This window comes from Pseudonocardia sp. ICBG601 (assembly GCF_020496245.1).
In genome coordinates this window covers 2,202,812-2,318,154 of record NZ_JAHLJA010000148.1, presented here as the reverse complement: position 1 = coordinate 2,318,154, position 115,343 = coordinate 2,202,812, and the positions used below count along the sequence as shown (strand labels likewise).

At 74.5% G+C, this 115,343-nt stretch carries 97 protein-coding genes, 1 tRNA gene and 3 rRNA genes (1 of these 101 cut by a window edge); 39 read left to right on the top strand and 62 right to left on the bottom strand.

Going from position 1 to position 115,343, the window contains the following annotated elements; all coding sequences use genetic code 11:
• The 3 genes in view from KPL57_RS40400 to KPL57_RS40390 are tightly spaced (at most 26 nt apart) and all read right to left on the bottom strand, a layout consistent with a single transcriptional unit that may run on beyond the window.
• A protein-coding gene (locus KPL57_RS40400) for an N-acetylglucosamine-6-phosphate deacetylase (RefSeq protein WP_226356677.1) crosses the window boundary here: on the bottom strand, window positions 1-229 show its 5' portion. Its footprint begins 932 nt before the window's first position; only the first 229 of its 1,161 coding nucleotides appear in the window; the start codon lies at window positions 227-229; its stop codon lies beyond the left edge, outside the window.
• Entirely contained in the window at window positions 229-495 is a 267-nt protein-coding gene (locus KPL57_RS40395; RefSeq protein WP_062404348.1) for an HPr family phosphocarrier protein, read from the bottom strand. The genes KPL57_RS40400 and KPL57_RS40395 overlap by 1 nt, the downstream gene beginning before the upstream one ends.
• A 26-nt stretch (window positions 496-521) precedes the next feature.
• Complete coding sequence (locus KPL57_RS40390) at window positions 522-1,841, bottom strand: PTS transporter subunit EIIC (RefSeq protein WP_226355716.1); 1,320 nt, start codon at window positions 1,839-1,841, stop codon at window positions 522-524.
• A gap of 168 nt (window positions 1,842-2,009) precedes the next feature.
• Here KPL57_RS40390 and KPL57_RS40385 point away from each other — a divergent pair, with 168 nt between their 5' ends.
• Genes KPL57_RS40385 through KPL57_RS40375 form a run of 3 tightly spaced genes read left to right on the top strand, consistent with a single transcriptional unit; the run spans window position 2,010 to window position 3,351 of the window.
• Complete coding sequence (locus KPL57_RS40385; protein ID WP_020626212.1) at window positions 2,010-2,240, top strand: glucose PTS transporter subunit EIIB; 231 nt, start codon at window positions 2,010-2,012, stop codon at window positions 2,238-2,240.
• Window positions 2,237-2,686 carry a PTS glucose transporter subunit IIA gene (locus KPL57_RS40380; protein WP_073578206.1) on the top strand — a complete coding sequence of 150 codons (450 nt, stop codon included), beginning with the start codon at window positions 2,237-2,239 and terminating at the stop codon, window positions 2,684-2,686. The genes KPL57_RS40385 and KPL57_RS40380 overlap by 4 nt, the downstream gene beginning before the upstream one ends.
• Window positions 2,683-3,351, top strand: coding sequence for an HAD family phosphatase (locus KPL57_RS40375; protein WP_226355715.1), 669 nt, complete (start codon window positions 2,683-2,685; stop codon window positions 3,349-3,351). Before KPL57_RS40380 ends, KPL57_RS40375 begins: the two co-directional genes overlap by 4 nt.
• Before the next feature lie 7 nt (window positions 3,352-3,358).
• Here KPL57_RS40375 and rsmD read toward each other — a convergent pair whose 3' ends face one another.
• The gene (gene rsmD / locus KPL57_RS40370) at window positions 3,359-3,913 is read right to left on the bottom strand and encodes a 16S rRNA (guanine(966)-N(2))-methyltransferase RsmD (RefSeq protein WP_226355714.1); all 555 of its coding nucleotides are present in this window, start codon (window positions 3,911-3,913) and stop codon (window positions 3,359-3,361) included.
• A 21-nt stretch (window positions 3,914-3,934) separates the two neighbouring features.
• Window positions 3,935-7,315, bottom strand: coding sequence for a pyruvate carboxylase (locus tag KPL57_RS40365; RefSeq protein ID WP_226355713.1), 3,381 nt, complete (start codon window positions 7,313-7,315; stop codon window positions 3,935-3,937).
• Window positions 7,316-7,584: 269 nt separating this feature from the next.
• Here KPL57_RS40365 and KPL57_RS40360 point away from each other — a divergent pair, with 269 nt between their 5' ends.
• A complete protein-coding gene (locus KPL57_RS40360; protein ID WP_226355712.1) occupies window positions 7,585-8,238 on the top strand; it encodes a hypothetical protein in 654 nt (217 codons plus the stop codon).
• 4 nt (window positions 8,239-8,242) lie between these two features.
• Here the strand turns inward: KPL57_RS40360 and recG are convergent, their stop codons facing one another.
• Together recG and KPL57_RS40350 are read right to left on the bottom strand one after the other, a co-directional pair.
• Window positions 8,243-10,423, bottom strand: a complete 2,181-nt coding sequence (recG, locus tag KPL57_RS40355) for an ATP-dependent DNA helicase RecG (RefSeq protein WP_226355711.1) — start codon at window positions 10,421-10,423, stop codon at window positions 8,243-8,245.
• Window positions 10,424-12,169: a DAK2 domain-containing protein gene (locus KPL57_RS40350; RefSeq protein ID WP_226355710.1), complete on the bottom strand. Its 1,746-nt coding sequence runs from the start codon at window positions 12,167-12,169 to the stop codon at window positions 10,424-10,426.
• Window positions 12,170-12,326: 157 nt separating this feature from the next.
• Here KPL57_RS40350 and rpmB point away from each other — a divergent pair, with 157 nt between their 5' ends.
• Complete coding sequence (gene rpmB, locus KPL57_RS40345; protein ID WP_020627372.1) at window positions 12,327-12,518, top strand: 50S ribosomal protein L28; 192 nt, start codon at window positions 12,327-12,329, stop codon at window positions 12,516-12,518.
• A gap of 73 nt (window positions 12,519-12,591) precedes the next feature.
• Here rpmB and KPL57_RS40340 read toward each other — a convergent pair whose 3' ends face one another.
• The 3 genes from KPL57_RS40340 to KPL57_RS40330 are packed head-to-tail and all read right to left on the bottom strand — an operon-like array spanning window position 12,592 to window position 14,409.
• The gene (locus KPL57_RS40340) at window positions 12,592-13,197 is read right to left on the bottom strand and encodes a DUF1707 domain-containing protein (RefSeq protein WP_226355709.1); all 606 of its coding nucleotides are present in this window, start codon (window positions 13,195-13,197) and stop codon (window positions 12,592-12,594) included.
• 10 nt (window positions 13,198-13,207) lie between these two features.
• Window positions 13,208-13,888: a uracil-DNA glycosylase gene (locus KPL57_RS40335; protein ID WP_062400939.1), complete on the bottom strand. Its 681-nt coding sequence runs from the start codon at window positions 13,886-13,888 to the stop codon at window positions 13,208-13,210.
• On the bottom strand, window positions 13,885-14,409 hold the full coding sequence (locus KPL57_RS40330) for a gamma carbonic anhydrase family protein (RefSeq protein ID WP_226355708.1): 525 nt from the start codon (window positions 14,407-14,409) through the stop codon (window positions 13,885-13,887). Before KPL57_RS40330 ends, KPL57_RS40335 begins: the two co-directional genes overlap by 4 nt.
• Window positions 14,410-14,597: 188 nt before the next feature.
• On the opposite strand from KPL57_RS40330, the gene mbhE (KPL57_RS40325) reads away from it, so the two are divergent.
• From mbhE (KPL57_RS40325) to mnhG (KPL57_RS40300), 6 genes are read left to right on the top strand one after another with little or no spacing between them, the layout of a single operon-like run.
• Window positions 14,598-17,336, top strand: a complete 2,739-nt coding sequence (mbhE, locus tag KPL57_RS40325; protein ID WP_226355707.1) for a hydrogen gas-evolving membrane-bound hydrogenase subunit E — start codon at window positions 14,598-14,600, stop codon at window positions 17,334-17,336.
• Window positions 17,333-17,641, top strand: a complete 309-nt coding sequence (locus KPL57_RS40320) for a sodium:proton antiporter (RefSeq protein WP_062400935.1) — start codon at window positions 17,333-17,335, stop codon at window positions 17,639-17,641. The genes mbhE (KPL57_RS40325) and KPL57_RS40320 overlap by 4 nt, the downstream gene beginning before the upstream one ends.
• The gene (locus tag KPL57_RS40315) at window positions 17,638-19,167 is read left to right on the top strand and encodes a monovalent cation/H+ antiporter subunit D family protein (protein ID WP_226355706.1); all 1,530 of its coding nucleotides are present in this window, start codon (window positions 17,638-17,640) and stop codon (window positions 19,165-19,167) included. Before KPL57_RS40320 ends, KPL57_RS40315 begins: the two co-directional genes overlap by 4 nt.
• Complete coding sequence (locus KPL57_RS40310) at window positions 19,077-19,568, top strand: Na+/H+ antiporter subunit E (RefSeq protein ID WP_226355705.1); 492 nt, start codon at window positions 19,077-19,079, stop codon at window positions 19,566-19,568. Before KPL57_RS40315 ends, KPL57_RS40310 begins: the two co-directional genes overlap by 91 nt.
• Window positions 19,565-19,837, top strand: coding sequence for a monovalent cation/H+ antiporter complex subunit F (locus KPL57_RS40305; RefSeq protein WP_226355704.1), 273 nt, complete (start codon window positions 19,565-19,567; stop codon window positions 19,835-19,837). Before KPL57_RS40310 ends, KPL57_RS40305 begins: the two co-directional genes overlap by 4 nt.
• On the top strand, window positions 19,834-20,202 hold the full coding sequence (gene mnhG / locus KPL57_RS40300; protein ID WP_226355703.1) for a monovalent cation/H(+) antiporter subunit G: 369 nt from the start codon (window positions 19,834-19,836) through the stop codon (window positions 20,200-20,202). The genes KPL57_RS40305 and mnhG (KPL57_RS40300) overlap by 4 nt, the downstream gene beginning before the upstream one ends.
• Here mnhG (KPL57_RS40300) and mnhG (KPL57_RS40295) read toward each other — a convergent pair.
• The 11 genes from mnhG (KPL57_RS40295) to KPL57_RS40245 all read right to left on the bottom strand — a co-directional run bounded on the left by mnhG (KPL57_RS40295) (window position 20,118) and on the right by KPL57_RS40245 (window position 32,185).
• Entirely contained in the window at window positions 20,118-20,588 is a 471-nt protein-coding gene (gene mnhG, locus KPL57_RS40295; RefSeq protein WP_308016740.1) for a monovalent cation/H(+) antiporter subunit G, read from the bottom strand. The genes mnhG (KPL57_RS40300) and mnhG (KPL57_RS40295) overlap by 85 nt on opposite strands.
• Window positions 20,570-20,836 (bottom strand): monovalent cation/H+ antiporter complex subunit F, encoded by a 267-nt coding sequence (locus KPL57_RS40290; protein WP_062400930.1) that lies wholly within the window; start codon window positions 20,834-20,836, stop codon window positions 20,570-20,572. Before KPL57_RS40290 ends, mnhG (KPL57_RS40295) begins: the two co-directional genes overlap by 19 nt.
• Window positions 20,833-21,615, bottom strand: coding sequence for a Na+/H+ antiporter subunit E (locus KPL57_RS40285; RefSeq protein WP_226355702.1), 783 nt, complete (start codon window positions 21,613-21,615; stop codon window positions 20,833-20,835). The genes KPL57_RS40290 and KPL57_RS40285 overlap by 4 nt, the downstream gene beginning before the upstream one ends.
• Window positions 21,612-23,243 (bottom strand): Na+/H+ antiporter subunit D, encoded by a 1,632-nt coding sequence (locus KPL57_RS40280; RefSeq protein WP_226356675.1) that lies wholly within the window; start codon window positions 23,241-23,243, stop codon window positions 21,612-21,614. Before KPL57_RS40280 ends, KPL57_RS40285 begins: the two co-directional genes overlap by 4 nt.
• Before the next feature lie 5 nt (window positions 23,244-23,248).
• Complete coding sequence (locus KPL57_RS40275) at window positions 23,249-23,707, bottom strand: Na(+)/H(+) antiporter subunit C (protein ID WP_020622059.1); 459 nt, start codon at window positions 23,705-23,707, stop codon at window positions 23,249-23,251.
• Window positions 23,704-24,288, bottom strand: coding sequence for an MnhB domain-containing protein (locus KPL57_RS40270; RefSeq protein ID WP_226355701.1), 585 nt, complete (start codon window positions 24,286-24,288; stop codon window positions 23,704-23,706). The genes KPL57_RS40275 and KPL57_RS40270 overlap by 4 nt, the downstream gene beginning before the upstream one ends.
• Window positions 24,285-26,657 (bottom strand): hydrogen gas-evolving membrane-bound hydrogenase subunit E, encoded by a 2,373-nt coding sequence (gene mbhE / locus KPL57_RS40265; protein WP_226355700.1) that lies wholly within the window; start codon window positions 26,655-26,657, stop codon window positions 24,285-24,287. Before mbhE (KPL57_RS40265) ends, KPL57_RS40270 begins: the two co-directional genes overlap by 4 nt.
• Window positions 26,658-26,830: 173 nt before the next feature.
• A complete protein-coding gene (locus tag KPL57_RS40260) occupies window positions 26,831-27,274 on the bottom strand; it encodes a GNAT family N-acetyltransferase (RefSeq protein ID WP_226356674.1) in 444 nt (147 codons plus the stop codon).
• Window positions 27,275-27,326: 52 nt separating this feature from the next.
• Window positions 27,327-28,547, bottom strand: a complete 1,221-nt coding sequence (locus KPL57_RS40255) for a cytochrome P450 (RefSeq protein ID WP_226355699.1) — start codon at window positions 28,545-28,547, stop codon at window positions 27,327-27,329.
• 225 nt (window positions 28,548-28,772) lie between these two features.
• Window positions 28,773-29,954, bottom strand: coding sequence for an MFS transporter (locus tag KPL57_RS40250; RefSeq protein ID WP_226355698.1), 1,182 nt, complete (start codon window positions 29,952-29,954; stop codon window positions 28,773-28,775).
• Between the two features lie 80 nt (window positions 29,955-30,034).
• Complete coding sequence (locus tag KPL57_RS40245) at window positions 30,035-32,185, bottom strand: malate synthase G (protein ID WP_226355697.1); 2,151 nt, start codon at window positions 32,183-32,185, stop codon at window positions 30,035-30,037.
• A gap of 174 nt (window positions 32,186-32,359) precedes the next feature.
• On the opposite strand from KPL57_RS40245, the gene KPL57_RS40240 reads away from it, so the two are divergent.
• The 3 genes from KPL57_RS40240 to KPL57_RS40230 are packed head-to-tail and all read left to right on the top strand — an operon-like array spanning window position 32,360 to window position 36,412.
• Window positions 32,360-33,814, top strand: coding sequence for an FAD-binding oxidoreductase (locus tag KPL57_RS40240; protein WP_226355696.1), 1,455 nt, complete (start codon window positions 32,360-32,362; stop codon window positions 33,812-33,814).
• 56 nt (window positions 33,815-33,870) lie between these two features.
• Entirely contained in the window at window positions 33,871-35,016 is a 1,146-nt protein-coding gene (locus tag KPL57_RS40235) for an FAD-binding oxidoreductase (RefSeq protein WP_226355695.1), read from the top strand.
• Window positions 35,017-35,023: 7 nt separating this feature from the next.
• Window positions 35,024-36,412, top strand: a complete 1,389-nt coding sequence (locus KPL57_RS40230) for a (Fe-S)-binding protein (RefSeq protein ID WP_226355694.1) — start codon at window positions 35,024-35,026, stop codon at window positions 36,410-36,412.
• A gap of 10 nt (window positions 36,413-36,422) precedes the next feature.
• On the opposite strand, the gene KPL57_RS40225 is transcribed toward KPL57_RS40230, so the two are convergent.
• Window positions 36,423-36,752, bottom strand: coding sequence for a hypothetical protein (locus tag KPL57_RS40225; RefSeq protein WP_226355693.1), 330 nt, complete (start codon window positions 36,750-36,752; stop codon window positions 36,423-36,425).
• 264 nt (window positions 36,753-37,016) lie between these two features.
• On the opposite strand from KPL57_RS40225, the gene KPL57_RS40220 reads away from it, so the two are divergent.
• Window positions 37,017-37,292, top strand: a complete 276-nt coding sequence (locus tag KPL57_RS40220; RefSeq protein ID WP_226355692.1) for a hypothetical protein — start codon at window positions 37,017-37,019, stop codon at window positions 37,290-37,292.
• Window positions 37,293-37,357: 65 nt separating this feature from the next.
• Here the strand turns inward: KPL57_RS40220 and KPL57_RS40215 are convergent, their stop codons facing one another.
• Complete coding sequence (locus KPL57_RS40215) at window positions 37,358-38,344, bottom strand: thiamine-phosphate kinase (protein WP_226356673.1); 987 nt, start codon at window positions 38,342-38,344, stop codon at window positions 37,358-37,360.
• 100 nt (window positions 38,345-38,444) lie between these two features.
• Here KPL57_RS40215 and KPL57_RS40210 point away from each other — a divergent pair, with 100 nt between their 5' ends.
• Together KPL57_RS40210 and KPL57_RS40205 are read left to right on the top strand one after the other, a co-directional pair.
• Complete coding sequence (locus tag KPL57_RS40210; protein WP_020627802.1) at window positions 38,445-38,681, top strand: Lrp/AsnC family transcriptional regulator; 237 nt, start codon at window positions 38,445-38,447, stop codon at window positions 38,679-38,681.
• Window positions 38,682-38,709: 28 nt separating this feature from the next.
• Window positions 38,710-39,231, top strand: coding sequence for a DUF3515 domain-containing protein (locus KPL57_RS40205; protein WP_226355691.1), 522 nt, complete (start codon window positions 38,710-38,712; stop codon window positions 39,229-39,231).
• Here KPL57_RS40205 and KPL57_RS40200 read toward each other — a convergent pair whose 3' ends face one another.
• Window positions 39,232-40,302, bottom strand: a complete 1,071-nt coding sequence (locus tag KPL57_RS40200; protein ID WP_062400911.1) for a D-alanine--D-alanine ligase family protein — start codon at window positions 40,300-40,302, stop codon at window positions 39,232-39,234.
• Window positions 40,303-40,366: 64 nt separating this feature from the next.
• Window positions 40,367-41,704 (bottom strand): PLP-dependent aminotransferase family protein, encoded by a 1,338-nt coding sequence (locus KPL57_RS40195; protein ID WP_226355690.1) that lies wholly within the window; start codon window positions 41,702-41,704, stop codon window positions 40,367-40,369.
• Between the two features lie 68 nt (window positions 41,705-41,772).
• On the opposite strand from KPL57_RS40195, the gene KPL57_RS40190 reads away from it, so the two are divergent.
• The 5 genes from KPL57_RS40190 (at window position 41,773) to KPL57_RS40170 (ending at window position 49,207) form a co-directional block, all read left to right on the top strand.
• Entirely contained in the window at window positions 41,773-42,426 is a 654-nt protein-coding gene (locus KPL57_RS40190) for a pyridoxamine 5'-phosphate oxidase family protein (protein WP_226355689.1), read from the top strand.
• Window positions 42,427-42,476: 50 nt separating this feature from the next.
• Window positions 42,477-43,508, top strand: coding sequence for a mechanosensitive ion channel family protein (locus KPL57_RS40185; protein ID WP_226355688.1), 1,032 nt, complete (start codon window positions 42,477-42,479; stop codon window positions 43,506-43,508).
• 23 nt (window positions 43,509-43,531) lie between these two features.
• Complete coding sequence (locus KPL57_RS40180; RefSeq protein ID WP_062400907.1) at window positions 43,532-43,915, top strand: globin; 384 nt, start codon at window positions 43,532-43,534, stop codon at window positions 43,913-43,915.
• A 186-nt stretch (window positions 43,916-44,101) separates the two neighbouring features.
• Entirely contained in the window at window positions 44,102-45,472 is a 1,371-nt protein-coding gene (locus KPL57_RS40175; protein WP_226355687.1) for a hypothetical protein, read from the top strand.
• Window positions 45,473-45,508: 36 nt separating this feature from the next.
• On the top strand, window positions 45,509-49,207 hold the full coding sequence (locus KPL57_RS40170; RefSeq protein ID WP_226355686.1) for a hypothetical protein: 3,699 nt from the start codon (window positions 45,509-45,511) through the stop codon (window positions 49,205-49,207).
• A 27-nt stretch (window positions 49,208-49,234) separates the two neighbouring features.
• On the opposite strand, the gene KPL57_RS40165 is transcribed toward KPL57_RS40170, so the two are convergent.
• From KPL57_RS40165 to KPL57_RS40120, 9 genes are all read right to left on the bottom strand, one after another.
• On the bottom strand, window positions 49,235-49,879 hold the full coding sequence (locus tag KPL57_RS40165; protein ID WP_226355685.1) for a hypothetical protein: 645 nt from the start codon (window positions 49,877-49,879) through the stop codon (window positions 49,235-49,237).
• On the bottom strand, window positions 49,876-50,301 hold the full coding sequence (locus KPL57_RS40160) for a thioesterase family protein (protein ID WP_226355684.1): 426 nt from the start codon (window positions 50,299-50,301) through the stop codon (window positions 49,876-49,878). Before KPL57_RS40160 ends, KPL57_RS40165 begins: the two co-directional genes overlap by 4 nt.
• Window positions 50,302-50,310: 9 nt before the next feature.
• Entirely contained in the window at window positions 50,311-55,212 is a 4,902-nt protein-coding gene (locus KPL57_RS40155) for an NAD-glutamate dehydrogenase (protein ID WP_264198723.1), read from the bottom strand.
• A gap of 57 nt (window positions 55,213-55,269) precedes the next feature.
• Entirely contained in the window at window positions 55,270-59,553 is a 4,284-nt protein-coding gene (locus tag KPL57_RS67805) for a hypothetical protein (protein WP_264198722.1), read from the bottom strand.
• A gap of 104 nt (window positions 59,554-59,657) precedes the next feature.
• Window positions 59,658-61,334, bottom strand: a complete 1,677-nt coding sequence (ettA, locus tag KPL57_RS40140; protein WP_226355681.1) for an energy-dependent translational throttle protein EttA — start codon at window positions 61,332-61,334, stop codon at window positions 59,658-59,660.
• Between the two features lie 24 nt (window positions 61,335-61,358).
• The gene (locus KPL57_RS40135) at window positions 61,359-61,901 is read right to left on the bottom strand and encodes a single-stranded DNA-binding protein (protein WP_226355680.1); all 543 of its coding nucleotides are present in this window, start codon (window positions 61,899-61,901) and stop codon (window positions 61,359-61,361) included.
• A 1,022-nt stretch (window positions 61,902-62,923) separates the two neighbouring features.
• A 5S ribosomal RNA gene (gene rrf / locus KPL57_RS40130) occupies window positions 62,924-63,040 on the bottom strand.
• A gap of 139 nt (window positions 63,041-63,179) precedes the next feature.
• Window positions 63,180-66,279, bottom strand: a 23S ribosomal RNA gene (locus KPL57_RS40125).
• Window positions 66,280-66,605: 326 nt separating this feature from the next.
• Window positions 66,606-68,125, bottom strand: a 16S ribosomal RNA gene (locus tag KPL57_RS40120).
• The 16S, 23S and 5S rRNA genes sit together here, the layout of an rRNA operon.
• A gap of 735 nt (window positions 68,126-68,860) precedes the next feature.
• Between KPL57_RS40120 and KPL57_RS40115 the strand changes: the two genes are divergently transcribed.
• Window positions 68,861-69,484, top strand: coding sequence for a methyltransferase domain-containing protein (locus KPL57_RS40115; RefSeq protein WP_226355679.1), 624 nt, complete (start codon window positions 68,861-68,863; stop codon window positions 69,482-69,484).
• A 3-nt stretch (window positions 69,485-69,487) separates the two neighbouring features.
• On the opposite strand, the gene KPL57_RS40110 is transcribed toward KPL57_RS40115, so the two are convergent.
• Complete coding sequence (locus tag KPL57_RS40110) at window positions 69,488-70,291, bottom strand: PP2C family serine/threonine-protein phosphatase (RefSeq protein WP_226355678.1); 804 nt, start codon at window positions 70,289-70,291, stop codon at window positions 69,488-69,490.
• Window positions 70,292-70,482: 191 nt separating this feature from the next.
• On the opposite strand from KPL57_RS40110, the gene KPL57_RS40105 reads away from it, so the two are divergent.
• A tRNA-Arg gene (locus tag KPL57_RS40105) sits at window positions 70,483-70,556 on the top strand.
• Window positions 70,557-70,622: 66 nt separating this feature from the next.
• Here KPL57_RS40105 and KPL57_RS40100 read toward each other — a convergent pair.
• The 3 genes from KPL57_RS40100 to KPL57_RS40090 are packed head-to-tail and all read right to left on the bottom strand — an operon-like array spanning window position 70,623 to window position 72,874.
• On the bottom strand, window positions 70,623-71,444 hold the full coding sequence (locus KPL57_RS40100; RefSeq protein WP_226355677.1) for a family 1 encapsulin nanocompartment shell protein: 822 nt from the start codon (window positions 71,442-71,444) through the stop codon (window positions 70,623-70,625).
• 2 nt (window positions 71,445-71,446) lie between these two features.
• Window positions 71,447-72,019 (bottom strand): hemerythrin domain-containing protein, encoded by a 573-nt coding sequence (locus tag KPL57_RS40095; protein WP_226355676.1) that lies wholly within the window; start codon window positions 72,017-72,019, stop codon window positions 71,447-71,449.
• A gap of 9 nt (window positions 72,020-72,028) precedes the next feature.
• Complete coding sequence (locus tag KPL57_RS40090; RefSeq protein ID WP_226355675.1) at window positions 72,029-72,874, bottom strand: serine/threonine-protein kinase; 846 nt, start codon at window positions 72,872-72,874, stop codon at window positions 72,029-72,031.
• Window positions 72,875-73,235: 361 nt separating this feature from the next.
• On the opposite strand from KPL57_RS40090, the gene KPL57_RS40085 reads away from it, so the two are divergent.
• Entirely contained in the window at window positions 73,236-74,048 is an 813-nt protein-coding gene (locus tag KPL57_RS40085; protein WP_226355674.1) for an LmeA family phospholipid-binding protein, read from the top strand.
• A gap of 251 nt (window positions 74,049-74,299) precedes the next feature.
• Here KPL57_RS40085 and KPL57_RS40080 read toward each other — a convergent pair whose 3' ends face one another.
• Window positions 74,300-75,799 (bottom strand): FAD-dependent oxidoreductase, encoded by a 1,500-nt coding sequence (locus KPL57_RS40080; protein ID WP_226355673.1) that lies wholly within the window; start codon window positions 75,797-75,799, stop codon window positions 74,300-74,302.
• Window positions 75,800-75,812: 13 nt separating this feature from the next.
• A complete protein-coding gene (locus tag KPL57_RS40075) occupies window positions 75,813-76,757 on the bottom strand; it encodes a diiron oxygenase (RefSeq protein ID WP_226355672.1) in 945 nt (314 codons plus the stop codon).
• A gap of 187 nt (window positions 76,758-76,944) precedes the next feature.
• Here KPL57_RS40075 and KPL57_RS40070 point away from each other — a divergent pair, with 187 nt between their 5' ends.
• On the top strand, window positions 76,945-77,766 hold the full coding sequence (locus KPL57_RS40070) for a collagen binding domain-containing protein (protein WP_226355671.1): 822 nt from the start codon (window positions 76,945-76,947) through the stop codon (window positions 77,764-77,766).
• Complete coding sequence (locus KPL57_RS40065) at window positions 77,759-78,562, top strand: YceI family protein (protein ID WP_226355670.1); 804 nt, start codon at window positions 77,759-77,761, stop codon at window positions 78,560-78,562. Before KPL57_RS40070 ends, KPL57_RS40065 begins: the two co-directional genes overlap by 8 nt.
• Window positions 78,563-78,661: 99 nt before the next feature.
• On the opposite strand, the gene KPL57_RS40060 is transcribed toward KPL57_RS40065, so the two are convergent.
• The 11 genes from KPL57_RS40060 to KPL57_RS40010 form a co-directional block, all read right to left on the bottom strand.
• On the bottom strand, window positions 78,662-78,991 hold the full coding sequence (locus tag KPL57_RS40060) for a hypothetical protein (RefSeq protein WP_226355669.1): 330 nt from the start codon (window positions 78,989-78,991) through the stop codon (window positions 78,662-78,664).
• Window positions 78,992-79,029: 38 nt separating this feature from the next.
• A complete protein-coding gene (locus tag KPL57_RS40055; RefSeq protein WP_226355668.1) occupies window positions 79,030-80,325 on the bottom strand; it encodes a YeeE/YedE family protein in 1,296 nt (431 codons plus the stop codon).
• Between the two features lie 26 nt (window positions 80,326-80,351).
• The gene (locus KPL57_RS40050) at window positions 80,352-82,361 is read right to left on the bottom strand and encodes a hypothetical protein (protein WP_226355667.1); all 2,010 of its coding nucleotides are present in this window, start codon (window positions 82,359-82,361) and stop codon (window positions 80,352-80,354) included.
• 2 nt (window positions 82,362-82,363) lie between these two features.
• Entirely contained in the window at window positions 82,364-84,196 is a 1,833-nt protein-coding gene (locus KPL57_RS40045; RefSeq protein WP_226355666.1) for a selenium-binding family protein, read from the bottom strand.
• Complete coding sequence (locus KPL57_RS40040) at window positions 84,193-84,543, bottom strand: hypothetical protein (RefSeq protein WP_062400879.1); 351 nt, start codon at window positions 84,541-84,543, stop codon at window positions 84,193-84,195. Before KPL57_RS40040 ends, KPL57_RS40045 begins: the two co-directional genes overlap by 4 nt.
• A 700-nt stretch (window positions 84,544-85,243) precedes the next feature.
• Complete coding sequence (gene couO, locus KPL57_RS40035) at window positions 85,244-86,116, bottom strand: 4-hydroxyphenyl-beta-ketoacyl-CoA hydrolase (RefSeq protein ID WP_226355665.1); 873 nt, start codon at window positions 86,114-86,116, stop codon at window positions 85,244-85,246.
• A 13-nt stretch (window positions 86,117-86,129) separates the two neighbouring features.
• On the bottom strand, window positions 86,130-87,095 hold the full coding sequence (locus KPL57_RS70680; protein ID WP_226355664.1) for a 3-hydroxyacyl-CoA dehydrogenase NAD-binding domain-containing protein: 966 nt from the start codon (window positions 87,093-87,095) through the stop codon (window positions 86,130-86,132).
• On the bottom strand, window positions 87,092-89,038 hold the full coding sequence (locus KPL57_RS40025; protein WP_226355663.1) for an acetoacetate--CoA ligase: 1,947 nt from the start codon (window positions 89,036-89,038) through the stop codon (window positions 87,092-87,094). Before KPL57_RS40025 ends, KPL57_RS70680 begins: the two co-directional genes overlap by 4 nt.
• The gene (locus tag KPL57_RS40020) at window positions 89,035-89,811 is read right to left on the bottom strand and encodes a crotonase/enoyl-CoA hydratase family protein (protein WP_226355662.1); all 777 of its coding nucleotides are present in this window, start codon (window positions 89,809-89,811) and stop codon (window positions 89,035-89,037) included. The genes KPL57_RS40025 and KPL57_RS40020 overlap by 4 nt, the downstream gene beginning before the upstream one ends.
• Window positions 89,808-91,316 (bottom strand): long-chain fatty acid--CoA ligase, encoded by a 1,509-nt coding sequence (locus KPL57_RS40015; protein WP_226355661.1) that lies wholly within the window; start codon window positions 91,314-91,316, stop codon window positions 89,808-89,810. Before KPL57_RS40015 ends, KPL57_RS40020 begins: the two co-directional genes overlap by 4 nt.
• Window positions 91,317-91,373: 57 nt before the next feature.
• Window positions 91,374-91,853 carry a MarR family transcriptional regulator gene (locus KPL57_RS40010; RefSeq protein ID WP_226355660.1) on the bottom strand — a complete coding sequence of 160 codons (480 nt, stop codon included), beginning with the start codon at window positions 91,851-91,853 and terminating at the stop codon, window positions 91,374-91,376.
• 85 nt (window positions 91,854-91,938) lie between these two features.
• Between KPL57_RS40010 and KPL57_RS40005 the strand changes: the two genes are divergently transcribed.
• Entirely contained in the window at window positions 91,939-93,270 is a 1,332-nt protein-coding gene (locus KPL57_RS40005) for an MFS transporter (protein ID WP_226355659.1), read from the top strand.
• A gap of 148 nt (window positions 93,271-93,418) precedes the next feature.
• Here the strand turns inward: KPL57_RS40005 and KPL57_RS40000 are convergent, their stop codons facing one another.
• Window positions 93,419-94,870: a DHA2 family efflux MFS transporter permease subunit gene (locus KPL57_RS40000; RefSeq protein WP_226355658.1), complete on the bottom strand. Its 1,452-nt coding sequence runs from the start codon at window positions 94,868-94,870 to the stop codon at window positions 93,419-93,421.
• 150 nt (window positions 94,871-95,020) lie between these two features.
• Between KPL57_RS40000 and KPL57_RS39995 the strand changes: the two genes are divergently transcribed.
• The 4 genes from KPL57_RS39995 to KPL57_RS39980 all read left to right on the top strand — a co-directional run bounded on the left by KPL57_RS39995 (window position 95,021) and on the right by KPL57_RS39980 (window position 98,539).
• Window positions 95,021-96,190, top strand: coding sequence for a geranylgeranyl reductase family protein (locus tag KPL57_RS39995; protein ID WP_226355657.1), 1,170 nt, complete (start codon window positions 95,021-95,023; stop codon window positions 96,188-96,190).
• A 52-nt stretch (window positions 96,191-96,242) separates the two neighbouring features.
• The gene (gene idi, locus KPL57_RS39990) at window positions 96,243-96,782 is read left to right on the top strand and encodes an isopentenyl-diphosphate Delta-isomerase (RefSeq protein WP_062400875.1); all 540 of its coding nucleotides are present in this window, start codon (window positions 96,243-96,245) and stop codon (window positions 96,780-96,782) included.
• A gap of 24 nt (window positions 96,783-96,806) precedes the next feature.
• Window positions 96,807-97,802: a small ribosomal subunit Rsm22 family protein gene (locus tag KPL57_RS39985; RefSeq protein ID WP_226355656.1), complete on the top strand. Its 996-nt coding sequence runs from the start codon at window positions 96,807-96,809 to the stop codon at window positions 97,800-97,802.
• A 164-nt stretch (window positions 97,803-97,966) separates the two neighbouring features.
• Window positions 97,967-98,539, top strand: coding sequence for a hypothetical protein (locus tag KPL57_RS39980; protein WP_226355655.1), 573 nt, complete (start codon window positions 97,967-97,969; stop codon window positions 98,537-98,539).
• Between the two features lie 16 nt (window positions 98,540-98,555).
• Here KPL57_RS39980 and KPL57_RS39975 read toward each other — a convergent pair whose 3' ends face one another.
• On the bottom strand, window positions 98,556-99,557 hold the full coding sequence (locus KPL57_RS39975) for a GTP-binding protein (protein ID WP_226355654.1): 1,002 nt from the start codon (window positions 99,555-99,557) through the stop codon (window positions 98,556-98,558).
• A gap of 98 nt (window positions 99,558-99,655) precedes the next feature.
• Here KPL57_RS39975 and KPL57_RS39970 point away from each other — a divergent pair, with 98 nt between their 5' ends.
• Window positions 99,656-100,645, top strand: a complete 990-nt coding sequence (locus KPL57_RS39970) for a carbohydrate kinase (protein WP_226355653.1) — start codon at window positions 99,656-99,658, stop codon at window positions 100,643-100,645.
• A gap of 3 nt (window positions 100,646-100,648) precedes the next feature.
• Here KPL57_RS39970 and KPL57_RS39965 read toward each other — a convergent pair whose 3' ends face one another.
• Window positions 100,649-101,800 carry a glycoside hydrolase family 16 protein gene (locus KPL57_RS39965; protein WP_226355652.1) on the bottom strand — a complete coding sequence of 384 codons (1,152 nt, stop codon included), beginning with the start codon at window positions 101,798-101,800 and terminating at the stop codon, window positions 100,649-100,651.
• Window positions 101,801-102,381: 581 nt separating this feature from the next.
• Here KPL57_RS39965 and KPL57_RS39960 point away from each other — a divergent pair.
• Entirely contained in the window at window positions 102,382-102,783 is a 402-nt protein-coding gene (locus KPL57_RS39960) for a cupin domain-containing protein (protein WP_226355651.1), read from the top strand.
• 25 nt (window positions 102,784-102,808) lie between these two features.
• Here the strand turns inward: KPL57_RS39960 and KPL57_RS39955 are convergent, their stop codons facing one another.
• The 4 genes from KPL57_RS39955 to KPL57_RS39940 are packed head-to-tail and all read right to left on the bottom strand — an operon-like array spanning window position 102,809 to window position 107,982.
• Window positions 102,809-103,843, bottom strand: coding sequence for a PHP domain-containing protein (locus KPL57_RS39955; protein WP_226355650.1), 1,035 nt, complete (start codon window positions 103,841-103,843; stop codon window positions 102,809-102,811).
• A 10-nt stretch (window positions 103,844-103,853) separates the two neighbouring features.
• Entirely contained in the window at window positions 103,854-105,440 is a 1,587-nt protein-coding gene (locus tag KPL57_RS39950; protein WP_226355649.1) for a CHAD domain-containing protein, read from the bottom strand.
• Between the two features lie 60 nt (window positions 105,441-105,500).
• Window positions 105,501-106,988, bottom strand: a complete 1,488-nt coding sequence (locus KPL57_RS39945) for an FAD-binding oxidoreductase (RefSeq protein ID WP_226355648.1) — start codon at window positions 106,986-106,988, stop codon at window positions 105,501-105,503.
• Between the two features lie 40 nt (window positions 106,989-107,028).
• On the bottom strand, window positions 107,029-107,982 hold the full coding sequence (locus tag KPL57_RS39940; RefSeq protein WP_226355647.1) for an FAD-dependent oxidoreductase: 954 nt from the start codon (window positions 107,980-107,982) through the stop codon (window positions 107,029-107,031).
• A gap of 73 nt (window positions 107,983-108,055) precedes the next feature.
• Here KPL57_RS39940 and KPL57_RS39935 point away from each other — a divergent pair, with 73 nt between their 5' ends.
• Window positions 108,056-108,667 (top strand): MSMEG_1061 family FMN-dependent PPOX-type flavoprotein, encoded by a 612-nt coding sequence (locus KPL57_RS39935; protein ID WP_226355646.1) that lies wholly within the window; start codon window positions 108,056-108,058, stop codon window positions 108,665-108,667.
• Here KPL57_RS39935 and KPL57_RS39930 read toward each other — a convergent pair.
• Window positions 108,654-109,625, bottom strand: coding sequence for an o-succinylbenzoate synthase (locus KPL57_RS39930; RefSeq protein WP_226356672.1), 972 nt, complete (start codon window positions 109,623-109,625; stop codon window positions 108,654-108,656). The genes KPL57_RS39935 and KPL57_RS39930 overlap by 14 nt on opposite strands.
• Before the next feature lie 49 nt (window positions 109,626-109,674).
• Here KPL57_RS39930 and KPL57_RS39925 point away from each other — a divergent pair, with 49 nt between their 5' ends.
• From KPL57_RS39925 to KPL57_RS39910, 4 genes are read left to right on the top strand one after another with little or no spacing between them, the layout of a single operon-like run.
• On the top strand, window positions 109,675-110,280 hold the full coding sequence (locus KPL57_RS39925) for a TetR/AcrR family transcriptional regulator (RefSeq protein WP_226355645.1): 606 nt from the start codon (window positions 109,675-109,677) through the stop codon (window positions 110,278-110,280).
• A gap of 26 nt (window positions 110,281-110,306) precedes the next feature.
• Window positions 110,307-111,068: a siderophore-interacting protein gene (locus tag KPL57_RS39920; RefSeq protein ID WP_226355644.1), complete on the top strand. Its 762-nt coding sequence runs from the start codon at window positions 110,307-110,309 to the stop codon at window positions 111,066-111,068.
• Between the two features lie 52 nt (window positions 111,069-111,120).
• Window positions 111,121-111,861: a response regulator transcription factor gene (locus KPL57_RS39915; protein ID WP_226355643.1), complete on the top strand. Its 741-nt coding sequence runs from the start codon at window positions 111,121-111,123 to the stop codon at window positions 111,859-111,861.
• A 4-nt stretch (window positions 111,862-111,865) separates the two neighbouring features.
• On the top strand, window positions 111,866-113,368 hold the full coding sequence (locus KPL57_RS39910) for a cell wall metabolism sensor histidine kinase WalK (RefSeq protein ID WP_226355642.1): 1,503 nt from the start codon (window positions 111,866-111,868) through the stop codon (window positions 113,366-113,368).
• On the opposite strand, the gene KPL57_RS39905 is transcribed toward KPL57_RS39910, so the two are convergent.
• The 3 genes from KPL57_RS39905 to KPL57_RS39895 all read right to left on the bottom strand — a co-directional run bounded on the left by KPL57_RS39905 (window position 113,357) and on the right by KPL57_RS39895 (window position 115,303).
• Window positions 113,357-114,151 (bottom strand): MerR family transcriptional regulator, encoded by a 795-nt coding sequence (locus KPL57_RS39905; RefSeq protein WP_226355641.1) that lies wholly within the window; start codon window positions 114,149-114,151, stop codon window positions 113,357-113,359. The two genes, KPL57_RS39910 and KPL57_RS39905, sit on opposite strands and share 12 nt — an antisense overlap.
• Window positions 114,152-114,500: 349 nt before the next feature.
• A complete protein-coding gene (gene speG, locus KPL57_RS39900; RefSeq protein WP_226355640.1) occupies window positions 114,501-115,040 on the bottom strand; it encodes a spermidine N1-acetyltransferase in 540 nt (179 codons plus the stop codon).
• 62 nt (window positions 115,041-115,102) lie between these two features.
• Complete coding sequence (locus KPL57_RS39895; RefSeq protein ID WP_226355639.1) at window positions 115,103-115,303, bottom strand: hypothetical protein; 201 nt, start codon at window positions 115,301-115,303, stop codon at window positions 115,103-115,105.
• Window positions 115,304-115,343: the final 40 nt, after the last annotated feature.

The following is a 115,343-nucleotide window of genomic DNA, read 5'->3' as shown; positions in this document are numbered from 1 at the left end:
CGGCCGCCCCCGCCGCCGTCGCGTCCGGGAAGCCGTGCCCGGCGCCGCCGTGGTCGTGCACGTCGACCAGCCCGGGCAGCAGCAGCGACGACGACGCGGGCGGGAGCGGACCGTCGTACGCCGCGGCCGGGAGGACCGCGACGATCCGGTCCCCCGCGACCGCGACGACCGAGTCCGGGAGCAGCCGGCCGTCGGTGACGACGGTGCCACGCAGCACGCGGTCACGCATCACGCGTCGTGGTCCGTCTCGAGCAGCGTCACGAGGCCGTCCAGCGCAGCCGGGGCGCCGTCGCCGTCGGCCCGGAGCACGACCTCGTCGCCGAAGACGACGCCGAGGGTCATGAGCCCGAGGACGCTGCGCGCGTCGACCGGGTCCTTCCCGTCGGTCGCGACGGTGACGGGCAGCCCGGTGGCGGCGGCGGCGCGGGCGAACAGCGCGGCCGGGCGGGCGTGCAGCCCCACCCGGGACGCGACGACGGCGGTGCGGGTGTGCACGGTGCTCTCCTGCTCCTCGGCGGCGGTCACCGGTCGGTCCGCCCTGCGGTGTCGGTGCTTCCGGTGGCGCCGGCGGTGTCGGTGGTCCCGGCGCGCTCGGTGGTCGCGGTGGTGACGGTGGCCGGTGCGGTCTCGGTGCCGGTGGTCTCGTCGTCCTCCCGGCCGGGGGTGCGCAGGTTCCAGCGACGGATCACGAAGCGGAACAGCACGTAGTAGACGACGGCGTAGGCGAGCCCGATCGGGATCAGCCACAGCGGCCGGGTGGACTGGCCGAAGTTGAGGACGTAGTCGATGGCGCCTGCGGAGAAGCTGAACCCGCTGTGGATGTCGAGCGCGTTCACCAGTGCCAGCGAGGTGCCGGTGAGCACCGCGTGGATCAGGTACAGCGGCCACGCCACGTAGACGAAGGCGTACTCCAGCGGCTCGGTGATGCCGGTGACGAACGAGGTCAGCGCGACCGAGACCATGATCCCGCCGACGACCTTGCGCCGCTCCGGACGGGCCTCGTGCCAGATCGCCATCGCCGCGGCGGGCAGCGCGAACATCATGATCGGGAAGAAGCCCGTCATGAAGGTGCCCGCGGTCGGGTCGCCCGCGAAGAACCGGGACAGGTCGCCGTGCACGCCGTTGAAGTCGCCGACCAGGAACCAGACGACCGAGTTGATGATGTGGTGCAGCCCGACCGGCAGCAGCAGCCGGTTGACCAGGCCGAAGACCCCGCCGCCGACGACGGCGTTCTCCCCGACCGCGTTGCCCAGCCCGGTCAGCCCGGCGTTGAACACCGGGTAGACCAGGCTCAGCACCGACGCGATCACCATCATCGACACGGCGGTGAGGATCGGGACCAGCCGGCGGCCGTTGAAGAAGCCGAGGAAGGTCGGCAGCGTCGTGCGGTGGAAGCGCTGCCACAGCACCGCCGCGACCAGGCCCGCGACGATGCCGCCCAGCACCCCGAAGTCGATCGTGGCCTGCTCGCCCTTGGAGTCGAGCACCCCGGGCAGCAGCACCGGGGACAGCGCGGTGAACACGCCGTCCATGACGAGGTAGCCGACGAGGGCGGCCAGCGCGGTGGACCCGTCGGAGCGGCGTGCCCAGCCGATCGCGATGCCGAGCGCGAAGATCATCGGGAGGTGGTCGAACAGCGCGCCGCCGGCCGCGGCGAGCACGGCCGCGGGCTGCTTCAGCGCCTCGACGCCGCCGAGCAGGTCGTCCTGCCCGAGGCGCAGCAGCAGGCCGGCCGCGGGCAGGACGGCGATCGGGAGCATCAGGCTCCGGCCGAGCCGCTGCAGCCCGGCCAGTCCCGGCCGTCGTCGTACCGGCTCCGCCGTGGAGGTGTCAGTGCTCATGGACTCGCACTCCTCGTCGAGTATCGGCGACCGGACGGGCTCGGCGGGCGTTGTGGAGCCGCCTCGACAACCGGTACGGTCTGGTTATAACCAGTGAGGGTGCGGGCGGAACGCGGCACTGTCAAGACACTGGTCATAACCAGTAGGTACCGGAGGTGGAGGAACCCCATGAGCAGGGCCGACGACATCGTGGCGGGGCTGGGCGGGCCCGGGAACATCACCGACATCGAGGCGTGCATCACCCGGCTCCGGACCGAGGTCGGCGACCCCGGCCTGGTCGACGACGCGGCTCTGAAGGCCGCCGGGGCGCACGGTGTGGTCCGGTCCGGGACCGTCGTGCAGGTCGTGATCGGGCCGGAGGCGGAGAACCTCTGCGACGACGTCCGGGACCTGCTGTGACGTCCGTCGTCGCACCCGTCGACGGCGCGGTGGTCGGCCCCGCGGGGGTGCCCGACCCGGTCTTCCGCGACGAGCTGCTCGGCGGCGGGACGGCCGTCGAGCCGCCCGCGGACGCCACCGAGGCGGTCGTGCTGGCCCCGGTCGCCGGCACCGTCGCGGCGCTGCACCCGCACGCCTTCGTAATCACCGCCGACGGCGGCCCCGGGATCCTGGTCCACGTCGGCATCGACACGGTCTCGCTCGGCGGGGCCGGGTTCACCACGCACGTCGCGAAGGGCGACGCGGTCGAGCGGGGCGCGCCGGTGCTGACCGTCGACCTCGCCGCCGTGCGGGCGGCCGGCCTCGCGCCGACCTGCCCGGTCGTCGTGCTGGACTCCCCCGCCGGCTCGGTGAGCGCCCCCACCGGGCACACGGTCCGCGCCGGCGACGAGCTGTTCCGCCTGTGACGGGCACCGTTCCCGACGGCGCCCCGGTCGTGTTCGACCTCGACGGCACCCTCGTGCGCAGCGAGCACGTGCACCGCCGGACCTGGGCCCGGTTCTTCGCCGAGTGGGGCGCCGAGGTCGACGACGAGACCTACCGGCACCGGTTCATGGGCCGCCGCGCGGCCGACGCGCTGCGCGAGGTCGACGGGCCGTGGCGCGACACCGATCCCGACGAGCTCGCCGCGCGGCTGGCCGGGCACGGCACCGCCCTCGCCGACGACGTCGACGTCGTCCCCGGCGCTCCCGCGCTGCTCCGGTCGCTGGCCGGGCGCGGGCACCGGCTCGCGGTGGTGACGAGCGCCCGCCGCGGCTGGGCCGACCGGGTGCTGGGCGACGTGCTCGGTACGGCACCGCTGGTCGAGCTCGTCGTCACCGCCGAGGACGTCGTGCGCGGCAAGCCGGACCCGGAGGGCTACCTCACCGCGTGCCGCCGCCTCGACGCCGACCCGGCCGGCTGCGTCGCGTTCGAGGACTCCGTCGCCGGGGTGTCCTCGCTGGTCGCGGCCGGGATGGGCACCATCGTCGGAGTCCGGACGACGGCCGGGGACGCGGAGCTGACCGCCGCCGGGGCGCACCGCACGGTGCCCGACCTGACGCCCGGCCGGCTGCTGGGCCCGGCGGCCTGAGCCGGGCTCAGCCCGCGAGCGAGCCGTGGTGCAGGGCGGTGTCGCCGTAGCGGCGGGACCGGCCCGCGGTGAACCCGGCGGGCCAGCCGAACCCACCCGACGACTTCGCCCGCTCGACGACGACCGCCGCCCCGGGCGCGAGCCAGCCGTGGGTGGCGGCGGCGGTCAGCCAGCCCGCGACCTCGTCGTCGGGCACCGCGTAGGGCGGGTCGACGAGCACGACGTCGAACGCCCGCGGCGCGGGCCCGGCCAGCACCGTCCCGGCCCGCCCGGTGACGACCGACCCGCCGAGCCCGACCGCGGCCAGGTTGCGCCGCAGCACCCCCGCGGCCCGCTTGTCCGACTCGACGAACACCGCGTCGGCCGCACCCCGCGACAGCGCCTCCAGCCCGAGCGCGCCGGACCCGGCGCACACGTCCAGCACGGCGGCACCGCCGAGGCCCGGGTCGTGGTCGAGTGCGGAGAACAGCGCCTCACGGACCCGGTCGGAGGTCGGCCGGGTCCCCGACGGCGGCACGGCGAGCCGTCGTCCGCCCGCCGTGCCCGCGATCAGCCTGGTCATCGCTCCATCGTGCCGTGCGGCTCAGTCCAGCTCGACCAGCAGGTCCCCGCCCTCGACCTGGGTGACCTGGCCGATCGCCAGCCGCTTGACGGTGCCGGCCCGGTGCGCGGTGATCGACGCCTCCATCTTCATGGCCTCGATGGTGGCGACGGTCTGGCCGTCGTCGACGGTGTCGCCCTCGCCGACCTGCAGCGTCACGACCCCGGCGAACGGGGCGGCGACGTGCGCGTCGTTGCCCTTGTCGGCCTTCTCCGCGGCCTTCACCTCGGTGGCGACCGACTCGTCGCGCACCGCCACCGGGCGCAGCTGCCCGTTGAGCGTGGTCAGCAGGGTGCGGTAGCCGCGCTCGTCGGGCTCGGAGACGGCCTCCAGCTCGATGATCAGCGTGACACCGGGCTCCAGGTCGACGGTGTGCTCGAGGTCCTCCTCCAGCCCGTAGAAGAAGTCCTTCGACGACAGCACCGCGGTGTTGCCGTACTGCTCGCGGTGGCTGTCGAAGTCCTTCGTCGGGCCGGGGAACAGCAGCCTGTTCAGCGTGCGGCGACGCTCGTCGCGCAGCCCGCGGCGGTCCTCGATGGACAGCTCCGCCTTCTCCGCCTCCGGGCTGCGGCCCTCCAGCGCGCGGGTCCGGAACGGCTCCGGCCAGCCCGCGGGCGGCGAGCCCAGCTCCCCGCGCAGGAACCCGATCACCGAGTCCGGGATGTCGAACGACGCCGGGTCCTTCTCGAAGTCGGCGGCGTCCACCCCGGCCCCGACCAGGTGCAGGGCCAGGTCCCCGACGACCTTCGACGACGGCGTCACCTTCACCAGCCTGCCCAGCATCCGGTCCGCGGCGGCGTAGCAGTCCTCGATCAGCTCGAAGCGGTCGCCCAGGCCGAGCGCGATCGCCTGCTGGCGCAGGTTCGACAGCTGACCGCCGGGGATCTCGTGGTGGTAGACCCGCCCGGTGGGGCTGGCGAGGCCGGACTCGAACGGCGCGTAGACCTTCCGCACCGCCTCCCAGTACGGCTCCATGTCCCCGACCGCGGTCAGGCTCAGCCCGGTCGCGCGGTCGGTGTGGTCGGTGGCCGCGACCAGCGCCGACAGCGACGGCTGGCTGGTGGTGCCGGCCATCGAGGCGACCGCGCCGTCGACGGCGTCGACCCCGGCGTCGATCGCCGCGACCAGCGTCGCGAGCTGGCCGCCCGCGGTGTCGTGGGTGTGCAGGTGCACCGGGAGGTCGAACCGCTCCCGCAGCGCCGTGACCAGCTTCTTCGCCGCGGGCGGGCGCAGCAGGCCGGCCATGTCCTTGATCGCCAGGACGTGCGCGCCCGCGTCGACGATCTCCTCGGCCAGGCGCAGGTAGTAGTCGAGGGTGTAGAGCTTCTCCCCCGGGTCCGACAGGTCCGCGGTGTAGCAGAGCGCGACCTCGGCCAGCGCCGTGCCGGTGCTGCGGACGGCGTCGATGGCCGGGCGCATCTGGGAGACGTCGTTGAGGGCGTCGAAGATCCGGAAGATGTCCATGCCGGTGTCCGCCGCCTCCTGCACGAAGGCGTCGGTCACCTCCGTCGGGTACGGCGTGTAGCCGACGGTGTTGCGCCCCCGCAGCAGCATCTGGGTGCAGATGTTGGGCGCCGCGGCCTTGAGCGCGGCGAGCCGGTCCCACGGGTCCTCGGCGAGGAAGCGCAGCGCGACGTCGTAGGTCGCGCCGCCCCAGCACTCCAGTGACAGCAGCTCGGGCATGGTCCGCGCGACGTAGGGCGCGACCGCGAGCAGGTCCCGGGTCCGGATCCGGGTCGCCAGCAGCGACTGGTGGGCGTCGCGGAACGTCGTGTCGGTGACGGCGACGGCGGTCTGCTCGCGCAGCCGCCGCGCGAAGCCCTCGGGCCCGAGCTCGCGCAGCAGCTGCGCGGAGCCGTCCGGCGCGGGCGTCTCCAGGTCGACGCCGGCGGGCAGCTTGTCGACCGGCTCCACGACCAGCGGCCGGTCACCGTTCGGCTTGTTGACCGTGACCTCGCCCAGGTACTGCAGGATGCGCGAGCCGCGGTCGGCCGACGGGCGGGCCTTGAGCAGGTGCGGGCGCTCCTCGATGAAGCTGGTGGTGACCCGGCCCTGCTTGAAGTCCTCGTCCTCCAGCACGGCGGCGAGGAACGGCAGGTTCGTCGCCACGCCGCGGATCCGGAACTCGGCCAGCGCGCGACGGGCGCGCCGGGCGGCGTTGGCGAAGTCGTGGCCGTGGCAGGTCAGCTTGACCAGCATCGAGTCGAAGTGCGCGGAGACCTCGGCGCCGACGTGCACGGTGCCGCCGTCCAGGCGCACGCCCGGGCCGCCCGGGGAGCGGTAGACCGACAGCGTGCCGACGTCGGGCCGGAACTCGTTGGCCGGGTCCTCGGTGGTGATGCGGGTCTGCATCGCCGCACCGGTGAGGGTGATGTCGTCCTGGGTCAGCCGCAGCTCCGGCAGCGTCATGCCCGAGGCGATCCGCAGCTGGGCGATGACGAGGTCGCGGTCGGTGACCTGCTCGGTGACGGTGTGCTCGACCTGGATGCGCGGGTTCATCTCGATGAAGTGGTGCTTGCCGCGCTCGTCGAGCAGGAACTCGACGGTGCCCGCGTTGACGTAGCCGATCTTCCTCGCGAAGTTCACCGCGTCGGCGCAGATCCGGTCCCGCAGCTCCGGGTCCAGGTTCGGGGCCGGTGCGATCTCGACGACCTTCTGGTGGCGGCGCTGCACCGAGCAGTCGCGCTCGTAGAGGTGCACGACGTTGCCGTCGGCGTCGGCCAGGATCTGGACCTCGATGTGCCGCGGATTGACGACGGCCTGCTCCAGGAAGACGGTGCCGTCGCCGAACGCGGACTCCGCCTCCCGGCTCGCGGCCTCGATCGCGTCGCGCAGGTCGCCGGGCTCGGTGACCCGGCGCATCCCGCGTCCGCCACCCCCGGCGACGGCCTTGACGAAGATCGGGAAGTCGATGTTCTCGGCCGCCGCGAGCAGCTCCTCGACGTCCGACGACGGCTCGGAGGACTCCAGCACCGGCACGCCCGCCTCCCGGGCGGCGGCGACGGCGCGGAACTTGTTGCCCGTCAGGTGCAGGACCTCGGTGGGCGGCCCGACGAAGGTGATGCCCTCGTCGGCGCAGGCACGGGCCAGGTCGGGGTTCTCCGACATGAAGCCGTAGCCGGGGTAGACGGCGTCCGCGCCGGCCTTCTTCGCGGCGCGGATGACCTCCTCCACCGACAGGTAGGCGCGGACCGGGTGGCCCGGCTCGCCGATCTGGTAGGACTCGTCGGCCTTCGCGCGGTGCAGCGAGTTGCGGTCCTCGTACGGGAACACCGCCACCGTCGAGACACCCAGCTCGAACGCGGCCCGGAATGCCCGGATGGCGATCTCGCCCCGGTTGGCCACCAGCACCTTGCGGAACATCGTTCTCCTCATCACGATCGGCGACGACGCCCGCCGCGACGGGGGTTCCCGCGCGACGGACGCGTGATCCTGACACGGATCGCGCGATCGGGACCACCGTTCGGGACGCGGTGCCCACGGAGCGGGACACCGTCGTGCGCGGGAGTGCCGACGGGGGCCCGCGACGTGGCACGACGTGCCGGGACGGCATCCGGGCGCATGGCGCGATCCGGACGGCTGGGGCACCGTGGGGAGCGGGACCGGCCCCTCGGCCGGCGCGGAGGGCGGTGGTGACGGTGGTGGCCGTGGTGTTCCAGCTGCTGTCGTTCGCGCTGCTCGTGATGGCCGTGGTCGGCGCCTACCGGCGGCTGCGCGCCGACCGTGGTCCCGGTCCCGGCCCCGCCCCGGAACCGGCCGCGCGTCCCGTGCTGTCGTCCGAGGCCGTCGCCGCCGAGCAGGCGTGGCGACGCGCGCGGGCGGAGTTCCAGCGGCTGCGCGCGGAGTTCGCCGCGCACGAGGCCGACCCGCTGGCCGTGCTGCGCCGCCCCGCGCTGTCCGACACCACGGTGGCGGCCACCGCACGGTTCGTCGACGCGTTCGCCGAGGCCCAGGCACTGGACACCGACGGCTACCCGGGCGAGCCGCACGCCGGGACCCACGTGCGCGCCGTCGACGCCGCCCGCCGCGCCTGGACCGCCGCGGTGGACGCCGCCGACCGGATCCGGCTCGCCGGGCTGGCCCCCGAGGAGCGGCGCACCGTCGAGCGCGTGGTGAAGCTGCTGACCACCGCGCGGGACTCCGACTCCGAACCCGAACGGCTCGCCGCCTACGGCCGCGCCCGCGTCGAGCTGGACCGGCTGGAACGGTCCGGGCGGGTGCACCTGCCCCGCCCGGCCCGCGCCCGGCTGGACGCCGCGGCCCGCGGCGAGCTCCCCGGGCCGTGACCGGTCAGGACTTGTCCAGGTAGGCGGCCCGCTCCTCGTCGCCGAGGGTCTCCCCCACCAGGTCCCGCAGCCGCGGGTGGCCGGCCAGGCCCGGGTCCTCGGCGACCAGGTGCCGGGCGTACACCTGGGCCTTCTCGATGACCTCGCCGTGGCGCAGCAGCGACAGCAGCTTGAGCCCCGAGCGGGAGCCGGACTGGCTCGACCCGAGCACGTCGCCCTCGCGGCGCAGCTCCAGGTCGAGGCGGGCCAGCTCGAAGCCGTCGGTGGTCCCGGCGATCGCGTCGAGCCGTTCGCGGGCGGCGGTCGCCGCGGGCATGTCGGTGACCAGCAGGCACAGGCCGGGTGCGCTGCCCCGGCCGACCCGCCCGCGCAGCTGGTGCAGCTGGGACAGGCCGAAGCGGTCCGCGTCGAGCAGCACGATCCCGGTCGCGTTCGGCACGTCGACGCCGACCTCGATCACCGTGGTCGCGACGAGCACGTCGAGCTCGGCGCGTTCGAAGGCCCGCATCACGGTGTCCTTCTCCTCCGGCGGGAGCTTGCCGTGCAGGATCCCGACCCGCAGCCCGGCCAGCTTCTCCTCGATCAGCGGGGCGATGTCGAGCACCGCGAGCGGGGCGCGCCGCTCCTCGCCGCCGTCGTCGTCCGGCGGGGGCTCCTCGGCGTCCTCCTTCTCGGCACCCTCCTTCTCGGCACCACCGACCCGGGGGCACACGACGTAGCACTGGTGGCCCGCCTCGACCTCCTCGCGGATCCGCTGCCACACCCGCTCGATCCACGACGGGTGCTCCGCCAGCGGCACGACCGTCGTCGCGACCGGGGAGCGGCCCTTCGGCAGCCCCTTCAGCTCGGACACGGCCAGGTCGCCGTAGACGGTCATGGCCACGGTGCGCGGGATCGGCGTCGCCGTCATGACCAGCATGTGCGGGGCCTTCTCGCCGCGGGCGCGCAGCGCGTCGCGCTGCTCCACCCCGAACCGGTGCTGCTCGTCGACCACGACCAGCCCCAGCTCGGCGAACCCGACGGTGTCCTGGATCAGCGCGTGGGTCCCGACGACGATCCCCGCCGCCCCGGACTGCGCGTCGAGCAGTGCCTGCCGCTTGGCCTTCGCACCCATCGACCCGGTCAGCAGTGTCACCGCGGTCGCGTCCTCGCCCGCGCCGAGCTCGCCGCCGCGGCCGAGCGCGCCGAGCATCGCGCGCAGCGAGCGGGCGTGCTGGGCGGCGAGGACCTCGGTGGGGGCCAGCATCGCGGCCTGGGTGCCCGCGTCGACGGCCTGCAGCATCGCCCGCAGCGCGACGATCGTCTTGCCCGCGCCGACGTCGCCCTGCACGAGGCGGTTCATCGGGTACTCGCGGGCGAGGTCCGCGGCGACCTGCTCGCCGACCTCCTGCTGGCCCTCGGTCAGCGGGAACGGCAGGTCCGCGTCGAACGCGGCGAGCAGGCCGTCGTCGCGGCGCGGGCACACCGGGGCCGGCCGCGCGACGGCGGCCTCCCGCCGGAGCGCGAGCGCCAGCTGCACACCGAGCGCCTCGTCCCACACCAGGCGGTGCCGGGCGGCGAACAGGTCGGCCTCGGTCTCCGGCACGTGGATGCGCCGCAGCGCCCGCCCCAGCTCCGGCAGCTTCTCCCGCTCGCGCAGCGACTCGGGCAGCGGGTCGGTCGGGTCGTCGATCTGCTCCAGGACCTGGCGCACCGAGCGCGCGATGGCCTGCGAGGTCACCTTCGCATTCGCCGGGTAGACCGACAGGAACGGGCGCAGCGAGTCGCTCTCCTCGATCTCCTCGAACTGCGGGTGGGTCAGCTGCAGCCGGTTGTTGAACACCCCGACCTTGCCGGAGAACACGCCGACGACGCCCTGCTTGATGAAGCCCTGCAGCTTCCAGCCGTTGAAGAAGGTGGCGTCGAGCTCGCCGCCCTTCTCGTCCCGGATGACGGCCTTGAGCATCTTCCCGCGCCGGTTGCGCATCTCCCGCAGCTCGGCGCGCGCCACCGCCGCGACGACGGTGACGTGCTCGCCCGCGACCAGCCCGGCGATCTCGGTGAGCCGGCCGCGGTCGACGTAGCGCCGCGGGTAGTGCCGCAGCAGGTCCCCGACGGTCTCCAGCCCGAGCGGGGCCAGCGCGTCGGCGGCCTTGCGCCCGAGCGGCCCGTCGAGCCGGCTGTCGAGGTCGAACCCGTCGTCCATCTACTCCACTCCCAGCACCAGCGGGTAGTCGCCCTGCTCCCCCCGGTGCACCACGACGTCGACCTCCGGGTGGGTGCGGCGCAGGTCCTCGGCGAACCGCTCTCCGAGCTCGTCGGGGGCGGCCGAGCCGAGCAGCACGGTCACCAGCTCCCCACCCGGAGTGAGCATGCGGTGAGCCAACCACAGGGCACCGACAGCGAGGTCCGGGGCGATCAGCACGACCTCGCCGTCGGAGATCCCGAGGATCTCCCCCGGGCGGCAGGGACCGGCCCAGGTGAGCGCCTCGGCCTCGGCGACGGCCAGCCCACCGGTCCTGGTGGCGGCCGCGGCCTCGGCCATCGCGACCACGTCGTCCGGGGCGCGACGGGCGGGGTCGTGCACCGCGAGCGCGGCCAGGCCCTGCAGCACCGAGCTGGCCGGGATCACCACGACGTCGATGCCCTCGAACCGCACCCGCTCGGCCGCGGTCTCGGTGACCGTGCGCCGGTGCGTCGCGCACGGCAGCACCACGACGTGCTCGGCGCCGGTCGCGCGGATCGCGGCCAGGACCTCGTCGACGGTCGGGTCCGGGTCGGCGACCAGCACGTTCCCGCCCGCGGCCCGGGCCAGCGCACCGGCCCCGCTGCTCTCGATCATCAGCAGGACGGCGCGGTCCCGGGTCGGCGGCGCCGGCGGCAGCGCCTCGATCCGGATCCCCGACGGGCGCCCCACCGCCAGCCCCGCCTCGACCGCGGGCCCGGCCTCGGTGGTGTGCACGTGCACCATCACCCCGCCACCGCCGTCCCCGGCGAGACCGACCGAGTCCCCGAGCCCGGCGAGCCGGGCACGCAGCGTCTCCAGCGCGGCCGGGTCGGGCCCGGGCAGCCAGTAGGTGACCTCGTAGACCGGCTGGGGCACCCACGGCACGAGCTCGCCGTCGGCGGTGACCGCCGAGGCCGGACCGGGCGTCCCCACCTGCGACGACGGCGGCGGCCCCGGATCACCGCCCGCCGCGGCGACCAGCGCGTCCAGCACGACGACCAGGCCCAGCCCGCCCGCGTCGACGACCCCGGCCCGCACCAGCTCCGGCGGGCGCCCGGTGGCCCGGGCCAGCGCGGCCCGCGCCGCGTCCGCGGCCACCCGGGCGGCCTCGGCGAGCGCACCGGTCGTGTCGAGGCCCCCGCCGTCGGGGTCGGCGCGGTGGGAGGGGTCGGCGACCCGGGTGAGCTCCGCACCGGCGGCGGACGGCCCGGTGGCCGCCCCGGCCGCCACCCGCGCCGCCACGGCCGCGGCGGCGGCGTCGAGCACGGTGAGCGCGGTCCCCGGGCGCGGCGCGGACACCGCGACGGCCGCCAGCGCCGCTGCCCGCCGCAGCGCCCCGGCGAGCAGCTCACCGGCCGGGGTGTTCGGCCGTCGTGCGGCCGCGGCCTCCAGCTCCTCGGCCAGGCCCCGGAACAGCTGGGACAGGATCAGGCCGGAGTTCCCGCGGGCCCCGCGCACCGCGGCCGCGGCCAGGGCCGCCGCGGCGCGCACCGGCCGGACATCCTCGGCGGCGGGGTCCGCGGCGGGGGCGTCGGCGGCCGGGGCGTCCCCGTCCAGCGGGGCCGAGGCCGCCGCACGGGCGGTCAGCAGCAGGTTCGACCCGGTGTCGTGGTCGGCGACCGGGAAGACGTTGATGCGGTCGATCTCGGCCCGCCCGGCGGTGAGCCGCTCGGCGGCGGCGTCGATCCAGCGGCGCAGCAGCGCGGGGTCGAACGGCGAGGCCACGGGCCCCACACTAGGTGCGCGGAGGCCCCCGGTGCCGCGGGACGGCCCCGCGCGCCGGTCACCACACGGGCGTGGCTAGAATTGAAGGCCGAGCCTCGGCACGTCCGTGCCGAGAATCTGTTCGTGAATCTGTTCGTCAACCCGAGGAGTGTCCGACGTGGCTGCCGTCTGCGACGTCTGTGGCAAGGGTCCGGGCTTCGGCATGTCCGTCTCGCACTCGCACCGCCGCACCCACCGCCGCTGGAACCCCAACATCCAGACGGTGCGCGCCGCGATCAACGGCGGCAACCGCCGTCGGATCAACGCCTGCACCTCCTGCCTGAAGGCGGGCAAGGTGACCCGCGTCTGAGTGCGCGAGACCCGAACCACGATCGAGGCCCGGTCCCCTGGGGACCGGGCCTTCGTCGTTCCCGGGGGCCGGTTCAGCCGACCACGGACCGCCACCAGCTGCGGCGTGCCCCGCGCACGGTGACCGACCCCATGCCGACCTTGCCGTGCACCACGAGGTGCGGCCCGGCCGCCCCGGGCGTCGAGGGCACCCGGGTCTTCACCTCGCCCCAGGACGCCTTCGTGCCGTCGACGTCGGCGGTGCCGCCCTCGGGCAGGACCAGCACGACCTCGCCCATCCCCAGTGCGACCTCGACGTCGATCCGCGGCGGCAGCGACCGCACCTCGGACAGGTCGAGGTGGATGGTCCCCATCGACGACGACAGGTGCAGCGCCGCGGGCACCTGCCAGTCCCCCGTGCGCTTGATCGTCCCCGCCGCGGTCGTCAGCCGCACCCGCTCCGACGGCGCGGGCGGACGCGCGGGGACGGGCGCCAGCGCGGTGACCGACGGCGGCAGCCCGCCCGGCAGGTCCGCCAGCGGCGGCTGCAGGTCCCGGGCGACGCGCGCGGCGTAGACCGCGTCGAGCCGTTCCTCCAGCTCGCTCAACGTGATGCGGCCCTCGCCGACCGCGTCGTGCAGCCGGCGGGCCGCCGCCTCGCGGTCGGCGTCCGATATGCGCATGTCCCCCGGGTCGTCCACCCGGTCCAGCCTAGGGCAGCTTCCAGTCGACAGGTTCCCCGCCGATCTCCTCCAGCAGGTCGTTGGCCCGGCTGAAGGGCCGCGACCCGAAGAAGCCGCGGTCGGCCGACATCGGCGACGGGTGGGCCGACTCGATCGTCGGCACGTCCTCCAGCAGCGGAGCGAGGTTGCGGGCGTCGCGGCCCCAGAGGATCGCGACCATCGGCTCGGCGTCGCGGGCCACCAGGGCGCGGATCGCCTGCTCGGTGACCTCCTCCCAGCCCTTGTTGCGGTGCGAGGCCGGCTCCCCGGGGGCGACGGTCAGGCACCGGTTGAGCAGCAGCACGCCCTGCTCGGTCCACGGGGTCAGGTCACCCGAGGTGGGCGCCGGGTGCCCGAGGTCCTCGGCGTACTCGCGGAAGATGTTCTGCAGCGAGCGCGGGAGCGGGCGGGTCTCGGGGGCGACGGAGAACGACAGCCCGACCGCGTGCCCCGGGGTCGGGTACGGGTCCTGCCCGACGAGCAGCACCCGGACCTCGTCGAAGGGCTGCTGGAACGCGCGCAGCACGTTCGCCCCGGCGGGCAGGTAACGACGGCCCGCGGCGATCTCGGCGCGCAGGAACTCGCCCATCGCGGTGATCGTCTCGGCGACCGGCTCCAGGGCCTGGGCCCACCCGGCCTCGACGACCTCGTTCAGCGGCTTGGCCATCAGCCCTCCAGCCGGCGCAGCTGCGACGCGAAGCGGCGGCCCCGGTCGACGTAGGACTCCACGGCGTGCCGCCAGCGGTCGGCGGGCACCTCGTAGCCGTCGCGGACACGGGCGGGCACGCCCAGCGCCATCCGGTAGGCGGGCACGTCGGCCTTCGGGGAGACGACCGCGCCAGCGGCGACGATCGCGCCCTCGCCGATCGTCGAGCCGTTCAGCACCACCGAGCCCGACGAGATGAGCGCCCGGTTGCCGATGGTGGCGGCCTCGATGTGCACGTTGTGCCCGACGGTCACCTCGTCCCCGATGATCGTCGGCTGCTCCAGGGTGGTGTGGATGATCGACCCGTCCTGGATGCTGCTGCGGGCACCGACCTCGATCCGGCCGTCGTCGCCGCGCAGCACCGCGGTGGGCCAGACCGTGGACTCCGGGCCCAGCGTCACGTTGCCGATCACGACGGCGTCCGGATGGACGTAGGCGGTCGGGTGGATGTCCGGTTCGGCGTCACCGAGCGCGTACAGAGGCACACCGCGAGGGTACGAAGCGCCCGCGGGCCGCCACGCCGGGGGCCCACCCACCCGCGGAGACGTGCGCGGCGCAACCGATCGGGGTGACCGGAAACGTCGGTGTGGAAACCCCGTCGAACGGGTAGAAGCTCCCGAGTCATGATCAGGGTGCGCGGCACCCCCGGCCCCCTGGACGGAGGCGCTGCCCGGTGATCCCCCTGGTCACCCTGGGCGGGGCGGTCGCGCTGGCGCTGCTCGCCCCGGTGCTCGCCCGGCTGCTCGGCCGCAACGCGGGCTACCCGCTGGCCGCAGGTCTCGCCGCACTGGCCGTGTACGCGAACACCGCCGCCGGCGACGTCGTCCGCGGGGAGGTCCTCACCGCGGGCGTGTCCTGGATGCCGTCGCTGGGCATCTCCTTCGGCCTGCGCATGGACGGCCTGTCGCTGCTGTTCGTGACGATCGTGCTGGGCGTGGGCGCGCTGGTGATGGCCTACTGCCCGCGCTACCTGGAGGCGTACTACCCGATCGGCACGGTCTACGGCCTGCTCGCCGGGTTCGCCGCCGCGATGATCGGCCTGGTCACCGCGAACGACCTGGTGCTGCTCTACGTCTTCTGGGAGCTCACCACCGTCCTGTCGTTCCTGCTGGTCAACACGGCCGGGCCGGCGGCGGCACTGCCCGCGGGCCGCGCGCTCGTCGTGACGGCGATGGGCGGCTTCGCACTGCTCGGCGCAGTGGTGATGATCGGCGTCGCGGCCGGGAGCACCAGCCTCGACGTGGTCCTCGCCGACCCGGGCGCGGTGCTGCGAAGCCCCCTGGCCCTGCCCGCGGGGGCGCTGCTGATCCTCGCCGCGGCGACGAAGTCCGCGCAGCTGCCGTTCACGTTCTGGCTGCCCGGGGCGATGGTCGCGATGACCCCGATCAGCGCCTACCTGCACGCCGCGACGATGGTGAAGGCCGGCATCTACCTGCTGATGCGCTTCACCCCGGTCTACGTGCCGTCGGTGGCCTGGTCGGCGGTGCTGGTCCCGCTCGGGCTGGCGACGGCCGTCGTCGGCGCGGTGCTGGCGCTGCGCGAGCACGACCTGAAGGCGGTGCTCGCCCACTCCACGGTGAGCCAGCTGGGCCTGCTCACCGCCGCGATCGGCGTCGGCACGTCCTACGCGCTGTCCGCGGCGGTGCTGCACACCTTCGCCCACGCCCTGTTCAAGGCGACGCTGTTCATGCTGGTCGGGATCATCGACAAGGAGGCGGGCAGCCGCGACGTGCGCGAGCTCGGCGGCCTGCGGAAGGTCATGCCGGTCACCGCGGTGCTGACCGGGGTCGCCGCGCTGTCGATGGCGGGGGTGCCGCCGCTGCTCGGGTTCGTGTCCAAGGAGAACCTCTACGAGGGCTTCCTGGAGGCCGACTTCGCGCCCGGCGCCGGGCCGGTGGCCGCCGCGGTCGCGGTCGTGGCGTCGGCGCTGACCTTCGCCTACTCCGCCCGGATCGTGCACGGCGCGTTCGGCGGCAGGCTCAGCCAGCCCGGCCTGTACGAGCCGTCGTGGGCGTTCCTGGCCCCGGCCGCCGTCGCTGCGCTGCTCGGGCTGGTCCTCGGGCCCGCCGTGCGGGTGCTCAACCCGCTGACCGACCGGGCCGCCCGTGACCTGGACCCGGGCTCGGAGCCGGTCACGTTCGTGCTCTGGCCCGGCTTCGGCACCGCGCTGGTGCTGTCGGTGCTCACCATCGCCGGCGGCTACGCGCTGTTCCACTGGCGCGACCGCGTCGACCGGGCGCTGGAGCGGCTCCCGGTCCCCGACGGCGCCGCGGTCTTCGACCGGATCCGGGCCGGGGTGCTCGCCCTCGGCGCCCGGGTGGGGCGCCCGGACACCGACCCCTCCCCCGCCGCCGTCCTGGCCCGCCCGGTGCTGGCGCTGCCGGTGCTCGCCGTCGCCGCCGGAGTGGCCCTGCCCGCGCTGCCGCCGTTCCCCGGGCCGGTCACCCGGCCGCTGGACTGGGTGGTCGTCGTGCTCGTGCTGGCCACGGTCGCCGGCGCCGTGACGACCCGCTCGGTCACCGCGGCGCTGGCGCTGACCGGCTTCGGCGGGCTGGCGACGGCGCTGTGGCTGCTGCTCGCCGGCGCCCCGGACGTCGCGATGACGCTGCTGCTGGTCGAGGTGCTGACCACCGTCGTCGCGGTGCTGGTGCTGCGCGGGCGCGGGGTCCGGCTGCACCGCCCGGCGCGGTGGCGGCGCGCCCCGGCCGCGGTGGCCGCGCTGGCCGCGGGCCTGTCGCTGGGGGCGGCCACCTACGTGCTGACCGGGCGCCGCGAGCCGTCGCCGGTCGGCGGGTACCTGCTGGACACCGCGGAGGCCGCCACCGGCGGGACGAACGTGGTCAACACGATCCTCGTCGACTTCCGCGGCATGGACACCTTCGGTGAGGCCGTCGTCGTCGGGGCGGCGGCGCTGGGGCTGCTGGTGCTGATCCGGCGCGGTGAGGCCGGTGCGGAGGGCAGCACGCGGCAGCGGGTGGCCACCGACGGCCCGGCCGACACGATCGTCATGCGGGTCGCCAGCCGCGTGCTGGCCCCGCTGATGCTCGTGATGTCGCTGTTCCTGCTCTGGCGCGGCCACGACGAGCCCGGCGGCGGGTTCATCTCCTCGCTGGTCGGGGGCGTCGCGGTCGTGTTCCTGCGCCTCGCCCACCGCGGCGACGCGTGGGCGCTGCGCCTGCGGCCCGAGCCGCTGGTCGGGTCCGGGCTCCTGCTGAGCCTGCTCACCGGGATCGCGGTGTACCCGCTGGGACTGCCGTTCCTGACCCCGGTGTACCTGCCGGGCGGGGTGCTGTTGTCGTCGTTCGTGTTCGACCTGGGGATCTACCTGATGGTGGTGGGGCTGATCGTGGCCGCGACCGACCGGATCGGCGGGCGCGCCCGCACCGGCTCCCTGCTGGGGAGCTCCGAGTGACGGCCGCGGTCGTCGTCGCCGTGCTCGTCGCGGGCGGGGTGTACCTGGTCCTGCAGCGCGAGCTGCTGCGCACGGTGCTCGGGTTCGTGCTGCTCGGGCACGGCGTGAACGTCCTGATCATCTCCGCGGGCGGGATGGCGACCCGTGAGCCCGCGCTGCTGGGGCAGCAGGACCGGGCGCAGATGGCCGACCCGCTGCCGCAGGCGTTCGTGCTGACCGCGATCGTGATCGCCTTCGCGATCACGGTGTACCTGCTGGCCCTGCTCAAGGCCGGCGACGAGGACGAGGGCGGGGACCCCCGGTGACCGGCCTCGAGGCGCTCGTCGTCGCACCCGTCCTGGTCCCGCTCGCCGCGGCGGGCCTGCTGGTCCTGCTCACCGCGCGCCCACCGGGCGGGGGCGGGCCGTTCCTGCTGCCGATGACCGCGCGACGGGTCGTCGCGTTCACCGCGCTCGCCGCGTCGACGGCGGTGTCCGCGGTCCTGCTGGCCGCCACCGCGGACGGCGCGGTGATCGTGCAGCGGCTCGGGAACTGGCCGGCCGGCATCGCGATCCCGCTGGCCGCCGACGCGTTCGGCACGATCATGCTGACCGTCACCGGGGTGCTGGGGATCGCCTGCCTGGCCTTCGCCGCGGTCACCGGCTCCGACACCGACCGGGCGTTCCTGCCGCAGTCGCTGCTGCTGCTGGCCGGGGTGCACGGCGCCTACCTCACCGCGGACCTGTTCAGCCTGTTCGTGTTCGTCGAGGTCATGCTCGTCCCCAGCTACGTGCTCATCGCGACCGGCCGGGGCCCGGAGCGGATCGCGGCGTCGCGGCTGTACCTGACGGTGAACCTGCTGGCCTCGACGGTGTTCCTCGCCGGGCTCGGCCTGGTCTACGGCGTCGCCGGGACCGTGCAGCTCGGCGACCTCGCCGGGCGCGCCGTGACCGACCCGGCGCTGGCCGCGGCGACCGCGGTGATCCTGCTGGCGCTGTCGGTGAAGGCCGCGCTGGTGCCGCTGCACAACTGGCTGCCGCGGGCCTACACCGCCGCACCGGCCGCGGTCACCGTGCTGTTCTCCGGGCTGCTGACCAAGGTCGGCGTGTACGCGCTGTTCCGCATCTACGCCGTGATCTACGACGGCGACCCGCGCTTCCTGCCGATCGTGCTGGTGGCGGCACTGCTGACGATGGTCGTCGGGGTGCTCGGCGCGGTCGGCGCCGGCGGGATGCGCCAGATCCTGACCTTCCACATGGTCAGCCAGATCGGCTACATCGTGCTCGGCCTGGCGATCTCCACCCCGGCCGGGCTGGCCGCGGCGATCTACTTCCTGGTGCAGTACGTCCTGGTCAAGGCGGCGCTGCTGATGGTCGCCGGTGCCGTCGAGCAGTACGTCGGCACCGACACGCTGTCCCGGCTCGGCGGGCTCGCCGCCCGCAACCCGGCGACCGCGGTCGCGTTCGCGGTGTCGGCGCTGAGCCTGGCCGGGATCCCGCCGCTGTCCGGGTTCGTCGCGAAGCTCGCCCTGGTGCTCGGCGCGGTCGACGCGGGCATGGTCACCGCCGCGCTCGTCGCGGTCGGGGTCAGCGTGTTCACCCTGCTGTCGATGCTCAAGATCTGGAACGGCGCGTTCTGGGGCGGCGACGCCCCCGAACCGGACCCCGGTGGCGGTGCGGGCACCGTGGTCGCGCTGCGGGTCCCGGTCCGCGCGGTGGTCCCGGCGCTGGCGCTGGGGGCGCTGTCGCTGCTGCTCGGGCTGTGGGCGGAGCCGCTGCTGGCGCTCTCGTCGGTCGCCGGGCACGGTCTCGCCGACACCGCCGCCTACGTCGGGGCGGTGGGGGCGCCGTGACGACCCGCCGACGCGCACCCGGCCGGGGCGGGCGCCCGCGCGCCGCGGTGGGGTTCCTGCTGTGGTTCACCGGCGAGTTCTTCCGCACCAACGCCGTCGTGCTCCGCGAGGTCCTCACCCCCGGGCACGGCATCGACCCGGCGGTGGTCCGGGTCCGGCTGCGGTCGCGGAGCATGGTCGAGATCGCGTCGATCATGAGCCTGCTCAGCCTCACCCCCGGCACCCTCGCCCTGAACCTGACCACCGGCTCGCGCAGCCCGGAGCTGCTCGTGCACGGCATGCACGCCTCGGACCCGGAGCAGCTGCGGGCGAGCGTGCACGAGATGGAGGACCGGTTGCTGGCGTTCCTGCGCCGCCCCGCCCCGGGCGCGGTCGACCGCGATCCGGAGGAGACCCCGTGAGCACCCTCTTGCTGGACGCCGGGATCGTCGTGCTGGCGCTCGGCCTGCTCGTCGCGGTCGGGCGGGTCCTGGCCGGGCCCACCGACGCCGACCGCGGGCTGGCCGTGGACTACGGCTTCGTGGTCGTCGTCGGGCTGATCGCGTTGCTGGCGCTGCGGCTGGGGTCCACCGCGATGCTGGACCTCGTCGTCGTCGCGACGCTGGTCGGGTTCCTGACCACGGTCGCCGTGGCCCGGCTGATCTGGGCGGAGAAGGGGGCGAAGCGGTGAGCGTGCTCGTCGGCGGACCGGTGCAGAACGCGATCGGCGGGATCGTGCTCGGCGCCGGGGTGCTCCTGGTCGCCGCGGGCGCGGTCGGCATGGTGCGCCTGCCCGACGTCTACAACCGCACGAACGCCGTCACCAAGGCCGCCGGGCTCGGGATCGTCGCGATCCTCGTCGGGGTCGCGATCCTGGTGCCCGAGCCCGGGGTGCTGCTGACTCTCGGCGTCGCCGTGGCGCTGCAGCTGTTCACGATCCCGATCGCCAGCTTCGCGATCGGGCACGCCGCCTACCGCTCCGGTGCCCCCTCGACCTCGTCGACGCTGCGCGAGGACGACCCGGGCTCCGCGGACTCCCGGGGCGACGGCGGCTGAACCGTCCGCACCTCCCGGGCGCGCGCGTCGGCGTCGATGTCCTCCCCCAGGTCGTCGACGACGAGTGCGTCCCGGTCGATCGCGCCGCTGCGGTAGGCCGAGCGCCCGACCACCTGCGAGATGACCGGCGCCGTCAGCACCTGGAACAGCACGACCAGGATCAGCGTCGAGGAGTTCTCGAACTCCAGGTTCACCGCGACGCCCAGCAGGATCAGCAGCAGCCCCAGGGTCTGCGGCTTGGTGGTGGCCTGCAGCCGGGCGGGCAGGTCCGGCAGCCGGACCAGCCCGAGCGCGCCGAGCAGGCAGGACAGCCCGCCGGCGAGCATCAGCGCGGCGGAGACCACGTCGAGCACGTCGTGCACGCCCATCAGCGGTGCCGCTCCCATCGTTCGACCAGACGGGCCGCCGTCGCCGAGCCGACCAGCGCGATCAGCGCGACCGCGGCCAGCAGCGGGATGTTCGACCCGTCGGAGTAGATCGCCGCGTACACCGCGGCCGCGGCCACGATCAGCACGACGAACACGTCCAGGGCCGCGATGCGGTCCAGCGTGGTGGGGCCCTTCAGCAGCCGCCACATCGTCAGCGCCGCCGCGGCGGTCAACATGATCAGTACCAGCGTGTGGACGACGGTCACCGGTCGTTCCTCCCCGCGTCCTCGGCGGTGACCGCGGCGACGGCGGCGGCGCACCGGTCCCGGTCCTCCTGGCTGCCGACGGCGTCGATCACCCGCATCTGCAGCCGCATCATGTCCCGGCGGAGCCGTTCGACGGCGCCGGGCCGGTGCAGGCCGAGTGCGTAGACGTACCAGCGGTGCCGGGCCCGGTCGATCTGCAGCGTGAAGCTGCCCGGGGACAGCGCGCAGGCCGCGACGATCGTCGTCGCGGTGCGGTCCGAGCCGGTGCACAGCGGCAGCCCGACGATCCCGGACCGGGCGCGCGGCCCGTGCCGCAGCGTCACCATGCTGACCCGGATCCCGGAGACGACCAGGTCCGAGGCCAGGAACGCCAGCAGCCGCAGCAGCTTCCACGGGCGGAACGGGAGCCGCTCGGGCAGCAGCGGCAGCGGGAAGATCGCCGTCACCGCGGCGCCGACGAGCAGCCCGCCGACGACCGCGGCCGGGGACACGCTCCCCCACAGCAGCACCCAGACCAGCGCCAGCGCGAGCACCTGCGGGATCCGCCGGCGCACGCTCCCGCCGCGGGCGGAGCCGCCCATCGGCTCGGCGACGGTGTCGGGGACCGGCGGGGGCACCCGGGCGGGGGTGCGGTCGGTCTCGGGTGTCTCGCCCGCCTCGGCCGCGCCCATCTCGCGGTCGCGGACGGCCTCCGGGGAGGTCTCGGCGTCGTCGAGTTCGCGCGGGTCCGGTCCGTCGGCCGTGCCCGCGCCACCGCGGCTCGGGGTCTGCTCGCTCACGGGGTCACCTCCGGGGTATCGCCGGCCGCGGTCCGCACGGTCGCGTTCCCGTCGACGCCGCCGGACCGTCCGCTGGCGCTGATGGTCCCATCGCTGCCGGGGTCGGCGCCCGGCCCGAGGACGGCGTCGGTGTAGCCGGTCCGGTCGTGCAGGTCCACCCCGGCCCGGGCGGTCACCCCGGACAGCGGGCCGGCGAACAGCGCGATCGCGACGCTGACCACGACCAGCGCGGACGCGCCGACGTACATGCCGCGGGCGCTGCGTGCGGTCCCGACGACGAGCTCGTCGTTCGGGTCGTCGTCGGCGAGGGGCTCCTTGGGGGCGCCCCAGAACACCCGCACCCAGACCCGGGCCACGGCGTAGAGGGTCAGCAGGCTCGCCAGCACGACGACGGCGGCGACCAGCTCCCCGGCGAGGCCCGCGCCCGCACCGGCCTGCAGCAGCGCGAGCTTCGCGACGAACCCCGAGGTCGGGGGCAGCCCGGCCAGGGTGATCGCGGGGATCGCGAACAGCACGGCCAGGTGGGGCGCCTGCTGGGCCAGCCCACCCATCTGGGAGATCGACACCGTCCCGGTCCGGCGGGTGATGAGCCCGCTGACCAGGAACAGCGTCGCCTGCACCGTGATGTGGTGGACGACGTAGAGCCCGGTCCCGGCGATGCCGTCGGGGGTGTGCAGGGCGAGCCCGAACACCATGAACCCGATGTGGCTGACCAGCAGGAACGACAGCAACCGGTTGAGGTCGTCCTGCGCGACGGCGCCCAGCGCGCCCACCACCATCGTCACCGCGGCGATCACCAGCAGCAGCGTCGACGGGCTGTCCTGCGGGAACACCAGCGTCTGGGTGCGCAGCAGCGCGTAGATGCCGACCTTGGTGAGCAGGCCCGCGAACAGCGCGGTGACCGGGGCGGGGGCGTTCGGGTAGCTGTCGGGCAGCCAGAAGTGCAGCGGCACGATCGCCGCCTTGATGCCGAACACCACGATGAGCACCAGGGCGAGCACCGCGCGCAGGCCCTCCGGCAGCGCGCCCATCCGCCCGGCGAGGTCGGCCAGGTTGACCGTGCCGGTGGCGGCGTAGACGAGCCCGACCGCGGTGAGGAACAGCAGCGACGAGGTCAGCGACACGATCACGTAGGTCATGCCGGACCGGATCCGCGACGCCGACGTCCGCCGGGTGATGAGCACGTAGCTCGACGCCAGCATGATCTCGAACGCGACGAACAGGGTGAACAGGTCGCCGGTCAGGTAGGCCAGCGACACACCCGTCGACAGCAGCAGGAAGATCGGGTGGAAAGTGGTGCTGGCGGTCTCCCGGCCGTAGTCGGAGATCCGCTGGTCGATCGCGTAGACCAGCACCGCCAGCGTCACCACCGACGAGATGAGCAGCAGCAGCGCCGACATCCGGTCGGCGACGAGCACGATGCCCATCGGGGCGGGCCAGCCGCCGAGCTCGGCGACGACCGGCCCGTAGGTGTCCGCGGCCACCAGCAGCACCGCGCCGACGACGCACACCAGCGCCAGGGTCACCACGCCGATGACCCGCTGGGCCGAGGCGCGGCGGCTGACGACGACGCTGGTCGCGGCGCCCAGCATGGGCAGCAGCACCGGCAGCGTGACCAGGGCCTGCAGCGGGGTCACTTGCGGCCCTCCTCGAGCTCGTGGGAGTCGGCGGTGTCCTCGGGCTCGGCGTCGGTCTCGTCCGCGGTGCCCTCCTCCATCGCGCCCTTGGGCTTCTGCCGGTCGGCGATGCGGCGGTCCTCCACGTCGTCCTGCACCTCGTCGTGCCCGACGAGCACCCAGGAGCGGTAGCCCAGCGCCAGCAGCAGCGTGGTCAGGGCGAAGGTGATGACGATGGCGGTCAGCGCCAGCGCCTGCGGGAGCGGGTCGGCGATCTGCTCGGGCAGCACCGCGTCGAGGATCGGGGCGCGGCCGGGCGGGCCGCCGGAGACCTGCAGCAGCAGGTTCGCGCCGTGCCCGAGCACCACGATGCCGATCAGGATGCGCATCAGCGACCGCTGCATCAGCAGGTAGAACCCGACCGAGTACAGCACCGCGAGCACGATCGCCATGCTCAGGTTGATCGTGGTGTTCATCCGCGGCCACCTCCGCCCGGGACGTCCTCGCCGGCCTCGCGGGCGTCGCGAGCGATGCCGGAGCCGAGCGAGCGCAGCAGGTCGAGCACCACGCCGATGATCAGCAGGTAGACGCCGACGTCGAGCAGCAGGCTGCTCACGATGTCGAGGTAGCCGAACGGGCCGAAGGTGATCGTCCACTTGACCGAGGCGAGCACGGGGTCGCCCCAGGCCACCGGGGCCAGTGCGGTGAGCACCGCGACGATCAGCCCGGTGCCGACGAGCACGGGCGGGCGGATCCGGAACCGGGAGCCCAGGTTGTCGTCGCCGCCCGCGATGTGGCGCAGCACGAACGCGAGCCCGGCGACCAGGCCGCCGGAGAACCCGCCGCCGGGGCCGTAGTGGCCCTCCAGCAGCAGGAACACCGAGAACACCAGCACCACGGGGAACAGCAGCCGGGCCGCGGCCTCCAGCACGAGGGTCCGCTCGCGGACGTCCGGGCAGGTGCCGGGGAGCATCCACCGCCCGCTGGGCTGGTCCATCCGGGCCCAGCTCTCGGCGTCCCCCGGCGGGGGTGCGGGCTTCTCCTGCGAGGCCGTCATCCGAGCACCTCCTTCTCGTGCTTCGGCGATCCCGAGCCGCTGCGCACGACCTTGCCGCCCTTCCTCTTGTCGTAACGGGTCGCGAGCACCAGGCTCGCGGTGCCGGACGCACAGATCAGCAGCACGGTGATCTCACCGACCGTGTCGAGCGCGCGGAAGTCCACCAGGATCGCGCTGATCAGGTTGGTCGCGCCGGCCTCCGGCGCGCCGGCGATGAACGGCCCGGTGGTCGCCGGCGGCAGCGTGCGGGCCCCGGAGAGCACCACGGCCATCCCCGCGACGAGCAGGCCGCCGACCGCGGCGACCGCGGCCTTGGGGGCGCGGACGCGGCGCTCGCTGTCCGGCTCGTCGAAGTGGGCGGGCAGGCGTCGCAGCACGAAGACGAACGCCACCAGGGTGAGCGTCTCGACCAGGAACTGGGCGAGCGCCAGGTCGGGGGCACCGTCGATGACGAACAGGCCGCCGATGCCGTAGCCGACGGCGCCGACCAGCAGCACCGCGGTGAACCGGCGGTGCGCCAGGCACAGCGCGATCGCCGCGACGATCACCATCAGCCCGACCGGGACCTGCATGATCGAGTGGTAGGGCGCCTGGTCGGTCGGGAACGTGCCGGTCACGGCGAGGACCGGGCCGGGCAGCGCGATCAGCGTCGCGAGGATGCAGCCGAGGTAGACCGGCAGCGAGCCGATCTGCAGCCGGCCGGTGACCGTGATCGCCGAGCGCTCCAGCCCGGTCACGACGGCCTCGTACCCCCGCTGGGCGGACACGTGCGGCACCGAGAGGTGCCCGGTCAGGGTCTGCCCGTAGCGGTGCAAGAGGAGCCCGCCAGCCAGCGCGACGCCGGTGAACAGCAGCGGCAGCCCCGGGGTGTGCCACAGGGCCAGCTCGTAGCGGGCGGCGTAGGCGTCGCCGAGCGGAGGCAGCGACGCGGCGTAGGAGGCGGCGAGCTGCTGGACCAGCGGCGCGGCGAACCCGGCCGCGATCCCGGTCAGCGCGCACAGCCACGCCGGGCCGGACAGACCGAGCGGGACCGGGTCGCCGCCGGTGGGGTGCAGCCCCTTGGTGGAGAACGCGCCCCACAGGAACCGTGCGGTGTAGGCGACGGTCAGCAGCGAGCCCGCGACCAGGCCGATCGCCGCGATCCAGCCGCGGACGCCGCCCTCGAGCACGAACGCCTCGAAAGCGGCCTCCTTGCCGACGAAGCCGAGCATCGGCGGGAGCCCCGCCATCGACAGCCCGGCGAGCGTGGCGACGACGGCCAGCCCGCGCCGGCGGCGCCCGAGCCCGCACAGCTCCCGCAGGTCACGGGTGCCGCAGGCCTTGTCGATCGCCCCGACCACCATGAACAGGGGCGCCTTGAACAGGCCGTGCGCCAGCAGCATCGCGATGCCGGCGAGCCCGGCCACCCGCGAGCCGGACCCGAACAGCACCATGAGGAACCCGAGCTGGGAGACGGTGCCGAAGGCCAGCAGCCGCTTGAGGTCGGTCTGGCGCATCGCGCGCCAGCCGCCCAGCACCATCGTCGCGAGGCCGAGCACCATGACCGGCGCCCACCACACGGGGTGCACCGAGAACGCGGGCCCGAGCCGCGCGACGAGCACGACCCCGGCCTTCACCATCGAGGCCGCGTGCAGGTACGCCGAGATCGGCGTCGGGGCGGCCATCGCGTAGGGCAGCCAGGGGTGGAACGGCAGCTGCGCGGACTTGGTCAGCGCGCCCAGCAGGATCAGCACGAGCGACACCGACAGCGCGACCGGGCTGTCGGGGGCGAGCGTGCCGGAGGTCGCGGCCGCGGTGATCTCCGGGATCGAGTACGTGCCGGCCAGCTGGCCCAGCAGCACGATCCCCAGCAGCATCGCCAGCCCGCCGAACACGGTCACGACGAGCGCCTGGACCGCGGCGCGGCGGTTCTCCCGGTACTGGCCGCCCTGCCCGACGAGCAGGAACGACGTCAGCGACGTCAGCTCCCAGAACACGTAGAGGGTCAGCAGGTCGTCGGCCAGGACCAGGCCGAGCATCATCCCGGCGAAGGCGACCAGCAGCGCCGCGGAGCGGGCCGCGTCGGTGGAGCGCGGCCCGAAGTACCAGGCCGCGTAGATCATGATCAGCGCTCCGACGCCGGAGACGAGCACGATCATCGCGATCGCGAGCGCGTCCATCCGCAGGCTCAGCGTCAGCCCCAGCTCGGGCGCCCACTCGATGCGGTCGGTCACCCCGCCGGAGAGCGCGGTCGAGGCCTGCGTCATCGCCCACACGAGCGTGGCGGCGAGCAGGGCGGCGCCGGCGCCGAACGCCAGCCGCCGGTGGTACCGGGCGAGCGCGGGCAGGCACAGCGCCAGGACGAGATGGGCGGCCACGACGGCGAGCACCGACACCTCCTGGAGTCACGGGGTCGTTCGGACCAGCGGTTCCGCTCACGTCACGGCCGGACCCGGGGAGCGCCGGAAGAGGCCGCCGCACGATCACCGGAAGGGACGCGGCGACGACGCCGGGGTCATCCTATCGGCGCAACCGGACGTTTCGCCCGTGACCGTACCGAGGCTCACGCCGGGAGCGGTTTGGCGAAGCACCGGGAGCGGGGGTCGTTCCGGTACGCACCGAAGTTGCTGGTCCGACGGTATCCGCTGGTCTCGTACAGCGCGATCGCAGCGGGCTGGCCGTCACCCGTCTCGAGGATCATGCGACGACGCCCGGCGGCAGCCGCCGCACGCTCCAGCGCGACGAGCACCGCCCGGGCGTGTCCCCGCCCGCGGGCGGCGGGCTCGACGTACATCCGCTTCAGCTCGGCGTCGCCGTCGCGGCGCGCCGGGTCGGCCGGGTCGGCGTCGACGGCGCGCCACGCCCCGGTCGCGACGGGGACGCCGTCGTCGTAGCCGACCAGGAACAACCCGGACGGGGTCCGGAAGTCGGCCGGGTCGACGGGGGTGGCGTCGCCGTCGCCGTAGACCTCGCCGTAGAACGCCTGCAGCCGCCGCATCAGCGGCATCACGTCCGGATGGTCGAGCCCCGCCACCCGCAGTTCGAGTTCCCCCACGTCCTCATGATCGGTCCCAGGTGACCGGCAGCGCGCGCAGCCCTCCGGTGAGCACGTCCGAGCGCAGCTCCAGCTCGGTGCGCGGCACCGCCAGGCGCAGCGACGGGAACCGGGCGGGCAGCGCGCGGAACACCTCGGTCAGCTCGACCCGGGCCAGGCTCGCGCCCACGCAGAAGTACGGCCCGTGCCCGAACGCGAGGTGCGTCGGCTTGCGGTCGGCGTCGAACTCCGCGGCCCCGTCGAAGTGGCGCGGGTCCCGGTTCGCCGCGCCCGGGGCGAGCAGGATCGCGTCGCCCGCCGGGATGTGCACCCCTGCGATGTCGACGTCGGCGTGGGCGTAGCGCGGGATGCCGCCGTTGCCCCCGCTGGGCACGGCCAGCCGCAGGACCTCCTCGACCGCCCCCGCGGCGCGCTCCGGGTCCGCGGCGAGCGCCGCCCACTCCCCCGGGCGGTCCAGCAGCAGGACGGTGCCGGTGTCGATCCGCCCGACCGTGGTCTCGTGCCCGGCGAACAGCAGCCCGGCACCGAGACGGGCGAGGCCGTCGCGCTGTGCGGGCTCCGAGCCGAGCGCGGCGAAGTCGGACAGGACGTCCTCCCCCGGCTCGTCGTCCTTGCGGTCGATCAGGCCGCGGACGTAGGCGAACAGCGCCTGCGCGGCGGCCTCGGCACGGGGCCGGTCGTGGAGCAGCCCGAGTTCACCGGACCAGCGCCGGAACTCCTCGCGGTCGTCGTAGGGGACGCCGAGCAGCTCGCAGATGACCAGCACCGGCAGCGGGAAGGAGAACAGCTCGTGCAGGTCGGCGCCGGGACCGGCGGCCTCGACGACGTCGAGCTGCCGGGCCACCAGCTCCGCGACGTGCCCGGAGAGCCTGCGCATCCGGCGCGCGGAGAACGCGGGCGCGAGCAGCTTGCGCATGAGGGTGTGGTTCGCGCGCTCGGTCTCCGGTGAGTCGCCGCTCGGCCCGCCGAAGATCATCGAGTCGGAGATGCGCGCGGCCCGCTCCGGCTCGGGGTGGCTGCGGCCGAGCCGGTCGTCGGCGAACAGGGCGCGGGCCTCGTCGTAGCCGGTGACCAGCCACGCGACGTCGCCGGCCGGGGTCCGGACCGGGGTGATCGGGGACCGCTCCCGCAGCCGGGCGAACAGCGGCGGGAGCTCGAGGACGTCGTGGCGCGGGAACGGGAGGCGCGGCAGGTCCGTGGCGTCGGGACCGGTGGTGGTGGTCACCCGTCCGACGGTACGAGCGACGGCCGGTGGCCGCCTCCGTCCCGGGGTGGACATCGGGTCGATCCTCGGCCGGTGGCGTGATCCGCACCGCGCGCGGTGATCCGTCGTCCGCGCGTGCCCGGACGCGCGCGCGGAGCGGATCAGCGCGCGAACAGCGATCGACCGATCGTCGGCGCACGTGAGACGGGTGGCCGATGCGGCGACGCACCGGAGTGTGACCGCGGGTCAGGCCACCGCCGGCTGCTCCGCCGCGACCGGCGCCACCCGGCGCGCCCCCACCCACACCAGGCCCAGGCACACCGCCTGCACCGCGGCGACGACGAGCAGCAGCACCGGGTACCCCGCGACCCCGGTCAGGGCCGAGAGCAGCATCGGCAGCAGGAACCCGACGTAGGTCAGCGAGTAGAACACCGCGGTCAGCCCGGCCAGGTGCTCCGGCGCGGCGATCCGCTGGACCTCCTGCAGCCCGGACAGCAGCACGAACCCGTAGCCGGCGCCGAGCAGCGCGGCCGCGACGACGGCGGCCGGGACGCTGGGCAGGCCCGCCGCGAGGGCGGCGACGAGCGTCCCCGCGACGACGAGTGCGAGCCCGACCCGGGTCGCGGCCAGCGGCGAGCGGGCGTCCACGAGACGCGCGGCGGACTGGGCCAGGACCCCGCAGCCGAGCGCGACGGCGGTCAGCAGTGTCGCGACGAGCAGCCCCCACCCCCCGGTGATCCCGTCGAGCGTGGTCGGCAGCACGGCGTAGGCGAGCGCGGCCGCCCCGAACACCCACGGCGCGGCGGGCAGCACCAGCCACACGAACCGCGGGTGCGCGACGGCGGGGACGCGCAGATCCTGCAGCCAGGACCGGGAACCGCCCGGCTCGACCGTCTCCGGCGCGGCGAGCAGCCACAAGGTGACCGGCACCGTCAGGACGATGTGCACCAGGTAGGGCAGCTCCATCGGCAGCGGCGCGAACTGCGCGAGCAGCCCGGCGACGAGCGGGCCGAGCCCGAACCCGGCGGTGAGCGCGAGCGCGGCGCGCCGGGCGCCCTGTCCGGGCCCGGACAGCTCCTTGACCCACGTCGTCGCCACCGCCATCGCGACGCCGACGCACACGCCGAACAGCAGACGGCCGGCGAAGAGCAGTGCCTCGGAGAACGCGCCGAGGGCGAGGACGGCGCTGGCCGGGATCGACGCGGCCGTCGCGGGCAGCAGCACCCGGCGGCGGCCCCAGCGGTCCGACGCGGGCCCGCCGACGAGCAGGCCCGGGGCGAGACCGAGCACGTAGACGCCGAAGAACGCGGCGACCACGGTCGCCGAGTAGTGCCCCTGCTCGCGGTACATGACCATCAGCGGGCTGAACTGGTTGGCGCCGTAGCCGACGCCGAACAGCACGGCGGCCGGCCGCATCCACGGCTTCACGATCGGTCTCCTCCTCGGAACGCGACGACGCCCCCGGGAACCGGTCCCGGGGGCGTCGTCGTCGACGGTGGTGGTGCGGCCTAGGCCGCGGCCTTGGCCCGCTGACGCCAGCGGGTGAGCGTCCGCTCGGTGTAGCCGTTGGGCTCGGTCGCCCCGCTGAACACCAGCTCCAGCGCGGCCTGGAACGACTCGCTGGACTCCAGATCCTTCGCCATCGCGGGGTAGCCGTCCTCGCCGGCGTTCTGCTCGTCGACCACGGCGGCCATCCGGGCGAAGGTGTCGCGCACCGTCCCCTCGTCGACGACGCCGTGCTGGAGCCAGTTCGCGACCAGCTGCGCGGAGATCCGCAGGGTGGCGCGGTCCTCCATCAGCCCGACGCCCTCCAGGTCCGGCACGGTGGAGCAGCCGATGCCCATGCCGACCCAGCGCACCACGTAGCCGAGGATCGACTGGGCGTTGGTCTCCAGCTCGTGGGTCACGTCCTGCGCCGACAGCGACGACGCGTCGGTCACCGGGACCTCGAGCAGCTTGCGACGGTCGGCGGTGGTGCGGGAGGCGATCTCGTCCTGCACCCCGTGCACGTCGACGCGCAGGTAGTGCAGCGCGTGCAGGGTCGCGGCGGTCGGCGACGGCACCCAGGCGCAGTTCGCGCCGGCCTTCGGGTGGCCGATCTTCTGCTCGATCATCTCGGCCATCGCGGCGGGCTTGGCCCACATGCCCTTGCCGACCTGCGCGGAGTGCGCGAACCCGGCGGCGAGCGCGACGTCGACGTTGCGGTCCTCGTAGGTCGTGAGCCACGTCGTCGTCTTCATGTCGCCCTTGCGCAGGACCGGGCCCGCGGTGAAGCAGGTGTGGATCTCGTCGCCGGTCCGGTCGAGGAAACCGGTGTTGACGAAGATGACCCGGTTCGCGGCCTCGGCGATGCAGGCGGAGAGGTTGACCGTGGTCCGCTTCTCCTCGTCCATGATGCCGATCTTGAGGGTGTTCGCCTGCAGCCCGAGGGCCTCCTCGACGGCGCCGAACAGCTCGACGGTGAGCGCGACCTCCTCGGGCCCGTGCTGCTTGGGCTTGACGATGTAGACGCTGCCCGCGCGGGAGTTGGTGTGCGGGCCCTTCCCCTGCAGGTCGTAGAGCCCGGCGACGGCCGAGACGAGCGCGTCGAGCACGCCCTCGGCGACCTCGGTGCCGTCGGCGGTGCGCACCGCGTTGGTCGTCATGTGGTGGCCGCAGTTGCGGACCAGCATCAGCGAGCGCCCGGGCAGGGTGAGGTCGGAGCCGTCGGGCGCGGTGTACTCGCGGTCCGGGTTGACCCGGCGGGTGACGGTCTTCCCGCCCTTGCGGAACTCGGCGGTCAGGTCGCCGCGCAGCAGCCCGAGCCAGGTGCGGTAGGCCAGCGCCTTGTCCTCGCCGTCCACGGTCGCGACGGAGTCCTCGAGGTCGACGATCGTGGTGACCGCGGACTCGAGCACGACGTCGGCGACGTCGGCGTGGTGCTGGGTGCCGACCTGGGTGGTCGGGTCGATCGTGATCTCCAGGTGCAGCCCGTTGCGGGTGAGCAGCACGGCGCCGCGGCCGGAGTCGTCGAGCGGGCGGAAGCCGGCGAACTGCCCGGCGTCGGCGAGGCCGACGGTTCCGTTCGCGGTGGTGTCGACGACGAGCCCGTCGGTCGACGCGCGGTAGGCGGTGGCGTCGGCGTGGCTGCCCTTCGCGAGCGGGAACAGCTCGTCGAGCAGCTCGTCGGCGGCGGTGATCACCTGCGCGCCGCGGCGCTCGTCGTAGCCTGATCCGAGCTCGCCGTCCTGCGGGAGCGCGTCGGTGCCGTAGAAGGCGTCGAACAGCGAGCCCCAGCGCGCGTTGGCGGCGTTGAGCGCGTAGCGCGGGACGGTCGAGGGGACGACCAGCTGCGGGCCGGGGACCTCGGCGATCTCCGGGTCGACCCGGTCGACCGAGATCGTCGGCGACTGCTCCGGGAGCAGGTAGCCGAGGTCGGTGAGGAACGCCTCGTACTCCTCGACCGAGCCGGCGCCGTGCTCGCGGTGCCACTCGTCGATGCGCGCCTGGATCTCGTCGCGGCGCGCGAGCGCGGCGGCGATCTTCGGGGCGAAGCGCTCCTGCAGGCCCGCGAGGGTCGACCAGAAGTCGGCCGCCGACACCTCGACGTCGGACAGCAGCTCGTCCTCGACGAAGGACTTCAGGTGCGGATCGACCTGCAGGCCGGCGGTGTCGGCCATCTGTGACCACCCTCTCCGTGTGGATGTCTGGACTGGTCGTATTTTCTACCAGTGGATTATCTTTTCCGCATCACGGAAGTGACGCGGACCCCGTCCTGATCTCCGAACAGGCGTCGGGAACCGGGGACCGCTTACCCTTTCGTGAGCCCCGCCACGCAGCAAGGGAGTGCAGCGATGCCCCTGGACCGTCGGATCCACGACGAGTTCGTCGCCCTGCTGGGCGACGCGGACGTACTGAGCGACCCGGTGCGCACCCGCACCTACGAGTGCGACGGCCTCACCGGCAACCGGGTCGTCCCCGAGCTGGTCCTGCTGCCCCGCACCGCCGACGACGTCGCCGGCTGCGTGCGGATCTGCGCCCGGCACCGGATCCCGTTCGTCGCCCGTGGCGCCGGGACCGGCCTGTCCGGCGGCGCGCTGCCGGTGGCCGAGGGCGTCGTCATCGGGCTGAACCGGCTCAACCGGGTGCTCGAGGTCGACCCGGAGAACCGGCGCGCGGTGCTGGAGCCGGGCGTCACGAACCTGGAGATCACCGCGGCCGCGTCGCCGTACGGGCTCTACTACGCCCCGGACCCGTCGAGCCAGCAGGTGTGCACGATCGGCGGCAACGTCGCGGAGAACTCCGGCGGCGCGCACTGCCTCAAGTACGGCTTCACCACCAACCACGTGCTGTCGATGGAGGTCGTGCTCCCCGACGGCGAGGTGGTCACCCTCGGCTCGGACACGATGGAGCAGTACGGGCCCGACCTGCGCGGGGTGTTCCTCGGCTCCGAGGGCACGCTCGGCATCGTCACGAAGGTCACCGTCCGGCTGCTGCGCACCCCCGAGGTCATGCGCACGCTGCTGGCGGACTTCCCGTCGGTGTCGGCGGGCGGCCGGGTCGTCTCCGACATCGTCGCGGCCGGGATCGTGCCCGCCGCGGTCGAGATGATGGACGCGCTGGCCATCGAGGCCGCCGAGGGCGCCACCGGCGCCGGCTACTCCCTGGACACCCCGGCCGCGCTCGTCGTCGAGCTGGACGGGACCGTCGAGGAGTGCGAGGAGCAGTTCGCGCTGGTCAAGGAGATCTGCGACCGGCACGGCTGCACCCGGCTCCACATCGCGGGCTCCCCCGAGGAGCGCGCGAACATCTGGCGGGGCCGCAAGGCCGCGTTCGCCGCGGTCGGCCGGATCTCGCCGGACTACATCGTCCAGGACGGTGTGGTCCCCCGGACCCGGCTCGCCGAGATCCTCGAACGGATCGACGAGATGGGCTCCGAGGCCGGGCTGCGCGTCGCGAACGTCTTCCACGCCGGCGACGGCAACCTGCACCCGCTGGTCCTGTTCTCCGCCGCCGAGGGCCAGACCGAGCAGGCCGAGCACCTGTCGGCGCAGATCGCGGAGCTGTGCGTCGAGATGGGCGGCTCGCTGTCGGGCGAGCACGGCATCGGCACCGACAAGGCCTGCTCGATGCCGCGGATGTTCGGCGAGGACGACCTGGCCGTCATGCGCCGCATCCGCGACGGCTTCGACCCCGACCACATCTGCAACCCCGGCAAGCTCCTGCCCACCCCCCGGCTGTGCGGCGAGAAGCCGGGGCTCTACCGGCCGCACCCGCTGGAGGAGGCGGGCCTGATCGAACGGCTGTGACCCGTCCGGCCGACCTGTCCGACCGACCCGTACGAGACCCGGAAGGGCCCGACGACATGACACGCGCTGCTCCCACCACGCTGCGCCCCACCTCGGCGAAGGAGGTCCGGGACGCCGTCCTGGACACCCCCGGCCGCCTCGCGATCACCGGCGCCGGCACCGCCACCGGCTGGGCCGGACGACCCGCCGACGACGTCGCCGCGACGCTCGACCTCTCCGCGCTGTCCGGGGTGATCCACCACAACCCGGGCGACATGACCGTCTCGGTGCACGCCGGGACCCCGGTCCGCGCGCTGCAGGAGCAGCTGGCCGAGCACGGTCAGCGCCTCGCGTTCGACGCCGCCCGGGTCGCCCGCGGCGCCACGGTCGGCGGGCTGCTCGCCACCGCCGACGCCGGCCCGTCCGCCCTGGTCTGGGGCGGTCTGCGGGACCTGGTCATCGGCACCACCTCGGTACTCGCCGACGGCACGATGGTCCGCTCCGGCGGGCACGTCATCAAGAACGTCGCCGGCTACGACATGGCCAAGCTGATGCACGGCTCCTACGGCACCTTCGGCCCGCTGGTCGAGGTCGTCCTGCGGCTGCACCCGGTCCCGAAGGCCGTCGCCTGCGTGAGCGTCGACGGCCCGGTGGCCGAGGCCGCGGCGCGGGTGCTGGAGCTGATGGCCAGCCCGCTGGAGCCGATCGCCGTCGAGTGGGTCTCCGGTGACCCGGGACGCCTGCTGGTCCGGTTGGAGGGCGGCGCGGAGACCCTGCCCGCGCGGGTCGCGCGGCTGCGCGAGCTGCTCGGCGCCGACGCCCGGGAGGCGGGCGCGGACGTGTGGGACGTCCACACGTCGCTGACCGACGGCCCGCACGCCGGCGGTGACGGCGACGGGCCCGCCCTCGACGGCGCCGTCGTCCGGATCGGGTGCGCCCCGACCCGGCTGGCGCCGCTGGTGGAGCAGCTGCCCGCCACCGCCGTCACGGCCGGCCTCGCGACCGGCGTCGCGACCGTCACCGTGCCGGGGGCCGCCGTCGCGGAGGTGCACGACGCCGTCGCCGCGGTCGGTGGCACCAGCGTGCTGCGTGACCGGCCCGAGGCCCTCGACGCCCCCGCGTGGGGCCCCGCACCGTCCGCACTCGCCCTGCTCAGGGCCGTCAAGACGCAGCTCGACCCCGAGGCCCGGTTCGCCGCCGGTCGCTTCGCCCCCTGGATGTGAGGCACGCATGACGAGCACCCACGAGCCCGCAGGCACCCCGACCGGGGCGGCCGAGACCAAGATCCCCCAGCAGGGCCCGAGCGCGTTCGACGACGTCCACCCGCCGCAGCGCGAGCTGCTCGACGACTGCGTCCACTGCGGCTTCTGCCTGCCGACCTGCCCCACCTACGTGCTGTGGGGCGAGGAGATGGACTCCCCGCGCGGCCGGATCCTGCTGATGGACCTGGCCGAGAAGGGCGACATCGGCCTCGACGGGCCGTTCACCGAGCACATGGACAACTGCCTGGGCTGCATGGCGTGCGTGACCGCCTGCCCGTCCGGGGTGCAGTACGACAAGCTGCTGGAGTCGGTGCGCCCGCAGATCGAGCGCAACGTGCCCCGCAGCGCGTCGGACAAGCTGTTCCGCGACGCGATCTTCGCGCTGTTCCCCTACAAGCGACGGCTGCGGGCGGCCGCCCTGCCCGGCGCGCTGTACCAGCAGCTGCGGAAGGTCCCCGCGATCCGGAGGCTCGCCGAGAAGCTGCCCGGTCAGCTCGCGGCGATGGAGTCGCTGCTGCCGCCGGTCTCGGTGCGCGAGGCGTTCGCGACGCTCCCGGTGCACACCCCCGCGGTCGGCACCCGCCGGGCCCGGGTCGCGCTGCTCACCGGCTGCGTGCAGGACGTGTTCTTCCACCGGGTCAACGAGGCCACCGTGCGGGTGCTCGCCGCCGAGGGCTGCGACGTGCTCGTCCCCCGCGACCAGCAGTGCTGCGGCGCGCTGGAGGTGCACGCCGGGCGCGAGGAGTCCGCGCTGGACCGGGCCCGGCGCACCATCGCCCGCTTCGAGACCCTCGACGTCGACGCGGTGGTCACCAACGTCGCGGGCTGCGGCTCGTCGATGAAGGACTACGGCCACCTGCTCGCCGACGACCCCGCCTGGGCCGACCGCGCGGCGCGCTTCTCCGCCCGCTGCCGCGACGTGCACGAGGTCCTGGCCGAGCTGTACTCCCGGGAGGACGACGGCGGCCCCCGCGCCCCGCGCACCCCGGTCACCGGCCGCGTCGCCTACCACGACGCCTGTCACCTCGGGCACGCCCAGGGCGTCCGCAACCAGCCCCGCGAGGTGCTCCGGACGATCCCCGAGCTGGAGCTCGTTGACATCGCCGAGGCGTCGCTGTGCTGCGGCTCGGCCGGCATCTACAACATGGTGAAGCCGGACGCGGCCGCCGACCTGGGCGTGCGGAAGGCGGAGAAGATCCGCGACGCGAAGCCGGAGGTCGTGGTCACCGCGAACCCGGGCTGCCTGCTGCAGATCGGCAAGTACCTGCCGAACGAGGACTTCGCCGACGTGCCGCTGCTGCACCCGGTGCAGCTGCTGGACGCGAGCATCCGCGGGGCGGCGGTGCCGCAGCGCTGACCCGCCCCGTTCAGGAGGGGCGCCGCCGGGTACGGCCCACCGGGCGCCGGTGCGACCGGCGCCATGCCGTGGCGCCGGCCGTCCGGGTACCTCCGGGCGTCCCGCCGGCCGGGACCGGGACCCCGGGGGCTGACACGGCGGGGTCGGACGGCTCGTCCGGCCGCCGGTGCAGCGCCCGCAGCGCCCGCAGCTCCGCACGCAGCGCGACGATGTCCCACTTGCGGGCGGTGTGCTCCCGCTCGAGCTGCTCCAGCCGCCGGTGGGCCAGCACGAGCAGCACACCGGCGGCGATCCACCCCGCCAGGGCGGCCCACGCCACCACCGCCACCAGCCCCGACACGCCCGCTCCGTCCACTCGTCCCACCTGCTCGGCACTCACCGTAGCGAGCACCCGGGTGTCCGACGGCGTGCCGGGTGAGCCACCGCACACGTCTCCGGCGCACGTCACGTCGGTACCCTGGGTGTGCAGGCACCGCCGCCCCGCGCTCCCCTCCCGGGCCCGGCTGGTGGCCCGCACCGGATGCGGCCCGCGCGGGTGGACCCCGGCCCCGGCGGGTACGGGTCCCGGCGGTGCGCCCCGCCCGAGACCGTGAGGAGGCCGGAGATGCAGCAGGCCGTCGGTAACGATCCGACCACCGCGAGCGATGGACCGGCCGTGGAGGAGACGACCGTGCACCCCGAGAAGACCCCGTCGCCCGATGCGCGCCACTTCCCGCAGACCCTGGTCGCGATGGACCCGCCCACCCTCCCGGCGGCCCACCTGACCCCGCCGCCCGCGGAGTTCCGGCAGTTCCCGGCCCCGCAGCGGTCCGTGCCCGGTCACCCGACCCTGCGCAGCCGGCTGCGCCGGGTCCTGCTGTTCTGGCGGCGCGGCGCCTGACCCCGATCCCGGCCGACGGCCCGGTCCCCCTCCGGGGACCGGGCCGTCGCCGTATGTCGGGTGTCTCAGTAGCGGGAGAAATGGACCCAACCGGCGGCGCCGTCGTAGGGACGGCCGTCGACCGTGACGCCCGGCCCGTCGGCGTCGGGCGCCTCGACGGCCCCGACCTCGGTCCACCCCTCGGGCAGCGGCGCGTCCCCGGGGAAGGTCGCCGCCAGCGCGTGGTCCTCACCGCCGGTCAGGACCCAGCGCAGCGGGTCCAGGCCCAGCGCGGACGCGATCTCCGCCATCCGCGGGGCCACCGTGAACGCCCGCGACCGCAGCCGCAGCGCCACCCCCGAGGCTCGCGCGACGTGTGCCAGGTCGGCCAGCAGGCCGTCCGAGACGTCGATCATGGACGTGGCGCCGGCGTCGGCGGCCTGCGGACCGGCGGAGTAGGGCGGTTCCGGGACCCGGTGCGCGTCGACCAGGGCCGCCGGGGAGCGGAACCCGCGCCCGAGCACCGCCAGCCCGGCCGCGGACCAGCCCAGCCGCCCGCAGACCGCGACCCGGTCTCCCGCCCGCGCACCGGAGCGCAGCACCGGGGCCCGGCCCTGCAGGTCCCCCAGCGCCGTCACCGAGACGACGATCACCGGCGCCGAGGTCAGGTCGCCCCCGACGAGCCCGGCACCGGTCGAGCGGGCCTCGGCCCACAGCCCGTCGGCCAGCTGCTCCAGCTGGGCCGCGGGCGTCGACGAGGGGCAGGCCAGCCCCACCAGCAGCGACGTCGGCACCGCCCCCATCGCGGCGATGTCGGCCAGGTTCGCGGCGGCGGCCTTGCGCCCGACCTGCTCGGGGCTCGACCAGTCGAGCCGGAAGTGCACGCCCTCGACGAGCACGTCGGTGCAGGCGACGACCCGCCCGTCAGCGGCGGTGACGACGGCCGAGTCGTCCCCGGGCCCGAGCTCCGTCGTAGCCGGTTGAACACGGTCCGTGGTGACCCGGTCGATCAGTGCGAACTCACCGACCTCCCGGAGTGAGACACCGGTCTCGGAACCGCCCTCGGGCGTGATCGCGGATGGGGACACGGGGGCGGCCTCCGGTAGGTTCTGCGTCCGACATTCCTGCCGCCAACCATCCGGCAGGTCGGCAGTTACCGGAAAGGGGCACGCCGTGGTGCAGGCATACATCCTCGTCCAGACCGAGGTCGGCAAGGCCGCCTCCGTCGCCTCCGAGATCGGGGGTCTGCCGGGCGTCGTCTCGGCCGAGGACGTCACCGGCCCGTACGACGTGATCGTGCGTGCCGAGGCGGACGACGTCGACGAGCTCGGCCGGCTGGTCGTGGCCCGGGTGCAGAACGTCAACGGGATCACCCGGACGCTCACCTGCCCCGTGGTCAAGCTCAGCTGAGACGGGCGGAGACGTGGCAGGGGCACGCGTGTCACCACCGGTCGTGGTGGCGATCGCGCTGCCCCTGCTGCTCGCCCTCGTCGTGGCGGGGCTCGCGGTCTGGGCCCGCCTGACGACGGGGCCGGACACCGGCCCCCTGGAGCTGCCCGCGCAGGCCGCACCGCAGGCGTCGTCGACGTCGTGCGACGCGGTGCTGCGCGCGCTGGGGGCGGGCATCCCCGGCGACACCGGGGACCTCGCGCCGCGCGAGATCGACCCGCCGGTCCCCGGCGCGCGGGCGTGGGTCGCCGAGCCGGAGCCGGTGGTGCTGCGCTGCGGCACCGAACGGCCGGCCGAGCTGGGGCCGACCTCGCCGCTGATCGTGGTCAACGGGGTGAGCTGGCTGCCGCTGGCGACCCCGCAGGGCGCGCTCGCGACGACCTACGCCGTCGTCGACCGCGGGGTGTACCTGGAGCTGTCCGGGCCCGCGGAGACCGGTCCGGGGCCGCTGCAGGCGGTGTCCGACGCGGTCGTCGACACCCTCCCGCCGCAGCCGGTGCGGGTCCGGTAGCTACCGCAGCCCGGTCCCGCGGGCCAGCGCGGTGTCGACCATCGTGCTGAGCAGCTCGGAGTAGTCGAGCCCGGTGACCGCCCACATCTTCGGGAACGCCGAGCTCGGGGTGAACCCGGGCATGGTGTTGACCTCGTTGACGGTGATGTCGCCGTCGTCGGTGACGAAGAAGTCGACCCGGGCCAGGCCCTGCACGTCAAGCGCGCGGAACGCGGTGATCGCCTTCCAGCGCAGCGACTCGGTGATCTCGTCGTCGAGCTTGGCGGGGATCTGCAGCTCGGAGGTGTCGAGGTACTTGGACTCGAAGTCGTAGAACTCGCCGTTGTAGCGCAGCTCGGCGGGCAGGCTGGCGCGGACGCTGCCGTCGGGGAACTCCAGCACCGCACACTCGATCTCGCGGCCGGGCACGGCGGCCTCGACGAGCACCTTCGGGTCGTGCCGGCGGGCCTCGGCGACGGCGGCGTCGAGCGCGGCCGGGTCGGTGACCCGGGTGACGCCCATCGAGGACCCGGCGCGGGCCGGCTTCACGAACAGCGGCAGCCCGAGCCGGTCGCGGTCGGCGAACCCGATGTCGGTGCCGGGGCGGAGCACGACGCCGTCGGCGACGTTCAGTCCCTCGGCGCGCAGCAGCTTCTTCGCGAACTCCTTGTCCATGCCGACCGCGGAGGCCAGCACGCCGGCGCCGACGTAGGGCAGCCCGGCCATCTCCAGCAGACCCTGGATGGTGCCGTCCTCGCCGAAGGCCCCGTGCAGGATCGGGAAGACGACGTCGACCGAGGTCAGCGCCTCGCGCGCGTCGAGGCGGACCAGGCCGCGGCCCGGCTCGCCGGGCAGCACCAGGGCCTCGGCGGTCCCGTCGACCTCGGGCAGCTCGCGACCGGAGATCGCCAGCCGGGCGGGGTCGGACGGGCCGACCACCCACGCGCCGTCCGGGGTGATCCCGACCGGGACCGCCTCGAACCGCTCCGGGTCGAGGTGGGTCAGCACGCTGCCCGCGGACACGCACGAGATCGCGTGCTCGGAACTGCGGCCGCCGAAGACGACGGCGACCTTCACCCGGTCGGCACTCATGGGGCCCGAGGGTAGGCGGCGGCTCCGCGGGGGCGCGCAGCCGGGCGTCGGCCCGGGGGGCCGCTCACCCCACCAGCGCCGCCAGTGCGGCGGTCAGCTCGGCCCGGGTCCCAGCGGCGTACCCGACGACCAGGCCGGACGTGCCGGGTCCGTCCCGGTGGTAGTCGGCCAGCCCGCGCACGGCGACGCCCCGCCGGGCGGCCGCGGCGATCGCGGCCCGCTCCCCCTCGGGCGGGCGGAGCACGAGGTGTGCCCCGGCCGGGTCCCCCTGCGCGGCCCAGCCCGCCGTGCGGGCGGCGTCCAGGACCAGGGCCCGCCGCTCTCGGAGCTCGCGGCGCAGCCGTCGCAGGTGCCGGGACAGGTCGCCGTGTGCGGCGAGCGCGGTGAGGACCAGCTGCCCCGCGGGCGACGGCCGGGTGCCGGTCCGGGCGCGCAGGTCCCGCCACGCGTCGACGACGGCGGGCGGCGCGACCGCCCAGCCGACCCCGAGCGTCGGGCTGAGGATCTTGCTCGCGGTGCCCAGGTGCACGGCGTGGCCGGGTGCGAGGGCGGCGAGCAGGGGCAGCGGGGCGACGTCGTAGCGGAGCTCGCCGTCGTAGTCGTCCTCGATGACCAGGAAGTCCTCGGCGCGGGCGCGCCCGACCAGGGCGACCCGGCGGGCGGCGGACAGGCGCACCGCGGTCGGGAACTGGTGCGCGGGCGTGGTGTAGACCGCCGCGCAGCCGGCCGGGACGGCGTCGACGACCAGGCCGTCGTCGTCCACGGGTACGCCGACGACCCGCAGCCCGGCCGCCAGCAGCGCGGTGACCGCGCGCGGGTAGCCCGGCTCCTCGACGGCGACGGTCGCGCCTGCCGGCAGCAGCCGGGCCAGCTCGGCGACGGCGGCGGAGGTCCCGGCGGTGGTCAGCACGGTGTCCGCGGGCGGGGTGAGGCCGCGGTGGCGCAGCAGGTGGCCGGTGACGGCGTCGTGGAACGCGGGCAGCCCGTCGGCGCGGGGCCGGTCGTCCGGGGGCGGATCGGCGGCGGCCCGCCAGGCGCGGCGCCACATCGCGGGGTCCAGCGCCGCGACGCACGGCCGCCCCGGGTCCAGCACCGACGGCTCGGCCTGCGGCGGGGGCCCGGCGGGCGCGGCCGGGCCCGTGGGGGCGGGCCCGGGGACCGCGGTCACGAACGTCCCCGCTCCGACCCGGCCGGTGACCCAGCCCTCGGCGAGCAGCTGGTCGTAGGCCGCGGCGGTGACCGTCCGGCTCACCCGCAGCGTCGTCGCGAGCCCGCGGGTCGACGGCAGCCGGTCGCCGGGCCGTAGTGCCCCGCCGGCGGCCGCGGCGCGCAGGCCGTCGGCGAGCTGGACCGCCAGCGGCGTCGCCCCGGAGCGGTCGAGGACGATCGGGAGATCCTGCACAGTGGCCTTTCGTTCACGAGCGGAAGTGGCCGTTCCAGGATGCCACTGCCGACGGCCATCCTCGGGGGGTGACGCTCTCCCCCACCACCCGCAGCACCCTGGGCCGCATGCGCGACCGGGCCGCCGTCGACCGCTCCGACCTGCACGCGGTCCTCGACGACGGCCTCGTCGCCCACCTGGGCTTCGTCCGCGACGGCGCGCCCGTCGTCCTCCCGACCGCCTACGGCCGCGACGGCGACACGCTCTACCTGCACGGCTCGTCCGGGGCCCGCTACCTGGCCGGGGACACGCTGCCGTGCTGCGTGACCGTGACCCACCTCGACGGCATCGTGCACGCCCGCGCACTGATGCACTTCTCGATGAACTACCGCAGCGCGGTCGTCCACGGCGACGCCCGCCGCGTCACCGGGGACGACGAACGTCTGCACGCGCTGCGGGTGATCGTCGAGCACCTCACCCCGGGCGCGTGGGACCACGCCCGCCGCCCGGACCGCCGGGAGCTGGCCGCCACCGCGGTGTTCGCGCTCGATCTGACCGAGGCCAGCGTGAAGAGTCGCTCCGGGCCGCCGTCCGACGACGAGGCCGACGTCGCGGCCGGTCTCGCCTGGGCCGGCGTGGTGCCGCTGCGGACCGTCGCCGGGCCTCCGGAAACCGCCCCTGACCTGCACGGACACCAGTCGGTTCCGGACCACGTGCGCGACCGTCGTCACACCGGAGGGTGACGTAGCCTCGGGGGTTCCGACGCAGCCCTCACCGCCCCCGAGGAGGACTCGTGACCCCCGTCGTGCTGCCCGACGTACCCCTGCAGAACGTGACCCTGATACCGGACTGCGTGCAGGACGCCGGTTCGTGGTGCGCCACGCTCTACCGCTGGACCAGCAACGACTTCCTGGCCCAGCACGCGGACACCCTGGTCAGCAGGACCGTGGCGATCACCGTGATCGTCGTGGTCGCGGTGCTGTTCCGGTGGCTGGCGCACCGGGCGATCGCGCGGATGGTCGACGGCGCCACCAACGGCCGGTTCACCGCGCTGGTGGGCCGGGCCCGCCGGCTGCGTCCGGGTGGCGGCGCCGCCGTCGCGCCGGCGGCGGACCCGGGCACCCAGCGACGGGCGCAGCGGGCACGCACGATCGGCTCGGTGCTGCGCTCGATCGTCTCGGCGGTCGTGCTGCTCGTCGCGGTGATGATGGTGATGAACGAGCTCGGCTACCCGCTGGGCCCGCTGCTGGCCGGTGCCGGGGTGATCGGGCTCGCCATCGGTTTCGGTGCGCAGAACCTGGTGCGCGACTTCCTGTCCGGCATGTTCATGCTGCTGGAGGACCAGTACGGCGTCGGCGACGTCGTCGACGTCGGGGAGGCCGTCGGCACCGTCGAGGCGGTCGGCCTGCGGATCACCACGATCCGCGACATCAAGGGCACCGTCTGGTACGTCCGCAACGGCGAGATCCTGCGCGTGGGCAACATGAGCCAGGGCTACGCGGTCGCGGTGGTCGACCTGCCGATCGCGCACCACGCCGACGTCGAGGAGGCCACCGAGCTGGCCGGGAGCACCGCCACCGAGCGCGCCTCCCAGGACGACATCGCCGGTGACGTGCTGGAGGCCCCCGAGGTGCTCGGCGTCGACAAGATCGGCCCGGAGGGCGTCACGCTGCGGATCACCGTGCGGGTCAGCCCCGGCCGGCAGTGGGCGGTGCAGCGCGCGCTCAACGGCGCGATCACCGACGCCTTCGACGACCACGGCATCCCGCGGCCGATGGTCTTCCCCGGCGCGGCCTTCGACGGCCAGGCGCAGAAGCAGAACTGACGACTCCTGGGAGACTGGTCGGCGTGAGTGCACCGCAGAACTTCTACGCCGAGGTGGGTGGCGCCCCGGTCTTCCACCGGATCGTCCACCGGTTCTACGAGGAGGTCGCCCGGGACGAGGTGTTGCGGCCGCTGTACCCGGAGGAGGACCTCGGCCCGGCCGAGGACCGCCTGCGGCTGTTCCTGGAGCAGTACTGGGGCGGCCCGCGGACCTACTCCGACCAGCGCGGCCACCCCCGGCTCCGGATGCGGCACGTGCCGTTCAAGATCGGCCCGATCGAGCGCGACGCCTGGCTGCGCTGCATGCGGATCGCCGTCGACGAGGAGAACCTCTCCCCGGAGCACCGCGAGCAGCTGTGGAACTACCTGCAGTACGCCGCGGTGAGCATGCAGAACTCCGAGTTCTGACCCGAGTAGGGGCATTACCACACAGTGTGATCGTTAGCCCGTCCGTCCGGCGGCCATTCGAGTGGCATTCGGGCGCTTTACGGGTTGATCCAGCGCTGAACGTGACCGAACGCGTCCGGTCTCGTTGGACGGGACGCCGCCCCGGCACGTCGGGCGGCTCGTAGTCACCCGTCTTGGGGGTTCATCGTGAGCGTCTCTCCCTCGCTGTCCGGTCCGCATCGGCACGAGCCGGTCAACGGGTCGTCGCGGCACGCGCACCGCAGCGGCGACTCCGGGGCCCACCCCGACCGCCACGAGGGCGAGGACGGCTCCTGGTTCACCGTCGTGCTGCGCGGCTACGACCGCGGCGAGGTCGACACCCGGCTGGCCGAGCTCGACCACCGCATCCACGACGAGATCCGCCGCGCGGACGCCGCCGAGCAGTCGCTGTCCGCGGCCCGCGCGCAGGTCCGGCGGCTGCAGGAGCAGCTGGAGAACGACTCCGCCGCCCGGGCCGGTCAGGAGCGCCGCGCCGAGGAGGCCGGCTTCGGCCGCCGCGTCGAGCGCGTCCTGCAGGCCGCCGAGCAGGAGGCGGCCGAGCTGCGCGAGCGTGCGGCCGACGAGGCCGCGGAGATCGTGGAGCGCGCCCGCCGCGAGGCCGAGGACCGTCGTTCCCGCACCGAGGAGGCGTTGCTCGGCCGCGCCGCCACCCTGGACCGCGAGTTCACCTCCCGCAGCAGCACCCTCGACGACCGCGAGCACGACGCCGACCGCCGCGAGCGCGACCTCGCCGAGCGGGAGCGCACCGTGTCCGACCGGCTGTCCGGTGTCCACACCGAGGCCGAGCGCATCCTCGCCGACGCCCGCTCCGACGCCGAGCAGACGCTGTCCACCGCCCGCGCCGAGGCCGCCGCACTGCTGCGCGACGCCGAGCAGGGCGCCGGGGAGCGACGGTCGGCGGTCGTGCGCGACGTCGAGCGGCTGGCCGCGCTGCGCGACGACGTCCGCGACGAGCTGACCCGGGTGCAGCGCACCCTCGCCGAGGAGCTGGACCGTGAGCCGGTCTCCGCCGCCCTCGACGACGCCCTGTTCGGCCCCGCGCCCGTCTCCCTGCCGCCGGTCTCCCCGTCGCCCATCTCCCTGCCGCCCGTCTCCCTGCCGCCCGTCTCCCGGCCGCCCTCGACCTCGACGTCCTCGAGCCTCTCCTCGTCGTCCTCGGCGCCGGCGTCGGACGAGGGTTCGATCGCCTCGGTGTCGGAGCTCGGCAGCAGGCCGTCGGCCGACGCCGCCGGCTCCCGCTCCGAGGCCGGCGGTCCCGCCGAGGACGAGGACGCGGACGCGCCCGCCACCGGTTCCCTGCTCCTCGGTCCCGGGCACCGCCCGGCCGAGGAGGACCCCGACAGCACCACCGTCGGCCGCATCCCGCCGATCTCGCTCACCTCGATCGGGGTCCTCCCGTTCGGTGACCTCGGAACGGGGCGTGACCAGCCCCGGACCAGGACGGACGTCGCAGGTGGGACGACCAGGACGGGCCGGGGGGCCACCCGGGGTCCGGGCCCGGGGCGACGCTCGCGATAATCGAATCGTTATGTGCACCCGACCGCCGCAGAACGCATGACGTCGGCGCCCGGTCACCCGGGCCCCGACGACCGCTCCCCCCGGCGTGCCGACGGCCCGCCGGACCCCGAACCGAACCCCGACGGGCTCGGCGAGGCGATCCGGACCGGCCGCGTGCCGGTGGTCCCCGGCTCCCTGGTCGACCTGGTCATGCGGTCCGGCTCGGGCGAGGAACCGGAGCCGGAGGCCACGTCCGAGGACGACGGCGCCCGGCGCGAGCCGACCCCGACCGGGTTCACCGAACTTGTGTCCCGCGAACGGGGTCCCGCGCCCGCCCCACGTCCCACCCCGGGTCCGCGGCCCGCCGCCCCCGAACCGTCGTCGGATGCGGGTGACTACGCCGATCTCGGCGACCTCGGCGACGACCCGCTGGGCGTCGGGCCGCTGCCCGACGAGCCCGGCGACGACGGTCTCGACCCCCTGCACACCCCGGCGGACCGCTTCGCGCCGCCGCCGTCGTTCGCGCCGGGCACACCGGGCGGGACGACACCGCCCGCGACCGGCGGCGCCCCGACCGCGCCCCGCCCCGGCCCGGCCGACGCCACTCCGGCGTCGTCGCGGCCGGACTCGGCGGACGGCGGCCCGGCGTCACCCCGGCCCGGCCCGGCGGACGCCATTCCGGCGGCTCCCCGGTCCGGCTCGTCGGACGTCTCCCCGTCGGCTCCCGTGCCCGGCGCAGCGGGCGCCGTCCCGTCGGTGCCCCGGCCGGACTCCGCGCCGACGGGGCGTCCCGGCCCCGGCGCCGGCGCGAGCCGGCCCGACCCCGCCGCCACACCGGCGGAGGGCGGTCGTCGCACCGATGCCGGTCCCGGGCCGGACGGTGTCCCGGTGACCGCACCCGCACCGACCGTCGTCCCGCCGATCGCGCCCACCCCGCGGCCGCTCGGCGACGGCACCCGCTCCACCGCCGGCTCCACCCCGGACCAGGACGCCACCCCGTCGCCCTCGGCCGGGGACACCACGGGGTCCGGCGGCACCGGCTCCGGCGACGCGGATCGGGACACCGCGGGACAGCACACCGCCAAGCGGTGGCCGCCGCGTCCGGCGCGCAACGGCGCCGACGGCCCGGAGACCGACATCCTGCCGCCCGGCGCGCTGATCGGGCACTACCCGAGCGCGGACCCCTCCGACGACCGGACCGAGCAGCCGCCCGCGCGGCCCTCGACCCCGCCGTCCGGGAACCGTCCGACGATGCCCGGTCGCAGGCCTCCCGCACCCGCGGGCCCGGAGCAGCGTCCGGTGCCCCGTCCGGCGATGGGTGGGGCACCGTCCGGTCCGGCGATGGCCGGGCTGTCGGGCAACGACCTGTTCGCCACCGCCGGCGGTGACTCGGGCAGCGGCTTCGGCCGGCTCCCGGGCCGTGCCGACACCGCGGCCTCCGCACCCGACACCGACGGGTCCACCCCCGACGACGTCGACCGTGACGACACCCCTCGTGACGACACCGCCGGTGAGGGTCCCGCCCGTGAGGGTTCCGCCCGGGACGACTCCTTCCGGGACGACTCCTTCCGGGACGACTCCTTCCGGGACGGCGACGCTCCCCGGGGCACCGACCCGGGCCCGGACGGCGGTCCGGGTTCCTCCGTCGGCGGGCCGTCCGCGTGGGACCGGGACGCACCGGCATGGGACGCCGGCCGCCCGCCCACGGGCGACGCCGCACCGTCCCGCAACGGCGCGTTCCCGACGCCGGGGGCGTACGGCGACACGCCGTCGCGCTCCGGGTCGGCCGCGGCCCCGGGCCGCGCAGCCGCTGCGTTCTCCGGACCGGCGCGGACCGGGGCGTTCCCCGCCCCCGGCGCGGGCCCGACCGACCGCCCCGGCGGCCAGGGCACGGGGGCGTTCCCCACCGACCGCCCCGGCGGCCAGAGCACCGGCGCGTTCCCCACCGACCGGCCCGCGGGGCAGGGCACCGGCGCGTTCCCCACCGACCGGCCCGCGGGGCAGGGCACCGGCGCGTTCCCCACCGACCGGCCCGCGGGGCAGGGCACCGGCGCGTTCCCGACCGACCGCTCCGGTGGTCCGGGCACGGGGGCGTACCCCGTCGACCGCCCCGGCGGGCAGGGCTCCGGTCCGTCTCCGACCGACCGGCCCGGCGCCCCGGGGGCCGGTGGCCGCCCGGACGGGCCCGGTACCGGCGCCCACCCGTCGAACGGCGCCCCCGGCGCCCGTTCCTGGGCCCCCGCCCCGGACCGCCCGGGGCCCGGAGGACCGGACGGACGGCACGCACCGCGACCGGACGCCCCGTCCGAGAACGAGACCACCGTGGTCCTGCGGCCCGTCGGCACCGACGGCGAGCCGCCCACGCTGCAGGGCCTCACCCCGGTCACCGGACACCCGGACGCCCCGGCGACGGACGACACGGCCGGCCCGTCGGACCCGGACCGGCCGGACGCCTCGACGACCAGCCGCAACGCCGCCGCCGCGGCCTCGATCGGGGCCGTCTCGGTGGCCGCCGCCCGTGCCGCGTCCGGCCGGGACGGCACGGTCAGCGACACCGGTCCGGGCACCGCGGTCCAGCCCGCGGCCGCGGAGGCCGCCGCCCACGCCGCGGTGACCGGTGAGAAGCCGCCGGTCACCCCGCGCCGCGAGGCGATCATGTCGGCGAAGCCGCGCAACGGGCGTCGCAGCCCGTCCGCGGCCGGGCTCGCGATCGCGCTGGCGATCGTGCTGCTCGGTGCGCTGACGCTGTGGGCGATGCTGTCGCCCAGCCAGTCCGACCCGGGCGCGAACGCGACCCGGCCCGCCGTCTCGGCCGGTCCGGGCACGGGGCCGCGTCCGGACGCGGTCGCCGCCGGGGCGAGCCTGGCGCAGCCGACGGTGCGGGCGACCGTGCCCGTCGGCGGCGCCCCGGTCGCCGTCGCGGCCGCCCCGGACGGCGCGACGGCCCTCGTCGCGGTCCGCGACGCGAACCGGCTCGCGGTCGTCGACACCGCGACCGACGCGGTCACCGGGGAGATCGAGCTCCCGGCCGCCCCGCAGGGCGTGGTGACCTCCCCGGACGGCACCCGCGCCTACGTCAGCACCGCCGGTCAGGGCGGCGGGCAGATCGCCGTCGTGGACGTGCCGGGGCGGAGCGTCGTCTCGACCGCCGCCGTCGGCGGGGACCCGGCCGCGGCCGCGGTGTCCCCCGACGGCCGGTTCCTCTACGTGCCGTCCCGCGCGGACGCCACCGTGCAGGAGCTCGACCCGAACGCGGGCACCGTCACCCGGACCGTGCCGGTGTCCCGCGACCCCTACGCGAGCGCCACGAACGACGCGGGCGACCGCGTCTACCTCGCCACCCGCGGCGCCGACCAGCTCACCGTCCTCGACCCGGACAGCCTCACCGTGCTCGGCAGCTTCCCGGTGCGCGGCGGCGCGGAGTCCCTGGCCGTCAGCCCCGCGTCGGTCCCGCGGACCGTGGTCGCGGTCGGCGGTCCGGAGTCCGGCACCGTGACCGTCGTGGACCCCGCCGACGGCCGCGAGATCGCGACCGTGCAGGTCGACGGCGGCGCCACCGGCATGGCCTTCGCCCCCGACGGCCGCCACCTCTACGTCGCGACCCGGCAGGGTCTCGTCACCGTCGACACCGGGACCTGGCAGGTCACCGGCACCACCGACGTCGCCCCGAACCCGACCGCCGTCGCGGTCGCCCCCGACGGCCGCACCGGCTGGGTCACCGGCGACGGCGCGGTCAGCGTGCTGAACCTGAGCTGAGCCGTCCCCGGCTGCGGGCCCGGTCCGTCAGCGCGCGACCGACAGCGGCAGCGACACCACGCGCCGCTTCACCACCGCCCCGTACCGGGCGTCGAGCCGCATCCACGACCCCGACGCGGACACCCGTACCCGCGGCCCGTCGGTCTCCTGCGGCGCCGAGCCGAGGAACCCCATCCCGGACATCGCGAACAGCACCCGCATCGGCACGGTCACCGGGCGGCCCGCGTCCGGCGGGGACACCGTCAGCACCGTCTGGTCCAGCAGCGACGCCGGCGGTCCCATCGGGCCCGCGTGCTCCCGGGCCAGTGCCAGCCCCCGGTCGGCGAGCTCGTCGAGCTCCGCGGCGGGGACGTCGTCGACCCGGGACCAGCCGTCGTCGGGCGGGAGCTCGTCGAGCCACGGCGCGGGCGGGCCGGGGTCGACCGCGGCGGAGCGGTCGACGGCCAGCGCCGTCAGCAGCATCGACGCCTGCGCGGTGACCGGCAGTGCCGGGTCGAGCTCCCCGGCCACCGACCGGGTCACGAGCACGTCGAACGGGGTGCGGGCCCACGCGGTGACCCGGCCGGCACCGGCGGTGAGCCGGATCGCGGCGGTCTGGTCGAGCCGGGCGACGCGCGCGGTGAACGCGCCGAGGTCGTCGCGCTCGGTCGCGTCCGCCAGTCGCAGGGTCACGACACGTCTCCCAGGTGGCGCTCGAGGAAGTCCCGCTCGTCGGCGGTGAGCCGGCGGACCCGGTCCGCCTCGAGGTCGTAGAGGGCCATCCGGGTCCAGGCGGTGACCGCGACCGGCTCGTCCGCGCCGGGCCCGTCGTGCAGGGCGTAGTCGAGGACGAACGACGCGGCCCGCAGCTCCCGCACGGTGATCGCACACCGCAGCGGCTCGGGCCGCCACGGCAGCTGCCGCTTGTACTCCACGTGCAGCCCGGCGACGAGCAGCCCGGAGGAGAACCCGGCGAGCCCCTCCCGCCCGGCGGCGGTGAAGGCCAGCGCGACGCGGGCCTCCTCGATGAGCGTGACTATCCGGGCGTGGTTGACGTGCCGGTAGGCGTCCTGGTCGGTCCAGCGCAGCGGGACCTCGGCGACGAAGGCGGTCACGGGGAGCTCCTACCGGGCCAGTCCGCGCAGCTGACGCGAGATCACCGACAGGGTCGCGAGGTCCAGCGACGCCGACGCCCCGATCTCCTCCAGCGCACTGCGGGCGCGCGCGAGCTTCGAGGAGTTCGCCTGCTCCCAGGCGGCGATCGCGTCGTCGACACCCGTGCCGGGCGGGGTCTCGCGCAGCGCGTCGAGGGTGATCGAGCGCAGCGACCCGTAGAGGTCGTCACGCAGTGCGAGCCGCGCCAGCGCGTGCCAGCGGTCCCCGCGGTCGAGCCGGGACACCGCGGTCAGCGCCTGGTCGACGCCGAGGTGCTCGGACAGCGCGTAGTACAGGCGGGCCACCTCGGCGCCGGGCCGCGGCTCGGCCTCGCGGTCGGACAGCTCCACCAGCTCGACGACGTCGAGCAGCCCGTAGGCGTAGAGCGACAGCGCGGCCGACTCCACCATCTCCTCGGGCACCCCGCAGGCGCGCAGCTCCGCGGCACGTTCCTGCACCGCGTCGAGCTCGCGGCCCTGCAGCAGCTCGGGCAGCCGGGCCCGCAGCTCCGCGATGGGGCCGGCGAACCGGTTGACCTCCGCGCCGACGGCGAGCGGCTGCGGCCGGTTGGTCAGGAACCAGCGCGACACCCGGTCGAGCAGCCGCCGCGACTCCAGCACCACCGCGTCGGCGATCGGGACGGGGACCTCGGCCCGGCGGACGGCCTCCCAGAGCGCAGGCAGCCCGAACACGCGGGTGGTGACGGTGTAGGCGCGCAGCACGTCGTCGGGGCCCGCGGAGATCTCCTCGCCCAGCCGGAACGCGTAACTGATCCCGGCGCCGTCGACCATGTCGTTGACCAGCGACGTCCCGATGATCTCGCGACGCAGCGGGTGGTTGCGCACGGCGTGGTCGAAGCGCTCCCGCAGCGGGTGCGGGAAGTAGCCGGGCAGCGTCGGCGCGAACGCCGGCAGGTCGGGCAGGTCGGTCTGCAGCAGCCGGTGGGTCAGGTCGAGCTTGGTGTGGGCGAGCAACGTCGCCAGCTCGGGGCCGGTGAGGCCGAGACCGTCGGCGGCCAGGCGGGCGAACCCCGCCTCGTCGGGCAGGACCTCCAGCGTGCGGTCGAGCCCGGTGCGCCCGGCGAGGTCGGTGACCATCCGGGCGTGCACGCCGACCATGCCCGGGGCGTGGGCGCGCGCGACGCCGAGCACCTCGTTCTGCGCGACGTTGTCGGCGAGCACGAGGGCGGACACCTCGTCGGTCATCGACGCGAGCAGCTCGTTGCGGGCGTCGCGGTCCAGGGAGCCGTCCGCGACCGGGCGGTCCAGCAGGATCTTGATGTTGACCTCGTGGTCGGAGCAGTCGACGCCCGCGGAGTTGTCGATGGCGTCGGTGTTGACCCGGCCGCCGGCGCCGTCCGGGCCGCCGAGGCGGGCGAACTCGATCCGCCCGCGCTGGGTGAGCCCGAGGTTGCCGCCCTCGCCGACGACGCGCACCCGCAGTGCGCGGCCGTCGACCCGGATGGCGTCGTTGGCCTTGTCCCCCACCTCGCCGTCGGTCTCGCCGGACGCCTTGACGTAGGTGCCGATGCCGCCGTTCCACAGCAGGTCGGCGGGGGCGAGCAGGATCGCGTGGATCAGCTCGGGCGGGGACATCGCGGTGACCGTGTCGGCCAGCCCGAGCGCGGCCCGGATCTCCGGCCCGACCGGGACCTTCTTCGCCGTCCGCGGCCACACCCCGCCACCGGCGCTGATCAGGGAGGTGTCGTAGTCGGCCCACGAGCTGCGGGGCAGCTCGAAGAGCCTGCGCCGCTCGGCGTAGGAGGTCGCGGCGTCCGGGGCCGGGTCGACGAACACGTGCCGGTGGTCGAACGCGGCGACCAGCCGGATGTGCTCCGACAGCAGCATCCCGTTGCCGAACACGTCGCCGGACATGTCGCCGACGCCGACGACGGTGAACTCCTCGCGCTGGGTGTCGACGCCCAGCTCGCGGAAGTGCCGCTTGACCGACTCCCACGCGCCGCGGGCGGTGATGCCCATGGCCTTGTGGTCGTAGCCGACCGAGCCGCCGGAGGCGAACGCGTCGCCCAGCCAGAAGCCGTAGGACTCGGCGACGGAGTTGGCCAGGTCGGAGAACGTGGCGGTGCCCTTGTCCGCGGCGACGACGAGGTAGGAGTCGTCGCCGTCATGACGCACCACGTCGGTGGGCGGCAGCGTCTCGGTGGCGCCGTCGGCGTGGGTCAGCAGGTTGTCGGTGATGTCGAGCAGCCCGGAGATGAAGGTCCGGTAGCAGTCGCGGACGTGCTCGGGCGCCGGTCCGGGCCTGCGCACGACGAACCCGCCCTTCGCCCCGACCGGGACGATGACGGCGTTCTTCACCGCCTGGGCCTTCACCAGGCCGAGCACCTCGGTGCGGTAGTCCTGCTGGCGGTCGGAGAAGCGCAGACCGCCGCGGGCGACCGGGCCGAACCGCAGGTGCACGCCCTCCACCGCGGGCGAGTACACGAAGATCTCGAACCGCGGGCGGGGCAGCGGCATGTCCGGCACGGCGGCCGGGTCCAGCTTGAAGGAGAAGAACGGGCGGCCCCGGAACCAGTTGGTCCGCAGCGTCGCCTCGATGACCGCGAGCAGGCCTCGCAGGATGCGGTCGGCGTCGAGACCGGAGACCTGGTCGATCAGGGTGGTGACGTTCTCCAGGGCCCGCTGGTGGGCGGCCTCGCGCTCGTCGGCGTCGGTGGTGGCCGGGTCGAACCGGGCCCGGAACAGGGTGATCAGACCCTGCGCGACCTGCGGGTGCGCGACCAGGACGCCGGCCGTGTACTGCAGGGTGAACAGCCCGCCGAGCTGGCGGGTGTAGCGGCTGTAGGCCCGCAGGACGGCGGCCTCGCGCCAGTGCAGACCGGCCCGCAGGACGAGCGCGGAGAACCGGTCGGACTCGGCGTCGCCCCGCCAGGCCGCGGCGAACGCCTCCTCGAAGCGACGACCGGCGTCCTCGACGGTGACAGTGGGGACCGCGGGGGCACCGGCGGGCTGCGGGGGCCGGAGCCCGAAGTCGTAGAGCCAGCAGCGACGGCCGTCGGGGCGGCGGAACTCGTAGGGCCGCTCGTCGACGACCTCGACGTCGAGCTGCTGCAGCAGCGGCAGCACACCGGTGAGGGTGACCGGGTCGTCGCCGACGTAGAGCGCGAACCGGATGTCGCCCTCGATGCTGCGGTACAGCCGCAGGTCGAACGCGTCCTCGCCCTTCTCCCCCAGCGTCATCAGCCGCCGCAGGTCCTCGACGGCGCGCAGCGGGGTCACCGTCGCCTTGTAGGACTCGGGGACTCCGGCCAGCATCGGCCGGGCGGCGGGCCCGGCGTCGCCGAGCGCGGCGACGAGCAGGTCGTCCCAGGTCCGGGTCGCCTCGGCGACGTGGTCCTGCAGCTCGGCCAGGTCCACCGTGGCCGGCTCGGCGCCGGGGTCGGTGGTGATCGTCAGGTGCAGCAGCGCCAGCTCGACGTCGCCGACCTGGGCGGTGTAGCTGACGTCGGTGCCGCCGAGCCGGGTGCGCAGGATGTCGGTGATCCGCAGCCGGGTCGCGGTCGTGTAGCGGTCACGCGGCAGGTAGACCAGGCAGGACAGGAAGCGGCGGTAGGGGTCGGGGTGCACGAACAGCCGCACCGCGCGGCGGGCGCCCGCCTCCAGTACGCCGACGGCGGTGTCGTGCAGCCGCTCCTGCGACGAGGTGAACAGCTCCGCGCGCGGCAGCTGGGAGAACACCTCGAGCATCTGCTGCCCGGAGTAGGAGTCGGCCGGGAAGCCCGCGCGCCGGATGGCGCCACGGATGCGGCGGGCGACGACCGGGATGTCCAGGACCGACTCGTGCCGGGCCGGGACGGTCAGCATCCCGAGGAAGCGGTGCTCGCCGGTGACGGTCCCGTCGGCGTCGCGGGTGCGGACACCCACGTAGTACGGGTGCACCGCGCGCAGCACCCGGCTGCGCTCGCTGGCGCGGGTGAACACGAGCAGGCCCGCGGGGTCGGCGGCGCCGGTCTCCTCGGGGAGGAAGACGTTCGCGCCGGCGTCGCCGGGGCGCAGCACGCCGAGACCGGTGTCGGTGTCGGGCCGCAGCCGCCCGTCCGGGTCGCCCCCGCTGTCGGTGCGCCGGGAGTAGTGGCGGTAGCCGACGAAGACGAAGTGGTCGTCGACCAGCCAGCGCAGCAGGTCCGCGACCTCGGCCGGGTGCACGTCCCCCTCGTCGGCGTCGGCGGCCGTGGCGGCACCGGTGCCGGAGAGGTCGTCGGCGAGGGCGCGGGCGCGCAGGGTCATCGCGGCGGTGTCGTCGACGACCTGCCGGACCGCGGCGAGCGTGTGCTCCAGCTCGGCGTGCAGCGCGTCGGGGTCGAGATCCCCGGAGGACACGACGTCGACGTGCATCCACGACTCGACCGAGGCCCCCTCGGTGGGGTCGGTCGGGTCGGCGGCGGTGTCGACGCCGGTCAGCGTGCCGTCGGCGGCGCGGTGCACGACCAGGATCGGGTGCACGACGCGCCGCGCGGTGCCGCCGGCCCGGCCGATCCCGGCGAGCGCCGACTCGACGATGTAGGGCATGTCGTCGGTGACGATGTCGACCGTCACCGCGTCTCCCCCGGCGGCGGCCACCCGGACGGCGGCCCGGCCGGGTTCGCGGTGCGCACCGAGCGCGAGATGGGTGTCGACGACGGTCGCCGGCCCGGGCAGCTCCGCGCCGCCGGTCGCGTCGGTCTCGGGGGTGTGCCGGGCGTAGAGACGGACGAGGTCCGCGGCGGCACCGCTCCCGGGGCGGGGATCACCGCCCGGCCCGTCGGTGCTCGTGGTGTTCCCGGTCTGCCCCGTCGTCCCGCTGCTCACGATCCACTCCGGCCCCGTGCGTGTGCTGACGGCCGTCACCCTATCCCGAGGTACCGACACCATCGGCGGACCGGGACGGCCGCGCCCGCGACGACCGGGCGAGCGGTTCCCGGCGGCCGGTCAGATCTCGCGGTAGGCCGCGAGGGCCCCGGCGAGGAGATCGGCGAGGCCCATGTCCTCGGGGATGCCGGCGGGGTCGGACGGGGCCGGCGTGGCCGGGGCGCCCGGTGTGCCGTCGGCCGGTGCCGACGTCGTCGCCGGGGCGCCGGCAGCGCTGTCCTGCCGTCCGGGCGTCACGGGTGACGCGCCGTCCCGCGTCCCGGCCGGGGTAGATGCGTCGTCGCGCGAGGGCCCCGTCGGCGGCTCGTCCCTCGTGGCCGGGCCGTCCTCCCGGTCCGCGGCGTCCGACGGCACCGATCCGTCCGCGGGGACCGCTCGGCGGGAGCGGGCCCGTCGGGTCGCGGGACCGGCGCCCGGCGTCCGGCGTCCGCCTGCGTCCGGTCGGTTCCCGCCGGGTCGGTTCCCGCCGGGTCGTACGTCCGTCGTCGGAGTGTGGACGGCGCCGGTCGCCGGTTCGTCGTCGCCGCTCGCGGCAGCGTCACCGCGCGCGAAAGCGTCACCGCGCGCGGCAGCGTCGCCGGTCGCGGCAGCGTCGCCGGTCGCGGCAGCATCGCCGGTCGCGGCAGCATCGCCGGTCGCGGCAGCATCGCCGGTCGCGGCAGCATCGCCGGGCGTCGGGGCGAAGACGGCCGCTGCGCCCCGCACCACGGTCGGTCCGGTCGCGGTACGCAACGTCCAGGTCCCCGCGCCCACGCCACTGCCGTCGGGCTCGCCGGACGCACGGTGGCCGGCGACCCGGGCGGACGTGGTCCCGCCCCCGTCGAACAGACCGGCGGTCCCGCCGTGTCCGTCATCGGCCGGTGGGGTGGTGTCCCGCCCACGACGACGCGGCAGCGCGGACTCCCCCGCTCCGTCGTCGACCCCGGACCACCGCACCGGCAGCCCGGAACGTTCACGGGCCGGGCCGTCGTAGCGGGAGGCGGCGCCGTCCGGCCCGGGGAGGTCGAGGTGGGCCCGGACCGCCTCGGCGAGGCGCCGATCCGGCTCCGGGGGCAGCGCGAACCGGGTGTCCAACGGGTCCGGCACCGACATGGGGTCCGCCGGGGCGGAACCGCCCCACACCTGCGCCCGCTCATCGCTCGCCGGTCCGGTGGGGTCGCCGCCCGCAGCGCCGCGGGCCCCGTCTCGGGCCTCGTCGCGGGCGGAGGGGTGCGGCTCGGCGAGGTGTCCGGGGCCACGATCCCGGGCACCGGAGTCGCGGGCGGCCGGGCTCCGGACTGTCCGGTCGCGGGCCGCCGGGTCCCGGACGGCTCCGTCGGAGCGCCGCCGCCCGCCGCTCCCGGGCCGCACGGTGAGACCGACGGCGCTCAACGACGCCGTCCCGTCGCCGGCGGCCCGTCGCCGCCCGCCCCGGGCCGCGCGCTCGCCGGACAGGTCCAGCGGCGTCGCCAGCGCCGGCCCCGCGACCGGCTCCGAGGCGGCCGACGGCTCACCGGCACCCGACCCCGCGTCCCCGGTCTGCGCGGCGCCGGAGTGCCCACCGACCCGGGCCGAGGGCGCCTCAGGGAGGGGCGCCGGCGTGTCCGGCCCGGTCAGCTCGGTGACGATCTCGTCGCCCTCGACACCGTGCGGTCCGACGGCCTGCATCCGCAGGGACGTCCCCGCCCGCAGCCCGCCCCGGCGCACGCGACCGCCGAGGTGCGTCGCGAGCGACCGTGCCCAGAGCAGGACGGTGACGTGGTCGACGTCGGGCAGGGTGACCCGCACCGTGTCGTCGTCGCGACGTGTGGTCCCGGACGGCGGAACCAACCGGCGGGCCCGGGTGACCACGTCGTGCAGGGCCCCCACCGCCGCCGTACCGGTGACGGTCTCGAGGTCGCCGTCGACGAGGTCGAGGACGATCGACCGCTCCGCCGGACCGGGTGGACCCGTCGGGGCCGCGGGGGCGGTCGGTGCCGCTGCCGGGCCGCTGTCCGGGACACGGGCCGCGGCGCGCGCGCTCGCCCGACCGGACCTCGGGTCGGCCTCGGCGAGGGTCGACTCGCCCGCAGCCCGCTCGGCGACGACGGCCGGCTCGTCCACAGCCCGCTCGGCCTCGACGGCCGGCTCATTCGCAGCCCGCTCGGCGGCGACGGCCGGCTCCGGAGCGGGAGCCCCGTTCCGGTGACCGTCGACGGGGCCTGGCCCGGCTGCCGGGTCGGCCCCGTCGCCGTCGCCGGACCGGTGGGCCCCGTCGTGCCGTGCTCCGTTCCGCGGAACGACGTCAGCCGGGCCGTGGGACCCGTTGCGGTGCGTGGCCGCAGGCGGCTCGGGGGCGCGCCACTCGGCCAGGAGGGCGTCGGCGAGCGGCGAACCGCCTGCCGCGTCGGGGGTCCACGACGGCCCGGTCCACGACGGGTCCCGGGGTGCCATTGGTGCCGGCCCGTCCGCGAGGAGCCCGGAGACGCCCAGCGGGTCGGCGGGGTCGATGCCCGCGGGTCGTCGACCTCCGGTGTCCGTCGTGTCGTCCGACGCCCGGTCAAACGATCCTGCGGCGCCCGTCGTGTCCGGCGTACCGGTGGTTCCTGTGGTGTGGGTCGTGCCCGGCGTACCGGTCGCCGACGACGCATCCGTCGTGAGGCCGGCCTCGCCGGGACGGTGACCGTTCCGGTTCGCGCCGGTGGACCGCTCCACGGTGCGGTCGGCGGGCGACGGGTCGGCGGTTGCGGCACCGTTCGTCGTGCCGGGGCCCAAGAGCAGGCTCTCCGACGGCGCCCAGCGCACCGGGAAGCGTCCGGCCGCGGGGAGGTCGTTCGCCGGACGGCCGTTCGTGGCCCCGGCTCCCGTGGCGCCGTCGTCCACGTCCCCGGCTCCGGCTCCGGCTCCGCGACCGTCCCTGCTCACCGTGGCGGAGGACCGGTCGGCCCGGGGCCGATCGTCGGTCGGGCGATCGTGCTCGGGCTCGGTGTGGCCGGTTCCGGCGGGGCGGTCGGTCCCGGCACCGACCGTGCGTTCCTCGACGGGCGTCCGGGCGGGAGGGTCGTCTCCGCCTCGCTGGTCCCCGCCGGAGGACGACTCCGCACCGCCGGAGCGGGACGCGGCGAACCCCGGTTCCGGCGTACCGCGACCGACGCTGTCCCGGGTACCGACACCGGGCCCGCCCGTCGGAGCACCGGCGACGGCGCCTCCGGTCGCAGCCGGACGCTCGGCGGGTACGGCCGGCGCTCCGCCCGTGCGCGGGAACGGGGTGGGTCGCTCGGCGGTGCTGGTGCGGACGGCGGCGAGCGGCAGTAACGCCGCCACCGCGGCGCGGAAGCGCGTCCCGCGGTCGCGATCGACCTGGTCGGCCTCCATCGCGGCCCGCATCGTCTCGAGGGCCTCGCGGTACCTGCCCGAGCCCTCGTGCAGCTCGGACTGGGCGGTTCGGCAGGCTGCAACCAGCGCGGGGACGCCCGCCTGTTCGGCGCCGTCGGCGGCCTCGACCAGGGCGCGGGCTGCGTGGTCCGCGCGCCCCGCCTGCACCCGGGCGAGCGTGAGCCGCAGCAGCACGCCCTGACGACCGGCGTCCCCGGCGTCGCGCTGCACGGCGGCCGCGGCGACCGCGTCGGGCGGGACGTGCCCGGAGTCGAGCAGCGCAGTGATCCACTGGCTGAGCAGTGCCGCGGCGAGGTGGGTCGACAGCGGGCGGGACCCGGGCCGTTCCGGTGTCCATCCGAGCTGGGCCAGGCCGCGCAGCGCGCGGTCCACGGCGGCGTCGTGTTCGCGCCGGGCCCGGTGCACCGACCCGACGACGAGGTCCGCGTACGCCGCGGGTTCGCCACCGAAGCCGGACCCGCAGGCGTCGACGTCGCTGCGCAGCCGTTCGAGCTCGGCGGCGGAGGCGCCGGCGAGTGCGCAGCGCACCTCGACCGCGAGCCGGTCGAGGCGCAGCAGCCCCTGGTCCTCCCCCGGGGCGTCGTCCGGCAGTCCGACGACGAGTGCCCGAGCCGCCTCGAGCTCCCCGTCGGCCTGGGCGACCCCGGCCAGCTCCACCCGCAGACGGGCGCCCTCGGGACGGGTGAGGACCTCGGTGCCGGGCGCGCGGAGGGGCACGGGGACCGTGCTGTCACCCGGGTTGACATGACCGGTCACCCCGGCGACGACGGCGGTGGCGACGTCGCGGGCGTCCCCACCCGCGGCGTGGCCGTCGAGCAGCCAGCCCGCGGCCTGCAGCCAGCGCAGATCGTCACCGTCTGCGACGGCTCGCGCGCACGCCTGCTCCGCCAGTTCCGCGGTGAGCAGGGGCCGCTGCCAGCGCAGGGCCGCCGCCGTGCGCAGTTCGGCCGTCGTCGCGCCGGCGGCCCGACCTCCCAGGTCGAACGTCACATCGCCTCCCCTGAGTGACACCACCGTCCGGACCTCCCGAGGGAGCCGGTCACCCGTCGCCGGGGCCGGCCCGACCGGATGGGGAGGTCCGGACCGGGCGGTGATCAGTCGCGGGTGAGCTTACGGTGGGTGACCCGGTGCGGTCGCGCCGCCTCCGCGCCGAGGCGCTCCACCTTGTTCTTCTCGTAGGCCTCGAAGTTGCCCTCGAACCAGAACCACTCGGCCGGGTTCTCGTCCGTGCCCTCCCACGCCAGGATGTGCGTGCAGGTCCGGTCTAGGAACCAGCGGTCGTGGGAGATGACCACGGCGCAGCCGGGGAACTGCTCGAGCGCGTTCTCCAGCGAACCGAGGGTCTCGACGTCCAGGTCGTTCGTCGGCTCGTCGAGCAGGATCAGGTTGCCGCCCTGCTTGAGCGTCAGCGCCAGGTTGAGGCGGTTGCGCTCACCACCGGACAGGACCCCGGCCGGCTTCTGCTGGTCCGGGCCCTTGAAGCCGAACGCCGCGACGTAGGCGCGCGACGGCATCTCGGTGTTGCCGACCTGGATGTAGTCGAGCCCGTCGGAGACCACCTCGAAGACGGTCTTCTTCGGGTCGATCCCGCCGCGGTTCTGGTCGACGTACGACAGCTTGACCGTGTCGCCGATCTTGACCTCGCCGGAGTCCGGGTGCTCCAGACCGACGATCGTCTTGAACAGCGTCGTCTTACCGACACCGTTCGGACCGATCACGCCGACGATGCCGTTGCGCGGCAGCGTGAAGGAGAGGTCCTTGATCAGCTGGCGGCCGTCGAAGCCCTTGTCGAGGTGCGAGACCTCGACGACCTGGCTGCCCAGGCGCGGGCCCGGCGGGATCTGGATCTCCTCGAAGTCGAGCTTCTTGTGCCGCTCGGCCTCGGTCGCCATCTCCTCGTAGCGGTCGAGCCGCGAGCGGCTCTTCGCCTGGCGGGCCTTCGGGTTGGAGCGGACCCAGGCCAGCTCCTCCTTCAGGCGCTTCTGGAGCTTCTGGTCCTTCTTGCCCTGGACGGCGAGGCGCTCGCCCTTCTTCTCCAGGTAGGTGGAGTAGTTGCCCTCGTAGGGGAAGGTGCGTCCGCGGTCGAGCTCGAGGATCCAGCCCGCGACGTTGTCCAGGAAGTACCGGTCGTGGGTGACCGCGAGGACGGCGCCCGGGTAGCTCGCGAGGAACTGCTCGAGCCACAGGACGCTCTCGGCGTCGAGGTGGTTGGTGGGCTCGTCGAGCAGGAGCAGATCGGGCTGGGACAGCAGAAGCTTGCACAGCGCGACGCGCCGGCGCTCACCACCGGAGAGGTGGGTGACCTCGGCGTCCCCGGGCGGGCAACGCAGTGCGTCCATCGCCTGCTCGAGCTGGGAGTCGATCTCCCACGCGTCGGCGTGGTCGAGCTCCTCCTGGAGCTGGCCCATCTCCTCCATCAGCTCGTCGGTGTAGTTGGTCGCCATCTCCTCGGCGATCGCGTTGTACCGGTCGAGCTTGACCTTCACGTCGCCGAGGCCCTCCTCGACGTTCCCGAGGACGGTCTTCTCCTCGTTGAGCGGGGGCTCCTGCTGGAGGATGCCGACCGTCGCCCCGGGCTTGAGGAAGGCGTCGCCGTTGTTCGCGTTCTCCAGCCCTGCCATGATCTTGAGGACGGTCGACTTCCCGGCGCCGTTGGGGCCCACGACGCCGATCTTCGCCCCCGGCAGGAAGCTGATCGACGCGTTCTCCAGGATGACCTTGTCGCCGTGCGCCTTACGCACGTTCCGCATCGTGTAAATCAGATCCGCCACGATGCGATGGTAGATCGGGCCCGCTCAGCCGCTCGAGGCCGGTGCGGTCGCCAGCCTCGCGAGCTCGTCGAGCTCCGCACTCTCGACCTCGTCCGGGGCGTCGTCGTACCCGTCGTGGTCCGGCTCTTCGGTGGGCGGGGTGCCCCATCGCATGGCGGCGTCGTCGGTGCCCCGGGCCTGCGGCACCGACGGCCCCTGTGACACCGACGGCCGGGGCGCGACGGCCGCCGGGGAGAAGCGGATGTCGAGCCCGACGCTGGACGGCTCGATCCGGATGCTCTGCCGCACGTCGCCCTCCCGGCCCGTCCACTCCTCGACGTACATCCGGCCGATGACGATGACGCGGTGCCCCTTCTCGAACGTCCGCACCGCGTGCTCGGCCAGGGTCCGCCAGCACGTCACCGTGTAGTAGGTGCACGCGACGTCGTGCCACTGCTCGGTCATCGGGTCCTTGCGACGGTGGTTGACCGCGACCGTCAGGTCCGTGACCGGGATGCTGTTCGCGGTGTAGCGCAGGACGGGGGTGCGGGTCAGGTTGCCGACGATGGTGGCGGTGTTGTCGCTCATCGGATCCTCCGAGGCTCTGGGGTGCGTTGTCCCCATGAGCTTCACCCGCCCACGCCCCGTCGACGGGGTCACGTCAGAGCCTGTGGACAACCGTGCCCGTTGGGGATGACCGGCCGTCCCGACCCGCTTCGGCCACGACGACTGTCGGTCCGGTGTGCTTCCCCCCACCCGGACATGTCCATCCCCGTAGCCGGCATCCCGGGGCGGTGACACCGCGGCCGCACGGATCCCGCCGTCACGTCATCTATCCCCTGCCGACCGGAGACACGGGCCCTGGGGACCCCGCCGCCTGATCGGAGCGGACACCATCGCCCGCCCGACGCCTCCTGCTCCCTCTCGCACCGGACGCGGACTCTCGATCGCACAGCATCGAGCCTCCGACGCTCAGCGGCGTGCCCCGACACGATTCGTCGCAGGCCGCCGACCGTGGACGTCACGGACGCGGGCGGCGGCCGCCCCGGTGGCGGAGCCGTGTGGCCGCCACGAGCCGCGCACCGCACCCGACGGACGTGCCCGGCATCGGCCGACGGGCCCCGCGGCGCACACAGCGCTCTCCGGGCCACCCTGTGCCGCCTCGCACAGCGTTCGTCGACCTCGCACGCTCTGCGACTGAGAGCAGACGGCACGACCCCGCTCGTCGCCACCGTGTCCGCTCTCGCCAGCGGAGGAGCTCCCTCGGCGGAACGAGTCACCGATACCGCGCTCCTACAACGGAGCCTTCGCGCACGCCGCACCGGGCACCGCACGTCGCACACGTTCCTGCGACCTCGCAGCCCCTGCAGAGGGTGTGAGGTCGCAGGAAAGCGTGCGAGGTGCGCCGGCCCACCGGTGGTGCGGGACCGGGTGCGACTCCACGAGGGAGCACGCGCCTCGACCCCCGGCCCCGGAGGACCCCGTGCCAGGGCCGGGAACGGATGCACCGATCCCGCCCCGGACCGGCATAACGCATCGGAGCGAAAAAGGGTCCGGAAATGAGAAATGCCCCGGACTCGAAAGTCCGGGGCAGATCCCATGAAGTTGAATGTCGGCGACGACCTACTCTCCCACACCCTGGCGAGTGCAGTACCATCGGCGCTGGAAGGCTTAGCTACCGGGTTCGGAATGGGACCGGGCGTTTCCCTACCGCAATGACCACCGACAACACTATCCAACTATCACCCCACCCCCAAAAACCTAGGGGCAGGGGTCGAGCACACACACCACCCCACACCCCCGGGATTAACCGGGGATGTGGATGGTTGTGGACTCAGGGTCACACAGTGGATGCGAACAACTCGTTGTGGCAAGCCCTCGGCCTATTAGTACCGGTCAACTCCACCCCTCACAGGGCTTCCATCTCCGGCCTATCAACCCAGTCATCTACTGGGAGCCTTACCCACTCGAAGGTGGTGGGAGACCTCATCTTGGAACAGGCTTCCCGCTTAGATGCCTTCAGCGGTTATCCCTCCCGAACATAGCCAACCAGCCGTGCCCCTGGCGGGACAACTGGCACACCAGAGGTTCGTCCGTCCCGGTCCTCTCGTACTAGGGACAGCCTTCCTCAAGTCTCCAACGCGCGCGGCGGATAGGGACCGAACTGTCTCACGACGTTCTAAACCCAGCTCGCGTACCGCTTTAATGGGCGAACAGCCCAACCCTTGGGACCTACTCCAGCCCCAGGATGCGACGAGCCGACATCGAGGTGCCAAACCATGCCGTCGATATGGACTCTTGGGCAAGATCAGCCTGTTATCCCCGGGGTACCTTTTATCCGTTGAGCGACACCCCTTCCACAAGGTGGTGCCGGATCACTAGTCCCGACTTTCGTCCCTGCTCGACCCGTCAGTCTCACAGTCAAGCTCCCTTGTGCACTTACACTCAACACCTGATTGCCAACCAGGCTGAGGGAACCTTTGGGCGCCTCCGTTACTCTTTGGGAGGCAACCGCCCCAGTTAAACTACCCACCAGGCACTGTCCCTGAACCAGATCATGGCCCGAGGTTAAGACACCCAATTCGACCAGAGTGGTATTTCAACAACGACTCCACCACCACTGGCGTGGCGATTTCACAGTCTCCCACCTATCCTACACAAGCCGAACCGAGCACCAATACCAAGCTATAGTAAAGGTCCCGGGGTCTTTCCGTCCTGCCGCGCGTAACGAGCATCTTTACTCGTAGTGCAATTTCGCCGAGTCTGTGGTCGAGACAGCGCCCAAGTCGTTACGCCATTCGTGCAGGTCGGAACTTACCCGACAAGGAATTTCGCTACCTTAGGATGGTTATAGTTACCACCGCCGTTTACTGGCGCTTAAATTCTCCGCTTCGCCCCGAAGAGCTAACAGGTCCTCTTAACGTTCCAGCACCGGGCAGGCGTCAGTCCGTATACATCGTCTTGCGACTTCGCACGGACCTGTGTTTTTAGTAAACAGTCGCTTGGGCCTGGTCTCTGCGACCGGCCGTCCCTAGCCCGCAAGGAGCCTCAAGACAACCGGCCCTCCTTCTCCCGAAGTTACGGAGGTATTTTGCCGAATTCCTTAACCACAGTTCGCTCGATCGCCTCGGTATTCTCTACCTGACCACCTGTGTCGGTTTGGGGTACGGGCCGCAACAGCACTCGCTAGAGGCTTTTCTCGACAGCATGGGATCACCCTCTTCGCCTCAATCGGCTACGCATCACCTCTCACCCTTTGATGAGCCCCGGATTTACCTAGGACTCGGGCTACAGGCTTACACCACGACAACCACCGCGTGGCGGAGCTACCCTCCTGCGTCACCCCATCACTTGCCTACTACCAGATCGGATCCCACGCTCCCCCACAAACACAACTCCCGAAGGAGCCGAGGTGGGTTCGGATGGTTAGCATCACCGGCCTTGGCATGGACGCACTATCACGAGCACGGGAATATCAACCCGTTGTCCATCGACTACGCCTGACGGCCTCGCCTTAGGTCCCGGCTCACCCTGGGCGGAACAACCTGGCCCAGGAACCCTTGGTCATCCGGCGGCAGAGATTCTCACTCTGCATTCGCTACTCATGCCTGCATTCTCACTCCCACACCCTCCACCCGTAAATCACTCCCGGGCTTCACCAGATGCAGGACGCTCCCCTACCCAACAACACCTAAAGATGTCATTGCCACGGCTTCGGCGGTGCGCTTGAGCCCCGCTACATTGTCGGCGCAGGACCACTTGACCAGTGAGCTATTACGCACTCTTTCAAGGGTGGCTGCTTCTAAGCCAACCTCCTGGTTGTCCGGGCGATCCCACATCCTTTCCCACTTAGCGCACGCTTAGGGGCCTTAGCCGGTGATCTGGGCTGTTTCCCTCTCGACCACGAAGCTTATCCCCCGCAGTCTCACTGCCGCGCTCTCACTCACCGGCATTCGGAGTTTGGCTGACTTCGGTAAGCTTGTCGGCCCCCTAGGCCATCCAGTGCTCTACCTCCGGTGAGAAACACACGACGCTGCACCTAAATGCATTTCGGGGAGAACCAGCTATCACGAAGTTTGATTGGCCTTTCACCCCTACCCACAGCTCATCCCCCAGGTTTTCAACCCTGGTGGGTTCGGGCCTCCACGACGTCTTACCGACGCTTCACCCTGGCCATGGGTAGATCACTCCGCTTCGGGTCTACACCCCGCGACTACAGCGCCCTATTCGGACTCGCTTTCGCTACGGCTACCCCACACAGGTTAACCTCGCCACGAAGCATAACTCGCAGGCTCATTCTTCAAAAGGCACGCCATCACCCTGTACCACGAAAGCACTGCAGGCTCTGACGGCTTGTAAGCACACGGTTTCAGGTACTATTTCACTCCCCTCCCGGGGTACTTTTCACCTTTCCCTCACGGTACTTGTCCGCTATCGGTCATCAGGTAGTATTTAGGCTTGACGGGTGGTCCCGCCAGATTCACAGCGAATTTCACGGGCTCGCTGCTACTCGAGAACACGCCCACAACAGAACCCAGTGTTTTCGCGTACGGGGCTATCACCCACTACGGCCGACCATCCCAGAGTCGTTCCGCTAACACAGGCTCTTGCTGTCCCATCCTCGGCAGAAGATGAACGACACGTCTCACAACCCCGCACCCGCAACGCCTGCCGGCTTGACACGGACACGGTTTAGCCTCTTCCGCTTTCGCTCGCCACTACTCACGGAATCACTATTGTTTTCTCTTCCTGTGGGTACTGAGATGTTTCACTTCCCCACGTTCCCTCCACGCACCCTATGAATTCAGGTACGGGTAACGCCCCATGACGGGCGCTGGGTTTCCCCATTCGGACACCCTCGGATCACAGCTCGGTTGACAGCTCCCCGAGGCCTATCGCGGCCTCCCACGTCCTTCATCGGCTCCTGATGCCCAGGCATCCACCATGTGCTCTTAACAACTTGACCACAACAAGATGCTCGCATCCACTATGCAACACTCAACCCACAACCACACCCAACCAAGAAACAACCACCACCCACACACAAGCAGGCGTTAGGAAGCCCCCGACCAGAGCGGCCAAAGAAGAACCACCGTTCCGAAGAACCGCAGATGTCTTCTCAGGACCCAACAGTGTGCCAAGCCAAACGGTCCGACGTGCTGCGTTCCACCCAACGCACCCAACCCACGAACAGGGCTGCTGATGCGATTCAATGAAGGAACCACAGACACCCAACAGAGCAAAACCCTTATGAGCACTCGTGGTGCCCCATCACATGATGGGACTCCTTAGAAAGGAGGTGATCCAGCCGCACCTTCCGGTACGGCTACCTTGTTACGACTTCGTCCCAATCGCCAGTCCCACCTTCGACAGCTCCCTCCACAAGGGTTGGGCCGCCGGCTTCGGGTGTTACCAACTTTCGTGACGTGACGGGCGGTGTGTACAAGGCCCGGGAACGTATTCACCGCAGCGTTGCTGATCTGCGATTACTAGCGACTCCAACTTCACGGGGTCGAGTTGCAGACCCCGATCCGAACTGAGACTCACTTTAAGGGATTCGCTCCACCTCACGGTCTCGCAGCCCTCTGTATGAGCCATTGTAGCATGTGTGAAGCCCTGGACATAAGGGGCATGATGACTTGACGTCATCCCCACCTTCCTCCGAGTTGACCCCGGCAGTCTCCCATGAGTCCCCACCATTACGTGCTGGCAACATGGAACAAGGGTTGCGCTCGTTGCGGGACTTAACCCAACATCTCACGACACGAGCTGACGACAGCCATGCACCACCTGCACACCAACCACAAGGGAAGCCCTATCTCTAGGGATGTCTGGTGCATGTCAAACCCAGGTAAGGTTCTTCGCGTTGCATCGAATTAATCCACATGCTCCGCCGCTTGTGCGGGCCCCCGTCAATTCCTTTGAGTTTTAGCCTTGCGGCCGTACTCCCCAGGCGGGGCGCTTAATGCGTTAGCTGCGGCACAGAAACCGTGGAATGGTCCCCACACCTAGCGCCCAACGTTTACGGCGTGGACTACCAGGGTATCTAATCCTGTTCGCTCCCCACGCTTTCGCTCCTCAGCGTCAGTATCGGCCCAGAGACCCGCCTTCGCCACCGGTGTTCCTCCTGATATCTGCGCATTTCACCGCTACACCAGGAATTCCAGTCTCCCCTGCCGAACTCAAGTGATGCCCGTATCGACCGCACGCTCAGAGTTAAGCCCCAAGTTTTCACGGCCGACGCGACACACCGCCTACGAGCTCTTTACGCCCAATAATTCCGGACAACGCTCGCACCCTACGTGTTACCGCGGCTGCTGGCACGTAGTTGGCCGGTGCTTCTTCTCCAGGTACCGTCAATTGCTCTTCGTCCCTGGCGAAAGAGGTTTACAACCCGAAGGCCGTCATCCCCCACGCGGCGTCGCTGCGTCAGGCTTCCGCCCATTGCGCAATATTCCCCACTGCTGCCTCCCGTAGGAGTCTGGGCCGTGTCTCAGTCCCAGTGTGGCCGGTCGCCCTCTCAGGCCGGCTACCCGTCACCGCCTTGGTAGGCCATCACCCCACCAACAAGCTGATAGGCCGCGGGCCCATCCCCCACCGAAAAAACTTTCCACCACCAACCATGCGATCAGTGGTCCTATCCGGTATTAGACCCAGTTTCCCAGGCTTATCCCAGAGTGGAGGGCAGGTCACCCACGTGTTACTCACCCGTTCGCCGCTCGTGTACCCCCGAAAGGGCCTTACCGCTCGACTTGCATGTGTTAAGCACGCCGCCAGCGTTCGTCCTGAGCCAGGATCAAACTCTCCAACAAAACCCTGACTTACAACAAACAACTGGCCACAACACCCGACGGGATCGAATGCTGCAACCAAACAAACAATTTGGCACAAAACGCCAAACCGAATAAATAGCTCGACACACTGTTGAGTTCTCAAAAGACACCCGCACCGCAATCACCCAACCCCCCGAGAAGGAAGCGGGATCCTGAAGACGGATCGCCTTGACCCACAAAGGTAACCACACCGAGAAACTCGGAGAACCACCGGGGGTCGCTGTCCGCGGGGCCTGTTGACCGAGCCTCTCAGGGCCCGTTCTGTCCGGCTCACTCGCTGACAGGAAGAAAGTTACGGCATGGCATTCGGGCACGTCAAACCGGGGTCGGAAACCCGGGCTGACCTGGGCAAACCCGTCTCCGGGCCGCACAGCACCACGGTCGAGCCCGACCCTGTCGAGCGACGAACGGTCGCCCTGACAAGCTCACTCCGGATACTGGTTGACCAGCGCCGATCGCGCAAGTGGAAGCTCGCGACGGGGGCCGGAACCAGCGCTCCACCCGTCGTTCGTCCCGCGCCCTCCTGCCCGCCAACTAATTTCAAGATTTTTTTCGACCGTCCGTCGTGGCGTCCGGTCGCGACGAGCGGTCGGCAGGCGGGAGCTCGTCCTCGACGGGGACCGGCCGGGGCGGGTGATCACGATCGTCGTCCGCGGGTGGCCGTTCGTCGTGGTGCCCCGTGGGAGCCGTCCGTCGGCACGCGAGACTCGGCGCGTGCAGCCCGACGGAGACGTCCTCCCGCCCGTCCTGCACCGGCTGCGTGCCGGAGCGGAGCTCACCGCAGCGGCCTGGTGCCGAACCCCGGGTGCGACGAGTCGGGTCCGGGCGACCGTCGTCGCCGGGCGGCTGGTGGTGGAGGCGGGGAACAGTGAGCCCCTGTGGATCACGGCGTCGCCCGTGGCGCTCCCGCTGCGGACGCGGTCGGTGGACCGGGTCGCCGTCCCGATGCTGCTCCCCCACCTATGGGACATCGACGGTCTGTTCGCGGAGCTGCGGCGGGTACTCGCCCCGCACGGCCTCATCTCGGTCCTGGTGCCGGCGCCCCGGTCGTTCGGCTGGGGTGGGGGCGCGCTGAGGAAGGCGGTGCGTGACGCGTGGCGGCACCGGTCGGCCGTCGAACACCCGGAGTGGCTCGCGGCCGCCGCGGACTTCGCCGTACTCGCCGACGACCGTCTCGACTTCACCCTCGACGGGGTCGAACCATCGGACGGGGCGGACGAGCTGTGCGCGGCCGGCGTCTACCCGCCCGATCTGCCGGAGCGGGCCCGGGCGGACCTCGCGGCGCACCGTTCGGCGGTCCGCACGGTGCGGCTGCGCCGGGTGGTGGCCCGGCGCTGAGGGTCAGTCCGCGGTGGCGATCTCGGCGACGGCCCCGGCGATCCGCAGGTCCTGACCCGGGCCGTCGACGTCGTCGATCTCCACGACGTCGGCGACGATCGCGGTGATGTTGTCGGGCCCGCCGCCCTCGTTGGCGAGTGCGATGAGCTGGGTGACGACCTGGTCCGGCTCGGCGCCGGAGGCGAGCTCGCGGTGCAGGGCCTCGTCGTCGAGCACCGCGGTGACACCGTCCGAGCAGAGCAGGTAGCGGTCCCCGGCGAGGATGTCGACACGGTCGAGGTCCGGGTCCGGCGCGTGGTCGGTGCTCAGCGCACGCATCAGGACGGAGCGGCGCGGGTGGTGCGCCGCCTCCTCGAGGGTGATCTGGCCCTGGTCGACGAGCTGCTGGACCATCGTGTGGTCGTGGGTGAGACGGCTCAGCTCGCCGCCCCGCAGCAGGTAGATGCGCGAGTCCCCGATGTGGGCGAGCGCGAGCTGGTCACCGGTGAGGAGGAGCGAGACGACCGTCGTGCCCATCCCCCGCATCTCCGGCTCGTCCGCGGCGCGCCGGGCGAGCCGGTCCGTGGCGTCGTTGAGCGCCTCGGTCAGCTCGGCGGCGAGGTCGATGTCGGTGAGGTCCTGCGGGAGGCGGGCCTCCAGCTCGGTGAACACCGACACCGTCGTCGCACTCGCGATCTCGCCGTGGGCGTGACCGCCCATCCCGTCGGCCACGATCAGCAGTCGGCCGGTCGTCGCTCCGGAGTCCTGGTTCGACGTCCGGCGACGGCCCACATCCGACCCGAGCGCGGATCGCAGTCCCAGCACCATGGGGACAGTATGGACGTCACGGTCCGTCAGCGTCGCAGGCGAGGCCCGTTCGGCGTGTGCTTCAACCGGTCGGATGGCACTCCGCCCAGCACACGGGCCGGATCGGTGGTTCCTGACGGCGGTGCCGCGGCCGTGATCGCTTGCCCTCCTCGCTACGGTGGGAGCGCACCGGACGAGGTCCGGGGCGGCCGGCCCTCGTAGCTCAGCTGGATAGAGCAAGAGCCTTCTAATCTCTAGGTCGCAGGTTCGAGTCCTGCCGGGGGCACACTTTCCGCACACGACCGTGCCCCGCCGGATCACGACGGGGCACGGCCGGTGGCGGGTCCGCGGGTCAGCGCAGGCGCACGCTCGCGTCCGGCTCGACGGCGCGGAAGGTGAAGCTCTCCTCCAGGTAGAGGTGCACCTCGCGGGCGTCGTGGTCGGAGTAGCCGATCGCCAGGTCCTGGCCGACGTCGAGCAGGAAGTCCCCGCCGCGCTGGCTGACGACCACGGCACCGTCGAGGCCGTGGGCGCGCAGGATCTGCCCGCCGAGGATGCGGCTCAGGTGCTCGAACAGCGGGTAGCCGCCGTGCTCGGCGGTCTCCACGATGCGGGTGTAGCCCTCGGGCGCGATCGCCATCGCGTAGGGGCCCTCGATGCCGTTGCGGCGCAGCTGGTCCACCGCGCGGGCGACGGCGCCGGGGTAGGTCTCGGGGTTGTCGCCCAGGGCCACGGTGTCGTAGGGCGAGACGTCCGCGATTCCCTCGAAGCCGGCCTCCGGCCAGCCGTGGAAGATCGCGCGGTTCTCGATCGCGGCGGCCGCACGGGCGGCGCGGGCGAGGTCGTCGAACTCCGGGTCCTGCGCGCCGCGCTGCAGGTCGTCGATCTCGTCGCGGGACACCGTGAACGGGACCCGGAACTCGGCGAGCGGCTGCACCCGGCGCAGGCGGGCCGTGATGCCGTCGACGGCGACGCCCGGCGGCGGCCCGTCGAGCCGCTGCGAGCGACCGAGGTCGACCGACGACGTCTGCCAGCCCGCGGTCCCGGTCCAGTCCGCGAGGCGGCGCCCGGCCAGGAGCGGGGTCAGGCGCTCACGCGCCTCGTCGTCGACGGCCTTCCAGGCGGTCGTGGGGATGGGTGCCTTCTCCCGCAGGAGGTGGTCGTGCACGGCCATGTCTACTTCCCCTTCAGACTGCCGATGCCGAGCCCGTCACGGGTCGGGTCGGACGGGTCGATCTCGGCCTGGACCTCCTCGACGTAGCCCTCGGGGTCCTTGTCGGAGTTGTCGAGGCCCGCGGTGGTGGGGTGGGCGTCGAGGAACTCGGCGAACTGCCGGCCGAGCGACTCGCGCAGGCCGGTGGTGGCGTTCAGGCGGAAGTTGGCGAGGCCCTCGTTCTCCTCCTCGCCCATGTGCTCGTCGTTGGCGCGGCGGGCGGCCCACACCCCCTCCCACCACTGGCCGCTGCCGACCGGGCTGCGCTCGGCCTGCGCGACGCCGTCGCGGATCTCGTTGTGGTCCCCGATGGCGTCGAGCGTCTCGTCCTCCGGGTCCTCCCCGTGCGCGAGGAGCTGCGGGTAGAAGATCTTCTCCTCGGCGAGGGCGTGCACGTCGAGGCGCGCGGCGAGCGGCTCCCAGAGGCCGGCGAGCTCACGGGGATCGGAGTCGCGGGCCTGGAGCTCGTCCAGCGCGGCGAACTGTCGACGGAACCAGGCGTGGTCGTCGAGGATCAAGGTGGTGATGTCCGGCACCCGCGCAGGCTACGACGGTCCGGGGCCGCCGTCTCGCCGAAGATCCGGCGGTCGTCGGGGGTGCCGGAGGCGGAGGGCGAGGTCGGCGGCGGCCGGCCGCTCCTCCGGGTGCCGGCGGGTCGCGTCGGACAGCGTCCGCCGCAGCCGGGCCGGCAGCTCCTCCGGGACGCGCGGTGGCCGGTGCAGCCGGGCGACGGCGGACTCCACCGTGGTCCCCGGGTACTCCCGTTCCCCGGTGAGCGCCTCGAGCAGGACAAGGCCGAGTGCGTGCACGTCCGCGGCGGGCCCGACGGTCTCACCGGCGACCTGCTCGGGCGCGAGGTAGGCCGCGGTGCCCAGGACGGCGTCGGTCCGGGTCAGCACGGAGTGGCCCAGCACGCGGGCGATGCCGAAGTCGGTGAGCCGCGCCCGGCCGGTGTCGGAACAGAGCAGGATGTTGGCGGGCTTCACGTCGCGGTGCACCACCCCACGGGCGTGCAGGTGCGCGAGACCCGACGCGATGTCGGCGCCGATCCCGACGACCCGCTCGACCGGCAGCGGGCCACGGGCCAGCCGGGCCGCGAGTGTCTTCCCTTCGACGAGCTCGGACACCAGGAAGGGGCGGCCGCGGTCGACTCCCCCGCCCAGCAGCCGCACCAGGCCCGGGTGGTCCAGGTGCGCCATGGTCCGCAGCTCGCGGCACTGCCGGTCCACGCCACCGGCGTCGCAGCGGTCGAGGAACAGCTTGACCGCGACCACCCGGTCCTCGTGCGGGTCCCACGCCCGGTACACCGTCGCCGTCGACCCGATACCGACATGGGTCGCCAGGATGTAGCGGCCGGCGATCACGTCGGTCTCCGGGACCGGAGAACGCATCACTGCCATGACAGACGGTGCCGTCGACACCTGTGCACGTGTCCAGACCGGAGCCCGTCGATCACTCTCACGGGCACCCGTAAACAACCCGATGAGGCCATTCCCGGGACCCGGAAGGCTTTGCGGGACAGCGGCAGGACGACGGTCTCCCAGCGCTCCGCCGGTGCGGCCCGCCGTCCGCGACCGGGCGACCGGGGACGGCGGGCGGTGCCGGTGCGCCGGAGCCGCGCGACCGCCCTCGCGCCACCGGCCGACGACGCCGGGCGGGTCGTCGCACACCCCGGCCGCGGCCGGGCGGGTCGCCGCCGGGCCTGCGACGCTCGGACCGACCCATCCACCGTCCGAGGGAGCCCGCAGCGCCATGGCAGTCGAGACGACGGCCGGGGTCTCCGCGGCGTCGGCCCTGCTGGACGCGGGGACGGCGCCCGGCTCGGCGCTGCTGCTGCGCGCGCTGCTGGAGGCCGCGCGGCTGCGCTACGTCGGACGCCCGACGACGCTGTGTTCCCGGGGGTCGGAGGTACGGCTGGTGCCGACGGCCGTCGCGTCGTCGGGGCTCGGTGCCCGGGCGCTGACGACCGGGCGGTTCGCCACGGTCACTCTGGCCGCGCGCGACGTCGTCCGGCCCGGCCTCGCGCTGCGCGGGCTCACCGTGACCGCCGCGGACGTGCGGTTGCGCCCCGGCCTCACCCCGGAGCTGGTGGCCGGTCCGGTGGAGATCGAGGCCGAGCTCGACCCGGACTGGGTCGCCGGGCGCCTTCGGGAGCACGTACCGCAGGTCGAGGTGGGTGTCGACGCCGACGGCGTCGCCCGGGCCCGGCTGCGTCGCCGGCCCGGGCTCGGAGCCGCCGACCTCGCGGTGTCGGTGGACGGGCACACCCTGTCCTGGAAGGTCACCGGTCTGACCGTCGCCGGGCGCTGGATGGGGCCACCCCGGTCGGCGGAAACCCGTCGCTCGGTGCGGGCGATGGTCGACCGCAGCCCGCTGGCGGCGATCCGCTCGGGCCGGGTCGAGCTGCCCGGGCTGCCCGGTGCGCTGCGGCTGCACGGGCTCGATCTGGCCCCCGGTCGGATCCTGGTGCGCGGCGGCCTCGACGGGTGGCGCCGCACCGTCCCGCTCGCGCGGATCGACGACGTGCTGCGCGGCGCGCTGTCCCTGCTGGACCTGAGCCGCTGACCCGGGACGGCCGCCCGGCTGCCCGTAGGCACCCGCGAGCCCGTGCCCGGCCGGGGTGCCCGTGGCCGCCCGGTTGCCCGTGTCCGATCAGCCGTCCGACCGGCCGTGACCGCCCGGCTGCCTGTGCCCGGCCGGCCCGTACCCGTCCCGCCGGCCGGGCCGCCCGGTGCCCGGCCGTCGATCAGCACCTGAGCGTCGTCGTCCGGCGGCGGGACAGCGCTGAGGTACTGATCGACGGGCGAGGTGGGCGGTCAGCTGCGGCGGAGCCGCCGGGTGAGGGCGCCCAGGCGCGAGGCCGGGCGGCGCGACGGGAGCCTGCCGGCGACGGCGTCGTCGAGCAGGGACCCGACGGTCTCGGCCGCGCAGGTGCGGTTGGTGCCGATCCCGCCGGACGGGCCCCGCTTGATCCAGCCGACGACGTAGTGGCCGGGACGGCCCTCGACGCGGCCCGCGTCGTGCGGGACGACGCCGCGGTCGTCGTCGAAGGGCAGGCCGGCGACCGGGCGGCCGCGGTGCCCGACGGCGCGCACGACCAGGTCGGCCGGGATGTCGGTCCCGTCGGCGGTGTGCACCCCGCGGGCCCGGGTGGTGCCGTCGACCCGTTCGGGCGCCGAGTGGAACCGGAACACCACCCGCGGGCGCTCCGCGGGCACCGACCAGTCGATCTTCTCCCGGCGGGCGCCGCGCAGCAGCGCGTGCGACGGGGACGCCGCGGGGCCGTCGAGGGACTCCGCGATGCGGGGGTCGTGCTCGTCGACCACGACCTCGACCGTGCTGCGGCCCAGCAGCTCGCGCAGCTCCGGCGCGGTCGCGGCGACCGCCTCCGGGCCACGGCGGGCGAGCAGCACGACCTCGGTGATCGCACCGGTGCGCAGGGCGGCCAGCGCGGCGGGGTCGATCGGGGTGCCCTCCAGGTCCGCGGCGGGCGCGGTGAGGACCCGGGCGACGTCGATCGCGACGTTGCCGGTGCCGACCACGACGACCCGCTCCACCGCGGTGTCGACGGCGTCACGTGGCACGTCGGGGTGGCCGTTATACCAGCCCACGACGGTGTCGGCGGCGATGCTGCCGGGCAGCCCCTCCCCCGGCAGGCCCAGGTCACGCGGCGCGGGCGCGCCGACGGCCCAGACCACGGCGTCGTGCCGGGCGGCCAGCTCCTCGGCCGAGACGTCCCGGCCGACCTCGGTGCCCAGCCGCATCCGCACCCGCGGGTGGGCGCGGAACCGGGCGAAGGACTCCCCGATCCCCTTCGTCGACGGGTGGTCGGGCGCGACCCCGAACCGCACCAGCCCGCCCGCGACGTCGAGCCGGTCGTAGAGCGTGACCGTCGACGAGGTGTGCAGCAGCAGGTCCTGGGCGGCGTACATCCCGGCGGGCCCGGTCCCGACGACGGCGACGTCGAGCGGGGCCATGTCCGCGGGCAGCGACCGTGTGAACGTCAGCGGGTACCAGTCGTGGAACAGCGGGGAGTCGCCCTCCAGCTTCCCGGCGACCGGCTTGCCCTCGTAGTAGTCCGCGTTGACCTCGGCGTACCCGGCGAGCGACGCGCTCAGCCTCTCCACCGGGAAGATCGCGTCGACCGGGCAGGCGTCGGCACACGCCCCGCAGTCGATGCACGCCCGCGGGTCGATGTAGAGCATGTCGGTCGTGGCGAAGTCCGCCTCGTCGGGCGTCGGGTGGATGCAGTTGACCGGGCAGGCCGCGACGCAGGACGCGTCGGTGCAGCAGGTCTGGGTGATCGCGAAGGGCACGGCCGGCTCCGGGTCAGATCAGGTTCGCGCGACGGTAGAAGTACAGCGCGGGCTTGGTCAGCAGGCCGCAGGATCCCAGGAACTCCATGAGCCCGGCGCAGGAGGAGCGCAGCAGCGCCTTGTGGTGCTCGTTGGCCGCCGCCTCGCGCAGGGCACGCCCGGTGTCGAGGCCGACGTTGGCGTAGACCTTCTCGTTCCACATGCTGGTGACGATGAAGTATGCGGCCATCGCGACGGCCAGCGCCTGCCAGTGACGACGGACGGGGCCGGCGCCGCGCAGGTTCTCCTTGGTCTCCTCGCGGGCGAACTTCATGTGCCGCGACTCCTCCACCACGTGGATGTTGGAGATGGTCCGCACGAACGGGGCGACCCGCTCGTCGCGCATCCAGTCGCGCTGCATGACGTCGAGGACCTCCTCGGCGACCAGGATGGAGGCGTAGGCGGCCTCGCCCCGCCAGGTGGCGGCGCAGAAGCGGCCGAGCGCGACCGTGGAGCGCTTCGGGACGTACGCGGGGGCCCCGAGCTTCGCCGAGCCGCGGGCGAACATGATCGAGTGCCGGCACTCGTCGGCGATCTCGGTCAGCGCCCACTGGAACGACGGGTCGGTCGGGTCCTTGGCGTAGAAGTCCCGCAGGACCAGCTGCTGCAGGATCATCTCGAACCAGATGCCGGTCGAGGCGACCGAGGCGGCCTCGTGGCGGGTCAGCTCCTTGCGCTTCGCCTCGGACAGCTCCGCCCAGTAGTCGGTGCCGTAGAGGCTGCTCCACTCCGGGCTCATGCCGTGGTCGTCGGGGTTCAGCGGGGTCTCCCAGTCGACCTGCGTGGCCGGGTCGAACGACAGCTCCGCGGACGAGCGCAGGAGACGCTCGGCCGTGTCGTGACGCTCGGCGGTGTGCCGGTCCGCTACGTGCCGGACGTCCCCGGCCTCGAGCCCGTGCTCCGGAACGGTGGCGGTCATGTCGACTCCTCGCAGACAACGACGTCAGATGCTGTAACCGCCGGTAACGTTACCACCGGTTACACGTGACGCAAGTCCCGGGACGCGGCACGGCACGATCACCGGCCGACGACACCGGTGCGGGTGACGCACCGTCCACCCGGGAGGGTTATCGTTGCGATACGCAACTAACCTGGGAGGTCGCGACGTGACACCGGAACGGGACGGACCTGCGGTCGTCGGCACCGTGCGGGGGCGCTCCGGCACCCCCGTGCCGGGCGCGACCGTCACCGTCACCGACCTCGACGGGCGCCAGCACGGGCGGGCCGTCAGCGGCGGCGACGGCACCTACGCCGTGGCCCTGACCACCGGCGGGACCTATCTGGTGGTGACCCGCACCGACGGTGCCGGGCCCGACGCCGGGCTGGTCGCCGTCGTCGCCTCCCCCGCGCGGCACGACGTGACCGTCGCCGGCGGCGGCACGGTGCGGGGCACGCTGACCGACGCCGCGGGCCGCCCGGTCGGGGGCGCCGCCGTCACGCTGATCGACACCGCGGGCGAGGTCGTCGCGCACACGCCGACCGACCCGGCGGGCCGGTTCCTGGCCGAGACCCCCGGCACCGGCCCGCACACCCTCACCGCGACCGCACCCGGGCACGGGCCGCTGGCCCGCACGGTCGACGCCGACCCGGCCGGCCCGCCGGTGGAGCTGCGGTTCCCGGCCCTGGCCGGGATCGCCGGCATCGCCCGCAGCGGCGACGGCCGCCCGGTGCCCGGGGCGCGGATCGTGATCGGCGACAGCGACGGGCGCACCGTCGCCGAGACCACCACGGGCCGGGACGGCAGCTACGAGCTGCACGGGCTCCCGCCCGGACGGCACGAGCTGACGGCGAGCGGCTGGGCGCCGGTCGTCGTCGCGGTGCAGGTGGCGCGCGGCGCGACCACACCGGTCGAGGTGCGCTTCGGCGCCCCGGACCCGACCGACGACCGGATCGGCGACCCGACGAGGACGGAGCAGGGACGTGGCTGAGCTCTACGGACGGCTGAGCACCCCCGACGGCTGGCCGGTGACCGGCGCGACGGTCACCGTCATGGACGCCACCGGCGTGCAGCGGGGCCGGGCGGCCAGCCGGGCCGACGGCGGGTTCGCGGTGACGGAGCTGGCGTCGGGGCCGCACACGGTCGTCGTCGCCGCGGCGGGGTACGAGCCGTCCGCGCGGGCGGTCTCCCTCGCCGGGGACGGCACCGACCTGGGCCGCGTCGAGCTCGCCCGGGCGGGCGGCGCGGTGCTGCCGACCCCGGGCCTGTGGCGGATCGACCCGCAGCACTCCAGCATCCGGGCCACCGCGCTGCACCTGGGCATGAGCCGCATCCACGGCAGGCTGCGCCGGTTCTCCGGCGACCTACGGGTGGCCGACCCGTTCGAGGCCAGCTCGGTGAGCGTGTCGATCGACGCGGGCTCGGTGGACTCCGACGACCCCGACCGCGACACCCACCTGCGGACCGCGGACTTCCTCGACGTCGACACCCACCCGGCCATCGGCTACGAGGGCGACGGCCTGACCCGCGTCGACGCCACCCGCTGGACGGTGCACGGGATGCTGGCGCTCAAGGGCGTCAAGGCACCCGTCGACCTGCACATGACCTACGGCGGCACCGGCCCCGACCTGTGGGGCGGCACCCGGGCGGCGTTCACCGCCACCACCGAGATCTCCCGCGACGAGTTCGCGATCGACTGGAACCAGTCGGTGCTGGCCGGGGTCCTGGCCGTCGGCCGGACGCTGCGGATCGACCTCGACGTGCAGGCCGTCCTGCAGGAGGACTGACCCACCCCCGGCGCACGGCCGCCCCGCCCGGACACGTGGTCCGGGCGGGGCGGCCGGCTCGGCCCGGGCGGCCCTGTGCACAGCGGCCCGGGGCGGGTCTCAGCTCAGGCCGTCCAGCACGCCGAACGCGGGCGCGGTCAGGTCGACCGGCTTGAGCAGGTCCTCGGGCAGCGGCGCGGCCGGGACGTCCCGGAGCAGGTACACCGCGGTGTTCCCGTCCTGCCGGTCGCCCGCGGACGGGGCCGGGTCGGCCGAGTCGGCGGGGTGGGCCTCGCCGTCGTAGTGCCAGACGGAGCCGTCGTAGTGCGCGCCGCCGTGGCGGCCCTCGTGGTGGCCCTCGTCGGCGTGCGCGAGGCCGCCGGCCAGGGTGGCCAGCGCCCCGGCGCCGGCGACGGCGGCCAGCGCGCGGACGGTGGTACGTGCGGTCATCGTGTGAACCTCTCTGGTGGGGGGAGCGTCCGGCCGGCTCAGCAGAGCGAGTCGGCCGGCTTGGGGTTGGTCAGGCCGAAGACCGGCCGCAGCCGCAGCCCGACCCAGGTGCCGCCGAGTGCGACGACGGCCCAGATCCAGCCGTGCAGGCTGAACGAGGCGATGCCGGAGAAGTAGGCACCGATGTTGCAGCCGCCCGCGAGGCGCGCGCCGTAGCCCATGGCGATGCCGCCGAGGACCGCGCCGAGGGCGAGCTTCCACGGGATCCGCTTGTGCAGCACGAACGCGCCGCCCACCGCGGAGGCCACCAGCGCGCCGATCATGATGCCGACGTCGAGGTTGGAGATGCGGTCGGCCAGCACCGGGGCGGCCAGCGACCGCGCGTTCGCCGGGACCTGCCAGTACGCCAGCCCCGCCATGTCGAACCCGACGGCCTGCAGCAGCTTCGAGCCCCACAGCGCGAACGCCGAGGTCACGCCCCACGGGGCGGCGGAGACGAACAGGACCGCCGCGTTGAGCACGGCGAGCACGACCGCGCCGACCCACATCGGCCACGAGCCGCGCAGGACCCGCGCGACGCCGCGCGCCGAGGGCGGGCGCTCGACCGGCGGCGGGGTCCGCCGGCGGGCGACCACCCAGGTGACCGCGGTGATCGCGGCCGTCACCAGCAGGGTGACGGCGACGGCGCCGGGGTAGCCGAGCAGCTGGGCCAGGTTGACGCTCGGCCCCTGCGGCACGGTCTGCGTCCAGAAGGTGTGGGTGAACACCGCGAACATCGAGCCGACGACGAACCCGAGCAGGGTCAGCACGATCGCGGACTGCCCGCTGCCGACGGCGAACAGCGTGCCCGAGGCGCACGACCCGCCGACCTGCATGCCGACGCCGAACAGGAACGCGCCGACGACAAGCCCGATGCCGATCGGGTTGGTGAACCCCTTCGGCTCGCCGGCGAGGGCGAACCCGGACGAGAGGATCACCGCGAACAGCACCGACGCCGTCGCCAGCATGACCATGTGCGCGCGGATCGCGGCGCCCTGCCCGACGGCGACGAGCTGACGCCAGCCGGAGGTGAAGCCGAACCGGGAGTGGAACAGGGTGAAGCCCAGGGCCAGGCCGAGCGCGGCGGTGCCGACCATCGTCGCCGGGGCCACCGTGCCCACCCCGACCAGGAACAGCAGGGCCAGGACCAGGCCGACGGCGACGACCCGCCACTGCGGCGGGGCGGCGGCGCGGTCCTGCGGGCCGAACGCGGTGCGCCCGCTGCCGGGCAGCTCGCGCAACGCGCGGGCCAGTGTCCCCGGCGACCGGCCGGGCGGGTCCTTCGTGATCGACACGGGAGTCTCCTCGTGGGTGGTGCTGGTCAGGGGGTGGGTCCGGCAGGGGCGCCGGTCCCGGGGTCGGTGTCCGCTCGCCCGGGCTCGGTCAGCGCGGAGCCGATCCGGACGATCGCGCCGCCCGGGAACCAGGCGGCCTCGTTGGGGGCGCCGTGGTGCCCGCCGCCGTCGTCGTCGGCGGTCATCGGCACGCTCACCGGGGCGGCACCGTACAGAGCCGGTGCCGGGTCGGTGTAGGCCTCTCCGGTCGTGGCCGCCCAGGCGCGCAGCCCCGACAGCGACGGGGCGGACCCCGGTGCGACGGCGGCGAGCGTCCGGACGTAGCGCTGCGGGACCTGTTCCTGCGGGCCGAAGTCCAGCGGGAGCAGGGTGCCCGGGCTCTGCCCGAGCACTCCCCCGGTCAGCAGCCACGGCGCGAGGTAGGTCCCGCCGAGCGCGGTCGGCGTGGTCTGCGCCGCGCGGGCGGTGTCGCGGACCGTCGTCGCGGCGTGCTGCCAGCCGGAGACGACGACCAGGGCGTCGTCCGGGCCGGGGGCCGGGCGCACCGGCAGCCCGGCGGCAGCGGCCGCGGTGCGGACGACGTCGGCGGCCGCCCGGGAGCGGGGCGACACGTCACCGGCGATCGCCAGACCCGGAGCCCCCTGGGAGGCGAGCGCGCGGACGGTGCCGCGCAGCGCCCGGGCGTCGGCCGGGTCGAGCCCCTCCGACGGGCACGGGCCGAGCACGGGGTCGCCCCCGGCCAGGATCCGCCCGACGGCGGCGGACAGGCACTCCGGCCCGTCGGCACCGCTCGCGCCGGCGGGCGCCGTCCGGTCGGTGCCGACGTCGACCGGCACCGCGCGGGCCAGTCCCCCGGCGGTGACGGTGATCGAGGTGGTGCCCTCGGGCAGGTCGACCAGCGCCCAGCCGCCCGGGGCGCCGGAGCGGGCCGTGAACGGCACGTCCCGGTCCCCGGTGCGGACGGCGTAGCCGGCGGGGGCACCGGTCTCCCCGTGCCCGGCGGGCATCGTGGCGTCCGGCCCGGTCACGGTGACCCCGGCGCCGGTGAGCTGCACGAGGTTGGGGCCGGGCCGCATCGGGGCGACGGCCAGGGTGAGCGGTCCGGTGCCGAGGTCGACCGAGCGCAGCAGGGCCTGTCCGGGGACGGCCGCGGGCGCCGGCGCCGGGAGGGCGGCGAGCAGCGTCGCCGCACCGACGGCGACGACCGCGGCCAGCGCGGCGGGGGTGCGGACGCGGTCGCGCACCTCGTCGGCGCGGACGCGGTGGCCCGCACGGCGGGTCAGCACGCTCTCGGCGAGCAGCAGGGCCGCGACCGCGGCCGGGGCCACGACCGTCACCAGCGCGGCGCGGCCGAAGCCGGTGCCGTGCACGTCGGTGAGCGAGAACGGCCCGGCGACGGCGAGCCGCACCGCGGCGAGCACGGCCCCCACCGTGCCCGCCGCGATGCCGAGCACGCGCACCCGGGCGGGCCGCGCGTCCTCGTCGGTGCGGGTGGTGACCAGGTGCACCGCCGCACCGGCGGCCAGGGACCCGGCGACGGCGTACCCGGCGTCGAGCGCGAACCACGGTGCGACGCCGGGGGTACCGGCGAGCTGGAGGACCAGCAGCGCGGTCACCGCGAGCGCGGGGACCACGGCGAGGACCGGGCGCGACCCGGCCAGCAGGGCCGGCACCGCGACCGTGGCCGCGAGCAGGAACAGGGTCCAGCCGGTCGGCCCGGCGCCGGACCGGGTCACCGCGGCAACCGCGGCGGAGACGGCGACGAGCGCCGCGACTCCCGCGACGACCCGCTCGGCGCGTCCGGGCGCGCCGGCCAGGACCCGGACCAGACCGGTTCCGGCCACCACGGCGAGCGCGGTGAGCAGGACCAGCCGCAGGGCCGTGTCCGCGAACGGCACGCCGTCCTGGGGTCCCCGGGCGAGGACCGCCGGGGCGGCCCCCGCCACTGCACGGAGCAGGGCGGGGGCGTCCCCGGCCGGGCCGGCGGGCACGAGCCCGCCGGCCGGCACGAGCGTCACGATCGACGAGGGGGACATCATCAGTCCTTGATGTCCTCGTCGGCCGCGACGAACAGCATCGAGTGCGGCTTGGCGTTGCCGAAGTCGCCGTGCGGCCAGTGCTGGCGGTTGAAGCTCAGGCACGTGTCGCCGGTGTCCTCGTCCTTGAACGTCTCGTCCAGGCTGAGCGTGCCGTCCTGGGCGATGTCCACCATGCAGACCCGGTGGTCGCCGTCGAGCCCGGTGCGGGCCACGAAGTAGTTCGCGGTCGCGAGGCGCTGGGGCTGGTCGGTGTGGTGGTAGTAGCCGTCGTCACCGCGCTCCAGGTTGTCCAGCGCGCCCCAGTGCGGGCCCGCGCCGGTCTGGTCCGGGTTGATGCCGACCGTGCCCTTGAGCGTCGGGCAGTCGCCCTCGGCGCCACCGGCGGTGGTCTCCTCGATGGTGTCGATCGAGCAGCCCGGGGTCGGGCCCGAGGCCAGCAGCTTCTCGATGTCGAGCGCGATGACGCCGCCCGCGGTGCCCTTGTCGTCCGGGCCCAGCGTGCCGGCCTTGCGGCCGATCGTGGCGTGGTACAGCGTCCGGTCGTCGGCGCTGGTCTGGATCCAGCCGCCGTTCGCGCTCGGGCCGCCGTTCTCGCCACCGACGCCCAGCTCGGGCGCGGAGGTCGCCAGGTCGAAGACCTCGCGCCACTCGGGGTTGTCGGCGGTGATGTCCGGCGTGTAGAAGATCGCGCCGCCCTGCATGGTCATCGCGAACGCGCCCTTGTGCTCCGGGCGGTTGGTGACCGTGGTCTCCATGACGGCGCGGTTCTCGTTGCGCAGCGGGTCGACGCCGTTGCTGCGCGGACCGGTCGGCAGGTACTGCACCGACTTGACCTTCGGCTTGTTCAGGTCGGAGATGTCCCAGGTCCGCACGGTGGGCCGGCGCAGGTACGGCGACGGGTTCTTCACCGGGTCGAGGATGATCGTCCGCGGCTCCGCGTAGTCACTGGTGACCATGGTGTTCAGGTCCTCGCGGACCTGGATGCCGTGCGGGTTCGCGCAGGTCGGGTTGCCCAGGGCCGGCATGTTGAGGCACTGGGTCGGGTCCTCGGGCGTCTCGGTCGCGGCCGGGGCCTCGACGAGGTTCTTCCCCTCCTGGTCGAACCGGACCACCGAGCCGGGAGAGCCCGCGAAGCCGTTGCCGGTGCGGACCTCGCCGTTGGTGTAGCGGCACGGACCCGGGGCGACGGGGCCGCCCATGTAGGTGCCGTAGGCGGTGCCGTCCTTCAGGACCCAGTAGGCGTCCGGCACCGAGCCGCAGAGCGTCTGCGACGGCAGCGAGATGCCGGACAGCTTGATCTCCGGCAGCGCCGCGACGTCGAAGACGTAGGTGGCCGCGGAGAACAGGCCGCCCGCGTAGATCTTGTCGCCCTTGCGCCACGAGTACTGCATGTGGTGCGGCTCGTTCTCCACGAGCGGGCCGACGGTCGCGGTGTTGACGACCTTGCCGTAGTCCGGGGTGCCCTTGGTGACGTCGACGACGGCCAAGAAGTCCGGGCCCGGCGCGGCGTCGCGGACCTTGTCGACCGGGTCGAGCAGCGACCCGGGCAGGTTGCGCACGTCGGCGACCGCGGTGTCGGCGACGTTCTCGTCACCGGCCCAGACCAGCGCGTACTCCTTCTTGGGCCCGTCGGCGGACTGCTGACGGGCCTCCGGCGTGAGATTGTTCTCGACCCAGTAGTTCTTGCCGTCGGCGCCGGTGACCTCGGACTTGACCTTGTCGATCGTTCCCTGGGCCGACGCGGGGATCGCGACGACCCCGGCGACGACGGCGGCGCTCGCGAGGGCGATGAGCCCCCGCCGCGCCCAGCGGGACCTCGGGAGCAGGCTCATTCGCCCGCCCCGCCGCTGAGGAAGGTCGGGGTGATCTGCTTCGGCGCCTTCGACACGACGTCGACCAGGCCGGCGGCGGGGACGCCCGCGGGGGCGAAGTCGCGCAGCTGCTGGATCGGCTGGTCGGAGTCGAACGCCTCGTAGGACGACTCGACCGGGGGCGCGGTCGGCGCCGGGTCGGGCTGGTCGTCGTTCGGGGCGCTGAGGATCGGTCCGAGGTCGGGGACCAGGTCCGGGGTGGCCGCCTGGGCCGCGCCGGACAGGCCGATCAGGGCGGTGCCGGCGAGAGCGGCGCCGCCGGCGATCAGCCGGGCCCGGGACGCGGACCGTGCGCGGTGCTGAGGCACGACGTGTCTCCTTCTTTCGTGACGGGGAGCGAGGTGGAGTCCGATGTGGACATCCGCCGAGCGGCGAGCCGGGGCGTCGTCCGTCGTGGACGGCGCCGCGGGGCGCGGGCAGGTGCGGGCGTGCGCTCCGAGGGGCGTCGGACTCCGCCCTCCCGGGCCGCCGGGAGGGCGGGGCGGGAGGTCCGCGCGGGGGCGCGGTGGTGTGTCGGGGAGTGCTGGGGCGGTCCCGTGGCTACCGCGGCTGCGGACCCCGTGCCGGGGTCGGCGTGCGGCGGAGCGCGGGCGCGCCCCGGGAGCCGGGCGCGGTCAGGCGCCGGAACAGAGCGCGCTCGCCTGGCGGCGCAGGTCGACGTGACGCCGAACCGCGAACCGGGAGACGAGGTGCATGGGAACCAGTAAACAGACCCGTTCGGACCAATCCGACACCGGACAGGTCCACATCATGGGATCGGGCCCACGGGGCCCCGGGATCGGGCGCGGGGAGTGACCTGGGCTACCCGGTACGGACCGGGACGACCCGCCCCGGTGCACCGGAACCGGGCGAAACGAATCACCCGATCGTGTCAACGGCGTCGGGAACCGGTCCGGCACGAGGCGCTGACCTGCGACGACGCGGGCCGCGGCAGCCCGTGCGGGAACCGGTCCGGACAACCCGGCCGCCGCCCCCGCCGGTCGGTACGGCGGCGGGGGCCGGCGCCGGTCACCCCAGGCCGAGCATCCGGACCGCGTTGTCCTTGAGGATCATCGGCCGGACCTCGGGCTTCATCTCGAGGGTCTCGAAGTCCGCGCGCCACCGGTCCGGGGTGATGACCGGGTAGTCCGAGCCGAACAGCACCTTGCGGCGCAGCATCGTGTTCGCGGCCCGCACCAGCTGCGGCGGGAAGTACTTCGGCGACCAGCCCGACAGGTCGATGTACACGTTGGACTTGTGGGTGGCGATCGAGATCGCCTCGTCCTGCCAGGGCACCGACGGGTGGGCGAGCACCACGGTGAGGTCGGGGTGGTCGGCGGCGACGTCGTCGAGCAGCATCGGGTTCGAGTAGCGCAGCTTGATGCCGCGCCCGCCCGGCAGCCCGGCGCCGATCCCGGTCTGTCCGGTGTGGAACAGCGCGGGCACACCGAGCTCGGCGATGGCCTCGTAGAGCGGGTAGAAGCGCGTGTCGTTCGGCTCGAACGCCTGCAGGCTGGGGTGGAACTTGAAGCCGCGGACCCCGTGCTCGGTGACCAGCCGGCGGGCGCGGGCGACGGCGGCCTTGCCGGTGTGCGGGTCGACCGAGCCGAACGGGATGAGGATGTCGGCGTGTGCCGCGGCGGCGTCGGCGATCTCCTCGCTGGACAGCGGCGGGTGCCCGGTGCCCGACGGCGCGTCGACGGTGAACACCACCGCGGCGATCCGGCGTGCCCGGTAGTGCTCGGCGATCGCGTCGATGGTCGGGGTGCGGTCCTGGTCGGCCTTGAAGTACTTCGCCGAGGCGTCGAGCAGCTCCTGGTCGAGGGCCAGACAGCCGTGGCCGTCCTGTTCGACGTGGACGTGCACGTCGATCGCGTCGACGGCAGCGAGGTCGATGGGCATGGGGGAACCTCCGTCAGGGGAGCTCGGTACGGGACTTGGCCTCGAGCAGGGCGGCGAGGACGGTGTCGCGGCGGGCGGCGAGCGCGGGGCCGTCGAGGTCGCCCAGCTCGTCGCGGACGCCGTCGACCAGCGTCGCGGCCAGCTCGGGGGTGAGCGTGACCCGGCCGAGGTCGCGCCACCACCGCTCGGTGGGCGGACCGAGGTGCTCCAGGATGTGCGCGAGGCCGCCGGGGCCGCCGGACAGGTGCTGGTTGGCGAACGGGCCGAGCACCGCCCAGCGCAGGCCGGGGCCGTGGGAGATGGCGGCGTCGACGTCGGCGACCGTCGCGACACCCCGCTCGACCAGCGAGTACGCCTCCTGCCACAGCGCGGCCTGCAGCCGGTTGGCCAGGTGGCCCGGCACCTCGGCGCGCAGCCGGACCGGCCGCTTGCCCAGCGCGGTGTAGAAGGCGAGCGCGGCCTCGACGGCGGACTCCGCCGTCCGCTCCCCCGGCACGACCTCGACCAGCGGGATGACCTGCGGCGGGTTGAACGGGTGCCCGACGAGCACCCGCTCGGGGTGCCGGGCGGCGCCGCGGGCGATCGTCGTCGGCAGCAGGCCCGAGGAGCTGGAGGCGAGCACGACGCCCGGGGCGGCGGCCTCGTCCAGCTCGGCGAACAGGGTGTGCTTGAGGTCCTCGCGCTCGGGGCCGTTCTCCTGCACGAACCCGGCGGGCCCGGCGGCGTCACCGGCGCTGCCGGCGAACACCAGGTTCGCCACCGGCAGCGGGCCGTCGTGGCCGGGGAACGGTCCGAGCGCGGCGAGGTCGGCGCGCAGCCGGTCCTCGGCGCCCGGTGCGGGGTCGAAGGCGCGCACGTGCAGGCCGCGGGCCAGGAACAGCGCCGTCCAGCCGACACCGATCACCCCCGTCCCGACGACGGCGACGGTGCCGACCCCGGCCACGGCACCGTCGCCGCCGGGGGTCCCGGGCGCGCTCACGCCGGCGTCCCGGAGGCGAAGCGGACGAACGCGTCGAGCGCGGTCGGGTCGGCGAGCACGTCGCGGGAGGCGACGTCGTCGACGGCCGCGCCGAGCAGGATGCGCTTCACGGGGACCTCCAGCTTCTTGCCGGTGCGGTTGCGCGGCACCACCGGCACCGCCTCGACCCGGTCCGGGACGTGGCGCGGGGTGAGCTCGCCGCGCAGCGCGGTGCGGATCCGGGTGACCAGGGCGTCGTCGAGGGGGGTGCCGTCGGCGGGCTGCACGAACAGCAGCAGCTCGCCGTTGCCGCCCGCGGGGTCCTCCAGGTGCACCACGAGCGAGTCCTCGACCCCGGGCAGCTCCTCGACGACGCGGTAGAACTCGGCCGTCCCCAGCCGGACGCCGCCCCGGTTGAGGGTGGCGTCGGAGCGGCCGGCGACGACCGCGGAGCCGTCGGCGGAGAAGCGGACCCAGTCGCCGTGCCGCCACACCCCGGGCCAGGTGGCGAAGTAGGTGTCGCGGTAGCGGCTGCCGTCGTCGTCGCCCCAGAAGCCGACGGGCATCGACGGCATGGGGGCCCGGATGACCAGCTCGCCGAGCTCGTCGACGACCGGGCGGCCCGCGTCGTCGAAGGCGGCGGCGTCGACCCCGAGGCAGGGCCCGGAGATCTCGCCGGACCACACCGGCTGGAACGGGCTCCCCTGCACGATGCCCGAGCACACGTCGGTGCCGCCGCTGCCCACGTTGAGCAGTACGTCCGGGCCGAACTGCTCGGCCACCCAGCGGTAGCCCTCCGGCGGGAGCGGGCTCCCGGCGGCGCCGATCTGGCGGACCGCGGACAGGTCGTGCTCGGCGGCCGGGCGCAGCCCCGCGGCGCGCGAGGCCATGAGGAACCCGGGGCTGGCACCCAGCAGCGTCGCGCCGGTCTCGGCGGCGAGACGCCACTGCCACCCGAGGTCGGGGTGGGCCGGGTTGCCGTCGATCAGCACGATCGAGGCCTGCCGCAGCAGCCCGGACACCAGCGCGTTCCACATCATCCAGGCGGTCGTGGAGTACCAGAGGATCCGGTCGCCGGGGCCGAGGTCCCAGCTCAGGGCGTGGTTCTTGAGGTGCTCGACCAGGATGCCGCCGTGGCCGTGCACGATCGCCTTGGGCAGCCCGGTGGTGCCGGAGGAGAACAGCACGCACAGCGGGTGGTCGAACGGGACCGGGTCGGCGCCCGGCTCCGGGTCGGCGGCCAGCAGCTCGTCCCAGGTCATCGCGTCGGGCACGGTGTGCGGCCCGTACGGCACGGCGACGACGTGGCGCACCCCGGGCAGCCCGGCGCGCAGGGCGGCGACCTCGTCCTGGCGGTCGACGTCGCGTCCGGCCCAGCCGTAGCCGCCGACGGTGAGCAGCACGACCGGGTCGACCTGGCCGAACCGGTCGAGCACGCTGCGGGCGCCGAACTCGGGGGCGCAGCTCGTCCAGACCGCGCCGAGCGAGGCCGTCGCGAGGAACGCGACGACGGTCTCGGGCAGGTTCGGCAGGTACGCCGCGACGCGGTCGCCACGGCCGACGCCGAGCCTGCGCAGCCCGGCCCGGGCGCGGGCGACCTGCTCGCGCAGCCCGCCCCAGGTGAGCTCGACCTTCTCGCGGGTCTGGGAGTACGCGACGACGGCGACGTCGTCCTCGGGTCCGTCCAGGGCGTGCGCGGCGTAGTTCAGCGTCGCGCCGGGGAACCACTGCGCGCCCGGCATCCCCCGGCGCCCGAGCACCGCCCGGGGCGGGGTGTCGAACCGGACGCCGAGGTGGGTCGCGACCGCGGACCAGAACGCCTCGGGCTCGGTCACCGACCAGCGGTGCAGCGCGGCGTAGTCGGGCAGGGTCAGGCCGTGCCCGCGCTCGACGGCGGTGACGAACCGGCCGATCTCCGTGGTCTCCCGGACGTCGTCGGCGACCGGGCGCAGCAGCTCGCTCACCGGCGCACCTTCCCGCCGCGGCCGTCGAGGAAGGCCCGCATCCGTTCCTGGGCCTCGGCACTGGACGAGGCGACCGCGGCGACCAGCGACTCCATCATGAAGCCGTGGTCCGGGGAGGCCTCCGCGATCCGCGGCAGCGCCTGGAGCACCGCGACGTTGGTGATCGCCGAGTTCCCGGCGACGGTGCGGGCCAGCTCGCAGGCGCGGGCCAGGCCCTCCCCCGGGCCGGTGCGGTAGTGCGACAGGCCCAGCGTGTGGCCCTCGTCGGCGTCGAGGACGCGGCCGGTCAGCATCATGTCGGTCATCCGGTGCACGCCGATCAGCCGCGGCACCCGCACCGACCCGCCGCCGCCGACGAACAGCCCGTGCTGGCCCTCGGGCAGCGCGTAGAAGGTGGAGTCCTCGGCGACGCGCAGGTGGGTGGCCGAGGCCAGCTCCAGCCCGCCGCCGACGACGGCGCCCTTGAGCACCGAGACGACCGGCAGCCGCCCCTCGGCGAGCCGGGCGAACGCGCGGTGCCACATCCGGGAGTGCTCCATCGCCGCGACGACGTCGCGGTCGCCGAGCTCGGACAGGTCCAGCCCGGCGCAGAAGTGGTCGCCCTCGGCGTCGAGGACGACGGCGCGCACCCCCTCGGGCGGGCGGGCGAAGAAGTCCTCGATGCCGAGCACGGTCACGTCGTCGAGGGCGTTGCGCTTGCGCGGCCGGGACAGGCGCAGCACGGCCACCTCGTCGTGGCGTTCCACGGTCAGCGACTCGGGCAGAGAGTTCACGACAGCTCCTCGGCGACGGCCGCGGCCGCACGCAGGTCGACGCGCCGGACCTTGCCGGACGCGTTGCGGGGCAGCTCGTCGACGAACCGCACGTACTTCGGGACCTTGTAGCGGGCCAGCCGCCCGGCGAGCAGCGCGCGCACCGCGTCGGCGTCGAGGTCGGCGCCGGGGCGCAGCTGCACGTAGGCCGCGCCGACCTCGCCCCAGCGCTCGTCGGGGACCCCGACGACGGCGCAGTCGGCGATGTCGGGATGGGTGACCGCGACCGCCTCGACCTCGGCCGGGTACACGTTCTCCCCGCCCGAGATGATCATGTCCTTGACCCGGTCGACGGCGAACGCCCAGCCGTCGTCGCCGGCCCGGAGCACGTCGCCGGTGCGGAACCACTCCCCGCGCCGCGACGCCGCGGTCTCGTCCGGGCGGTTCCAGTAACCGGGACTGACGTGCGGCCCACGGACCAGCAGCTCGCCGGGCTCGTCGTCGAGGGGGACGAGCTCGCCGTCGCGCTCGACGGCGACGTCGGTGAAGAAGTGCGGCACCCCGACCGAGGTCGGCGGGTGCGCGGCCGTGCCGTCGCGGGTCGCCATGTGCACCCCGGGCGAGGCCTCGGTCATCCCGTAGCCCTGCTGCAGCGCGACGCCGCGGTCCAGCCAGGCGCGGGCAACGCGCTCCTGCACCGGGGAGCCGCCGTAGACGACGGTGCGCAGCGACGACAGGTCGGTCCGCTCCCAGGCCGGGTCCTCGCACAGCATCTGCAGCATCGTGGGCACGGCGGCGAAGCTCGTGACCGCCGCGGACGCGATCCGGCCGAGGACCGCCCCCGGGTCGAACCGCGGGACGAGCTCGACCGAGCCGCCCTTGAACAGCGTGGGCAGCGTGACCTGGGACAGCCCGACGCAGTGGAACAGCGGCGAGATGCACAGGGTGCGCTCGTCGGAGCAGACGTCGACGTGCGCGAGCTGGTTGACCGTGTTCCAGGTCAGGTTGCCGTGGGTCAGCACCGCCGCCTTCGGACGCCCGGTGGTGCCGGAGGTGTAGAGCAGCACCGCCGGGTCGTCGAGACCGGCGCCCGCGTCCCCGAGCGCGGTGCCCCGCGCCAGGTCCTCGACGCCGCGGACGACCGGGACCCGGGGGACGGTGGCGGCGACGAGGTCGTCGGCGTCGGGGCCGTGGACGAGCAGCGCCGCGCCGCAGTCGTCGAGCATGTAGCCGATCTCGGTGGGGGCCAGGCGGAAGTTCAACGGGACCGCGACCGCGCCGAGCAGCCAGGCGGCGAAGCAGGTCTCCAGGGTGGCGACGGCGTTCACCCCGAGCCAGGCGACCCGGTCCCCCGGCCCGACGCCCCGCTCCGCCAGACCGCCGGCGATCCGGGCGGCGCGCCCGGCCAGCTCGGCGTGGTCGACCGCCCGCTCCCCGTCGGACAGGGCCGGGGCGTGCGGACTGATCCGCGCGCGGCGGGCGGGCCAGGTGCCCAGCCCGAGGCCGGGACCGGTGATCGGGCTCATGGGGCTCCCTCGCTCCTTGATATCAAGCAAGTTGATAGCAAGGTGCTTGCCATGGGGTCAAGCGTCGCCGTCCGGCGGGATCCCGTCGCGACCGGCCAGTGCGGCGAGGCACCGTTCGAGGGCGTCGGCGAACACCTCGGCCTGGTCGGGCTCCAGCGCGTCGAGCATCCGGCGCTCGACGACCCCGGCCGCGGCGTGACAGCGGGCCAGCGTCGCGTCGCCGTGCGGGGTGAGCCAGACCTGCAGGATCCGGCGGTTGTCCGGGTCCGGCCGGCGCTCGACGATCCCGTCGCGCTCCATCGCGGCGACGAGCTGCTGCATCGCCTGCGGGGTCACGAAGTGCCGCCGCGCGAGCTGCGCCGAGGACAGCCCGCCGCGGCGCTCCAGCACGCTGAGCGCGGTGTACTGGGCCAGCGTCACGCCCAGCGGACGCAGCGCCTCCTCCATCCGGGCCCGCTCGGCCATCTGCAGGCGCTTGACCAGGTAGGTCAGCCGCTGCCCCCGCGTCCCCGTCGGTACCGACGCCGCATCCGTCACGTGTGCGATCCTAACGATCGTGGCGCGGATCACAAGGTACTTGCTATAAAGCTGCTTTCCATCTCACGGAAGGCAGGGAGCTGCGATGACGCACCCCCGGTTCTCCCCGACCCAGCGCCGGCGCGCGGTCCTGTCGAGCTACCTCGGCAGCCTGATCGAGTACTACGACTTCCTGCTCTACGCGACGGCCTCGGCCGTCGTGTTCAACGCGGTCTTCTTCTCCGACCTCGACCCGCTGGTCGGCACCGTCGCCGCCTTCGGCACGCTGGCCACCGGCTACCTGGCCCGCCCGCTCGGCGGGATCGTGTTCGGCCACTTCGGGGACCGGGTCGGGCGCAAGAGGATGCTGGTCATCAGCATGGTGCTGATGGGGGTGGCGAGCACCCTGATCGGCCTGCTCCCCACCTATGCGCAGGTCGGCGCGCTGGCCCCGGTGCTGCTGATCGTGCTGCGGGTCGTGCAGGGCGTCGCGGTCGGCGGGGAGTGGGGCGGCGCGGTCCTGATGTCGGCCGAGCACGCGTCGTCGCGGCGGGGGCTGTGGGCGAGCTTCACCAACGCGGGCGCGCCGAGCGGCATGGTGCTGTCGACGCTGGTGCTGGCGCTGTCGGCGTCACTGACCGGGGACGCGTTCCTCACCTGGGGCTGGCGGATCCCGTTCCTGCTCAGCGTGGTGCTGCTGGGCATCGGCCTGTTCGTCCGGCTGTCGGTCACCGAGACCCCGGTGTTCGCCGCGGCGGCCGCCGCACAGCCGGCGACGCCGGCCCGCGCACCGCTGCTGGAGGTGCTGTCCCGGCCGCGCAACCTGCTGCTCGCCGTCGGCGTGGGGTTCGGGGCGTTCGTGGCGCAGGGAACGCTCACCACGTTCCTGATCTCCTACGCCGTCGGTGCCGGGTTCGAGCGCCAGACCGTGCTGAACGCGCTGACGCTGTCCTCGCTGGTCGCCATCGTGGGGATCATCGGCTTCTCCGCACTGTCGGACCGGGTCGGACGACGGCCGGTCGTCCTGGGCGGGGCCCTCGCCACCGGGCTGTGGTGCGTCGCGATCTTCCCGATGATCGACACCGGCTCGGCGGTGCTGCTCACCCTCGCCGTGGTGGTCGGGCAGGGCGTGACGCACGCGGCCTGGTTCGGGCCGTCCGCGGCGCTGTACTCGGAGATGTTCTCCACCGGCTCGCGCTACACCGGGGCCTCACTGGGCTACCAGATCTCCGGGATGGGCGCGGGCCTCTCGCCGGTGCTGTTCGCGTCGCTGCAGGCCGCCGGGTTCGGCACCGGGGTGCTGTCGGCCGTGATCGGGGTGCTGGCGCTGGTCTCGGTCGGGTCGGTGCTCGCGCTGCGCGAGACCTCCCGCGACGGGCTGAACGACCCGGACGTCCCCGCCCCCGCCGGCACCACCGAGAACACCCCCACGCGCTGACCCGCCGCGCCGCCGCAGCACCCCGTCACCTGCCGCGGCGGCCCATCGCCTGCTGCGGCGACCCGCGCGCGGGGTGCCGGGCGACGTCACGGGGCGCCACAGCGGTCCCGTACGCCGGCGGGGCGCGGGGCGCGGGGCGCGGCGGGGGTCAGGCCCGGGCGTCCTGCGGGGCCGCGGTGGGCGCCGGCAGGCGGGACGCGGCCACCGCGACGACCACCGTCACCAGGGACACCCCCGCCGCGACCAGGAAGGCCGCGTGCACCCCGGCCGCATCGACCCCGGCGCCGGCCGAGGCCAGCGTCATGACGGTGATGAACAGCGCCGTCCCCGCCGCGCCCGCGACCTGCTGCAGCGTGGTGAGGATGGCGCTGCCGTGCGAGTACAGCTCGCCGGGCAGCGAGCCGAGCGCGTCGGTCATCAGCGGCGTGAACATCAGCGCCAGCGCCGCGGACAGGCCCACGTGCAGCACCACGACCAGCCAGATCGGCGTCGCCGCGGCCAGAGTGGTGAACCCCCACATCACGATCGCGAGCAGCACCGAGCCGGGCAGCACCAGCGGACGGGCGCCGACCCGGTCGTAGGCCCGGCCGACGAACGGGCCCAGCAGCCCCATCACGAGCCCGCCCGGCAGCACCACCAGGCCGGCGACGAACGCGCTGTCGCCCAGCACCTCCTGGATGTAGAGCGGCAGCAGGATGATCGCGCCGAACAGCGACATGAACCCGGTCGCGACGAGCACCAGCGACAGCGAGTACCGGCGGACCGCGAACGGACGCAGGTCCAGCAGCGGGGCCGTGCCGGTGCCGCGCTGCAGCCGGACCTGGCGGTGCACGAACACCGCCAGCGCCGCCGCCCCGAGCACCAGCGGCACCCACGGCGGCACCGCGGTGTGCGCGCCCCCGGCGGCGGACTCGCCGATCGCGGACAGCCCGTAGACGATCCCGGAGAACGCGACCGCCGAGATCAGGACCGAGGCGACGTCTAGCGGGGTCCGCGTGGTCTCCGCGGCCACCCGCAGCCGCAGCGCCCCCGCGACCAGGGCGACCAGCGCGATCGGCAGCACGATCCAGAACATCCAGCGCCAGCCCAGCGCGGAGAGGATCACCCCGGACAGCGTCGGGCCGACCGCGGGCGCCACCGCGATGACGATCGAGATCGTGCCCATCGTCTGCCCGCGGCGGCTCGCCGGGACCAGGCGCAGGATCGTCGTCATGAGCAGCGGGATCATCACCGCGGTGCCGGTGGCCTGCACGACCCGCCCGGCCAGCAGGAACCCGAACGCGGGCGCGACCGCGCACAGCAGGGTCCCGGTGCTGAACAGGCCCATCGAGGCGAGGTAGACCGACCGCGGCGGGAACCGCCCCAGCAGGTAGCCGGTGATCGGGATGACCACGGCCATCGTCAGCAGGAACCCGCTGGTCAGCCACTGCGCGGTGGCCGGGGTGACCCGCAGGTCGGCGATCAGCGCGGGCAGCGCCACGCTCATGATCGTCTCGTTCAGGATCATAACGAACGCCGAGCCGACGAGCAGCGAGATGATCAGCAGGGCTCCGGCGGGCAGCCGCTCGGCGTCGCGGCCGGCGGCCGGCTCGGTGGTCACAGCGTGCTCCTCGGTACGTGACGGACGCGCCCACCCGCGGCGGCGGCGCACGGCGCGGCCGGGCGACGGGGTGGCGGTGTGCGAGTGCACCACGGCCGGGCGGGCGGTGGCGAGCCGTTTCCGCCCGGGCGCGGAGGGGACAATGGCGCCATGTCCACCTACGACGTCGTCGTGGTCGGGGCCGGTCCCGCCGGCTGCGCCGCGGCACTCAACGTGCTGCGGCTGCGACCGTCGGCGTCGGTGCTCCTGCTCGACGCCGCGGCCTTCCCCCGCGACAAGACCTGCGGCGACGGCGTCGCGGCCGAGGTGTTCGACCTGCTCGACGGACTGGGCGCCACCGGGGTCCGGGCGCTCGGCGTCGCGGCACCGCGGCTGCGCCTGCGCACCCCCCAGGGCCGGGTCGTGCACCGCACCGCGCCCCGGCCGAACCGGGTGGTCACGCGGCTGGAGCTGGACGCGGCGCTGGTCGACGCGGCCGTCGCCGCCGGGGCGCAGCTGCGCCGCCACCGGGTCCGCACCGTCGTCCCGCACGGGGACCGGGTGCTGCTCGACGACGACATCGTCGCGAGGGTCGTGATCGGCGCCGACGGGGCCCACTCGGTGGTCCGCCGCGCGCTCGGCGCGCCGGGCGTGCCGCCGTCGTCGACGGCGGTGGCGATCCGCGGGTACGCCCCGGTCGCCGCCGAGCCGGGGACGCTGTCGATCGAGTACGCCGGCGGCGCCGTCCCGGCCTACGCCTGGTCGTTCCCGATCGCGGGCGGCGGCGCGAACGTCGGCTACGGCGTGTTCGACGAGCGCGGCGCCGGGAACCGGGCGTCGCTGCTGGAGCGGCTCGCCGCACTGCTGCCCGGCCAGGAACCGGACCCGGCGACGCTGCGCGCGCACCACCTGCCGCTGTCCACCGCGCCCCGGTTCCAGCCCGACGGCCGGGTGCTGCTGGCCGGCGACGCCGCGGCGAAGGTGAACCCGCTGACCGGCGAGGGGATCTTCGACGCCGTCGCCTCCGGGATCCTCGCCGGGCGCAGCGCGCTGCGCGGCGACGACGCGGGCGCCGCCCACCGCGCCGCCATGGAGCGGACCTTCGCCCGCCACCACCGCCACGTCGGGGCGCTCGCGCGGCTGGCCGCGCGTCCCGCGTTCCTCGACGCCGCGATCGGCGCCGCCGCCCGGAACCAGCGGGTGTTCGACTGCGCGGTCGGGCTGGGGCTGGCGCGGGGCACGGTCTCCCCCGCCGCGCTCGCGGTCGTCGCCGCGCACCTGCCGGGTGCCGCGCTCGGCGGCGCGGTCCGGCGCCGCGCGGCCGCCCGCTCCGGGGTGTGAGCCGGTACCGGCCGACGGGCCGCGGCCGCCGGGCTCCGGTAGACAGGACGGCATGGAACAGGTCGTGCTGCTGGACGACGACGGCAACCCGGTCGGCGTCGCGGACAAGGCCACCGTGCACGGTGCGAGCACCCCGCGGCACCTGGCGTTCTCCTGCTACGGCGTCGACGACGCCGGCCGGCTGCTCGTGACCCGGCGCGCCCGCACCAAGACCGCCTTCCCGCTGGTCTGGACCAACACCTGCTGCGGGCACCCCGCCCCCGGCGAGGACATGGCCGACGCGGTGCACCGCAGGCTGGCCGACGAGCTGGGCATCCGCGCGACCGAGCTGCGGATGGTGCTGCCGGACTTCAGCTACCGGGCGTCGCAGGACGGGATCGAGGAGAACGAGCTGTGCCCGGTGTTCGTCGCCCGGATCAGCGGCGAGCCCGAGCCGCGCCCCGACGAGGTCGAGGACGTGGCCTGGTGGAGCTGGTCGCGTTTCCGCGCCGCCGCCGACGACCCGGCCTCCGGGCTGTCGCCGTGGGCGCGGATGCAGGCCCCGCTGCTCGACGTGCTGGCCGACCCGCTGCTGGTCGGCGCCCGGGGCTGAGCCCGGGACTGGTGGAATGGGCGGGTGGTCCCCGACCTGTCCCCCGACCTGTCCGGCGCGCTGGGCGCCGCCCTCGACGACGCGCTCGACCGGGTCCCCGCCGCGCGGCTCGCGCCGGTGGTCGACCGGCTGATCCGCGACTACCGCAGCGGCACCGTGCCCACCGCGCCGATCCTGCGCACCGACGACGACGCGGCCGCCTACGCCGCGTACCGGATGCCCGCGACGCACGCGGCGGTCGTCGACGTGCTGGAGCGGGCCGCCGCGCGGGTGCCGGAGCCGGTGTCGCTGCTCGACCTCGGCGGCGGGACCGGCGCCGCGGTGTGGGCCGCGGCGCAGGTCTGGCCGTCGCTGGAGCGGGCCACGGTGCTGGAGGCTGCCGCGCCGGCCCGGGCGCTGGGCCGCAGGCTCGCGGGCGGGGCGCCGTCGGCACTGCTGCGCGGGGCCCGCTGGGAGGCCGCGGTGCTCGGCACCGCCCCGGCGCTGCCGGACACCGACCTGCTGACCGCCTGCTACCTGCTCGGGGAGCTGCCGGTGCCGGTGCGCGACGCCGTCGTCGACGCCGCCGCCCGGGCCGCGCGGGTGGTCGTGCTCGTCGAGCCGGGGACGCCGGCCGGGCACGCGCGCATCCTCGACGCCCGTGCCCGGCTGCTCGCCGCGGGCCTGACCGTCGCCGCGCCCTGCCCGCACGACGGCGCCTGCCCGGTGACCGGCGACGACTGGTGCCACTTCGCCGTGCGCGTCGGGCGCAGCTCGCGGCACCGGGTGCTGAAGGCCGGCTCGCTGGGCCACGAGGACGAGAAGTTCTCCTACGTCGTCGCCGTGCGTGACGACGACGGCACCGTCGGACGGGCCCCGGGCCGGGTGGTCCGGCACCCGCACACCCGCAAGGGACTGGTGACGCTGCGTGTCTGCGAGGCGGACGGGACGCTGCGGGACACCCCCGTCCCGCGCAGTCGCAAGGAGCTGTTCCGGCACGCCCGTGACACCGCGTGGGGCGACGCCTGGCCACCCGGGTGAGCCCTCCGGGTTGCTCGCAAGCGGGGGAGGCGAACGTCACAGCCCGGACGCGCCGAAGAACGTTGTGAATCTGTAACACCGACCGGCATCGTGGGCGACTGACCGGGCGAGACGGCCATCAGGTGGGCCGCGAGCAGCAGCATTCTCACAGATCGAGCACGACCATGAACGACTTCGTCGCCGGCGCCCCCGCCGACCGCCTGCCCACCCTCGTCCGCACCCGTACCGGATATCGCGTGTACGACCCGGCCCTGATCGCCGGCACCGACTACGTCGTCGACGACGCGGGCGACCTCGTCTACACGAAGCTCCCGGCCGGTGCGATGACCGGCTCCGCCGTCGTCGCCGCCGCCGTGGTGGCGCTCACCGTGGGTGAGAACAGCTGGTCCTGGTCGGCGCTGGCGTTCCTCGTCTGCCTGCCCGTCGCGCTGGGGCTGGCGATCGGGGTGCTCTCGGTCATCCACGCGGTCACCGACCCGGTCCGGCCCTACCGCGCCCGCACCGGGCACACCCGTTTCGCCCGCGACATCGCCGCGACCGACCCCGCCTCCTGGCAGCTCTGCGTGCGCGCCGAGCGGCTCGCGGCGACGCCGTCGTGGCAGGCGGGCCGGATCGACCCGACCCGCACCCTCGGTGTCCTGCTGTGGACCGCCGTCGCCGGTGGGGAGGCGTGGGCCGCCGAGGCGCTGACCCAGCTGGCCGAGCCGGCGACGGGCCCGGACCTCACCTCGGTCTGAGCCCTCCCCGGGGTCGTCAGGTCGCGTAGCGGGCGACCGGGAGCAGGGCGTCGGCGTCGCGGCGGTCGGTGTCGGTCGCGACGCAGGCCCGCAGCGACCGGTGCAGCGCGTCGGAGTCCAGCCCGGTCCCGATCAGGACCAGGGTGGTGCGGCGGGGCTCGTCGGTGTCCCACCGGCTCCGGTGGAACCGCACGTACCGGCCGACGGTGTGCAGGTCCCAGCGTTCCCGGTCGGGGGCGGCGGCGAAGCGCACCGAGCCCTTGATCCGGTACAGCCCGGACGGCCGGGCGTCGAGGAGGTCCTGCAGCCGGGCGGCGTCGAGCGGCTCGTCGCACAGGAACGTCAGGCTCTGGTAGCCGGCGTGCAGGTGGTGCTCATGCGGCTCGTCGACGCGCTCGCCCAGCATCAGCTGCCTGCCCGGCACGATCTCGATGTCGAACAGCAGCGCCGGGTCCACCGCGCCGTCGCGGACCGGGACGATCGGGGCCCGCGGGTTCGCCTCGCGGCAGAGCCGCCGGACCCGCCACAGCGGCCCCGGCCCCACCCGGTCGATCTTGTTCAGGACGACGAGGTCGGCCATGCCGACGTGCTTGTCGAGCTGGGGGTGGCGGCGCCGCGAGTCCTCGAACTCCGCGGCGTCGACGACCTCGACGAGCCCGCCGAAGCTCAGGTGCTGGCCCAGCGCGTCGAGCACGAGCTGGACCAGCGTGCCGGGCTCGGCGATGCCGCTGGCCTCGATGACGACGACGTCGATCTCGTCGCGGCGGCGGGTCAGCTTCTCCAGCACCGAGGAGACGCCGCCCTCGCCGACCTCGCAGCACAGGCAGCCGTTGCCGAGCCCGACGACGTCGCCGGCCTGACCGGCCACGCGCATCGCGTCGATGCCGACCGACCCGAAGTCGTTGACGACCACGCCGATCCGCGCGTCCCCGCCCGCGGCGAGGAGGTGGTTCAGCAGTGTCGTCTTGCCGGCTCCGAGGAATCCGGCCAGCACCACGACCGGGATCTTCCGGGGCATCCGTCATGCCTACCACGTGCGTGTCGACGCACCGTGACGTGGTCGTGACCCGTCACGGACCTGTCCGGGGACCCCGATCGGACCACTACAGTGCGGCCATGCCCGACACAGCTGCCGGACGCCCGCCACGCGGAGTGATCGCCGTCGCCGGAGAAGCCCTCGTCGACATCGTCCCCGCCCCCGCGCACGGGTACTGGGAGCTCGCGCCCGGCGGCAGCCCGGCGAACGTCGCGGTCGGGCTGTCCCGCCTCGACGTGCCGGCCCGGATGCTGGCCCGGCTCGCCGACGACCTGCTCGGGCGCAAGCTGCGCGACCATCTCGCGGACAACGGCGTCGACCTGTCGCACTCGGTCGAGGCGGACGAGCCGTCGTCGCTGGCGATCGTGGAGCTGGCCGCCGACGGGCAGGCGTCCTACGACTTCCGGATCGCGGGCACCGCGGACTGGCAGTGGACCGACGACGAGCTCGCCGGGGCCCTCGACGACGGCCCGGCCGGCCCGGTCGTCGCCGTCCACTCCGGATCGCTGGCGCTGACCACCGCGCCCGGTCACGAGGCGCTGCGCGAGCTGCTCGCCTCCGCCGTGGACACCGCGACGGTGAGCTACGACCCGAACTTCCGGCCGCTGCTGATGGGCACGCCGGAGGAGATCCTGCCCGGCGTGCACGAGCTGCTCGGCGTGGCCGACGTGGTGAAGGTCAGCGAGGAGGACCTGGGCTGGCTGCACCCGGGCCGCGAGCCCGGCGACGTCGTCGGCGAGTGGCTCGAGCTCGGTCCGGCGGTCGTCGTGGTCACCCTCGGGGCGAACGGGGTGCTGGCCGGGACGTCGTCGGGGCTGCACCTGGTGCTGCCCGGCCGCACCGTCGAGGTCGTCGACACCGTCGGTGCCGGGGACAGCTTCTCCGCGGCGCTGCTCGCCGGTCTGCACCGGCGCGGGCTGCTCGGCGCGACCGCCCGCGACGACCTCTACCGCATCGACCGGCCGACGCTGGAGGCCGTGCTGACCGAGGCCGTCGCGGCGTCGGCGATCACCTGCTCGCGGCACGGCGCGAACCCGCCCACCCGCGCGGAGCTCGACGCCGCGGTCTGAGCCTCAGCGGTGCTCGCGGGCGAGCATCGCGGTCTGCGCCTGCTGCTCGGGCCCCGACAGCTCGCGCGGCTTCCGGTCGGGGAAGTCGCGGGGCTGCCCGGTCGCGGCCGAGCCGGGCGGGAGGCTCAGCGTGGCCACGGTGCTCTGCGGCAGCGCCCACTGCCGGGCCCAGTCCATGTGCATGGCGGTGGGGCCGCCGGCGTTGCCGAAGTAGTCCAGCTGCATGGTCATGTTCATCGGGCGCGGCGGGAACTGGTCGGTGTCGGTGTTGGAGTACCACTCCTTCCCGTTCACGTACGCGGTGATCTTCTCCGGGGTCCACTCCAGCGCGTAGGCCGACCACTGCGTCGAGTCGTGCTTCACCGACCCGTAGTCCTGGTCGTTGCCCGGTCCGTAGTGGAGGAAGAAGCTGGTCTTCTGGCGGGAGTCGTCCATGATCTCCATCCAGTCGACCTCGCCGCCGACCGGGAAGTCCTCGGCCACCGGCCAGAGCAGCAGCAGCGCGTTGATCCCGCCCCGGCCCTCGTCCGACTTCACGCAGGCCTCCCAGCGGCCGTACTTCTGGCCGGGGTGCCAGCTGACGGCACCGGTGTTGCCGTCGGCGTCGGCGGAGATGGTCATCGCCCCGTCGGCGACGGTGACCGCCTCCGGGGTGCGGGTGCCCTTCTTGTTGTGGCCGGGCTCGGGTCCGTAGGGGTGCCAGTCCGGCGGGACCGTGGTGCCGTCGAAATCGGACTCGCGGGTGGGCGCACCCCAGCCGAGCTCCTGCGCCGCGGTCTCGGTGCAGTGCGACGACGCCGGGGGTGCGGCGGGGTCGGCCGGGGCCGCCTTCGCCGTCCCGCCGGCCGGGTCGCCTCCCGGGGTCGCGCTGCCCGCGGCCGGGTCGGTCGTGGTCCCACCGGCCGGGTCGTTCCCCGGGGTCGCGCTGCCCGCGGCCGGGTCGGTCGTGGTCCCACCGGCGGGGGCGCCCGGGGTGGGCGCGGCCGCACCGCTGTCGTCCCGCGGGGGCGCCGGGTCGTCGGCGACGGTCCGGGTCACAGCGCTCGCCGGCGCCGCGGGTGCCGCCGACGCCGCCGACGCACCGGCCGTCGTGACCGCCGACAGCGCGAGCGTCGCGGCGAGCACCGCCACCGTCGTCCTGGTCCTGGTCCGCACCGTGGATCACTCCCGTCACTCGGTCACCTGCGGTCCCATCTCACGTGCGGTGGGTGAGGAGCACCAGTCGAACCACCCGTCCGGGGAGCGCGCGGACGGGTGGGATGCGGTCGTCAGTGGACGGAGGGTGATTCTCCTGCGGGCACCGGTGACGACGGGTGACCGTCCCGGTGCGCGGAGGCGGCTGTGGCGCCCCGTCGCGGCGCGGGGCACCCCGCGCGCGGGGTGCCGGGCGCGGTGGCGGGTCGCCGCGCCTCGCGCGCCCGCCGGTCGGCGCGGTCGCCGCGCCTCGCGCGCCCGCCGGTCGGCGCGGTCGCGGCGCCGACACGCACCCGGGCCGGTCGGCGGCCGCCGCCGCGGCGCACCCGGGTCCGCCGACGCGGCCGGCCCGGAGAGGCGGCGCGGTCCGGCGTCGCACCCCGCGGACGGAGGTGTCGCACCCCGGCGGGGGCTCCCGCACCCGCCGCGACGGGTGCGGCGACCGCACCAGGGGTGCGACGCGCCCCCGGGGGCCGATGCCCCGGGGCGCTGCGAGGTGGGGGTCCGGGAGGGACTGCGCGTCCGCCTGCCAGAGTGGCGGCGTGGCTCGCCCCGACCTCGCCGTCGCGCTGGACCTCGCCCCGCACCCGGAGGGTGGCTGGTACCGGCGGACCTGGACCTCACCGGTCGTCGTCGGGACCCCGTACGGTCCACGCCCCTCGGCGACGGCGATCCTCTACCTCTTCGACGCCCCCGGCCGCTGGCACCGCGTCCGGTCCACCGAGCTGTGGTGCCGGCACTCGGGCCCGGAGGCGGACCTGGTCCTCGGTGGTGACGGGCCGGACCCCGTCCCCGGGGCCCGGTTGCGCCTCGGGCCGGCCGGCCCGCAGCAGGAGGTCCCGGCCGGGGTGTGGCAGCGGGCGGACCCGGCGGGGCCGGGGGCGGTCCTGGTCAGCTGCGTCGTCTCCCCCGGCTTCGACTTCGCCGACTTCGAGCTGCGCTGAGCCGGGCGCCCGCCGGCACAGGAGGTCAGCGGCGCAGCAGGCCCGCGAGGTCGCGGGTGTTGCGGATCCGCTCCGGGTCCACCCCGCAGGCGACGGCGCGGGCGCAGCCGTGGTCGAGCCAGTCGAGCTGTCCGGGGGCGTGCGCGTCGGTGTCGATCGTGAACTCGCACCCGGCCTCGACGGCCAGGCGCAGCAGCCGCTTCGGCGGGTCGAGGCGCTCGGGCCGGGCGTTGATCTCCACGGCGACGCCGTGTTCCGCGCAGGCGGCGAAGACGGCGTCGGCGTCGAACTCGGACTCGGGGCGCTTGCGGCGGCCGGTGACCATCCGGCCGGTGCAGTGCCCGAGCACGTCGACGTGCGGGTTCGCGACGGCGGTGAGCATCCGCTCGGTCATCTCGTCGCGGGGCATCCGCAGCTTCGAGTGCACGCTGGCCACCACCACGTCGAGCGCGGCGAGCAGGTCCTCGGACTGGTCGAGGGCGCCGTCGTCGAGGATGTCCACCTCGATGCCGGTGAGCACCCGGAAGTCCGACCCGGACGCGGCGATCCGCTCGTTGAGCTGCGCGATCTGCTCGACCTGGCGGCGCAGCCGGTCCGCGGACAGCCCGTTCGCGACGGTCAGGCGTGGCGAGTGGTCGGTGACGACGAGGTAGTCGTGGCCCAGCCCGATCGCGGTCTCGGCCATCTCGGCGAGCGGGGAGCCGCCGTCGGAGGCGTCGGTGTGGCTGTGGCAGTCCCCGCGCAGGCCCTCGCGCAGCCGCAGCGCCGCCTCGGCCAGGGGCACCCCGGTGGCGTCGGCGCGGGCGACGGCGTCCTCCAGCCGTCGCAGGTAGACCGGTTCCTCCCCGGCGACGGACTCCCCCACGCAGCGCGCGGTCACCTCGCCGACGCCCTTCAGGTCGGTGAGGCCGCCCGCGGCGTGCAGCCGGGCCAGCTCCTCGGTGTCACGGCCGCGCAGCGCGGCGGCCGCGGTCCGGAACGCGCGCACCCGGTAGGTCGACTCCTGGGCGCGTTCGAGCAGGAACGCGATCCGGCGGAGGTCGGCGACGGCGTCTCTCACCCCGCGCAGGCTAGCGGCGCATCCACCGGCGGGCGCGCCGCGTCCACGCCGTCTCCCACACCGTGGGCAGCCTGCGCTCCAGGTCGAGCATCGTCGCGGTGTCCCGGCCGTGCAGCACGCCGAAGGTGAACCCGTTGTCCCGCTCGGCGCCGGCGCGGGCCCCGAGGGTCCGCAGGGTCTCCCGGGAGACGACGGCGTCCTGGTGCTCGCCGAGCACGTCGGAGACCTTCTTGAGCCGCTTCGCGAACGCCCGCGCGTCCTTCCCGACGCCGGGCCGGGCGACCTCGGTGGCGTAGCGGAGCTGCTTGCCGGTCTTGCGGGCGTCGTGCAGCGAGTCGGGGGCGACCCGACCGGCGTCGAGGTCGGCCAGTGCGCGTTCCATCCGCCGCTCCAGCTTGCGGGCCGTGCGGCCCACCATCGCGGGCAGGACCGCGGTCGCAGGCCTGCGGGCCCGGCGCGACAGCGGCGGGTCGGCGAGCAGCCGGCGCAGCGCGCCCTGCAGCGCGGCGTAGCGCTCCCCGTCGACGACGTCGAGCACCGCCGCGCCGGTCTCGGCGCGGGTGCGGGCGAAGTGTCGGGTGACGGCGGCCTGCACCGGTCCCAGCAGCAGCTCCGGCTCCAGCGCGGTCAGCCGGGCGTTCAGGCGCTCCTCCTGGACCTCGGCGTCGCGCTCACCGGCCAGCGCCCGGCCCAGCCAGCGCAGCTCGGCGACCACGTGCGCGGCCCGCGGGCCCTCCAGGAGCCTCGCGTAGGTGCGCAGCGCGCTGCGCATCCGGCGGGCGGCGATGCGCATCTGGTGCACCGCGTCCGGGCGGTCGGCGCGCAGGTCCTGCTCGCGTGCGGCGAGCGCGTCGACCTGGTCGCCGAGGTAGCGCAGCAGCAGCGCACCGGCGCTGCCCTTGCGCCCGGTCCGCCGCGGCGGGTCGACGGGCGCCGCCTCGGCCAGCAGCGCGGTCAGCCGGGCGTACCCGCCGCGCGGGGCCCGGACGAGGCCGGTGGTACGCAGGGCGTCGTCGAGCTGCTGCAGCAGGGCGGTCCCGGCCGTCCCCGGTTCGACGACGGCCTCGGTCCAGCTCTCGACGGTCGCCGACCCGCCCAGCGTCGCGACGTCGACCTGCTCGCGGGTCAGGGTGGCCAGGTCGCGCCCGGCGTCGTCGCGCAGCCTGCTGACGGTGCGGGTGACGTGCACCCGGCCCACCGGCACCAGCGGCGCGTCGCCGCGGATCCGGCGGACGAGCGCGTCGATACCGTCGGGGACCGACCGGTCGGCGACGCCCTCGACCTCGCTGCCGGACAGCGGGACGCGCAGGTCGTCGTCGGGGCCGGCGTCGGGCAGCCGCAGCACCCAGACCGAGCCGGGCGCCACCACCGAGGCCCGGTCGGGCACCACGTGCTCGACGACGAGCTCGATGCCCGCGGAGAACAGCCGCAGGTCGGCGGTGTCGAGACGGTCGACCTCGCGGACCTCGGCCGCCACCACCGCCACCACCTCGTGCACGCCGTCCACGCCGGACAGCCGCGGCGCGCCGGTGTGCGCCGGGCCCCGGTAGGTCAGGGCGAGCGCGGACGGGACCAGGGCCGGGTCGGTCGTACTCATCCTCCGGGGTTCCCCGGCGCAGGGACGATCACGCGCGGCCATCCGGGCGACGCATCCGGTTCAGACGGCCTTGCCCGGGTTCAGGATGCCGTCCGGGTCCAGGGCCGCCTTCACCGCCCGCTGCAGGGCGAGCACCTCCGGGCCGAGCTCCCGCTCCATCCCGTCGCGCTTGAGCAGGCCGACGCCGTGCTCGCCGGTGACCGTCCCGCCCAGCTCGACGGCCGCGCCGATGATCTCGTCGAACGCGGCGCGGGTGCGGTCCCGGGCGTCCGGGTCGTCGTGCGGGGTGAGCATCAGCGGGTGCAGGTTCCCGTCGCCGGCGTGCGCGACGGTCGCGATCCGGACCCCGCGGCGACGGCCGATGTCCTCGATCCGGGCGAGCATCTGGGCCATCCGCGGCCGGGGGACGCAGACGTCCTCGGTCAGCATCCCCATCCCGAGCTGCTCCAGCGCCGGGTAGGCCATCCGGCGGGCGGCGAACAGCGCCTCGGACTCGGTCTCGTCGGTCGAGGCCATCGCCTCGGTCGCCCCGTGCGCGGTGAACGCGGCCAGGATCGCGTCGGCCTCGGCCTGTGCGGCGGGCTCGGGCAGGTCGGTCTGGGCGATCAGCAGCGCCGCGGCGCCGGTCGGCAGGCCCGCGTTGCGCCACGCGTTGACCGCGGCCAGGCACTCCCGGTCGACCAGCTCGAACACCGCGGGCTGCAGCCCCAGCTCGGTGACGGCGGCGACCGCGGCCCCGCAGTCGGCGAGGGAGTCGAAGAACCCGACGACGGTGCGCGGCGCGGCCGGGCGGGCCGGGCGCAGCTTCACGGTGATCTCGGTGATGATCCCGAGCGTCCCCTCCGAGCCGACCATCAGCCCGGCGAGGTCGTAGCCGACGACGCCCTTCGCGGTGCGCCGCCCGACCCGCACGACGTCCCCGGTGGCGGTGACGACCTCGAGGGCGAGCACGTAGTCGCGGGTGACGCCGTACTTGACGCAGCACAGCCCGCCCGCGTTGGTCGCGACGTTGCCGCCGATCGTCGACCAGGGCGCCGACGCCGGGTCCGGCGGGTACCAGAGGCCCTGCTCCGCGCAGGCGGCCCGCAGGTCGTCGTTGACCACCCCCGGTTCGACGACGGCGAGCCGCTCCCCCGCCGAGATCTCCCGGATCGCGGTCATCCGTTCCAGGCTGACCAGGACGCAGCCGTCGACGGCGTTCGCCCCGCCGGAGAGCCCGGTGCCCGCGCCCCGCGCGACGACCGGGACCCGGTGGGCGGCGCAGGCCCGCACGGTCGCGGCGACGTCGGCGGTGGTCCGTGCCCGCACCACGCAGAGCGGTGTGCCGTACTCGGCCCACTCGGCCTCGTCGTGGACGTAGGGGCGCACGACGTCGGGATCGGTGAGGACCCGGTCGGCGTCGAGCGCGGCGGCCAGCTCGGCGAGCACCGCGCGCCCGGCGGTGTCCGGGCCGGAGGCGTCGAGCTCCGCGGGCGCGGTGGACCCGCCGAACGGCCGTCCCTCCGGTTCGACGACGACGGGGGCGGCAGCGGTGGCGCGGTCGGGCATGCCCACGACGGTAGGTCGCCGACGCCGACGCGGCCAGGGCTCAGCGGCCCGGGCGCCCCGCGAGCTCCCCGGCCAGCTCCAGCCCGGACAGCCAGGCCGTCTGCACCCGGGACCGGCCCCAGCCGTCCCCGGCGAGGGCGATGCCGTCGTCGCCGAGGTGGAAGGTCTGCTCCCGCGTGCCGGCGGGGGCGGCGAAGCGCCAGCGGTGCACGTGCGTCCAGTCCGGCTCCGCGGTGATGCCCAGCAGCTCCCGGACGGCGGCGGTCATCGCGGGCACCGCGCCGGCGGGGTCGGCGTCGTGGGCGCGGGCGAGGTCGCCGGTGGAGTGCGCGACGAGCACCGGGGCGTCGTCGCCGCGACGGTCGCCGTCGTCGGCGACGAGGGACAGGACGGGGTGGTCGTTGACGAACGCCGCGGGCAGCCGCGGCCAGTCCCGCGCGGCGAACCCGGCGGTCAGGGCGAGCACCGGGTTCCACGCCCGCCCGGCGACCGCGGCGCCCGCGGGGGTGTCCGGGTCGAGCAGCCGGGCGGCCTGCGGGTCGGGCATCGCCAGCACGACGGCGTCGGCGCGCTCGCCGTCGACAATCGGGCCGTCCGGGCCGGGGCGGACCCGCTCGACCGTGTGGCCGGTGCGGACGTCGAGGTCACGGGCGGTGTCGGTGACCAGCGACCGCAGCCCGGCGGGCGCCGCGAACCGCAGCGGGCCCGGGTTGTCCGCGCCCCGGGCGGCGCCGTCGAACACCGCGAGGGTGTCGGTCCACCCGCGGACCAGGCCGTCGTCGCGCCAGCGGCGGACGCGGGCGTCGAACCGGTCGTCGGAGACGGTGAAGTAGGCGGCGCCGATGTCGGCGGGACGGCCGTCGTGGCGGTGCACCGCGAGCCGTCCCCCGGCTCCGCGGGCCCGCTCGTACACCGTCACATCCACGCCGCGGGCGGCCAGCTCCGCGGCGCAGGTCACCCCGGCGATGCCGGCCCCGATCACGATCACGCCCACACCGGGACCCTAGGCGGGGGTCGCCCCGGGAGCACGTCCACGGTTAGGGTGGCCTAAGAACGAGGGGGATGCGATGGAACACGTGACCGACGAGGCCAGGCTCCGGGAGATCATCGGCGAGGTGCCCGAGTTCATCCGGGACAAGGCGCGCGACCGGGTGGACCCGGTGACCGCGGAGTTCCTGGCCGCGTCGCCGTTCTTCCTGCTGGCGACGACCGGGCCGGACGGCGTCGACGTCTCGCCGCGGGGCGACCCGGCGGGCTCGCTGATCGTGCTCGACGAGCACTCGGTCGCCTTCGCCGACCGCAAGGGCAACCGGAAGCTCGACTCGATGCGCAACATCCTGCACGACCCCCGGGTCGGGATGATCGTCGTCGTGCCGGGGTCGAACGACACCGTGCGGATCAACGGGCGGGCCCGGATCGTGTACCGGCCGGACTTCGCCGACCGGCTCACCGTGAAGGGCTCGACCCCCGAGGTGGCGATCGTCGTCGAGATCGACGAGCTGTTCCTGCACTGCGCGAAGGCGTTCCTGCGCTCGTCGCTGTGGGACACGGCGACCTGGCCGGGCAAGGCCGCGGTGCCCAGCGCCGGGAAGCTGGTGAAGGGCCAGTACCAGGTGCCCGGTCCGGCGCGGGCGATCGACGCGGCGCTGCGCCGCGACGGGCGGGTCAACCAGTACTGACCCGGCCGGCGCCGGTGGCCGCGTCGAGCAGGGCGGCGACGCGGTCGTGCCGGTCGCGCCACCACGCGGCGCGGTCCGGGGCGGCGGCGACCCCGGCCCGGTGCACCGGCTCGGGCGCGACCCGCGGCACGGGCAGGTAGCCCCGCTGCGGGGCGAGCGGCTCGGCGACGACGTCGGCGGCCAGCAGCGAGACCGTCCCGAGCCCGCAGGCGTGGTGCAGCTCCGGCAGCGCCCCGGCCAGCGCGAGCCCGGCGGCGAGCCCGACGCTCGACTCCACCGCCGAGGACACGACGACCGGCAGCCCGACCTCCTCGGCGATCCGCAGGGCCCGGCGCACCCCACCCAGCGGCGACACCTTCAGCACGACGACGTCGGCCGCCCCGGCCCGCACCACCCGCATCGGGTCCTCGGCGCGGCGGATCGACTCGTCGGCGGCGATCGGCACGTCCACCTTCCGGCGGACGGCGGCGAGGTCCTCGACCTCCCAGCAGGGCTGCTCGACGTACTCCAGTCCCCCGGCGGCCCGGTCCAGCTCGCCGATCGCGGCGACGGCCGTGTCGACGTCCCAGGCGGCGTTGGCGTCCACCCGGACCAGCCCGGCGGGGCCGAGCGCGTCGCGGACGGCGGCGACGCGCTCGACGTCCCCGGACAACGGCGCGCCGGCGTCGGCGACCTTGACCTTCGCGGTGGTGCAGCCGGAGGCGCGCACGATCCGCTGCGCGTGTTCGGGGCCGACGGCGGGCACGGTGCAGTTGACCGGTACCCGGTCGCGCACCGGCTCCGGCCAGCCCACCTCGGCCGCCTCGCGGGCCGCGGCCAGCCACGCGACGGCCTCGCGGTCGTCGTACTCGGGGAAGGGGCAGAACTCCCCCCAACCGGCCGGGCCGGACAGCAGCAGGCCCTCGCGCACGGTGATCCCGCGGAACCGGGTGGTCATCGGCAGGGAGTAGACGTCCATTCCGCTCACTTCCTACCGTCGGTAACTTACTGCGGGTAAGCTCTCGCCCGTGACCGCGCAGACCGTACCCGGCCCCCGCCGCCGCGTGCCCAGGGCGGAGCGGGAGCGTCAGATCGTCGACGCGGCCGTCGCCGTCTTCGGCGAGCGGGGCTACGCCGAGGTCTCGATGGAGCAGGTCGCGGAGCGGGTCGGGGTCACCAAGCCGGTGCTCTACACCCACTTCGGGTCCAAGGAGGGCCTGCTGCTGGCCGCGATCGCGCGGGCCCGGTCCGAGCTGCTCGACGTCGTCGCACAGGCGGCGGGGGCCGCGGACTCGCCGGAGGCGATGCTGCGGGGCGGGACGCTGGCCTTCTTCCGCTACCTCGACCGGCGGGCGCCCGCCTGGCAGCTGTTCTGCTCCGAGGCCGGGGTCACCGACACCGCGCTGGAGGAGATCCGCGCCCAGCAGACCGACTTCACCGCCGCCCTGCTCGCCGCGCAGGTCCCCGGCACCGAACCGGCCCGGCTGACCGGCTGGGCGCAGGTGATCGTCGGGGCCTGCGAGCGGCTCGCCGTCTGGCGCGGCCAGGACGGGTCGGTCACCGCCGAGCAGGCCACCGAGTACCTGATGGACCTGGTCTGGACCGGCCTGGCGGGCCTCGGCCACCGGGCCTGAGCGCGCGTCCGGGACAATTCCCGGCCATGAGCACGACCGCACCACGCCTGCTGCAGGTGGCCCGCACCGAGCGGGTCACCCCCGGCATGGTCCGGGTGACCCTGACCGGCGAGGAGCTGGCCGGGTTCCCCGGGCACGGCCCGGACCGCCGGATCAAGATGTTCTTCCCGGTCGAGGGCCAGGAACGGCCCGCCGTGCCGCGCGCCTCGACCGGCGGACCGGTCTGGCCCGCCGGGGAGGCCCGCCCGGCGATCCGCACCTACACGGTGCGCCGCTTCGCCCCCGACGCCGGCGGCCACGGTGAGCTCGACGTCGACTTCGTCGTGCACGCCGGGCACGGCCCGGCCGCCGCCTGGGCCGTGTCGGCCGCCCCCGGGGACTGGGTCGGGGTGTCCGAGCCCGGCGGGCGCTGGGAGCCGGACCCGGCCGCCGCGCACCACCTCGTGATCGGCGACGAGTCCGCGCTGCCCGCCATCGCGACCGTCTGCGAGACCCTCGCCGAGGCCGCGCCCGGGGTGCCGGTCCGGGTCGTCGCCGAGGTCGCCGACGCCGGCGAGGAGCAGACCCTGCCCGGCGACGTCGCCGTCACCTGGGTGCACCGGGGCGACGCCCCGGCGGGTGAGCCGCTGGTCGCGGCGGTGCGGGCCGCACAGCTGCCCGGCGGGCGCGGCCAGGCGTGGCTGTCCGGGGAGTCCGCCGCGGTCAAGGAGCTGCGCGCGCACCTGCTCGGCGAGCGGGGGTTCGACCGGCGCGCCGTCTACGCCACGGGGTACTGGCGCGCCCGGTGAACCGACAGCCGGTGCACAGCCGTCGCACAGGTTCGTGCGGTGTGCTCCTAGCATGACCGAGGTGATGGACCGGGACGCCGACCCGCTGCGCCGCGCCGACGGCGGCCCGATCCGGGTGCTCGTGGTGGACGACGAGTCGACGCTGTCGGACCTGCTGTCGATGGCCCTGCGCTACGAGGGCTGGGAGGTCCGCGCCGCCGCCGACGGCATGTCCGCGGTCCGCCACGCCCGCGAGTTCCGCCCGGACGCGATCGTGCTGGACGTGATGCTGCCCGACTTCGACGGCTTCGAGGTGCTGCGCCGGGTCCGCGCCGACACCCCCGAGGTGCCGGTGCTGTTCCTGACCGCGCGCGACGCCGTCGAGGACCGGGTCGCGGGCCTCACCGCGGGCGGCGACGACTACGTCACCAAGCCGTTCTCGCTGGAGGAGCTGGTCGCGCGGCTGCGCGGGCTGCTGCGCCGCGCCGGGATGGCCGCCGCCCAGCGCTCCTCGGAGCTGGTCGTCGGCGACCTGGTGCTCGACGAGGACGCGCACGAGGTGTCGCGTGCCGGCGACCCGGTGGAGCTGACCGCGACCGAGTTCGAGCTGCTGCGCTACCTCATGCGCAACCCGCGCCGGGTGCTGTCGAAGGCCCAGATCCTCGACCGGGTGTGGAACTACGACTTCGGCGGCCAGTCCAACGTGGTCGAGCTCTACGTCTCCTACCTGCGCAAGAAGATCGACGCCGGGCGCCGGCCGATGATCCACACGGTGCGCGGCGCGGGCTACGTGCTGCGTCCCGCGGCGGAGTGACCCGGTGGTCGTCACCCGCGTCTCCGGCCGGGTCCGCTCGCTGCGGGCCCGGCTGGTCGTCACGGTGCTGCTGCTGTTCACGGTGGCGTGCGTGGCGATCGGCGTCGCGACGACGCTCTCCCTCGACCGCTACCTGTCCACCCGGCAGGACCACGAGCTGTCGTTCTCCCTGGAGGGCTTCGTCGCCCAGCAGACCGGGCGCGCCCCCGGGCCGCTGACCCAGGACGAGGGCGACGGGACCGGCGCCCCGTCCGGCGACGGCGGCCGGCGCTCCGGCCCGCCCGACGGGGTGTTCCTCGGCCCCGGCCCGAGCGCGAACGCGATCGGCGCGGTGTTCGACGACGGCCGTGTCGTCGTGGCCCGGCTCGCCCAGCGCGGCGGCACCAGCACCGCGGTGTCCGACGACGACCTCGGCGCGCTCCGATCGGTGCCCGCCGACACCGCACCGCACGACGTCACCCTGTCCCTGGGCGACTACCGGGCGATCGGCTGGACCGAGGGGACGACGACCTACCTGATCGCACAGCCGGACAACGCCGGCGCCACTGTGACCAGGCTCGTCGTCACCGAGCTCGTGGTGCTGGGCGGGGCGGTGGTGCTCGCGGGCATCGCGGCGGCCGTGCTGGTGCGCCGCGAGCTGCGCCCCCTGGAGCGCGTCGCCGGCGTCGCCGCGCAGGTCGGCGACCTGCCGCTGGACCGGGGCGAGGTCCACCTCGCCGCCCGCGTCCCCGACCCCGACCCCCGCACCGAGGTCGGCCAGGTCGGCACCGCGCTCAACCACATGCTCGACAACGTCGAGGGCGCGCTCGCCGCCCGCCAGGAGTCCGAGACCCGGCTGCGCCGCTTCGTCGCCGACGCCAGCCACGAGCTGCGCACCCCGCTGACGGCGATCCGCGGCTACGCCGAGCTGTCGCGCCGCGAGCGCGACCCGGTCCCGGAGCGGACCACGCACGCACTGGCCCGGATCAGCTCGCAGGCCGAACGCATGTCCACCCTGGTCGAGGACCTGCTGCTGCTCGCCCGGCTCGACGCGGGCCGCCCGCTGGAGCGCGCCGAGGTGGACCTCACCCGGCTGGTCCTCGACGCCGTCGGGGACGCCCACGTGGCGGGCCGCGACCACCGCTGGTTCCCGCAGCTGCCCGACGAGCCGGTCACGGTCACCGGCGACGCCCACCGGCTCGCCCAGGTGGTCACCAACCTGTTCGCGAACGCCCGCACCCACACCCCGCCCGGCACGACGGTCACCGTCTCCCTCGACCGGCCCGTCCCCGGCCGGGTCCGGCTGCGGGTCGCCGACGACGGCCCCGGCATCGCCCCGGACGTCCTGCCCCGGGTGTTCGAGCGGTTCGCCCGCGGCGCGGAGGGACGCACCCGCGCCGGGAACGACACTCCCAGCACCGGGCTGGGCCTCGCGATCGTGGCCGCGGTCGTCGCCGCCCACGACGGGACGGTCGGGGTCGACAGCGCCCCCGGCCGGACGGTGTTCACCGTCGACCTACCGGTCTGAGTACGGCTCCGCGGCCCCGGGGCCGACGGGCGGGTCGGCCGGGGCGAGGTCGGTGGACAGCCGGCGGATGAAGTCGTCCATCGCCTGCTGCATCGTCTGGCGGAAGGCGCCCAGCAGCGACTGGGTGGCGACCGGCTGCAGGGCCTCGACCGCCGTGCGCAGGTCCGCGACGCCGCTGCGGGGCAGCCCGGCCGCGACGTGCGCCGCCCAGACCTGCTCCCGGAACAGCTCGACGAAGATCTCGGCGATCTCACGGGTGCGGGTCAGCAGCTCGTCGCCGACCTGCTGCACCGCCTCCGGGGCCAGGCCGAGGGCGACGGCGTGCGCCCCGGACCGGACCATCGACGGGTTGAGCACGCGCAGCCGCCCCGGGCCGGTGCGCTCGATCATCCCGGAGGCGACCAGCTGCCCGACGAACTCCGGGGACGTCCGGGCGCCGGCCCACTCGGCCAGGTCCTCCTCGGCGAGCTCGACCGGCTCCTCCGGCTGCCACGGGGCGAGCATGCCGCGGTAGAGGCGCAACGCCTCCTCGGCGCTGCCGGAGGGGGTCTGGTTGATCAGCACACCGATCGCGGCGAGCGAGAACCCGCGCCGCTGCAGGCCGGCGATCAGCTCCAGCCGGGCCAGGTGGACGGGGCCGTACCAGGCGGTGCGCCCGCGCATCTCCCCCGGCTGCAGCAGCCCGCGGGACAGGTGGGCGCGCACGTTGCGGACGGTCATGCCGGCACGCGCGGCGAGCTTGTCGATCGGGAACTCGTCCCCGGCCGTCGGAGTTCCGGACATCGGGGCGGATCCTACCCGGGGTAGCCGGGCGCGCACGGCGACGACGGGCGGGCCGCAACCACCCCGTGACCCGCGGCGACGACGGTCGCGGGCGCTCACCCGACGATCAACGATGTCATCGGTTGCCCGATCCGCACCGCGACATCGAGCTGACACCGACCCACACCCGGTTCCTGCTGGTCATGGCCGCAGCGTAGCGGAACGTTGACACGAGTACGTGGCGGGATAGTACTGTTCATGGGTGTCGTCGTCATCACGGTCGACGCGCCCGACTCCGGTCGCATGCCCGCGACCGGTGCACGCCGGGCCGGCCGACGGGTCCCCCTCCCTGCCGGCCGGTCCGGTCCGCTCAGCGCGGTCCGTCGACGGTGCGACCGAGGTGCTCGCGCTGCAGCACCGCCATCCGGTACGCGTCGTGGTAGCGGCCGCTGGCGAAGTACTCCTCGCGCAGCTCGCCCTCCACGACGAAGCCGGTGCGCTCGTAGGCGCGCACGGCGCGGGCGTTGTCGACGTCGACGACGAGGTACACCTTGTGCAGGTTCAGCACGCCGAAGGCGTAGTCGAGGGCCGCGGCGGTGGCGCGGGCGGCGAGACCCCGGCCCTGGAAGGCGGGGGCGACGATGATCTGGAACTCGGCGTTGCGGTGGATGTAGTCGATCTCTACCAGCTCGACCAGGCCGGCGCGCTCGCCGGCGCAGTCGATGATGAACCGCCGCTCGCGGTTGTCGTGCACGTGCCGGGCGAAGATCTCCTGCAGCTCGACGAGCGACTCGTAGGGCTCCTCGAACCAGTACGACATGATCCCGGAGTCGTTCGACAGCCCGTGGACGAACGGCAGGTCCTCGCGCTCGAGGGCGCGCAGCCGCATCTCGGGGGTGGGCGTACTCATGGGGCCTCCGCGGTCGACGGGCCCGGTGCCCGTCGACCCGGGAACCTACGAGGCCGGGGCGTTCAGCGCCCGGCGCGGGCCCGCTGCGGCGTGCAGGACGGACAGTCGCGCCACGGCAGGGCGCGCGCGTCGGCGGGCCGGGCCGCTCCGCAGCGGCAGACGCCGGCGAGGCCGCCGAACCCGGGCATCGACTTGGTCGGACGTCCCGCGCGGACCAGGGTGCGGCCGGAAGTGGACGTGCGTGTGGGCAGGTAGAGGCGCATCAGGATCCCCGACGGTGTGTGGTGGAGAGTTCGGCGACCT

Coding starts and splice junctions, on each gene's coding strand:
- KPL57_RS40390 (WP_226355716.1), bottom strand. CDS start 1,841: ATGAGCACTGACACCTCCACGGCGGAGCCGGTACGACGACGGCCGGGA.
- KPL57_RS40385 (WP_020626212.1), top strand. CDS start 2,010: ATGAGCAGGGCCGACGACATCGTGGCGGGGCTGGGCGGGCCCGGGAAC.
- rsmD (WP_226355714.1), bottom strand. CDS start 3,913: ATGACCAGGCTGATCGCGGGCACGGCGGGCGGACGACGGCTCGCCGTG.
- KPL57_RS40365 (WP_226355713.1), bottom strand. CDS start 7,315: ATGTTCCGCAAGGTGCTGGTGGCCAACCGGGGCGAGATCGCCATCCGG.
- recG (WP_226355711.1), bottom strand. CDS start 10,423: ATGGACGACGGGTTCGACCTCGACAGCCGGCTCGACGGGCCGCTCGGG.
- mnhG (WP_308016740.1), bottom strand. CDS start 20,588: ATGGGAGCGGCACCGCTGATGGGCGTGCACGACGTGCTCGACGTGGTC.
- KPL57_RS40275 (WP_020622059.1), bottom strand. CDS start 23,707: ATGAACACCACGATCAACCTGAGCATGGCGATCGTGCTCGCGGTGCTG.
- KPL57_RS40270 (WP_226355701.1), bottom strand. CDS start 24,288: ATGACGGCCTCGCAGGAGAAGCCCGCACCCCCGCCGGGGGACGCCGAG.
- KPL57_RS40260 (WP_226356674.1), bottom strand. CDS start 27,274: ATGCCGCTGATGCGGCGGCTGCAGGCGTTCTACGGCGAGGTCTACGGC.
- KPL57_RS40245 (WP_226355697.1), bottom strand. CDS start 32,185: ATGGCCGACACCGCCGGCCTGCAGGTCGATCCGCACCTGAAGTCCTTC.
- KPL57_RS40240 (WP_226355696.1), top strand. CDS start 32,360: ATGCCCCTGGACCGTCGGATCCACGACGAGTTCGTCGCCCTGCTGGGC.
- KPL57_RS40235 (WP_226355695.1), top strand. CDS start 33,871: ATGACACGCGCTGCTCCCACCACGCTGCGCCCCACCTCGGCGAAGGAG.
- KPL57_RS40230 (WP_226355694.1), top strand. CDS start 35,024: ATGACGAGCACCCACGAGCCCGCAGGCACCCCGACCGGGGCGGCCGAG.
- KPL57_RS40220 (WP_226355692.1), top strand. CDS start 37,017: ATGCAGCAGGCCGTCGGTAACGATCCGACCACCGCGAGCGATGGACCG.
- KPL57_RS40200 (WP_062400911.1), bottom strand. CDS start 40,302: ATGAGTGCCGACCGGGTGAAGGTCGCCGTCGTCTTCGGCGGCCGCAGT.
- KPL57_RS40170 (WP_226355686.1), top strand. CDS start 45,509: ATGACGTCGGCGCCCGGTCACCCGGGCCCCGACGACCGCTCCCCCCGG.
- KPL57_RS40155 (WP_264198723.1), bottom strand. CDS start 55,212: ATGGTGTCGGTACCTCGGGATAGGGTGACGGCCGTCAGCACACGCACG.
- KPL57_RS40135 (WP_226355680.1), bottom strand. CDS start 61,901: ATGAGCGACAACACCGCCACCATCGTCGGCAACCTGACCCGCACCCCC.
- KPL57_RS40110 (WP_226355678.1), bottom strand. CDS start 70,291: ATGGTGCTGGGACTGCGATCCGCGCTCGGGTCGGATGTGGGCCGTCGC.
- KPL57_RS40100 (WP_226355677.1), bottom strand. CDS start 71,444: ATGGCCGTGCACGACCACCTCCTGCGGGAGAAGGCACCCATCCCCACG.
- KPL57_RS40090 (WP_226355675.1), bottom strand. CDS start 72,874: ATGCGTTCTCCGGTCCCGGAGACCGACGTGATCGCCGGCCGCTACATC.
- KPL57_RS40085 (WP_226355674.1), top strand. CDS start 73,236: ATGGCAGTCGAGACGACGGCCGGGGTCTCCGCGGCGTCGGCCCTGCTG.
- KPL57_RS40075 (WP_226355672.1), bottom strand. CDS start 76,757: ATGACCGCCACCGTTCCGGAGCACGGGCTCGAGGCCGGGGACGTCCGG.
- KPL57_RS40060 (WP_226355669.1), bottom strand. CDS start 78,991: ATGACCGCACGTACCACCGTCCGCGCGCTGGCCGCCGTCGCCGGCGCC.
- KPL57_RS40050 (WP_226355667.1), bottom strand. CDS start 82,361: ATGTCCCCCTCGTCGATCGTGACGCTCGTGCCGGCCGGCGGGCTCGTG.
- KPL57_RS40045 (WP_226355666.1), bottom strand. CDS start 84,196: ATGAGCCTGCTCCCGAGGTCCCGCTGGGCGCGGCGGGGGCTCATCGCC.
- couO (WP_226355665.1), bottom strand. CDS start 86,116: ATGCCCATCGACCTCGCTGCCGTCGACGCGATCGACGTGCACGTCCAC.
- KPL57_RS40015 (WP_226355661.1), bottom strand. CDS start 91,316: ATGAGCCCGATCACCGGTCCCGGCCTCGGGCTGGGCACCTGGCCCGCC.
- KPL57_RS40005 (WP_226355659.1), top strand. CDS start 91,939: ATGACGCACCCCCGGTTCTCCCCGACCCAGCGCCGGCGCGCGGTCCTG.
- KPL57_RS39995 (WP_226355657.1), top strand. CDS start 95,021: ATGTCCACCTACGACGTCGTCGTGGTCGGGGCCGGTCCCGCCGGCTGC.
- idi (WP_062400875.1), top strand. CDS start 96,243: ATGGAACAGGTCGTGCTGCTGGACGACGACGGCAACCCGGTCGGCGTC.
- KPL57_RS39980 (WP_226355655.1), top strand. CDS start 97,967: ATGAACGACTTCGTCGCCGGCGCCCCCGCCGACCGCCTGCCCACCCTC.
- KPL57_RS39975 (WP_226355654.1), bottom strand. CDS start 99,557: ATGCCCCGGAAGATCCCGGTCGTGGTGCTGGCCGGATTCCTCGGAGCC.
- KPL57_RS39970 (WP_226355653.1), top strand. CDS start 99,656: ATGCCCGACACAGCTGCCGGACGCCCGCCACGCGGAGTGATCGCCGTC.
- KPL57_RS39950 (WP_226355649.1), bottom strand. CDS start 105,440: ATGAGTACGACCGACCCGGCCCTGGTCCCGTCCGCGCTCGCCCTGACC.
- KPL57_RS39945 (WP_226355648.1), bottom strand. CDS start 106,988: ATGCCCGACCGCGCCACCGCTGCCGCCCCCGTCGTCGTCGAACCGGAG.
- KPL57_RS39935 (WP_226355646.1), top strand. CDS start 108,056: ATGGAACACGTGACCGACGAGGCCAGGCTCCGGGAGATCATCGGCGAG.
- KPL57_RS39930 (WP_226356672.1), bottom strand. CDS start 109,625: ATGGACGTCTACTCCCTGCCGATGACCACCCGGTTCCGCGGGATCACC.
- KPL57_RS39920 (WP_226355644.1), top strand. CDS start 110,307: ATGAGCACGACCGCACCACGCCTGCTGCAGGTGGCCCGCACCGAGCGG.
- KPL57_RS39915 (WP_226355643.1), top strand. CDS start 111,121: ATGACCGAGGTGATGGACCGGGACGCCGACCCGCTGCGCCGCGCCGAC.
- KPL57_RS39905 (WP_226355641.1), bottom strand. CDS start 114,151: ATGTCCGGAACTCCGACGGCCGGGGACGAGTTCCCGATCGACAAGCTC.
- speG (WP_226355640.1), bottom strand. CDS start 115,040: ATGAGTACGCCCACCCCCGAGATGCGGCTGCGCGCCCTCGAGCGCGAG.
- KPL57_RS39895 (WP_226355639.1), bottom strand. CDS start 115,303: ATGCGCCTCTACCTGCCCACACGCACGTCCACTTCCGGCCGCACCCTG.